Source organism: Aeromonas popoffii (assembly GCF_000820025.1).
Classification (GTDB): domain Bacteria; phylum Pseudomonadota; class Gammaproteobacteria; order Enterobacterales; family Aeromonadaceae; genus Aeromonas; species Aeromonas popoffii.
On sequence record NZ_CDBI01000014.1, the window covers coordinates 1 to 115,343 of the forward strand.

Consider the following 115,343-nt stretch of genomic DNA (forward strand, 5'->3'; position numbering starts at 1 on the left):
TCACTCATACCGACCCCGCCCATGCCGATGGCGGGGGCCAGCGGGGTGGCGGCGAGGCAATTGGCCAGGCGCGAGCTCAGGGTCTGCTCGGTGGTCAGCCTGCCTTGCGGCGAGCCCACCGCCCGATTGGCTTTCTGTTTGACGAAAGGTTGGTCAACCTGGTTCAGGGCAGTCATAGCACCTCCTCGGGCAGCCGCACCAGCCAGTGCTGATAGAGCCGACTGGGGGACGGGTGGGCCTTGAGATCTCGCAGGGTGAGTGGTGCACGCTCGCCGGCGAAGGCGGTATTGAGGGCCGCCAGCAGGGCGAGCTGTTGCACCGAATCCACCCCAAGTTCACACAGGGTCTGCTGCCAGACACCGGGCACACCGCATTGCCGCTCCCACAGGGCCACCAGCGGACGGGCCGCAGGCGGACAGGGCTTGGCGACTGGCGCGGCGGAGCGCCCTGTCACAGGGGCAGGCAGGCTCATCTCATCGAGTCTGGCCGGCAGCGCAAGGTTCGCCCCCGCCAGCCAGCCGAGTTCAGCCAGCCAGGCGGCCAGCACAGCGTCTGCCTGCGCCATGGGGATCAGATCCCCGTCGAACTCGAGGCGCAGGCTGAGCTGGCCCCCTCGGGCATTCACCACCAGGGAGAGCGGCAGTTCTACCTTCTCCACCACGGCGCCGAAGTGCGGCACCAGTTGATGGGGCTCGGGCTGCTCCGGCTGCGCCAGCACAGGGTAGTTTTCGAACACGAACAGGCTCTGGAACAGACGGGCCCTGCCCTGCGTCAGCGCTGCGAGCGACTGGGTACCGTGCTCATTGAGTGCCATCAGGTCCGACTGCAGCCGGGCGATATGCTCGGCCAGGGTCGCCTCGCTGCGCCAATCCAGGGCGAGCGGCAGGCTGTTGATATAGAGGCCAACACTCTCGGTGATCCCCTCGATGGGGAAATCCCGGCCCGGGGTCACGTTGCCCACCAGGGTGATGTCGTCGCCACAGCAGCGCGCCAGCAGGCGATGCCAGGCATACTGGGCCAGCAAGCCCGTGGTCACCCCCAGCTCGCGAGCACGGGCTTCCAGTTGAGCCGACACGTGTGGCGCCAGGGGTTGGCCGCACACCGCAGGCCTGTGCTGTGTCAGCTGCGGCTCCAGCGCCACACCGAACAGGCGGGAGAGATCGTTGGGCCGGGCCAGCAGCTCGGCGCGCCCCTGCCAGTAGGCCTCGCTGGCGCGGGTTTGGCTGGCAATATGACGGCCAAATTCGAGCCAGGCCCCATCCGGTTCGGCGTGCGGCAGCAGGCCGTTCATCAGAGCTTGGTAGCAGCGATGCAGGGCGCCCAGCAGCACGGGGCCACTCCAGCCATCCAGCACGCCATGGTGGGCACTGAAGATAACCTTGTGGTGATCGGGCGCCAATTTGAAGCAGGCGACCCGCAACAAGGGAGCCTGTTCCAGCGGGATCGGGCGGGCCAGATCCTGCTGGCGATAGGCTGCGATGCGCGCCTCGGCCTGCTCATCCCCCACCAGATCCTGATAGTGGAATGGCAGCTCGGCATGGCACAGGATACGTTGTAGTGCCACCCCATCCGCCAGCACCAGTTCGCTGCGCAGGGCCGGCCAGCGGGCGATCTGCGCCTGCCAGGCCTGGCGGTAGACGGCCAGGTCCAGCGGCTGGCGATACGCCATTTCGGTCTGCAGATGGTAAGCCGTGTCACGAGGCGCCAGCGTCCTGTGATAGAGCATGCTCTGCTGCAAGGACGTCATGGGCAACAGTGTCTCCACCTCGCGCCCGCTCAGCACCTGGTCGAGCGCCGCTTGCGAGAGACCAAGCCCCGGGAAGTCGCTCGGGGTGTGGCGCGGGGCGCTCACCCCACAGCAGTGATCCACCAGGGCACGCAGGTTGGCCGCCAATCTCACCATCAGGGCGTCGCTCCCTTGCTGGTTGAGGGCGCCGACTTGGCGCAGAGTGAGGCAGCCGTCATAGATGCCCCCGTGCAGACTGATGAGCTCGCGCGGCAAGTTGTCCGGCGACGTGGGCGCCCCTGGCGCCATGGGCAGAGGCTGCCAGGGCTGACCTGCGGCACCCTTCGCTCGTGATGCCTGATGGCTGACCCCCAGGTAGTTGAAGACGATGAGGGCCTCGGGCAGCTCCCAGCCACGGGGATGGTGCAGACGCAGGGCATTGAAGCCCACCCCCTTGTCCGGCACGACCCGCAGCCGCTCCTTGGTGGCGCACACCAGCGCATCCCACTCTGGCTCATCGGCCAGCGCCAGCGGATAGGTACTGGTGAACCAGCCCAAGGTGCGGCTCACATCGAGCTCGGCGTCTATCGCTTCACGGCCATGCCCTTCCAGCATCACGCAGTGCCGGCTACCGTAACCGAGATCGCTCAGGGTGCGCGTCAGGGCGGCCAGCAACAAGTCGGGCACCCGGGTGAAGAAGGCCTGATTGGCCGGGTCAATCAAGCGGGCCGTGGTCTCCTTGTCCAGTTGCAGCAGGCTGGCGGCGGCGCGGCCATCGGCGGCGCGCTGCGCTTCCAGCAGGCCTCGCTGGCTGCCCTCCCCCTGGGCCAGCCAGAACGCCAGCTGATCCTCTTCGCGCAGGGCGTAGGCGGCCAGCCCTTCACCCCACTGGCGATAGCTGCTGCCCTTGGCGGGCAGGGGCTCGCCCCTGCTCACCCGGGCGAGATCCTCGGCCAGAATGCGCCAGGAGACGGCATCGATAACCAGATGGTGGAAGGCGAGGAAGAGCCCCTCCACCGGCTCTGCCTCACCCTCGATGGTCAGGTTGCGCAGGCGGGCCCAAGCCAGGGTGTGGCCGCTGGCGGGATCGAGATCCCCCTGCGGTTCGGTCAGGCGGGCCTGCAGTTCAGCCGCGCCGAGTGCCCCTGCATCCAGGGTCGGCAAGGATGGCAGCGCCAGCTCGGCCAGATAGCGCTGGCCGCCCGGTGTCACGGCCAGGCGCAGGGCGTCGTGATGCTGGCGCAGGGTCGTCAGCCAGCCATGCAAGGCGGCATCATCCACCCCGGCGGGCAGGCGCAGTATCACCCCCTGATTCCAGTGGCCCGGCCTCGCGAAGCCCTGCTCGAAGAACCAGTGCTGGATGGGATGAAGTGGGAAGTCGCCTGTCAGGCAGCCCTGCTCCGTCTGGTGATTGACCGCCTGCTGCTGGCCGAGCTGACGGCAGAGACGGCGCACGGTTTTGGCCTCGAACACGTCCTTGACGCTGCAGTGCAGCCCCGCATCCCGCAGCCTTGTGGTGAGCTGGATGCTGAGGATGGAGTCACCCCCCAAGCGGAAGAAGTCATCCTCCACTCCAAGCGGCTGCTTGAGCACCCCCTGCCAGATGGCGAGCACCGTCTGCTCCAGCTCGCTTTGTGGCTCGCGCTTGCTCTGTTGCCAGTCAATGGCTGGCAGGCGGCGCAGGTCCAGCTTGCCATTGGGGGTAAGCGGCATCTCGGTGAGCCAGCAGAGCCGCACCGGCACCATGTATTCGGGCAGGCATTCGCCCGCCTGTTGCAGCAGGGCCTCGCCGTCCGGCTCGCGCGCCCCCGCATGCAGGCAGGCATACGCCAGCAGGCGGCCGTCTTGCACCACCACCTTGATCTGGCGAATGGCCGGGCACAGCGCGGCGACTTGCGTCTCTATCTCGCCGGGCTCGATGCGATAGCCGCGCAGCTTGATCTGTTCGTCAAGCCGACCGAGATAACTGATATTGCCGTCGCGGCGCAACAGCGCCCGATCGCCGGTGCGGTAGAGGCGATAAGTGCGGGTATCCGTGTCTGCATCAAGTGTCAGCTCGATAAAAGCCTCTTGGGTTCGCTCAGGCAGATTGAGGTAGCCGCGGGCAAGGCCGAGACCACTCAGGCAGAGCTCGCCGGGCACCCCCACCGGGCAGAGGTTGCCCCCTTCGTCCAGGATCAGCGCCTTCAGGTTGTTGACGGGCCGGCCTATGGTGATGGGCGCCCCCGGCACGAGCCGCGCGCAGAGCGCCGTGACGGTGCACTCGGTCGGGCCATACATGTTGTAGAGCGCAACCCGCTCTCCCCAGCGTTCCACCAGGCTGCTCGGGCAGGCTTCGCCACCAAAGCCGATGGCCTTGAGGGAACCGAGATCGGTCGGTGGCAACAGGTTCGCCAGCAGGGCGGTGGGCAGGATCATATGGCTGGCGCCACAGTTGATCGCGGCCGTGATGGCCCCCTCGCCCGGCTCGCCAAAATGCAGGGCTGCGCCGCAGTAGAGTGGCAGCAGGGTGGTCATGTTGCCCGCATCGAACGACAGAGACATGCTGTTGAACATGGTCCCGTTCTGATCAAGGGCGATGCGTTCTGCATGATCTGCCATCAGGTTGACCAGGCTGCCCTGCTCCACCATGACCCCCTTGGGCAGGCCTGTGCTGCCGGAGGTGTAGATGATCTGGGCCAGCATTGCGGCGTCCCGGGGGATGGCGGGAGCCTTGCTTGATAGTCCATCCAGCGCCAGCCGATGCAGGTTGTGGTAACCGACATCTGTGTCCATAAGGGTCTCGGCGAGCCGGGCGTCCGGCTCCCCTCCCAACACCAGCACAATGGCGGCGTCGCTCAGGATATGGACCAGCCGCTCGGCGGGATAGGCGGGATCCAGCGGCACATAAGCCGCCCCCGCCTTCCAGCTGGCGAGCAGGGCGACCACGAAGGCGATATCCCGTCTGGCCTGGATGCCGATGGCGGCCCCATGCGTCACGCCTCGGGCCAACAGCCAGTGGGCCAGCCGGTTGGCGCGCTCTTCCAGCTCGCCGTAACTCAGGGCACCCTCGCCGTCACTCACCGCCAGCGCGCCCGGGAACTGCGCGGCCCGCCGTTCGATATGGCAGAGCAGGGTGTCGCGGCTGGGGTAATCCAGCGGCAGGCTGGCGAGCTCAGCGGCGAGCGCCGCCTGGTCTTTACCTGCCTCCAGCGGCAGTTGCCAGATATCGGTCTCGGGGGCCGCCACCACGGCGCGCATCAGGTGCAGCAGCCGGTCCGCATAACGTTCAATAGTGCCACGCTCGAACAATGCAGTGGCGAACAACCAGTCCACCCGTACCGAGTCCATCAGCTCGGTCACCTTGACCGAGATGTCAGTCTTGGCAGGCAGCACGGGGGAGGTCTCCTCCACCAGCTGGCAGCCGGGGATGAGATCGTTGAAATCTACCTTGGCCTGATAGACCAGCATGATCTGGAAGATGGGGTTGATGGCGGTGGTACGATCGGCGCCGATGGCCTCGGCCAGCGCCTCGAAGCGGTAGAGCTGGTGATCGAAGGCCGCCAGATCCTCTTCCCGGCACTGCTGCAGGTAGTCGACAAAGCTGGGCTTGCCGGTGAGTTGAGTGCGCAGCACCAGGGTATTGACGAAGAAGCCCACCAGTGACTCGATTTCGTGGCGCTCACGATAGGCGAGCGGCGTGCCGATGACCACTTCCTTCTCGCCGCTCTGGCGCACCATCAACAGGGCAAACAGGGCGTGCAGGCCGATGAAGTTGGAGGTGTTGTGGCGCTGGCACAGCCGCTTGAAGCTCTCCCACAGGGCGTTGTCTATGGTGGAGAAGACCAGCTCGCCGCCGCTGGCCTGATGGGCTGGCCGCGGCTTGTCGAGCGGCAGGCCGTGCACCTCGGGGCTGCCACCGAGGCGGTCAACCCAGAACGGCTTGAACTCGGCGTGATAGTCGAGAAAGCGCGGCGAGTTGAACCAGTGGGCATAGTCAAGATAGGTGAGCGGCAACTCGGGCACGCTCAAGGGCTCCCGGTTCTGATGGGCCAGGAAGGCGCGCTTCAAGTCGGCAAACATGTTCTTGACCGACCAGCCGTCCGAGATGATGTGGTGCTGGGTGATCAGCAGCACGTGCTCGCGCTCGCCGAGGCGAATCAGCTGCACCCGACTGAGGTCTCCTTTGGTCAGGGAGAAGGGGCGCCCTATCTCTTCGCGCACCCGCCTGGCCACATAGGCCTCGCGCTCGGCTTGCGGCTGCTGGCTGACGTCTTCAACGGGCAAGGTGAAGGGAACATGCGGCAGTATCTCCTGAGCCCCCCTGCCCGCCTCGTCCTTGACGAAACGGGTGCGCATGCTGGGGTGGCGGGCAAAGAGGTGATCGAAGGCGAACGCCAGCGCCGCCGTATCCAGCTCGCCGTGTACGCGAAAATAGACCGGCATATTGTAGAGGTGGGAGGCCTCCTCATACTGCTCGATAAACCAGAGTCCGCTCTGAGAGGAGGAGAGCGGCCCGCGCAGGGCCCCTTGCGCTTCACTTTGCGCAATAATGGGCGCCTCGAAGGCGGCGCGGGCGGCCAGACAGCGCACCAGCTCATCCTTGTGCGCCTTGATGGTGGCGCCAATGGCGGGGGTCAGCGCCTCCTTGCTCGACTGGGAGACCAGCTGCCCCTTGTCGTTGAGGGCTAACCTGACCCCCTGGCGTTCCAGCTGTTTTAGCAGCGTTATCATATTGTTCATCACTTACCTCAGGCGCTCAGGGTGGCGCCGCCGTCGACGACCAGATCCTGCAGCGTGATATGGCTGGCCAGGCTGGATGCCAGGAAGAGCACGGTATTGGCGATCTCCGCCGGGGTGGCGATTTTGCGCAGTGGAATACCGAGCTTGAACTGATCCGGCAGCCCGGCAAGGGTGCGGGCCATGGCCCCCTCGTCCGGCAGCATGCCCCGCAGCATGGGGGTATCCGTCGAGCCCGGCGACACCAGGTTGACCCGCACGCCAAAGGGGGCCAGCTCCAGCCCCACCGTCTGGGTCAGGCTGGTGACCGCCGCCTTGGAGGCGCAGTAAGCCGCCATCTGCATGCGCGGCACATGGGCCGCGTTGGAGCCGATGGTGACGATGGCGCCGCGCCGCTGCGTCTTGAAGTGGGGCACCAGGGCCCGCAGCAGATAGAAGACGCCGCTGGCGTTGACCGTCATGCAGTCGTGCCAGTCGTCATCGCTCAAGGCTTCGGTGGGACCGAGGCGCAAGACCCCGGCTCCGTTGACCAGCACATCCAGTCCGCCGTCTGCCAGCAGTGCTGCGCAACAGGTGTTGACCGCTGCGGCATCACCGATGTCGAGCAGCCGGGTGGCATAGGGGTAGTCTGCCTCGGGGAACGCCAGATCCAGCCCCACCACGGCGGCGCCAGCGGCCACGAACTGCTCCGCCACCTCGCGCCCTATGCCACGGCCGGCCCCGGTCACCCAGACCCGCTTGCCACTGAAATCAAAGGCCATTGCTTGTTGCTCCTTGCTCATCACCACACCATCTCCACGCTCTCTTCATCCTCGGTCAGCTTGCCGTCGAGGAAGCGGCAGAAGTCATCGAGACGGGGATGATCGAACACATCCGAGACCTTGACCTGCACCCCGAACTCGGCACCGAGCCGATTCACTATCTGTATGGTCTGCAAGGACTGGCCACCCAGCTCGAAGAAGTTGTCCGCAGGCGCCATGGTGGCGAGCCCCAGGATCTGCTGCCAGATGGCGCCAACCCGGTTCTCCGTCTCGCTGCCGAGGGATTCTTTGCCAAGGAGTAGCGCCTCGCCCCCCCCCTGGTACTGAGCCAGCAGGGCCTTGCGATCCAGCTTGTTGGAGCAGGTGCGGGGCAGCTGGTCATAGTGGCGATAGTCGGTGGGGATCATGGCGGCGGGCAGCACCTTAGCGAGCTGCGCCTTGATGGCCCGGCTGTCACGCTCCGGCCCTGCCACGAAAGCCACCAGCCGGCGCACGCTGCCAAGGCTAATACCCTGCACGCAGGCCTCGTCCACCCCGGGCAGGGCCAGCAACTGGGCCTCCACCTCACCGGGCTGGATGCGATAGCCGCTGATCTTGAACTCGTTGTCGCGCCGACCGAGATAGACCAGGCGGCCAGCCACCCGCCGCACCCTGTCGCCAGTGCGATAGACGGGCAGCGCCTGCTCACCGACCCGAAGGGTCTCAAAGCTCCCCTGCTCGCCACCCACATAGCCGTTGGCAAGCTGCGGGCCGAGCAGCACCAACTCACCCTCGCTGGCTGGCTGATCCCCTGCCCCCAGAATGAGCGCCTGCATGCCGGGCAGCGGCAGGCCGATGGGCAGCTGGGTCTGGTTCGGGTCTTCCTGCTGCAGCTCCTGGGTGGTGACTACCACAGTGGTCTCGGTGGGGCCGTAGGTGTTGAACAGGCGCACGTCGGCGCGACCCTGCCGCTGCCACTGGGCCAACTGCTCGGGGTAGACCGCCTCGCCGCCAATGATGACGGTGGCCAATCCCGAGGGAATGTGGGCCTGGCCCGCCGTCAGCGCCACCACCCACTCGTTCCAGAACGCAGTGGGCAGATCGAGGTGGGTGATCCCCATCTCCTCCACCCCGGCGACAAAGGCGGGCATGGATTCGAGCAGGGTGTCGGTGCGCAGCACCAGGGTAGCGCCAGCGCTTAAGGTGGCGAATACCTCCTCTATGCTGGCGTCGAAGTTGAAGGGGGCAAATTGCAGCATCCGCGCTCCTTCATCCAGGTGATAGCGGCAGCGGGCGGCTGCGGCGAAGTGATCGAGCGCCCCGTGACTGACCGCCACCCCCTTGGGCAGACCGGTCGAGCCCGAGGTGAACATCAGGTAAGCGACGGCGCGGCCGGCGGCTGGCTGATTCAAGCGGTTGTCGCTCAGCAGATCCCCCGCCAAGAGGGTACGGCCTTCAAACAGGCTGGCCAGCTTGTGGCGATACTCCGCCTGGGTGATCAGGGTCTTGACCTCGCCAAGGCGCAGGATATGGCCCTGGCGCTCCAGCGGCTGCTCGGGGTCGAGCGGCACATAGACGGCGCCCGCCAGCAGCACCGCCAGCTGGGCGAAGATGGCCTGGGGGCTGCGGGCCAGCATGACGCCCACCTTGTCGCCGGGGGCAACGCCGGCGGCCTGCAGGGCCGCTGCCATCTGCTCGCAACGAGCCAACAGCGCCTCGTAGCTGACGCTCGCCTCCCCCTGTATCAGGGCAATCTTATCCGGCGTCTGGGCAGCGAAGTGGCTGAGCGCGTCCAGCACAGGGCGCACCTTGATCACTTCGTGGGCGGGAGCCGTGATCATGGATCCCAGCCGCTGCTCGGCCAGCCAGTCGGCCTTGAGGGTGCCCAGGGTCTGGGCGGGCTGGGCCAGCCAGCGGCCCAGCAGAGCGAACAGGGTATCGGCGATAGTCGCCAGATCGGCCTGCTGGTAGCAACCGGGATTGGCGTCCAGATCCAGCCTGGGTTGACCATCGGCGCCCACCTGCACCTCTATGGTGAGATCCTCCACCGGCCCGGCGCTGATGTTAAGGATATGGGCACTGAGCGGCCCGAAGCGACGGGCGTGATCGAACGGCATGATGTTGACCAGGGGGCCAAACAATCGCTTGTCTCCCCCCACCAGGCCCAGGTCTCGGCGCAGCAGCTCATAGCGATAGTGCTGGTGCTTGCGCACACCGCGCTTGGCCTTGGCCACGGCCCCAGCGGCCCCCGCCAGATCCAGCCCCTCGTCGAGGGCCAGCGCCAACGGGGTGATGTTCATCTGCATGCAGGGCACGGTCAGCGACGCCGACCCGATGCGGTTCATCATCATCAGGCCGAGCAGGGTCTGTTGCTGGCCGCTGGCAAGCGACAGCTGGGCCGAGAGGCCGGCCAGCAACAGATCAGGCCAGCCCAGCTTGTGTTCGTCGGCAAAGCCGGCCAACGCCTGCCACAGCGCCGTCGGCAGCGGGCGACTCTCGCGGATAAATTCGGCGGCGATGGGGGCGCGAGTGTCGCTAAAGGATGTCACCTCGGGCCAAGCCTGCAATTGCGCCTGCCAGAAGGTGCGAGCGGCGGCGTTCTTGCCGCTCTCCTCGCGGGCCCGCTCTTCGGCCAGTACCTCATCCAGCAGGCCAAACGGCGATGGCGACGGCGCAGCCCCGGCCAGCCCTTCGCCATAGAGTTCGGCGAGGCGCTGGAACAGCAAGGTGGTGCCAAAGCCGTCCAGCGCGATGTGGTGCACGCAGCTGTAGAGATAATCCCGGCCGGGGCCGCGCAGCAGGGCGAAGCGGCAGGGAGCCGCCTCGGTCAATGCGAACGGGCGGCGCAGATCGGCCCGGGCCCAGCCGCGGGCGGCAGCCTCGTCATCGCTTTCAAGGTTCACCTCGTCGTAGGCGAGTGGCGCATTGGAGGAGACGAAACAGACCGCCTCTCCATCATCTTCGAAGTGCCCCTTGAGCGCCTCGCACTCACCCACAGCCCGGGTGAGTGCTGCCACCAGCACGGCCGCGTCGACCTTGCCATCAAAGGCGATGCACTCGGCGGTGTTGAACATCGCCTTGTCGTCGTTGAGTAGATGACCGGACCAGAGCCCCTGCTGGGGTATGGTCAGCGGGAAGCGACTCATGGGGTCACCTCCAGGGTCTTTTGTTCGGCAAGTTTTGTTTCGATCACACGCCACCAGCCGTTAAGGGTCGGCAGCTTGGCGAGATCCACGAAACCCAGCTCCACCCCGGCGGCGCGCCACTCGGTGAGCAGGGACATGATGCGCACCGAATCCAGACCGTAGTCGATGAGGTTCTCGTCCGGGTCAAACTCCCCTTCGTCCTCATCGATATGGCTCAGCAGCCGCGTCTTGAGTCCCTCGTAGGTCAGTAATGGATTGGTCTGGGCGGCGAAAGCGGAAACCGGAGCGAGCGCCAGCACCTCCTCGCAGGGGATCACCTTGCCGCAGCGGGTCGCCACATAGTCGAGCGCCATCTGGTGATCGGCCTGGGAGAAGTCCGCCACCCCGTCCGCCAGGAAGAAGGGCTGGATGTCGCGCATGAAGGCGTCGCAGGCGGTCATCATGCAGCCGATGTGACCATAGATGCCGCCGATGATGAGCTGATCCCGCCCCTGGGCTTTGAGCACCGGCTCGAGTTCGGAGCGCTGGAAGGCGCTGTAGCGCCACTTGACCAGCACGCTATCGTCGCTCTCAGGGCGCAGCCCTGCCACCACCTGTTGCAGCTCGGGGCGCGTGTTCAGACCCGGGCCCCACATGTCGTTGAGCAGGGCGCGATCGTCGGGGGATTGATCCTTGGGCTGGGCCGTGTAGTAGACCGGGATGCCGAGGGCCTTGCACTGTTTGCGCACCGCGGCCAGCCGCTCGGTGAGCATGGCGATCAGCGGGCTGTTCTCGCCATAAAACGCGGTGAAGTACTCCTGCATATCGTGAATGAGCAAAGCAGCGCGTTTGGGCTCCAGCGTCCAGTTGACCTTGTTGGCCTTCCACTGCTTGGGCATGGCGTAGTTATTCAGGGTTGGGATAGCCATAACGTCATGATTCCTTTTTAGTTTTAAGCTGTTGTCAGGGGCTGGCTTGCGGCGATGATCTCGGCGATACGTGCACGCAGCCCCTGTTTGTCAATCTTGCCCACCGCCGTCATGGGCAGGGCATCCAGGGTTTCGAAACGGTCGGGCAGCTTGAAGTCCGCCACGCCGCGCGCGCGCAGAAACTTGCGCAAGGCCAGCGGCTTTAACCCGGGATCCGCACTGACGATAAAGGCGCAGCTCTTCTCCCCCATGGCGCTATCGGGCATGGAGACCAGGGCCGCCTGGGTGATGGCCGGGTGGTGCAGCAGCTGGTTTTCCACCTCTTCCGCCGCTATCTTCTCGCCGCCCCGGTTGATCTGATCCTTTTGCCGCCCCACCACCGTCAGGTAGCCGTCCTGGTCTTGCACCACCAGATCGCCGGAGCAGTAGAAGCCCTCGCTATCAAACACCCGGGCGTTGTGGGCCGGGCTCTGGTAGTAACCACGGAAGGTATAGGGGCCACGAGTGTGCAGGGCGCCGGGCTGGCCGGGTGCGACCGGGTTGCCCGCCTCGTCCAGAATGCGCACCTCGTCGTCCGGGCTCATGGGGCAGCCCTGGGTGTGAATGATCTTCTCGTCGGGGTCAGAGAGCCGGGTGTAGTTGACCAGCCCCTCCGCCATGCCGAACACCTGTTGCAACCGGCAGCCGAGCAGCGGGGTGATCTTTCTGGCCACCGCCTCGGCCAGCTTGGCGCCCCCTACCTGCAGCACGTCGAGGCTCGCAAGCTGGCTGCGCACGGCCGGGTCAGATTCGGCCGCTTGCAGCCAGAGGGCGACGGCTGGCGGCACCAGGGAGGTAAGGTTGATGCGGTGGCGGGCTACCAGCGGAAAACAGCTCATGGGACCGGGATCTGGCGCCAGCACCACTGTGCCGCCCGCCTCGAACACACCGAGGGCACCTGGGGAGCTCAAGGGGAAGTTGTGGGGGGCCGGCAGGGCGCACAGATAGCGGGTATGGGGGCCCAGCCCGCAGAGATCAACGCTGCGGCGCACGCTGTAGTAATAGTCGTCATGGGTGCGGGGGATGAGCTTGGGGGTACCGGTGCTGCCGCCGGAGAGCTGGAAGAAGGCCACCTCGTCCGCCGGACTCGGGCCATAGGCGGGGACGGCCCATCCCTCGCTCTTGGCCTGATCACTCAGCCAATGAGTCAGCCCCAGTTCCCCGTTCTCGCCATCAAGCAGCGCCAGCTCGGCGCCTATGCCTCGCAGTAAGTCACTGTTGCGATCCCCATTGGCAAACAACGAATGGGCGAGCGAGCCAATAAAGAGCCGGGGTCGGATCTGCTCGGCGTAAGAGGCCAGCTCCAGCCGGTTGTGGCTAAAGAGGGCGTTGACCGGCGCAATCCCCGCTTTGAGCAGGGCGAAAAACACCAGATAGAACTCGGCCACATTGGGCAGCTGCACCAGAGCGGTGTCGCCCACCTTGAAGCCATGACGAACGAGCCGTCCGGCCAGCCGACTGGCGCCTTCATCCAGCTCGCGATAGCTGACACTGCGCTCACCGCAGAGGATGGCAGTGGCATCCGGCACCACTTCACACTGGCGATCCAGCATGATGGTCAGGGGCTCACCGCGCCAATAGCCCTTGGCACGATACTGCTCGGCCAGTTCCCGGGGCCAGCGGGTGTAAGGCAGGAAGCGGTTGGCCTGAGTCATAGCGCCACCTCAGTGCCAAGGCCCAGGGCGTTTAACATGGTGCCCAGCTTGGTGCCGGTCTCGGCCCACTCCATGGCGGGATCCGATCCTGCCACTATGCCAGCGCCGGCAAACAGCTCCACCTGATGGCCATCGAGCACACCGCAGCGGATCACCACGGCCCACTCCCCATTACCCTGACTGTCACACCAGCCGACGATACCGCTGAACAGGGCCCGTCTGAAGGGTTCCTGCTCGCGGATAAACTGACGCGCCAGCTCGGTGGGATAACCGCACAAGGCCGGGGTCGGATGCAGCTGGCAGGCCAGGGAGAGCACAGAAGCCTGACCCGGATGCAGCTGGCCGGCGATGGGCGTGCCCAGATGCCAGAGGGTATCCGTGCTCATCAGGGTGGGATTGGCGGGAATGGCCAGCTCGCGGCAGTGCGGGGTCAACACCCGGCGGATCTCGTCGATCACCAACTTGTGTTCATGCTGATCCTTGCGGGAGGCCAGCAGATCGCGGGCCACCTGCCGGTCCTGCTCCGGCTCGCCGTAGCGCTTGGCAGAGCCCGCCAGCGGATGGGTGAAGACCTCGCCCCCGCTGACCCGCAGCAGCAGCTCCGGGCTGGCACCGAGCAAGCGGCGATCTTGCCCGAGCGGCAGAGAGAAGTGAAAGGCATGGGGATTCTGGCTCATCAGGCGGGCCAGCACCCGCTCGGGATCGGCAGGCTTGTGCAGCGTGAGGATCAGCTTGCGCGACAACACAACCTTGGCAAGGTGACCCTGTGCAAACGCATTCAGCGCCGAGCTGACAGAGGCCTTGAATTCGGCCGCCGCCGGCGTGCTCTGCACCGAGATGACCTGGTTGGTCTCGGCGGCACGCTCCGCTGCGGGCGTTCGCACTCCCCGCTCATAACGGCCGGGCACATAGAGGCAGGAGGCGTCGGCCGGGTCGAACGCGAAGGCGCCGATCAGCAGCGGATTCGCTTGCCCTGCGGCCTCGGCCGCCGCCAGCGCCCTCGCTATCTGTCGCTCCAGCAAGGACCATTCGCAGGCGGGCGTGGTGATAGGCTGACCCAGGTCGTAGGCGCTGATCGTGCCCTGACCTGAGGTAAACAAGAAATCAGGCGGGGACGCAGCCTGGGCAGGCGCGCTATTTTCCATCACAAGAGTATCCACGTTACACCCTCAAATATGATTCAAAATGATAATGATTATCAGTTTGCATTTGTGGGGCGGTAAAATACTCGCTTTGAAATCACCCGGTCAATGGGATTTTTATATCGATAAAACTGGAACTTATCTGTGGATATTGGACAAACCGCACCACTGGCGGCCTGCCATGCCAGGCATCTAAGGGGTTACTCGTATGAATACAAATTCCATACCCCATATGAGGCGGCGACAAAAACGGGAACCGCGTGCTCAGACTGGCAGCCAGGGGTATTTCCCCCTAAGATGGCGCCCTCTGTTTGGTCACGTCCCTCAACTCACGGAACTGTCGATGTTAAAGTACCTGCTTCTGCTCCCTCTCAGCCTGCTGCTGGCAGCCTGTTCGCTCACCCAGTACAACGTCAGCGAAGGCGAAATCAACCAATACCTCAAAGAGAGGGTCGCCTTCGAGAAACAGCTGGGGATCCCCGGCATCATGTCGAGCAAGATCCGCCTGGATGAGATGCACAGCCGCATCGGCCGCGCCAGCGCCGATCGGGTGGAACTTGATGCTGCCGGTGATCTGCAGGTCAGCAGCCCCCTTGGCAGCCAGCAGGTGAAGATCCGCATCTCCCTCAGCGCTCGCCCCGACTATGTGGCCGAGCAGGGTGCCATCTACCTGCGTGACCTCGAACTCATCTCAATCCAGACAGAGCCAGCCGACGTGGGTGCCGCCCTCACACCGCTGCTGCCCACCTTCAACCAGTCGCTCTCGCTGTTCCTCTCCCAGACGCCCGTCTACCGGCTGGATGACAGTCGCAAGAACGAAGCCAGGATCAAGGAGAAAGTCGGGGCACTCAAGGTGGAGCCCGGCCGACTGGTCATCCCCTTCAAACTGCTGTGACCCCCAAGCCGCGCCCCTCTTCTCTTCACCCCCCGGGCGCGGCTTTTTCTTCTCAAGCCCCCCACCTTGGTACATAATGCGCACCATTCTCATTTAGATTCATGAGAAGCGTCATAATAAAATCAAACATATGGTGAGAAGGGACATGAGAAAAACCGTACTGGTCCAGGCGATCGCCTGCGCCCTCCTGAGCGGTGCCGCACACGCCGCCGTCAAAGTAGAAGACAACACATTCAATACTGCCGCCAACATGCTGGCCTATACCGAATTCGAACTCTCCGGCGAGCCGCTGGCCGAGGCCCTCGGTCTGGATCTGGATGTGCTGGACGCCAACCGCGCCAATGAGCCAACTCCGTTCGACTTCGCCGCTGGCATCGAATCCTACGAGTACTCCGAAGAGGCCATGTACGCCCTCAACTACCAATCCGGCATGGGTCCTCATCTGGTGAACGGGCCGCAAAACCTGGCCCGTGGCGGCACCATGGCCTCTCTGGGGCAACGGGTACTGGCCATGGCCGATGCCGTTGGCTTCCCGGCCGATGAAGTGCCACAGGGCATGTATCCCCTCTCCCTGCCCTATGCCTCCGCCAATCCGGAGTTTGCACAAGCGGTGAACACCACCCCGGTCAACGGCGATCAGATCACCATCAAGACCGCCAAGGGCAACGAGAAGAGCGTCAGGACACTGATACCGGCCTACTTCCGCGACTACACCACCCTGCGCTGGAGCGGCAGTGACAACCTGCTGGTGCCCGCAGCCGTGGGCGGCATATTGCTCAAAGAGGTGATGTGGTCTCAGGATTTCCTCGGCGGTATGCACGTGGCGGAAACCGATGAAGAGGTGGAAGCGGCTTCCGCCACCATGGATCAGGATGGCAAGCACAAGCTGGGCGTCTCCGCCGCTGACGGTTTCAACGGCATGATGCTGACCGAGCAATCCATCGACAAGCTGACCATCATGCAGAACCAGCTCGGCTTCGACGGCAAGCAACTGGGCGCCAGGATCACCCCGCAATACGATCCGGCCAAGGGCGTCGTCTACTTCCCCCATCAGGTGAAAGTGACCGAAACCAGCAAGCATGACGTGGGCGCCATCGGCAAGCTGGAAGTGGTGGATGGCTCCGCCCAGCTACGCGATGCCTGGATGATGCTGTGGCCGCTCTCCGAGTTCTATGCCTTCAGCGATCAACGCAGCGCCAACACCAACCAGAACCCGGCCTTCCACGCCGTGTTTGACGGCGCGCCGTTTGCCGCCGCCCCGGCTGCCAACCAGGCCAATGATCTGGGCAAGGCAGTCGCTGGCAGCGATGCCTTCTCGCTGGCGATCAATCTATCCAACCTCACCTTCAAGAACCTGGCGGCCCTGCACTTTGATGCCAAGGCCGGCACTCTGGTCGACAACTGGCAGGCGGGCAAACAGGGCAAGCACGTCACCACCTTTGACGCCGCTTACGCCCTGGTCGCCCTGCAGATCTTCCAGCGCGCTCAGGATGCGCTGCCGGTCGGTTACGCCGCCGGTGACAATGGCGAGCTCAACCTCAAGACCAAACAGGGTCAACAGGCACTCGACTTGATCCGCAAGCAGGCCGATTTCATCCTTGCCAATCTCAAGGGCAAAAACGGTCTGGTGCATGACGGCATCACGCTGGGCGGCAAGCTCGACGCTGGCCACTCCATCGATGCGCAGTTCGCGGCCATCCGTGGTCTGACCGCAGCCTTCCTCGCCACCTCCGATGCCAAGTACCGCACGGCCGCCCGCGAGCTGTTCATCGCGACCGACAAGGCCTACTTCAATCAGAAGGCCGGCACCTGGCTGGCGGGCAAACAGGGTGAATACACCCCCTGGACCCAGGCTGCCATCTCCGGCGCCCTGCGCTCTGCCATGCTGAACCTGCGTAACGAAGGGGCAGAGAAGGCGCCCGAGCTGGAACTAGCCCAGCTGACCAGTCAGTACGTCAGCTGGTTCCGTGGCACCGTCAACGGCGGCATGCAGATGGCCGAGTGGATTGGTGACTCCGGCGAGAACATCATCGAAGGTGCCGGCAGCGACACCGACGAAGATGGCGTACCGCAAGTGACCGCTGCCGGTGGCCAGCACGGCACCGCCATGGTGATGGCCGCCAAAGCGGTGGTAAGCGAATAATCATCGCCATTCACCAGCATGAAAAAGGGAGCCAATTTGGCTCCCTTTGCATGACAGCGTCTGACACAGTTTCAAGGTACTTTTTTCACAACCCGGCTAAACCAGCTTGTCCAGCATCTCCTTGGTCACCAGCACGATCCCCTGCTCGGAGCGGTAGAAGCGGCGGCTATCTTCATCGGCATTCTCGCCCACCACCAGCCCATCGGGCAGCACACAACCTTTATCCACCACCACCCGGCGCAGACGGCAACCGGCGCCGATCTCGACCCCGGGGAAGATGATGGCCTGATCCAGGGTGCAGAAGGAGTGCACCCGCACATTGGTAAAGAGCACCGAGTTGAGCACGAACGACCCGCTAACGATGGTGCCGCCAGAGAACATGGAGTTGATGGTCATGCCGTGCTGACCATTACGATCCTGCACGAACTTGGCCGGTGGCGTCAGGGTCTGGCTGGTCCAGATGGGCCAGTTCTGATCGTAGATATCGAGCTCGGGCAGAACGGAGGCGAGATCCATGTTCGCTTCCCAGAACGAGTCCAGAGTACCCACGTCACGCCAGTAGGGTTTTTGACCCTCGCGCGCCCCGACACAGGACATGTTGAAGGGGTGAGCAAACGCCATCCCCTCCTCCACGATACGGGGGATCACATCCATCCCGAAGTCGTGTTTGGAGTCCTGATTGAGAATGTCCTCCTCCAGCAGTTGATAGAGGTATTCCGCCTCGAAGATATAGATCCCCATAGAGGCCAGCGAGCGATCCTCGCAACCCGGCATGGCCGGTGGATTGGCCGGTTTTTCGACGAAGGCACGGATTTTGCGCTGCTCGTCGATATCCATGACCCCGAAGGCAGACGCCTCCGCCCGTGGCACCTCGATACAAGCCACTGTCACCTTGGCACCGAGACGCACGTGATCAAGCAGCATGGCGGCGTAATCCATCTTGTAGATGTGATCCCCCGCCAGCACCACCAGGTATTTGGGGCCGTAGTCACGGATGATGTCGACGTTCTGATAGATGGCATCGGCGGTGCCGCGATACCAGTGCACCTCATCTACCCGTTGCTGGGCAGGCAGCAGGTCGATGAATTCGTTCATCTGGTAACGCAGGAAGGACCAGCCCGATTGCAGGTGGCGCAGCAGGCTGTGAGACTTGTATTGGGTGACCACACCAACGCGGCGGATCCCCGAGTTGATACAGTTGGAGAGCACAAAATCAATGATCCGGAATTTGCCACCGAAATGGACGGCAGGCTTGGCGCGGTTGTCAGTCAACTGCTTCAGGCGACTGCCACGGCCACCCGCCAGCACCAGTGCCATACTCTGGTTCAATAATTGTCGTGCTTTGGCACTATTTTCGGGCTCTAACAACATGATTTACCTCTGCCTTGTTTGATCTATTTTCAACCCATCTTCGCCTGTTTCGGCACCTGTGAAAGTGGTTTCACTCACAATTAACCGATTTCAATTGGCCCTTTTCCAGGAGGTGAGCGGGATCCCATGCTTTACACCCTGAGCTTGGTTAGAATTTCAACATCACACGAATCATCAAGGATGACAAGATGTTGAACAAGCTCGGGAGTAACCTGTTACTGATCACGGCCATCACCTGTGTTGCTCTGCTGTTGTTACAAGGTATCTGGCTCGCCGTACAGGCTACCCCCTTCACCCTGATCCTCATCGTCGGCACGACCCTGCTCGGCTTTGGCCTGCTATTCATACTGGCCTATCGCGCCCGCAACGCCGAGCGTGATCAGCAGGAACAAGTCTGGCTCACGGCACTGCGACTGCGCGATCCCGCCTGTCTGGAGAGCCCGGCGGCCCAGGAGGCCTTGCAACAACTACTGACCCGGTTCAGTGAAGCCGAGCTCGACGCCCACCGTCAGATCAGCGAGCTACACCATCAGGCGACCCAGGATGAGCTGACCCAATTGCAAAACCGCCACGCGTTCCGGCGCGACATGACGGCGTTGCTGCAGCGGGATCAGGATACCCAGACCGCCACCCTGGTGCTGATCCGCGCCACCGAACTTGGCAAGCTCAATGCCCAGCGCGGCTTTCAGTCGGGGGATGCCTATATCAAGGATATTGCCAATCTCATCACCCGGGTGGTCGGCCGATTCCCAGGTCATCAGGTCTATCGCATCTCGGGAGCCGACTTCGCCGTGCTGGTGCAGCCGGTGGCCAACATACCGCCGCCCCTGCTCGGCCGGGATCTGAAAGTCGCCTTCGACCACTATCAGCAGCAACATGAACTGGAGAGCGCCGCCTACTCGGGGCTAACACGCCTGAGCAGCGGGCAGAAGATAGAGGCGATTCTGGCACGGGCGGATCTGGCTCTGGCCCACGCCCAGACAGAAACGGTCAACGGCTGGGCCATTCAACAGGACGATGACGTGGTGGAACTGCAGGGCCAGCACCACTGGAAGCTGGTGCTCAATGATCTGCTGGAGCAGGAGCACATCAGTTTTACCTATCAGCCCATCCAGCCCATGCACCCCAGCATGCTGGCCTACAACGAGATCTATGCCCGCTTCAGCGGCGCCGACGGCACTGTGTTGCCGACCGACACCCTGTTTGCCATGGCTCAACGGCTGGACATGGTGATGCGACTGGAGCAGATGCTGATCATCCACGTCATGCGCCAGTACCGGGCATTCGGCGCCAACCAGAGCCGCTGGGGCATCAGCCTCTCCAGCAACCTGTTGCAAAACAGCGCCTTCCTGATCTGGCTCGACCGGCAATTGCTCAAGGATCCCAACACCAGCGCCAATCTGGTATTCGAGCTGGATGAGGAGCATCTGGAGCGCAACATGACGGGGGCCAAGCGGGTGTTCGAGCTGCTCAGACGCAACGGCAGTCGTTCCGCCATCTGCAACTTCGGCAAGGGGATAGGGTCGTTTACTCTGTTTCGCGAGCTAAAACCCGACTACATCAAGCTGGATCCTGCCCTGCTCACAGGGCTGGAGCAGGACCTGACCAATCAGCAGTTCGTGCGGATGATCGTTGATGTATCACACCGCATGGGCTGCCAGGTGATAGCGGAAGGGGTGGAGCAGCTTGGCCAGAAACAACTGCTACAGAGCATGTACGTGGACGGGTTGCAAGGTTATCTCATCGCCAAGCCCCAGCCGTTGCGGCCGGATATCAGCCACCTTGGCCTGTTTACTGAGGACGCTTCAACTTCAGCAGAGTCAGAATGATGTCATTGAGCTGGCGATAACGTTCCAGCTCCTTCTGATCGTAACGGGTCGCCAGGGTGGTGGGATTGTGGCGATTCTTGAGGTAACGGTTGATCTGCAGGCGGTTGAACCCCGCCACCTGATAGATCTGGCCCAGCAGGCCATTGAGCTCTTCGTGCTCGAAGCCGGCCCTGGCGAGGTAATCGCTCTGGGCAGGGCTCTCCAGCTGGCTGCCCTGTTTGGCGATGCGGCCAGTCTCTTGCAAATAGGAGAGCCACTGTTCGAGATAAAGCGGCTTGCAGCCCGCCAGCAGATTGAAGAAACCCACTGCATCGCAGCGGCACCCGGTTAACAGCAGCACGGCCAGTTGATCGTCATCACAGCTGAAGGTGACGGGGCCGCTCTGCCCCCAGTCCAGCGCCTGAACCCGGATCTCGGCGCGCTCCCCTGCGATGCCGGTTACGTCGAATACAAACATGGCTCCTCCCGCTCGGCAAAAGGTTGATGATGGACCATACCCCCTACAGGTGCAAAGCCAAATCGCCTTTTCATTCAGCATTCTGTACGCGGGCCATAAAAAAACCGACATCCTCGCGGATATCGGTTCTTCAGGCATCCGATGGCCGTGGCCATCAATGCAGAACGGTTCAGGCGTCCAGTTCGACCAGTGCCTTGGCCAATTCTATGGGTTCGAGCTCCTGGCCTTCCAGATCGGCATTCCAGTTCGGGCCGATCAGCACATCGTCCTCGTCCAGATCGTTGATCCAGATGTCGAGGAACTCTTCCAGTTCGATCACTTCCGGCTCGTAGTCGGCCCACTCGTCCACACAATGCAGGCGGGCATCGACCTCGGCCGACCAGAGCGGCATCACATCGGCATCTTCAAATTCGGCAGAGCGGCAGACGACCCAGTCTTCACCGTAACGCAAGCCCCACACCTGACCCGACTCGCGGACTTCTTCGATGAACAGTTGGAAATTGGCGTCAAGATTGTCAGTTAACTTACTCATGGGGCTCTCTCTTTATCGGGTGCTGCGGCCACGGCAGTGCCGAGTGGCAATGCGGTGGCCAAATGGTGTCGCAAAAGTGACATGGACTCAAGCATCTTGGGATTATTCGCACAAAAAACTGCCCGATGCCGTGTTTTACCTGATAAAACGCCTCCCGAAGGAGGCGTTTGCCATGGCCGGGATCAACGCTCCCAGTAAACCTCTTCCAGGCTGTCTTCCTTCTCGGGCAGACCACGAGAGAGGCGCGGGCTGCTCTGGGCCAGCACCTCATAGCTGACCCGGTTGGCGTACTTGCACACCTGGGCCAGGGAGGAGTAGGTCAGAAACTCGGACATGTGCTTGGCGGAGTTCGGCACATTCATGCGGTGATAGGCGTTGGCCACCATGTCGTGCAGCACGGCAGAAAGCGCGCCATCCCCTGCCCCGTTGGTGTTCTTGATCTTCTCCGGGCCCCCCATGTAAGGGGAGATGTGGGAGTAGATGCGGGCAGGCTTGCGGCACTTGGCACGGGCCATGGGACGACTGAACTCATACATGTTGAACTCGGGGATGACACCGGGCAGCAGGGTATGAGTGGTCTCGCGCTTGTAGTCTTCCTCCGTGTAGCTCGCCATGTAAAGGCCGATGGGACCGGCAGTGCAGAGCACCATGTCGGCCCAGTCCAGCGCCTTGTCAGCGGCGCCGAGGGGATCGGCAATGCCGGTCAGGGCCTCGGCCTCATCTTCATTCATCGCCAGCACAGTCACGTTCTCGGCGATGAAATCGCGCCACCACTGGGGATTCTCGGCAATGACGAAGCGGGTGCCCAGCGTCAGCACCACGGGCACGCCAGCCTCGCGGGCGTAGCGCACGGCAGCCATGGCGGCCTCCTTCATGGGAGTGCCATCTTCACCGCGCACCAGATAGGCGGTGATCACCAGGGCGGAGGACTCCTTGATGACGGCTTCGGGAATGTGCGCCACATCGAGGTGATCCATCTTGCCGGCGTTGATGCCAAAGCTGCGCTCACCGCACTCGGTGATGAAGGTGAAGCAGCGACCGACCGGGCCATCCACCGGCTGCAGGTAATCGAGGTTGACGCGGGAAGAGGTGTTGCACAGATAGCGGTAGGCGTAGCTGCCGATGCGGATATCCTGGCTCATGACGCCAAGCAGGATGGAGTGGGAATCCGCCAGCACAGAGTAGTTGTGCATGGTGTTGCCTATGGTGCCACCGGCAAACTCGCTCACCACCATGTTGTTGGCCTTGAGCTCTTCGTAGACCCGTTCGGCCACATCGTCACTGATCACCACCGAGTGGCCTTTGCTCAGACCATAACGGTTCAGGAAGTCCTCATCCACATGGGCTTCGATGTCCACCAGGGTCTGATCGATTCCCACCACATAGGCTTTGCCAAGTTCGGTAAGCAGGGGATTTTGCGGGATCAGGGGATCACGCCTGTCGACCGGGAAGTAGTGTTTGGACTTGCGCTGACCGGGAAATTTCATGGCAATGTTCTGTGCTCTGGGGGAAAGAGGGGCGGGATTTTAACACAATCCGCCGCGCCGAAAAGTCGCCTGATTAAAATAGGGCGTCAGTATAGACAAGGGCTGCAGAGGAAAACGTTTATCCCATTCCCATCAAAAAACCACTTCACCGTGAAGTGGTTTTTCAGTCAGCAAAGACCAGGAGATCAGCCGAACGAGAGCCCCTGCACCAGGGCCAGCACGGAGAAGAGTCCCAGCGCCAGCCAGAACAGCAGGGTACCAAACAGCCGTGGCATATTGGGGGCCCTGGGGATCTGGATACCGATGGCATGCAGTATGCGCCCTACCAGCAGGCAGAGACCGCCAAGATGCAACCAGAGCGCACCGACCCCCGCCAGTTCACACAGGGCCATCAGCAGCAGGGTCAGCGGCACGTACTCGGCGAAATTGCCGTGGGCGCGGATCGCAGAGCGCATCTCGGGCGCCTCCCCTTCCCCTATCATCACCTTGAACTGGGCACGGCGCTTGACCACCCAGAAGGAGAGCAGCAGGAACAACAGCCCCAGCAGGCCCGCGTAAATCAGCGTGATATGCATCATCATGGCACTCCTTATCCTTGGATCTTGAACGCGGAAAAAACCTGGTCGGCTCGCGCTGCGGGCAAGGTGCTCATCATGCCAGCTCGCGGCAGATGAGGGACACCATCATGCGAATGTGGGCCTGATCGCTGTTGAGAGCCGGTATGTATTCAAACTGCTCGCCACCGGCGGCCATGAAGATCTCCCGGTTCTGCACCTCGATCTCTTCCAGGGTTTCAAGGCAGTCGGCAGAAAAGGCCGGGCAAACCACATCGAGCCGCTTGATACCGGTCGCCGGCAAGCCGGCGATGGTCAGGTCCGTGTAGGGCTTGAGCCACTCCTCCTTGCCAAAACGGGACTGGAAAGTGGCGGTCCACTGGCCGGCCTCGAGCCCGAGCGCCTCGGCCAGCAGAGAAGCAGTGTGGCGACACTGGTGACCATAGGGGTCGCCTTCGTTCTCGTAACGCTCCGGAATACCGTGGAACGACATCAGCAGGTGATCTCCCTGCCCGTGCAGCTCCCAATGGCGGCGCACGCTCATGGCCAGCGCCTGAATGTATTCGGGGTGGGCATGGTAATCACGAATGAGCCGTACCACCGGCAGGTTGCGCTCTTTCTTCATCGCTTTGGCCCAGGCATCGAACACCGGGGCCGTGGTGCTGACCGAATATTGCGGATAGAGCGGCAGCAGGATAACCCGGTTGACCCCCTTGGCCTTGAGCGCCTGCCAGCCATCGTTGATGGAGGGCGAGCCATAGGTCATGGCCAGCTCCACCGGCACCTCGACCCCTTCCCGCTTGAGCTCCTGCTCCAGCGCCGCGCGCTGCTGCTTGCTTATCACCATCAACGGCGAGCCCTGCTCTGTCCACACCTGCTGATAAAGCTTGGCCACCCTGGGGGAGCGCGTCGGCAAAATGATAAAGTGGAGCAGCGGGCACCAGAGGTAGCGAGGCAGGTCGACCACCCGCGGGTCGTGCAGAAACTGGCTGAGAAAGGCCTTGACGGCGGCCGTGGTTGGCGCGGCTGGGGTCCCCAGATTGACCAGCAAGATCCCGGTTTTCGTGGTCACGTTAGCGTCCTGTCTTCCTGTCTGAATGCAAGAAAGGGCCCATGCCGGGCCCTTGTCTCAAGCACATTGCCCATTGCCATCGGCACGAGCCATGGCGGGCTTAGCCCAGTATGGTCGCCAGCTGCTTGCTGACCAGATCCACCGGCTGAGTGCCGTCGATCTTGACGTAACGGGTGTTGCCCGCGTCCGCCTCTTTACCGTAGAAACCGATGAGCGGCGCGGTCTGCTGATGGTAGACATCCAGACGCTTGCGCACTGTGGTCTCTTCGTCGTCGGCACGGATCACCAGATCCTCACCGGTCACGTCATCCTTGCCTTCCACTTTCGGCGGGTTGAACACCACGTGGTAGGTACGGCCCGAGCCGGAGTGGACGCGACGACCGCTCATGCGCTTGACGATCTCTTCGTCCGGCACGTCGAACTCCAGCACGAAGTCGACCACGACACCGGCATCCTTCATGGCTTGCGCCTGGGGAATAGTGCGCGGGAAACCATCCAGCAGGAAGCCGTTGGCGCAATCCGGTTGGGCGATACGCTCTTTGACCAGGCCGATGATGATGTCGTCAGAGACGAGCTGACCTGCGTCCATCACGGCTTTGGCCTTGAGGCCCAGCTCGGTGCCCGCCTTGATCGCCGCACGCAGCATGTCGCCGGTGGAGATCTGCGGAATACCGTGTTTTTCCATGATGAACTGAGCCTGAGTACCTTTACCGGCACCCGGAGCCCCCAACAGAACAATGCGCATACACGCTCCTATTGCTTGGTTATTCAATTCTTGAGAAGGCAAAAAACTACACGGTTTCGCTCATTTTCACAAGCTTGCCCCGTGTGAGTGGCTTATTTTTCACCATGTTACCAAAGCGGCGAGGCGACTCGAGCCGCAGCGCTACCCTGAAAAAATGAGTGAAAATGCAGCGCCCTCCATAACAAGGAGAGGCGCTTGCCCCTTGTCAGGCAAGCGCCATATAAAAAAGGCCCACTGCATGCAGTGGGCCGAAACATCATGCCAGGAGTAACAGACGGTTGATACGGGAGACGAAGCTCGCCGGATCATTCAGACCGCCCTGCTCTGCCAGCTGGGCCTGTTCGTGCAGCAGGGTAACCCACTCGCCGAACAGCGCCTCGTCTTCGATGGTGTCGAGCTTCTTCACCAGCGCATGGTCGGGGTTGAGCTCCAGAATGTACTTCTGCTCAGGTACCGGCTGGCCGGCTGCGCGCATCAGCTTGATCATCTGGGTGCTCATGCCGTGATCGTCGGTGACGATGCAGGAGGGTGAATCGGTCAGACGGTGGGTGACACGCACCTCTTTCACCGCATCGGCCAGGCTCTGCTTGACGCGCGCTACCAGACCGGCGTTGGCCTTCTCGGCCTCTTCTTGCGCCTGCTTGGATGCCTCGTCCTCCAGCTCGCCGAGATCCAGCTCGCCACGGGTGACGGAGACCAGCTGCTTGCCATCGAACTCGGTCAGGTGGCTCATCAGCCACTCGTCGACGCGCTCCCACATCAGCAGCACTTCGACGCCCTTCTTGCGGAAGATCTCGAGGTGCGGGCTGTTCTTGGCGGCAGCGTAGGAGTCAGCAGTGATGTAGTAAATCTTCTGCTGGCCTTCCTTCATGCGGCCCACGTAATCCTCGAGAGAGACGGTCTGGGCTTCGCCCTCGCCCGCCGTGCTGGCAAAGCGCAGCAGTTTGGCGATCTCTTCGCGGTTGGCGTGATCCTCGGCCGGGCCCTCTTTGAGCACGTTGCCGAACTCGCTCCAGAACTTGGCGTACTTCTCGCTGTCATCCTTGGCCAGCTTGGCCAGCATGGTCAGCACCCGCTTGGAGCAGGCCTTGCGCAGGGAGACAGTCACCTTGTTGTCTTGCAGAATTTCACGGCTGACGTTGAGCGGCAGATCGTTGGAGTCCAGCACCCCTTTGACGAAGCGCAGGTAAGCCGGCATAAACTGCTCGGCGTCGTCCATGATGAAGACGCGCTGCACGTACAGCTTCAGGCCGTGCTTCTGATCCCGGTTGTAGAGATCGAAGGGGGCACGGGCCGGCACGTAGAGCAGGCTGGTGTACTCCTGCGCCCCTTCCACCCGGTTGTGACCCCAGAGCAGCGGATCTTCAAAATCGTGGGCGACGTGCTTGTAGAACTCCTGATACTCCTCGTCCTTGATCTCTTTCGGGCTGCGCGTCCACAGGGCAGTGGCACGGTTGACCTGCTCCCACTCGCCCGGCGTGCCGACGATGGTTTCGCCATCCTCTTCACGGTCCGGGGTGCCCTCTTTGTACATCTCCACCGGCACGCTGATGTGGTCGGAATACTTGGCGACCACGGCGCGCAGACGCCAGTCGTCGAGGAACTCACTCTCTTCTGCTCGCAGGTGCAAGATGACGTCGGTACCACGACCGGCTTTGGTCACATCGGCCACGGTGAAGGAGCCTTCCCCTTCCGATTCCCACTGCACGCCTTGCTCAGGCTCGGTACCGGCGGCGCGGGACACCACGGTTACCTTGTCGGCCACGATGAAGGCGGAGTAGAAACCGACCCCGAACTGACCAATCAACTGGGAATCCTTGCCCTGATCACCGGACAAGTTTTTGAAAAAGTCAGCGGTGCCAGACTTGGCGATGGTACCCAGATGCTCAATCACCTGATCCCGGCTCATACCTATGCCGTTATCGGAGATGGTCAGGGTCCGATTCTCTTTATCAACCACCAGGCGAACGCGCAACTGGCCGTCGTTTTCAAACAAAGAGGCATCGGAAAGCGCCTTGAAGCGCAGCTTGTCCGCCGCATCGGAGGCGTTGGAAATCAGCTCGCGCAGGAACACTTCTTTGTTGGAGTAGAGGCTGTGGGCCATCAGGCTCAGCAGTTGTTTGACTTCAGTCTGAAACCCGTGGGTTTCGGCATGAACGCTTTGGGTCATCGACACTATCCTCAGGCGATTCGGGTTGAACACATTCCTGATACAAGATGGGGCCTGGGATCACCATTTCAAGGGGGACAAGTCTGCTGACGGTGCGAATGGCGATTTTTGCGCCAGCGCACTGACAGACGCAGCCCATCGGCCAAACAAAAAACCCGCCGGGGCGGGTTTGAAAAACAAGTGACTGACGCGAACTTAGTTAAGGGGTTGACGCCCCATCAGCGAATGAGAAAGCGTGGTGCCATCCACCAGCTCCAACTCGCCCCCCACCGGCACGCCGTGGGCAATCCGGCTCACCTTGACGCCAGCAGCGCGGGCCATGTCGGCTATGTACCAGGCGGTGGCATCCCCTTCTATGGTGGGGTTGGTGGCCAGGATCAGCTCGCTGATGGACTCCGCCTTCAGACGCCGCTCCAGGATCTCCAGCCCCAGCTCTTCCGGGCCTATGCCATCGAGGGGTGACAGGTGTCCCATCAGCACAAAGTAACGACCGGAGAACTGGCCTGTGTGCTCGATGGCGGCCACGTCCGCCGGGCTCTCCACCACGCACAGCAGGCCGCTCTCTTCCCGCTTGGGATTGGTGCAGATCTCGCAAAGCGTGTTTTCGGTGAAGGTGCGGCAATGGCTGCAGTGACCAATCTCGGTCAGCGCCCGGTTGAGCAGCTGGGCCAGGCGAAAACCGCCACTGCGTTCGCGCTCGAGCAGGGTAAACGCCATGCGCTGGGCCGACTTGGGACCGACCCCCGGCAACACTTGCAGGGCCTTCATCATCTCATCCAGCAAGGGGCTGAATTTCATGGGCTAAGTATCCTTTGACGCTGTGTCGGCGGGCGGTAACCGCAGGCGGCCCTTGCGGGTGCGGGTTGCTCTTCGCCCAGCCGAACCAATCTTGTTGGCGCAGGACTATACCCGAGCCGCCCCCCGTCCGCCAATGGCCTTGTGCCTGCCGGCCCGATGACGTCGCCCACCGCATGAGACGGCACCATGACCACACTACCCCAGCCCGATACGCTGACGGCCGCAGTAGATCTCGGCGCGGCCCGGACGGCAAAACCCCACCAGGGTGAGCCCGGTCTGCTCGGCCCGCTCGACCGCCAGCTCAGTGGCGGCCGAGATGGCGAGCAAAATCTCCACCCCGGCACTGGCGCACTTTTGCACCATCTCGAAGCTGGCGCGGCTGGTCACCAGAATGGCGCCATCCCGCCGACCGCTGCGGCACAAATGCCCCACCAGCTTGTCCAGCGCAATATGGCGCCCCACATCCTCACGGATGGCGAGAATATTGCCCTCCCCGTCCAGATGCACCGCCGCATGGGTGGCGCCGGTGCGCTGGCCCAATAACTGGAGCGGGCGCAGCGCGGTCAGCACCTTGTCGATATGACCCACCGCCAGACGCTGGCTGTCGGGCAATCTTGGCTGGCTGCGGATCACCTGATCCAGACTCTCGCTGCCGCAGATGCCGCAACCGGTGCGGCCCGCCATGGTGCGCCGCTTCTCTTTGAGGCGGTGGACGCAACGATTGGCCAGGGTGATGTGCAGCTCAATCCCCTGACAGCCGTCAATCTGTTCGATGTCGTGGATATCGAGCAGGCTGTCGATGATCCCCTCTGAGAGGGAAAAACCGATGGCGAAATCCTCCAGATCGGAGGCCGAGCACATCATGACGCTGTGGGCGATGCCGTTGTAGACCAGCGCCACTGGCGTCTCGGAGGGCAGTTCCATCTCGCTGTCGCAGGTCAGTGTATCGGCACGGTAGTGCACCACCTCACGATGGATGGCGCAGCGGGCCAATTCGCTTTGCTCTGCGTGTTCCTCCGGCAGGCTTGTCTCTGTCTCCCCCCTCATGAGGCGACCCCATCGATGATCTCGGGATCTCTGGCCGAGATACCGAGCCGCTTCATCTTCGACAGCAGGGTGGTGCGTTTCATGCCAAGGCGTGCAGCGGCCCCCCTGTCACCTGCGACGATGCCGTTGCAATCGCGCAGGGCGGCGATGATCGCCTCGCGCTCATCGGTCGGCGCCTCGTTGGCAAACAGCGGCGAGGCGGGTTCGTCATAGACCAGGGTCTCTATCTTGTGATAGCCCTTGAGCGGCATCAGCTCGTCGGGGGAGAGATTGAGCACATGGCCCCGGGTCATCACCACAGCGCGCTCTATGATGTTTTCCAGCTCGCGAATGTTGCCGTACCAGGGGAGCGACACCAGCATCTTCATGGCATCTGCGGGGATCGAGGTGATGTTGCGGCGCATCCGCTTGGCGATCTTCTTGATAAAGAAATTGACCAGCAGCGGTATGTCTTCACGCCGCTCGCGCAGGGGCGGCAGCTCGATGGGAAAGACGTTGAGCCGGTAGTAGAGATCGCTTCTAAAGCGCTTGTTCTTGACCATGGAGAGCAGATCGCAGTTGGTGGCGGCCACCAGCCGCACATCGATGGCGATGGGGTTGCTGTTGCCGACCCGCTCCAGCTCGTGCTCCTGCAACACCCGCAAGAGCTTGGGCTGCAAGTCCAGCGGCATGTCCCCCACCTCGTCGAGAAACAGGGTGCCCTTGTGGGCCCGCTCGAAGCGACCGATGCGCTGGGCCAAGGCGCCGGTGAAGGCCCCCTTCTCGTGGCCGAACAGATCGCTCTCGATAAGCCCGGTGGGAATGGCGGCGCAGTTCACCTTCACCATCTCCTGCTCGTGGCGAGCACTCAGCCGATGAATGGCCTGGGCAATCAGCTCCTTGCCGGTGCCGGTTTCCCCCAGGATCAGCACGGAGCAGTCGCTCTGAGCCACCAGTTTCACCTTCTCCAACACGCTCGCCATGGCGGCGCTTTGATAGATGATGCTGGAGAAATCGGCGTTGGGCTCGATCTCCGCCACCCGGATCGTCTTCTCCCTGGCACCGTTGGTGTTGGAGATCTCCTGCTGCGCCTGCACGTTGTTCATGGCAATCGCCGTGCGGGCCGCCACCTGCTCCAGCAGGGAGATATCGATGTCGGCAAAAAAGTCCGCATTCGGGTGGGAGAGGATCAAGACCCCCAGCAGATTACCCCGATAGCGCAGCGGCAGAATGCAGGAGCTGTCCGCATCGGTCGGCAATATCTGGGAGGTGAAGCGGCAACTCGCATCACAGCCGTGGCCCTGATCCCGATAGATGAAAAAGGGTTCGCTGTGGCCAAGCGCCCCCTGCAAACAGCGCTTCTCGAAACAGGAGTGGTTGATGATACCGGGCTGATCGCACGCCTGCTGATTGACCAGATAGCTCTTGAAACTGTCGGAGGTAGCGTTGTACTCCGCCAGACACAGGCTGCTGATGGCGAAGTGATGCTGCAAGATGGCAAACAGGCTCTTGGGCAACTCGGCGATGCGCACTAATTTAATCACCGCATTGGTGACATCCACCAGGATCTTGCAGCTGTCGCGCTCAAGGCGCAGGGAGTTGGCCTGCTCCAGGGTGCGCTCCTTGTCGAGCACGTTTTCGAGCGCAATGGCGACGATGGCCGCCAGCTGGGTCAGCTTGGCCAACGTCTCCATGGTGAAATTGTCGAGCCGGGTGTTGATAAACTCGACCCCACCAAGATGGCTGCGGGCGGTGGTGATGGGGAGCTGGCAGTAGGAGCGCAGCCCGGCATAAATGCCTTCTGCCTCAAGGGAGGGGCTGCGATTCTCAAAGTGGGCGGCCGCAAGCATGATGGCCTGCTCCTGAGCTTCTCGGGTGGGACAAGGGGGAAAGTGCAGTTCTGCCTTGGGGCAGACAAGGTGCTTTGGGCCGGAATGTCCCATGAAGTAGAAGATGGCCTCCTCACCCGCACCCATGTTGAGGATCAGGTTGACCCGGGTCACGCCGCCAAAGCTTGCATCTATCTTGTTGAGTTTGTGGATAAAATCATCGAGCGTCACGGCCGACAGGAGGGATTTGGAGAGCAGGAGGAAACCGTCGTCCCAGATGGGAGAGATCTCGTCCAGGGGGATGGCACTCACATTTAGCATTGCGGCCTCGCGTTATATCGATTTAGTCACCCGTCAGGCTGTCCATGCCATCGCATCACGACCAGATCACGTCACCAACATAAATAGCCGCAGCCCATCAAGAGGGCTGCCAATAAGAAAAGCGGTGACGAAACGTGTCGCATGTTGCCATTCCAGAGCGGTTATTAACGAACGACAACAAAAAATAACATTGCTATCGGGGGATATATTGGAACGGCGACTTATCATAGATGAGCACTAATTTCATTACAATCCGATTTAATATATCTGATGGCCATATTTAGCCAGTGATGACACCAAACCTTGATCCGCATTATGGCGGCCGATAAAACGGCTGTCGTCAACTGTCAGATCTACCCATCGCGGCCCCTGCAGCCGGATCCCGGCCCTCGTTGGTGGCGAGTCACGAGCTGATAAGCCGACTGTGGCAGCACTTCAACCCGCCGAAGATAAAGAGGGCCGACAGGCTCTGGAAGGCCATCAGCAGCCAGCTGGCGTTGTCGGCAAGCTCGGCGGTGACGCTCTGGTGAGTGAGGTAAACCAGCAGGGTGACCGCCCCCAATAGCAGGCAGTTGATCAGGGTGGTGGAGACAAAGGCGATGAGCCAGGCCACCGGCACACTCAGGGCGGCCAATACGCTGCCCATGGCGAGCCGTGCCGCCATAAAACAGCCGAAGAAACCGAAGCCGAGCAGAAATATCATCTCGTCGTGCCACATATAGCAGCCCATGCCAATCAATATCGCCGCCAGATAGGTGCCAATATAGAAAAGTCCGAATAATCGGCTAATTTCGCTGTGCATCATTCAATTCCCATCAAATGGTGGCAATAAAAGGGGACCCGACTCAACCATATAAGTCGGGAACACCTTATTTATGCAGGATGACCCTGTTGTCGCCGGACTAACCTTTGGCTGCGCTGCGCAATTTCGCCTTGAGCGCGCTGTACTCGGTCTGGACGTACACCTCCGCCTCAGCCTGACCTTCAATGCGCTCGATTTTCACCGCGCAGTACTTGTACTCGGGCGTGTAGGAGACAGGATCAAGGTGCTCTATGGTCAGCTCGTTGCACGCCCCGATCCACCACTGGTAGGTCATATAGACCACACCGGCGTTGACCCGCTCGTTGTAGTTGGCCCGGGTGATCACCTTGCCGCGCCGCGACGAGATCCAGACCAGCGCCTGATCCTTCACCCCGAGCTTTTGCGCATCGCTCGGGTGGATCTGCACATAGCCCGGCTCATCGGCCAGGGTCTGCAGCGCCGAGCAGTTACCGGTCATGGAGCGGCAGGAGTAGTGCCCGACCTCCCGCACGGTAGAGAGCACCAGCGGATACTCGGCACAAGGCTGCTCCAGCGGCGCACGCCACTCGGCGGCGATCAGCTGGCCCTTGCCACTCGGGGTAGTGAACACATTCCCCTCGAACAGGGTGCTGGTGCCCGGGTGATCCTCGGTCGGGCAAGGCCACTGCACGCTCTTGAGATCCGCTATCTTGTCGTAGCTGACCCCGGTATAGAGCGGGCAAAGGGCGCGCATCTCGTCCCAGATCTCTTGCGTGTTCTGGTACTCCATGGGATACCCCATGGCGGTGGCCATCAGCGAGAAGATGGCCCAGTCGGGCTTGACGTTCTGTGGCGGTGTCACCGCCTTGTAGAAGCGCTGGAAGCCGCGATCTGCCGAGCTGTAAACCCCCTCGTGCTCGCCCCAACTGGTGGCAGGCAAAATGACATCCGCCATCTCGGCGGTCTGGGTCATGAAGATATCCTGCACGATCACCAGATCCATGCCGCCCAAGGTGCGGCGGAACTGGGCCAGATCGGCTTCAGTCTGCGCCGGATCTTCGCCAAAGATGTAGAAGGCCTTGCACTTGCCCTCCTCCACCTTGTGACTCAGCTCCGTCAGCCGATAGCCGGGCTTCTGGGAGAGGGACGGCACGCCCCACGCTTTGGCGAACTTGGCGCTGATGGCCGGATCGCTCACCGACTGATAACCCGGGAACTGGTGCGGCAGCATCCCCATGTCGCAGGTGCCCTGCACGTTGTTCTGCCCGCGCACCGGGCCGCAACCGGTGCCGCGGCGACCGAAGTTGCCAGTCAGCAGCGCAAGCCCTGCCAGCCCTTTGACCACATCCACGGCCTGACCGTATTGGGTCACCCCCATGCCCCACAGGATCATGGATGCAGGCGAGGCGGCATAAGTGCGAATGGCGGCGCGGATATCGGCGGCTTTCAGGCCAGTGATCCCCTCCACATATTCCGGGGTGTACTTGGCGACTGTCGCCTTGAAGGTGTCGAACCCTTCGGTGTAGTTGGCGACGAACGCCTTGTTATAGAGCCCTTCACTGATCAACACGTTGGCAAAGGCGTTAACCAGCGCCATGTTGGAACCGTTTTTGAGCGGCAGCCACTGATCGGCGATGCGGGCGGTCTCCACCATGCGGGGATCACACACAATCACCTTGGCCCCGTTCGCCTTCGCCTTGAGGATATGGCGGGCGACGATGGGGTGAGAGTCAGCAGCGTTGTAACCAAACACCAGCAGGCACTTGGTCTCTTGAATTTCGGGAATGGCGTTGCTCATGGCGCCGTTGCCTACCGTTGTCTCCAGACCGGAGACTGAGGGTGCGTGTCACACCCTCGCGCAGTGGTCGACGTTGTTCGTCCCCAGCACAGCGCGGGCAAATTTTTGCATCACATAGTTGGCTTCGTTACCCGGGCCACGGGCCGAGCCGGTGGTCATGATGGCGTCGGCACCGTAGGTCGCCTTGATGGCAGCCAGACGGCTGCTGGCAAAGTCGATCGCCTCATCCCAGGAGACGGATTCGAGCTTGCCACCGCGCTCGCGGCGGATCATCGGGCTCTTGAGACGGGGGGTCAGCAGGTTGGTGTCGTTCAAAAAATCCCAACCGTAATAGCCCTTGAGGCAGAGCTGCCCCTCGTTGGTCCGGCCGTTGGCGCCTTCGGCCCCCACCACCTTGTCGTTTTCAACCAGCAGGTTGATCTTGCAACCGGTGCCGCAATAGGGGCAGACAGTAATGACTTTTTTCATGACTCACACTCTTGTTTGTTAACGGTAAAAGGCCTTTAACGAAAATGGCTGGTCAGGGGTAGACAGCACAGGGGCGCAAGCGTCCGTCAGCCAGGGGCTGCGCACGCCATCCCGATGCTTTATCCCCGTGCCAACACCGGCTGGCGCTGGCAGGCCCCCATCGCCTCGGCACTGGCCAGCTGCTTCTGGCGATTCAACTCGCCGAGCGATGCCGGCGTCACCAGCCGCAGCGCCTGGGTCGGGCACACCTCGACACAGGCCGGGCCCGCCTCGCGGTGACGGCAGAGGTCGCACTTCAAGGCTTGCGCCTTGGTCTGCGGGCGCTTGAACAGCGCATCGGCAGCGGGCGCCACCTCTTTCACCACCACCGCCATGGCACCGTAAGGACAGGCCACCACACAGGATTTGCAGCCGATACAGCGCGCCTGCAACACCTTGACGCAACCATCTTCGGTCACGATGGCATTGTTGGGGCAGGCCAGGGCGCACGGCTTGTCTTCACACTGGCGGCAGAGCACAGGCGTGGTCACCTTGCTGCCCACGATCACCTTCAGGCGCGGCTGGAAATAGCTGTCTTTGGAGACCAGATGTCCATCCTCGATGGCAAGCTGCAGGCCCCCCTCCCGCTCAAGGGTCCCGCTGCCGGAGCTTGACTGGTGTGACACGGCGCAGGCCACCTCACAGGTACGACACCCAATACAGAGACTGGGATCTGCAATCACGAAGCTGTTCATAGAGAGGGATCCTAAATGGTTCGTTACTGCCGCACTGGCATCGCCCGGCGTGCCCAGGTGCCAGCCCCGGGGGGCCCACACTCACACACCGGCGACGCAGCCGACCTACTCACCGAGCATTTATCAGACCAAAAACGGACATGAGCGAAATAAAATTCACAAGCCACTGAATGTAAAGGGGTAATCAGAGTGCCGGTCGTAGAATGTCAGGCCGGTGACGATGACGACAGCCCCGCAGCACTGTGGTCGACACGACAAAAGTGACGAGCTCGACACCCTAATGACAACCCTCTTCACCATCGGAGAAGCCGACCTGCCGACGACACATATGGCATGGCGGCAACAGGACGCAAGGCAGTGTTAGCAGGCCTGGAGAGAGCAGAGCGACGGCTAAAATGTTTAGTTTTGCTATTTGAAAGGTGTTGGTCGTAAGGAAGAAAGAACAAAAAAAACCCTCTATTGACCCATTTTTTTGAACAAGATCCGGTTTCCAACACCTTTCGCTACTGTTTTTTATCTAATGAAATAAAATGTCTCACATGACAACCCATCTCTAAGGTGTTATTTTAATGAAATAAATAAAATAGTCCGCTTGGGCCAATAGCAGCAGACGATAATGTAACTAACTTATCTGTAGACATTCATTGATTTACAATGTGACAATTAATTTAAATTTAGCTTAATCAAAAACATGCATCTAAACATCATATATTAGACATTTTCAGTTTTTCTCTTAGATGATGTACAACATAAATTATGGAGCTAATAAATTGACTATATGTGAAAACACTATTAGAGATAGATTTGCTGAGAATTTAAAAATTCTGGAACCCGGGCTTACATTCATTGCTAAAGAATTCAATCTAAATAATAACTTCGGCACTAATGGACGTGTTGACATACTAGCTAAAGACGAATTCAATAATTATGTTGTAATTGAATTAAAGCGCAGTGACCAAGCGGCTAGACAGGGAATACATGAATTATTTAAATATTTATCAATTTTAAGTTCCCAACTTGGGGTTAGCCAAAATTCAATTCGAGCAATTCTTGTTTCGACTACATGGCATGAATTAAGAGTCCCATTCACAGAATATTTAAAAATCACACCATATCCTACTAAAGGAATTCAGATATCTATTGATGAGCAAGGAATGCCTATTTCATCAAAAGAAATTTCATTGGCACCGGTGCATCTTCCATTACATTTCTCCCCTATACAGATGGTATATTTGTATAAAAATCCATCTAAAAGAAACTCTAGTTTTTCTAAAATCTCTAGTGCATTAAAATCTATTGGAGTGAATGATCATTTTTTAATTTCCTGTGACTATCATGGAAATAACCGCTCTGTTATATATCCACATGCTGTTTATTTTTTTTTCCTCACCATTGTTAACTGCCGATAAAAATGAAACAATCAAAATAAAAGAAAAAATTGACTGGGATAATGACCTTGATAATCCAGATGATAATTTCATATCTGCAATCCCTTACTCTATGTTTTCATACGATGATATGGAAATAGGATACCCTGAGAAACTTAGAGTAATCAGTTATGATTGGCAATTAGTGGTAGCGAATCGAAGTGGTCGATTTTATGACAACTATAAAATCATATCAGACGAAGATTTAATTAGAGATGCTATGTATATAGAAGGCGGCTCATCTAATTACTTAATTAAAATAACATCACCACAATTTCCAGCTCAATGGTCAGAGTTTACTGATGACTTAAGTTCTATTACGGAGGGAAATAGTTACTGGTCCGGTATCATACCTAAATTAATGGATGGCATTAAAAGCCGAGATCTAAAAGCCAAAGTTTCTTGTTATATTTACAGTTTATCAAACACTCCAGTTACATTATATGGCATTGCTTTAGAACAAACTGATTATGTACCAACGTTCCAACTAGTAAGTAAAGAGAACAATGGGGTTAGATATGTTGTCAGTATATTCAATTGGAATGGGGAAAATATTAGATTAAGTCCTAGCGAGTTTATTACTATCACATATGGCTCTGAGCTGCGTTGGATGACACATCAGCACTTCAATGAAACGTTCAAATTTGATGACGTTGCAATGAGAAATGTAAATATTGAATACCCACTTTTTGAGGTTTGGGCACAAGAAGATGGAACTATTGAAATATCGTTACTCACGTTAAGCAAGAAAGGTGAACTTCGAAGAGTTAAAGTTCCACTTGTGCCAGAAAGCAATATATATAACTACAGGGAACATAATCTAAAGTTCATGTGTGATTATGCAATTTTCATGTCAGAAATCGGTCTAAAATTACAATAACGCTTTGATCAAAGATACGCTGCCATATATAAAAGCAATGGATAAATAACTTGATGAATTATGTTATCTCAAAGGGTTTTATTAGTCCCGTAGGGTGCAATAAGCGCAGCGCATTGCGCCTCTGCTTTTACGCATTAAATTAGTGGTGCAATTCACTTCGTTCATTGCACCCTACCTATATATCCACTCTCGCTTTACTTGATAGCGGCTGCTGTTATGGCGGCCACGTTACGTTCCCGTCATCCCTTCCCTCTCACATATCAAATAAAGACGCTGTCGCCACCCCATTCCAGCCTCTTTACCCACAGAGCCCTCCATATATTGGTCAGCATCTCTGTATTGCAATCGCCGGAAGATTAATCATCTGACTCACCTTGCACATGTGATTATTTATCACGGTTTTCCTGATAGTGCGCGCAGGATCAGTTCGGGATCCTGCCAAAACGGGTGATGAACCGGGCTCGCAGGTGGATATTGGCGGGGGTGAACGGCATCGGCGCTGACGCCCGCAGTGACAACCGTCACCGCAATGGCACGGCAGTCACTGACGGCTTGGCAGACGTGGGACGGATGGTCTGGCTGGTGTCATTTATTACGCGGCCAGCTATCAGCAATGGCGGTGCAATGGCAGATGCCAATGCACCGCACTGCGCTGTTATGGTGACAGCGCCCTGCCCTGACTAGCTCAGATCGTGCAGTGCTTTGCCAAGCGGAGGGGAAAGACGCATATCAGAGAAGGTCACCGCCAACCCTTCACGCTCCGGCGTACAGCACATGATGCCGATAAAGTTGCATGATGCCGCCGAGAAGGGACAGAGGCGCAACAAGGGCCAATGCTCACCATCGCAGGAATACTGCAACCGCAAAGCACCATTGGCTAACGTCAAGCGCAGCCAGAAGCGGCCTGCATGGCCTGTAAACACGCCCGTTGCCCAGTCAGAGCAAGGGTTGGTTAATACACTCCCTATCATGGGTTGCGCATCATTGAACTCAATGCCTGCTTTTAACCAGTGCTGCTCGTTCTGAATCAACATCAGGCCAGCCTGGTCATATAGCGTGGTGTAGTCGCCTTCGACGCACACTTGAAACGTAAAATCGCCCTCCACTTCACAGCCATAAACATGGCCAGAATGGCGCTGAAAGTCGTACCAGGTCGTTTGCCAAAAATCACTCTTGTGGTCGGTCACCACCTGCAATTTACCTTCGTTCAAGTGCCAGGTGGCTGGCTCGTTGAGCCAATACCATTTCTTTGTGTCACATTTCATCGAATTCGCTTCCTTAGCAATATAGGCGGGGCCTCAATCAAGCTGTACCTTGCGGTAACTGAGAAACAGTGCGCAAGAGAGCAAGGTTACGCAGGTAAACGCACCAATTAAAGAGAAGATGTGAGCAAGCCCCCCTATGATGGCCGGCCCAATCAGAATACCTGAGTACCCCATCGTTGACACCGCAGCCACCGCCAGCGCATCGGGCATGGCTTTCTGACGACCAGAGGCGGTAAATAACATGGGGGCGACGTTGGCCAGACCGAGACCAATCAACAAAAAGGCACACGCCAGCATCCAGAGAGAGGTACTGAGCACCAATATGGTAAATCCACCGGTCGCCAATATTGCACTGGATACAAACACTCGTTTATGGCCAAACATGGCGATCACACGATCACCGGTAAATCGGCCAATCGTCATGGTCACGGCAAACAGGGTATAACCGACCCCGGCTTGATTGGCATTCACATTTGGCTGACCCAGCAACAGTATGCCACTCCAGTCGAGCATCGCCCCTTCCATGATGTAGGCAATAAAGCACAGGGCGCCCAAAATGATGACACTGCCATGTGGCAACACAAAAAATGGCGTATCACGTTGTTCCGATTCATTGAGCAATCCCTGCCAGGCTGACAGGATTAACAGCACCAGAAAAAATTGCACCATAAAAACGACGTTCAGCGACGAGACGCCGAGCGCCAATAGCGCACTGACCACCCCTGCCCCGGTAATGCCGCCCAGACTGAACAGAGCATGAAAGCCTGACATAATGGGCTTGTTCGCACGTTTTTCAGTGATGACAGCATGAATATTGACCACCACATCCATGGCGCCTATTCCTGCCCCGAATATGAATAACGCTATCGCAATTGGCAAAACCTGATCCAACACAACCAGTGCCGGCAAGGTGAGCAGTACAACCAATAACGCCGAGGTAAAAACACGTCTGCAGCCATAGCGTGACGCCAGCATCCCTGATAGTGGCATCATCAGCAGTGAACCGAGACCAAAGGCCAGCAATATCGCCCCCATGGTGCCATTCTCGACTTGCAAACGTTCTTTGACGAGTGGGATAAGCGGGGCCCATGTGGCCAGACTGAAACCTGCAATAAAGAATGCTTTTCGCGTTGCCTGTACGGGTTGCTGGATAAAAAGCGGTATGGCTAACTCTGACATAATGAACTTCCTAAAACAGCTCCCTGCATTCAGGGAGCAAGAGATCAGACTGCGGGGTAAAACGATTTAAAAGCATCAATGTCGCTTAATTGTTCAATGATGGCGACAGTATTTTCATAGTGTTGTTGATCAGATAACGCATGTGGCCAGGCATATACATGTTCAATCCCGGCACGTATTGCAGCCAGCACACCGAGATCGGTATCTTCGATCACCACCACCTTTTCCGCAGACGTATTCAATAACGCAAGCATGGCCAGATAGGGGTCTGGATGCGGCTTGGTTCGTGCCACATCATCACCAGAAATCAGCACAGGCGCCTCTGTTAGGCCGAGTAATGCGATATTGGCCAAGCAGATATCTCTGGGGGCGGTAGAGACAAATCCAAACTTGATATTTAACTTCTGCAAGGCCGCCGTCAAAGTCACGACACCCGGGCGAAGATATGCCTCGTTTAACTTTTCCTTATAGGTGGAAATGGTTTTTGAAACAATGTCTGATTGAAGCGCTTGCGGGACTTTTATATGTTCAAGCGTCTCTTCCAAACTTAAGCCAATCAACTGCTGAGGCTGATAGTCACAGGCATGGTCTGGAGCCAAATGGCGTAATACATCAAAGTGAAGTTGTTCACTATCAACGATGACGCCATCAATATCAAATATAACCGTAATGGGCTGCATGATGTTTCTCTAACCGTTAGTTTATATCTGCCAGACGCACCAGCACCTTACAGTTCGGCGTAAAAAATGGCGTCATTGTCTTATTGGCAATATCACAGCCAACTGTTTTGAAGGCTTCCTGATAATCTGAAAAATCGAACACATGACTGATCAGCTTTGCCACTGGAATGTCACCATCCCGGATCATCACATAGGCCCGCTCAAAACTGTTATTCAAGGAGTCGATGGATCCAATGACAGACAGACTTTTATCTGCAATTTTCAACACATCCAATTTGGCATGTTTGTCTTTCAACGCCACATTCAGTAGTTTCCCACCCGGAGCCAAATGGGAGAAAACAAGCTCGGTAAGTTGGCCGGTCGTATCGACACACAAGTCGATCTGACTCTGTTTACTGCCGTATTCCTGTTCCAGTGCCTGCTCGAAATCACTATATAACATGGTCGATGGCGGCAGGCATTCCCTGGCGAACTCGCTACGGCCCGGATTGTTTTCCACCAGGAAGGGTTTGAGGCCTTGATGATACAAAACCCACAGATAGAGCATCCCCATTGGGCCTGCCCCGACCACGGCGGCCCGAATATTGGTGTGGGTAATCGCCAGCTTATCGACACCGGTAATGGTACAGCTCAGGGGTTCGGTCAGAGAAGCGGCTTCCATACTGACGTGGTCATCCAATTTGCGTAGAAAAGCCTCTTTGGCGCGATACTGATGAGCAAAAGCGCCATCATAGGACACACCGGCTTCGGTCCCCATTTTTTGTTCGCAGTGGTTGGGATTGCCCGTCTGGCACATCCTGCACTCGCCACAGGCATAAGTCGGGTTAACCACAACACGATCCCCAACCTTGAGCCTTGTCACTCCCTGACCAATCCGGGTCACAACGCCACTGGTCTCATGACCCAGCGTGGTGCCCGGCACGGCGACCGGATATGCGCCACTGATGATGCCAACATCAGTCCCACAAATACCGCATACCGCAATATCGACCACAACGTCATCCGCCTCAAGACAAGCAAGATCGTTTACCTTCACTACATCGACTTGCCACGACTTTGAATATTTGAGTGCCAGCATTATGCGACTTCCTTCACTAATGAATGAACTTTGCTCATTACAGAAAATGTTTCATCCAGCTTTAAAATAATTTCAGCCAAATGTTGACGGGTACAAATCAAGGGTGGACGAACTTTTAACGCCCGGCTTTTTCCATAACGCGCACCACGGATAATCAAGCCACGACTGGCAGCAATTTCTATTGCCTTGGCTGCATATTCTGCTGATGGTGTGTCAAAGCCAAACATGTAGCCTAATCCGCGAACACCTGAAATATCACGGTATTTGCTCTGCAGAGACAATAAACTATCACGCAAAAATTCTTCATTCTCTGTCACGTTTGCCAGAATCGCCTCATCCTCAATGATGTCAATGACCTCATTAAGCGCCACCAGGGATAGTGGGTTGGCCCCAGACGTGCTGGAGTGTTCAAAAGATTCCAATACATCAAGCTCTGGTTTCATCAATACCCCGGCAGTCGGAATACCGATACCACCAGCGCCTTTGGCAAATACTATGATGTCCGGGTCCAGCTCTTTTGCGTAACCATTAGAGGCAAAAAATGTTCCGGTACGGCCAAACCCCGTCTGAACTTCATCAGCAATTATAACAATGCCATTTTTATGGCAGAACTCCCTGAGAGACCGGTAAAACTCTTGCGGGATAACGATATTGCCACCATTACCCATAATCGGCTCGATAATAAGGCATGCTATATTATCGTTGGAACCTAACTGCAGCATTTCATCCAGATCAGGGTAACTCGCCAAAGAGGTATCATCAGCATTCATCGCCATGATACTTGGCGGGGTAGGTATTTTTAATGAACCCGCTATGTTGATGTTGAAATTCTTGATACGGAATGCATTGCCTGAAATCTGGGCGGTAGCGAGAGATTGTCCATGATGTGACAAATAAAGTGATATGACACCCGAACGCTTGGTATATTTTTGTGCCATTCTGATTGCACATTCAACTGCACCAGAGCCAGACACATCACGCAACCAGATTCTATCTATTGCGGGTGGTGTATGCTTGCGCAATTTTTTAAGTATGTGTTGCGACATTTCCCATGTGTAAGCAGAACTAAGGTGAGCGCATCTGTCTATTTGCTGCTTCAATTTATTGGCCAGTCGCGGATGAGTATAGCCAAGCGGAAGATTGAATGTTCCAGATGCCGCGTCTATATTCTTGACATCATCGACATACAGATATGGACCATCACCACGATAACGCGACATGTTTTTTGTGAAAAAGTCTTCCATTTATACACTCCTTAATTTGCTTACATACAAGCATCACATTTACCACAGCTCTTTATCTCTATGCAGATAAACCAGACTAGGCTCGGCCATTACTTGCATAAAAAATTGGACGTGGTTTTCCCCTGCCGAATAATTACATCAGCAGTTATTACACGAGCAAGCGTGCTGAACTTTACAGAATAAAGCACAGTGTATGAAGAGTCGGCGTTTATTAAAAATCACACAGCCAAGACATGCAATAATTAACAATTTCATCAGCTAAAGTATTGGCCAGCGTAATTAATACTGATGATTTTGTTAAATAACATACATCACTCTACAGACACACTCAGTGATTAAGCGTCTATGTTACATATCACACTCCATCCAAATACCAAGCATCTTGAACAATAAACATCCGAGAGGAAAGTGACCGGTTCAATCAAGCATCAGCAGGAACTGAAACCCATCAAAGATTGATCTTCAGCTGCCACTTTAAAAAATGACCAACATTGCAGATACAAATAATCGATGCCCAAAAACACTAATAATACTAATATCCCATACAGATTCACATGTCACCAAATAGTTTCCAATGAGCCCCCGGAAAGCGGTTTCATTTGGTCATGAATGACAATTAAAAACTTTAAAATCAGATTTAAATTTCATCATAGCTGGAAAAAACAAACTCTATAACTTTGATATAACAATTTAATAGTTATTTATTTCATTTTTAGCTACTTCTTAAGCGTGACCTCCTCATTGAGAGTCTAACAGCGGAGAGTGTTCTGTTTTAATCCCTTAAATGACAATTAAGATATTAATGTTTCAGGTGTGCACCTTATTGTGACGAGCCCTCCCCTCCCTTCGTCACAAATGACGAACGTCAGATGTCGACACAGTGCCACGCCCTTATTACGGCGCAACGCCAAATTTAAACCCTATTTAAAACAGCATCTTGGAATCAATTTCACGCCCCGGACCAATCTGGCCCGCATTTTGCCATCTTGCCCCTATTCTCTCCGTTCGCGACACGACAAGGTAGGCTATGAACCGCTTCGTTATCGCTGACCCCAAGCTGTGTATTGGCTGTGGCACCTGTATGGCGGCCTGCAGCACGGTGCACAAGGCGCAAGGTTTGCAGCAAGCCCCCCGTTTAACCGTCATGCGACACGAGCAGGCGACCATGCCGGTTCAGTGCCGTCACTGTGAAGAGGCCCCCTGCATCAAGGTGTGTCCGGTCGAGGCGATCCGCCAGACCGACGATTGCGTGCAGCTCAACGAGTCACTCTGCATCGGCTGCAACCTCTGCGCCGTAGCCTGCCCGTTCGGCGCCATCCAGAGCGGTGGCAGCCGTCCGGTGGCCATGGCCAATAGCTACGACACCTATATCCCCTGCTCCATCCGCTCCAGCAACCCCTCCACTTCTGCCGGTCTGCGCTGCTTTGGTTCAGATCTGCTGAGCTGGGAGCCCGGCGTGCGCAGCATCGCAGTCAAATGCGATCTGTGTGAGTTCCGCGCCGATGGCCCCGCCTGCATCGAGGCCTGCCCCTCCCAGGCGCTCTCTATCGTCAACGACACTGCCTGTGCCAACGCCGCCCGCGATCGCCGCCTGCAAGCGGCCAATGCCCACCCACAAGGTGCCCCCGCATTCTCGGCGTCTGCTTGCGCGACCTCAGCTTGCTCAACCGCCACGGCGACGCCTGTTTCATCCGACGCTTCACTCACTGAGGGCTCCTGCTGATGTTGTCCCCGCTTGTTATGGGCACCCTTGTGCTCTTCCTATTGGGCGCCGTGGCCGGTCTGCTGCTGCAAACGTACGCCTCTTTGGCCAACCGCCTCAATAGCGGCTTTGCCCTGTTGGGTTCGCTGGCCGGTGTGGTTGCCGCCATCAAGGCCCTGGCCCAAGATGCGCCGATCGACGGCCAGATCTGGCTACTGGGTTCGGTGCATCTGGATATGCTGGCGGCACTGATGCTGCTGGTAATAACGCTCGTGGGCGTCGCCGTCTCCCTCTACTCCTTTGCCTATATTCGCGAATATCAGGGCAAGGGGGATGTGGCCATTGGCGTGCTGATGAACCTCTTCCTGTTCGCCATGGTGGGCATGGTGCTGGCCGACAACGCATTGGGCTTTTTGCTCTGCTACGAGCTGGTGACACTCACCACCTACTGGCTGGTCAAAACCAACCCGGAGGCCGCCAAACAGAGCCGCCTTTACCTGGTGATGAACCATATCGGCATGGCGCTGGTACTAGTCGCCTTCTGGCTGCTCTGCCGCGAGTCAGGCTCGCTGGAGTTCGCAGCCCTTCGTGAGCACCATCTGGCGGGCACATTGGCCTCGCTGGTGTTCCTGCTCAGCTTCTGCGGCTTTGGCCTGCGCGCCGGTTTCGTGCCGCTGCACGGCTGGCTGCCCGTCGCCGAGCCCGTTGCCCCCTCCCATATCTCGGCGCTGATGTCGGGGGTGATGGTGAAGCTCGGGCTGTTCGGCATTTTGCGGGTCAGCATCGATTTTCTCGGCGCCAGCCAGCTCTGGTGGGGTTACATGGTGCTGATCTTCGGTGCCTGCTCGGCAGTGCTCGGGGTGCTGTTTGCGCTGGCCGAGCACGATCTCAAGCGGCTGCTCGCCTACCACACGGTCGAGAACATCGGCATCATACTGATGGGGATGGGGATCGGCATGATCGGCATCGCCAACCAGCAACCGGTGCTGGTGGTACTGGGGCTGCTCGGTGCCCTCTATCACCTGCTCAACCACGCCATCTTCAAGAGCCTGCTCTTTATGGGCACAGGCTCTGTGATGTTCCGCCTGCACACCCGCGACATGGACAAGATGGGGGGCCTTGCCAAGCTGATGCCCTGGACCGCGCTGGCGTTCCTTATCGGCGCCATGGCCATCTCGGCGCTGCCGCCGCTCAACGGCTTTGTCAGCGAGTGGTTTATCTATCAGGCGCTCCTTTCCATGACCAGGCTCGGCACCTCTGTGGTGGCCCCACTGGCAGTGGTAATGCTGGCAGTGACTGGCGCCATGGCGGTGATGTGTTTCGTCAAGGTGTACGGCATCTGCTTTTGCGGTGCACCGCGCAGCGAAAAAGCGAGTCAGGCCCGCGAAGTGCCCCATGCCATGGTGGCAGGCACCCTGCTGCTGGCCGCAGCCTGTCTGGTGCTGGGTCTGGGCGCCCCCTGGATTGCCCCCTTTGTCAGCGGCTACGGTCAGGCCCTCGTCTCCGCTCACGTCACGGGCCAGATGAGCGTTGCCACCGGTGCGACCCTGCTACCGCTCGACAGCTCTCAGGCGATCCTCTCACCGCCCGTGATTGCCATCACCCTCTTTGGCCTCTTCCTGATCCCGCTGCTGGTCGTGGCGCTGTTCAAGGGACCCAAGCTCGGTCGTCGTCACGCTGGCACGCCGTGGGCCTGTGGTTATGCCTACGAGGAGCGCATGAGCCTCACCTCCGGTGGTGTCACCCATACCCTGCGCCAGCTCTGCGCTCCCCTCTATCGCAAACAGCCCCTGCTCGATCTGGCCACTGCGCTGCACGGGGTGAGTGCGTCGTCCTCTGCCGCTGGCTGGCTCTTGCACGGCCTTGTGCTGGCGTTCTTTATCCTGATGGCTGTAGGAGTCTGATATGCCTGTTCTTGAAATGCCGAGCTGGGGCATGGTGGCCCTCGCCCTGACCCAGGCCATCGCCATGCTGGCGCTGGCGCCGCTGGCCACCGGGTTCAACCGGGTGCTGCGGGCAAAAATGCACTCCCGTCAGGGGCCAGGTCCGCTGCAGGATTACCGGGATATCGGGAAGCTCCTGCGCCGTCAGGAGGTCACCCCGGAGCCTGCCGGCATCCTCTTCAACCTGATGCCTGCGCTGCTCATCGCCGCCTTGATGCTGGTGGCGATGGCGCTACCTACCCTGACCCACAAGTCCCCCTTTCCCATCGCCGGGGATCTCATCACCGATATCTACCTGTTCGCCATCTTCCGCTTCTTCTTCTCTCTGGCGGGGCTCGACAGCGGCAGCATGTTTGCAGGTATTGGTGCCCGCCGCGAGCTGACGCTGGGCATTCTGGTGGAGCCTATTCTGATGCTCGCCTGCTTCATCATGGCGATGATGGTGGGCAGCTCGGATCTGGGCAACATCAGCAGCTATGTGGCCACCCAGCCGCTGGCTGCGCCCATCGCAACCCTGTTGGCCGGGGCCGCCTGCGCCTTCGCGGTGTTCGTGGAGATGGGCAAGCTGCCCTTTGACTGCGCCGAAGCAGAGCAGGAGTTGCAGGAAGGGCCGCTCACCGAATACTCAGGCGCGGGACTGGCGCTGCTCAAGCTCGGCATCGGCCTCAAGCAACTGGTAGTGGTGCAGCTCTTTTTGGTGATCTTCCTCCCCTTCGGCAAAGCGGCGAACTGGAGCCTGCCCGCACTGGCAGTGGCTGCCCTGATCCTGCTCTGCAAGCTGCTGGTGGCCTTTGGGCTGGCGGGCATTATCGAAAATGCCATGGCCCGCACCCAGTTCGTGCGCACCCACAAGCTCACCCGCTATGGCTTGGGGCTGGCCCTGTTGGCCCTGCTCGCCTATCTGGTCGGGGTATAAGCCATGAGTGCCTTCACAGCTGCTTTTTCCGATTTCACCTTTTCCGATTGCTCATTCCCGAACATAAAGTGAGAACTGCATGACCATCGCCATTTCGGATCGCATCGGTTGCGACTATATCCAGCAACTGCGAGCGCAACTGCCCCACGCCATCATCGACGAGCAGTGGCAGACCGCCGATCAGGCCACCCTGACCGTCAAGCCCACCAGCCTGGTGGCCCTCACCAGCCTGATCTTTCACAAGCAGGGGGGCTGGCTCTCGGTTTCATTTGCCAATGACGAGCGCAGTCTCAACGGCCACTTCGCCGTCTACCACGTCTTCTCCATGGAGGGCGACACCAAGAGCTGGATCACAGTCCGGGTGCTGGTCAACGCCATTGAACAGGAGTACCCCTCCATCACCCCGACCATACCGGCGGCGGTATGGGGCGAGCGGGAGATCCGCGACATGTACGGCCTGCGCGCCGTCGGTCTGCCGGACGAACGCCGTCTGGTGCTGCCGGATGACTGGCCCGAAGATATCCACCCGCTGCGCAAAGACGCCATGGATTACCGCCAGCGCCCCATGCCCACCACCGACACCGAGACCTACCCCTTCGTCAATGAGCTGGGCAATGAGGCCAACCGCATCGTGCCGGTCGGCCCGCTGCACATCACCTCGGACGAGCCGGGACATTTTCGTCTGTTTGTCGATGGGGAAGACATCATCGACGCCGACTACCGCCTCTTCTATGTCCATCGCGGCATGGAGAAGCTGGCAGAAACCCGCATGGGCTACAACGAGGTGGCGTTTCTGACCGACCGGGTCTGCGGCATCTGCGGCTTTACCCACAGCGTCGCTTACACCACCTCGGTAGAGAACGCCATGGGCATTAAGGTGCCCGAGCGGGCCAAGATGATCCGCGCCGTGCTGCTGGAGGTGGAGCGCCTGCACAGCCACATCCTCAACATCGGCCTGTCGAGCCACTTCACCGGCTTCGACACCGGCTTTATGCAGTTCTTCCGGGTGCGGGAGAAATCCATGACCCTGGCCGAGCTGCTGACCGGTGCCCGCAAGACCTACGGCCTCAACCTGATTGGCGGGGTGCGCCGCGACATTTTCAAGGAAGATCGCATCAAGGGCGCCCAGCTGGTGCGGGAACTCCGTGATGAGCTCAAACCCCTGGTGGCCATGCTGCTCGACACCGCCAACATCACCTCCCGTCTGGTGGGGATAGGCCGCCTCGACCCGCAAATCGCCCGCGATTTCAGCTGCGTCGGCCCCATGGTGCGGGCCAGCGGCTTCAAGCGTGACGTGCGCCGGGTCCACGACTTTGCTGCCTATCGCGAACTGCCGATGGAGATCCAGACCCTGGCGGGTTGCGACGTGCAGTCCCGGGTGCTGGTGCGCATCCACGAGCTCTACGACTCCCTCGACATGATTGAGTTCGGTCTTGAGCACCTGCCCGAGGGGCCACTGCTCACCGAAGGGTTCACCTATCAGCCGGGCAAATTTGCGCTGGGCTTTACCGAAGCGCCCCGCGGCGAGAACGTCCACTGGAGCATGACGGGGGATAACCAGAAGCTGTTCCGCTGGCGCTGCCGCGCCGCCACCTACGCCAACTGGCCCGCCCTGCGCTACATGCTGCGTGGCAATACCGTGGCCGATGCGCCGCTCATTATCGGCAGTCTAGATCCCTGCTACTCCTGTACCGATCGGGTCACCCTGGTCGACCCCAAGAAGGGCAAGTCCACCGTGGTCTCCTACAAGGAGATCGAGCGCTACGGTATCGACCGCAAAAACTCTCCGCTGAAATAAGGGGTCATCATGATCAAGCTGTTCAAGACCATCCTCAAGGCTGGCACACCGACCGCCAAGTACCCCTTCGCCCCCTATGAGGTGAACCGGGATTTTCGCGGCAAACCGAACTATCAGGCGGATCAGTGCATCGCCTGCGCCGCCTGCACCAAGGCCTGCCCGGCCAATGCGCTGGTGATGGAAGTGGACATGGAGACCGGCGAGCGGCGCTGGGAGCTCTCCATGGCGCGCTGCATCTTCTGCGGCCGCTGCGAAGAGGTCTGCCCGACCCGCGCCATCGCCCTCTCCCCCGAGTTCGAGCTGGCAGTGACCAACAAGGCCGACCTGTATGAGGAGGCCCGCTTCGCGCTGGCCCCCTGCACCCTGTGCGGCACCTACTTTGCCCCGAGCAAACTGGTGGCGCTGGTGGAGGACACCCTCAAGCAGGCAGGTACGCCGCTCGCTCGCGATGCCAAGCCGCTAGCGCCGCCAGAGCGACTGCACCACTGCCCCGACTGCAAACGAAAACAGAGCATGCTGAGCCAGCCTGACTCGGCCCTGACCACACCGATGGCCACACCGATAGCCGCACAACAGGAGTGGATGTGATGAGCAAGATCAAAGGCATAGAACCGGTTGTCGGCCATGCCCATACCCGCGCCGTGCCACTGGCACAGGATCCCGAGATCACCAAACTCAAGAAGACCCTGCTCAAAGACATTCGCCGCTCGGCCTATGTCTATCGGGTCGATTGCGGTGGCTGCAACGCCTGCGAAATAGAGATCTTCGCCACCATCACCCCGCTGTTCGATGCCGAGCGCTTCGGCATCAAGGTGGTCGCCTCCCCCCGTCACGCCGACATCCTGCTCTTTACCGGCGCGGTGACCCGGGCAATGCGGGTACCGGCCCTGCGCGCCTATGAGGCCGCCCCCGATCCCAAGATCTGCATCGCCTACGGTGCCTGCGGCTGCGATGGCGGCATCTTCCACGATCTCTACTGCGTCTGGGGCGGCACCGACAAGATCGTGCCGGTGGATGTCTATATTCCGGGCTGCCCGCCCACGCCGGCGGCCACCATCTACGGCTTTGCGGTGGCGCTCGGCCTGCTTGAGCAAAAACTCAAAGCCACCAGCCACGAGGTGCAACCGGGGGCGCGGGTGGAGCTGCGCCACACTGGCATCCCCAATGAAATTCGGGTGATGATCGAGCGTGAAGCGCGCCGCATGGCCGGTTATCGTCAGGGACAGATCATCGCCGACGAGTTTATGGCGCTGCTCGAAGGGGCGACCCAGCAGGATGTGGATCTGCGCATCCGGAGCTATCTCGATCAACATGACGACCCGCGCCTGTCGGAGATCGTCAACAACCTGGCGGGCGCCTGCCTTAACCGGGGGTTGAGCAAAGGGGAGCCCGTACATGGCTGACCAGGTTTACTTTTACCGCCTCTCCCGCAAGTTTGTGGATGAGCAGTTCGATGTGCCGGAAGAGGCGAAAGAGGTGATCTACTACAGCCTCGCCATCGGCCACCACCTCGGCATTGTCGATTGCCTGAGCGCCGATCTGGTCTGCCCGCTGGCGGGTTATCGCGACTGGGTGGCCAAGCTACCCGTAGGCAGCGAGGCGCGCCGCAAGATGGAGGGGTTTCTCACCTTTGGCGAGATCACCATCTATCGCGAGCACTGCCACATGCTGGCCTGCGCCTTCGACCGACTGCGCAAGACCGACAATGTGCTGGATGAGCAGGAGCTGGGCTGGACCGACACCTTTATGGATCAGCTCACCGCCCTCTATAACGACCCCCATATGTACCTGATGGTAAGGAGCCGCTGATGGGCTGCAATCTCGTGTTGACCGTGGGCAATGCCATGATGGGGGACGACGGTGCCGGCCCTTGGCTGGCGGACAAACTGCAAGCCGCCCCCCTGCCCGGCTGGATCCATATTGACGGCGGCATCGCGCCGGAAAATGCGGTCTACAAGGTGCGGGAGCTGCAACCGGCGCGGGTGGTGCTGGTGGATGCCGCCGAGATCGGCGAGAAGGCGGGCACCCTGCAGGTGATCCCCCCCGACACCATCGCCGAGATGTTTATCTTCTCGACCCACAATATGCCGCTCAATTTCCTGATCGACGAGCTCAAGACCTTTGTTCCCGAGGTGATCTTTGTCGGGGTGCAACCGGCCATCGTCGCCTTCTCCTTCCCGATGACCGAGATGGTGAGCGAAGCGATGGATTATCTTTATCAACATCTTGATGCCGCCAAGGACACCCGCTTGTTAATAGAGCGGCTGGACCAGTGGAATATTACCAACGCCGAGCGATGACTATGCACAGGCCTGTTAACGCCCGTTATTGACTGACTGCTTTGGCAATGTGATAAACACCCGGTGTTAAATTAAAAACATCGGGTTAATCGTGCTGAACTTGATATAAAACAAGGTTCTTTTGATTTTTCAAAAAACCGCTAACTCTCGCTTTTTTATGATAAAAAAGCGTTGCCAGTCACAAAAAATTGCCACAAAATAGCGTCCATAGTGGAAGTTGATGGGGTCTGGTGGCCTCCTCGGTCTTCAAAACCGATGTGAGCCGAGAAGGCTTTGGCAGGTTCGATTCCTGCCTCTTCCGCCAATTTAATATATTGAGCAAATGTCATCTCGCTGATGTTTATTGGCCTGAATGCTATTTTTAATCGCTTGTTCAATATGTTTGAAGCAATACCTTTAAAGAAGGTGCTTGCCGCTTGCCAATATAATCCGAACACAGGTTATTGCTCTGGCCAACTATTAATTTATCAGCATAAATAGACCATTTATTTATGCACTATGTTTGCAACAATCCGCAAACCGCCAGCACTGAAATAACCCGTCAGCTCGGCCTCTTTATCGGCGACCGGTGTGCATGCCAAACCCACGCACTGCCCTGGTAATCCCATGCCGAACCCGTCTCATGCGCCAGCCATCGCCCACAGCCAGCCCGTATCAGGTCCGACTGCCGACGATTCACTGCCACAGCGTCGCTTACCGCAAGTGGAACAGCTGCTGCAGCAACCCTTTCTCGCTGGGTTTATCCATGCGCTGAGCCGCCCGCTGGTGACCCAGGCGGTGCGCGAGACCCTGAGCGAACTGCGCCAGAGCGAGGCGTTTCGCCAGCACGGGGTTGCCCCCGAGCACATTGAGGCGCTGATTGCCAAGCGCTGCCAGCAGCAGCTGCGCCAGCGTCAGACTAGGGTGATCAACGCCACCGGCACCCTGGTACACACCAATCTGGGGCGCTCGCCGTTAAGTGCCGATCTGTGGGACGAGGTGCGCGACCTCAACACCGGGTACAACAATCTGGAACTGGATCTCGCCACCGGCAAGCGCGGCGGGCGCAAGGGGCTGATCGCCCCCCTGCTCCGTTGCCTCACCCAGGCGGAGGATTCACTGGTGGTCAACAACAACGCCGCCTCCCTCTTCTTGCTGCTGCAAGAGGTGGCCAAGGGGCGCGAGGTGATCGTCTCGCGCGGCGAGCAGATCCAGATTGGCGGCGGCTTTCGCATCCCCGACATTCTGGCGCTCTCCGGCGCCAAACTGGTGGAGGTGGGCACCACCAATATCACTACCGCCAAGGATTACCTCGATGCCATCACAGATCAGACCGCGCTGGTGCTGATGGTGCACAAATCCAATTTCGCCATTCGCGGTTTTACCGAATCCCCCGATATTGGCGAGGTGGCCCGCGCCTTGCCCGAGCACGTGGTGCTGGCGGTGGATCAGGGCTCGGGCTTGACCACCGAAGAGTTTGCGCCGGATGAAACCTCGGTGCGCCAATACATCAAGGCGGGGGCGGATCTGGTCTGTTACTCCGGCGACAAGCTGCTGGGCGGCCCGCAATCGGGCATCATCAGCGGACGCAGCGATCTCATCAAGCGGCTGGAAAAACACCCCATGATGCGCACCTTCCGCCCAAGCCGCATCGTCTACTCCCTGCTCGAACGCCTGCTCATTCACAAGCTCAACAAATCCCCCATCGGCGAGGGCATCGCCCAGCGCACCTTGAGCAACCCGGCCGCCATGCAGGCGAGAGCCTCCCAGCTGATGGCCGCCCTGCCCGGCTGCTTTGTGCCCGTCCCCGCCCAGCTGGTGGTGGGCGGCGGCACCTTGCCGGACGAGTTCTATCCGGCGCCTGCGCTGGAGTGCACCGACCCGCGTCCGGCCCAGCAACTGCTCGATGCCCTGCGCGAACTGCCGGTGCCGGTGATTGCCACCGTGCGCCAGCAGAAGGTGCTGCTCAATATGGCGACCCTGCTGCAGACCGAGATGGATCTGTTGATCGCCCAGCTTAACGAGCTGCTGCTACCTGCCTCGATCAATGCAACAGAGGAGTCCTGATCCCATGACCCCCTATCGCGCCGTTATCGGTCTTGCCGGCCACGTGGATCACGGCAAGACCCTGCTGATCAAGGCCCTCACCGGCATCACCACAGCCCGCGCCCATGAGCAGGCCATCGGCATGACCCAGGATCTCGGCTTTGCCCACTTTGACGACGGTCAGGGCAACACCATAGGCGTCATCGATGTGCCCGGCCACGAGCGCTATATCCGCAACATGGTGGCGGGGCTCTGGAGTCTGGATCTGGTGCTGCTGGTGATTGCCGCCGACGAGGGGTGGATGCCGATGACCGGCGATCACCTGCGCCTGCTCAAGGCGATGGGGGTGCCGCGCCTCTTGGTCTGCATCAACAAGTGCGATCTGGTCAGCCCAGACGAGCTTTTGCTGTTGGAAGAGAGCCTGCTGGAGCGGGTGATGGACGAGAGCGGCATGGTGCCCGACATCGTCAGCGTCAGCGCCAAAACCGGCGCCAATATGGCTGCCCTGCACGCCGCCATCGTGGGCCAACTTGCCGATCTGCCAGCCTCACAAGCGGCTCGCGAACAGGGCGAGCCGCGTCGCTCTTGTGAAGAGGCGCCACCGCGCCTCTATGTAGACAGAGTCTTTACCGCCAACGGCACCGGCACTGTGCTCACCGGCACCCTGCAGCAGGGCAGCCTCAAGGTAGGGGACAAGCTGCGCCTCTACCCTGCCGATCGGGAAGTGCAGGTGCGCTCCCTGCAGGCCTATCACCAGAGCGTCGATGAGATTGGCGCCGTCTGTCGGGTGGCGGTGGGCCTGAAAAAAGTGCCCCACAAGGAGGTGGCCCGCGGTCACTGCCTGACCAGCGCTGCCGGCCAGTGCGAGGCGGCGACTCACCTGATCGTGCGGCTCAACGCCGAGCGCCTGAGCACCAAGACGCTTCGCACGCAGGAGGTAGAGGTAGCCCTCGGCAGCTGGCATGGCCGGGCTCGCTTTGTACCAATAAAAGACACCCGGCTGGCACGGCTGATCTTTACCAGCCCCATCCCCTGCTTCTTCGGTCAGCCCTTTGCCATCATTCGCCATGGCAGCAGTGAACTGCTGCACGGCGCCCGCATCGTCTGGTGCGGCGATATCCACCCAGCCAAACGCAAGGCGCTACACACCCTGCTGGGCGAGCTGCCAGATGAGCTTGAGCACTACAACCCGGCCACCCTGCAACTGGGGCTCAACGGCTATGTGCTGGCCAGCCGCTTTGACGAGCGGCCTGAACACGTTACCCCCCTCGGTGACTGGCTGCTGGACAACCACTGGCTGGCTCAAAGCCGCGACCAACTGCTCGCCACGCTGGCTAGCGAACCGCTGAGCGCCGCCGAGCTTGCGACCCGCTTTGGTATCGCCTTGTCGGTCACTCAGGCCCTGCTCCAGCAGCTAAAGAGCGAGCAGCTTGTTCGCCTGCACCATGACAAGTGGCAGCCGGGCAGTGGCGAGTCGGAAGATGATTTGGGGCAAGAGGCACAGCTGGTACTCAAGGTGGTGCGAGATCAAGGCAAGGAGGGTTACGAGCCCGGTAAACTGGGCCCCGGCGGCGTGGAGCTGGACCCCTTTATCACCCGCAAGCTGCCCGTCGCCCTGCAGCAGGGCTTGCTGCGCAATGGTTTACAAAAAAACTGCGCGCTGCAAAAGCAGCTGCGCAATCTGGCACGACTCAAGTATCTGGTGCAGCTCGATGGCCCCATCTATTACGACGCCGCCCTTTACAACCAGATGGTCGCCGCCGTGCTGGCGGGCCAGCAGGTGGGAGATCTGATCGACATGGCATCCTTAAAGGAGATCACCGGCTTGTCGCGCAAATACGCCATTCCGTTCTGCCTGCGCATGGAGATGGATGGCTGGGTGCGGCGCGAGGAGAACGAGCGTCGGGTGCTGCGTTTGCCACAGACTCAAGATGCCTTGCAGCAGGAGCCGGCATGACGGCCACCCGACTGCGCCGCGAATTTCATATCGACGGCATAGTGCAGGGGGTCGGCTTTCGCCCCTTCGTCTACGGGCTGGCACTGCGCCACGGCCTTACCGGCTATGTGCTGAACGATGCTAATGGCGTCACTATCGGCGCTGAAGGCTCCCCCGAGCAGCTGGCCAGCTTTGCCCGCGAACTGCGCGAACTGGCGCCGCCGCTGAGCCGAATCGATCATTTCAGCGAGCGGGAACTGCCCCGCGATGCTGACCCCGACCATAATCCCGACTACGACGGCGCCTTTCATGGCCAGTTTCGAATTAAAGCCAGCCAGCAGCAGAGCGCGGCCACGGTCGCCATCTCGCCGGATCAGGGGATGTGCGAGGCGTGCGCCACGGACGTGGCAAACCCCAAAGATCGCCACCACCACTACCCCTTTACTAACTGCACCCACTGCGGCCCGCGCTACACCATCATCCGCCGCCTCCCCTACGACAGACCCCATACCGCCATGGCGAGCTTTGCCATGTGCCCGCGCTGCGCGGCGGCCTATGAAAACCCGCTGGACAGACGCTATCACGCCCAGCCGGTGAGCTGCCCCGAGTGCGGGCCTCACCTCAGCTGGCGCAGCGGCCACGGCGATGCCCTGGCCGAGCGCGAGGATGCCCTGCACGCCGCCGCCCGCGCCCTGCAAGCGGGCGCCCTGATTGCGGTCAAGGGGATGGGGGGCTATCACCTGATATGTGATGCCCGTAATGAACAGAGTGTTGCCAGATTGCGAACACTCAAGCGGCGCGCGCGCAAGCCGCTGGCGGTGATGATGGGCTCCCTTGCCGATGCCAAGCTTCATGTCACCGGCAGCGAAGACGAGTGGACGCTGCTCGCCTCTCAAGCCAGACCCATTACCCTGCTGCGTAAGCGCACCAAGGATGATCGGTCGTCCGAATCCCGACAACCAGCCGCGCCGCTGGCCGAGGGGATAGCCCCCGGCATCCCCTATCTCGGGGTCATGCTCCCCTACACCCCGCTGCACCAGCTGCTGCTGGACGCATGCGCCATGCCGCTGGTGGCCACCAGCGCCAATGGTCGCGGCAGCCCGATCCTCATCGAGTGCGAGGCGGTGGTCAGGGAGCTAGGCAGCGAGATTGACGGCATTCTGGATCACAACCGTCCCATCCTGCACCCCTGCGACGACAGTCTGGTGCAGTGGGCAGGCGGGCGACGCCAGACCCTGCGGCTGGCCCGGGGTTACGCCCCCTGCACCCCCAGCCTGAAAGAGGCGGTCAAGGTGCCGCTGCTGGCGGTCGGGGCGCAGCAGAAGAACCAGCTGGCGCTCGCCTTCGGCCGCCAGCGCATCTACAGCCCCTATATCGGCGATCTGCACAGCCTGCCGATGCAGGGGCACTTCGAGCAGACCCTCGCGACCTTCCGCGATCTCTACGATCTCAAGCCCGAACTGCTGGTATCGGACTGCCACCCGGGCTACCTCAGCCATCAGTGGGCCAAGCACTATTGCCGCGAACACAACGCCACCCACCTCGAGGTGCAACACCATCACGCCCACCTGCTGGCAGTGATGGCCGAGCATGAGATCATGGGCCCTGTGCTGGGGGTTGCCTTTGACGGCACCGGCCTTGGGGATGACGGCACCCTCTGGGGCGGCGAGCTGCTGATCGCAGACGTTCAGGGATTTGAGCGGATCGCCCACCTCACCCCCTTCAAGCTGATCGGCAGCGAGGCAGCCATCCGCGAGCCGGTACGCCAACTGTTGGGACTGCTGTTTGAATCGCACAGCCCTGAGGAGATCAGCGCCCTCGATATTCCGGCGATCAAGCAACTGCCAGCAGAGCGGATCAACAACCTGCACCAGCTCTGGCATCTCGGTCGCAACGCCCCTTACACCAGCTCCATCGGTCGGCTGTTCGATGCCGTGGCGGCGCTGCTGGGGGTGATCGATACCCCCGACTACGAGGGAGAAGCGGGGCTATTGCTGGAGGCAGCTGCCTTGCAGCTTACCCCCGATGAATTGCCCTTCCCCCTCGCCTTTGGCCTGCACCAGAGCGCAGAGGGGCCGCTGCAGATCGAGTGGGCCGAGTTGCTCAATCTGCTTATCAGCGAGCGGCGCAAAGGCACCTCCACCGCCAGCCTGGCCGCCGGTTTTATCCGCGCTGTCAGCGCTCTGGTCGTTGCACTGGCCGAGCGCTTCCCCGGTTATCCGGTGGCGCTCGGGGGCGGCGTCTTTCAAAACCGGGTACTGATGGATGAGCTGGTGCCCGCTCTCGAAGCAGCCGGCCGGCAGGTATTGACCAGCGAAACCCTGCCGCTCAATGACGGGGGCATCGCCGCCGGTCAGCTCTGGTTTGCCATCCACCATCTTGCGGCGCACCAGCCTGTTAGTGCCGGTTGTGCCACCTTGTCGGAGTCCTGAAATCCATGTGTCTATCCATCCCCTCTCAGGTGGTGCAGTTGCACCCCGAAGATAACTGCGTCACCGTCGATACCCTGGGGGTGCAGCGGCGCATCAGCTGCATGCTGCTCGAAGAGCCCCTCAACCTTGGCGATTATGTGCTGCTTCATATCGGCTTTGTGATGAGCAAGATTGATGAAGAGGAGGCGCAAGCCAGCCTCGAGAGCTTCCGCCAAATGGTGGCTCTGATGCCCGATCAGGATATCTTGCCATGCTGACACTCAATGATCTCTTTCAGGGCTTTCGTCAGCCCGACGTCATTCGCGCCCTCGCCGTCCAGATCACCGAACTGGCCAAGGATCTGCCCGAACCACTGCGGGTGATGGAGGTGTGCGGCGGCCATACCCACACCATCATGAAGTACGGCCTGCACCAGCTGCTGCCAGCCAGCATCGAGTTTGTCCACGGTCCCGGCTGCCCGGTCTGCATCATGCCGAAAGAACGCATCGATCAGGCTATCGAGCTGGCCCGCCAACCGAACGTCATTCTGGTCACCCTGGGGGATATGATCCGGGTGCCGGGCTCCAAAGGCACGCTGGCCCAGCAACGGGCCAAGGGGAGCGATATCCGCCCGGTTTATGACCCCCTCGATGCCCTGCGTATCGCCCGTGAGAACCCGGACAAAACCGTGGTCTTCTTTGCCATCGGTTTCGAAACCTCCACCCCGATGACGGCCGCGCTCTTGGCTGCCGCTGAAGAGCAAGGGGTCGAGAATCTTCTATTTCATATCAACCATGTGCTGGTGCCCCCCGCCATTCACGCCGTGATGGCCGACGGGGTTGCCAAGGTGAACGCCTTTATCGGCCCCTCTCACGTCAGCGTCATCACAGGCGCCGATATCTACCTGCCCATCGTCGATCGCTATCAGGTACCGGTGGTGGTGAGCGGCTTCGAGCCGGTGGATGTGATGGAAGCGCTCTTGATGATGGTGCGCCAGAAGGTGGAGGGTCGCTACGCGCTGGAGGTGCAGTACACCCGCGCCGTCACTGCCAGTGGCAATAAAGCCGCCCAGCGGCTGGTCGAGCGCTTTTTCGAGACCCGCGAGCACTTTCGCTGGCGGGGTCTGGGGGATATCAACGCCTCTGCCCTGCGCCTGCGGGATGCCTTTGCCAAGCGCGATGCGGAGCGTCACTTCCAGCTGGACCAGACCCCCATCGATGACCACAAGGCGTGCCAGTGCGCCGATATCCTGCGCGGGCTGGCCAAGCCCAACCAGTGCAACGTCTTTGGCCGGGGCTGCACCCCGACCCAGCCCATGGGCAGCTGCATGGTCAGCTCCGAAGGGGCCTGCAATGCCTACTACCGATATATGGGGATCCAATGAAAGAAATCCAGTTAAGCCACGGCGGTCGGGTGATGAGTGGGGATGAACCAGCCTGTTTCGGCAATCTAGTGGAGAACCAGACCCGATGAGAGAAATCCAACTTAGCCACGGCGGCGGCGGTGTCGAGATGAACCAGCTGATCAATCAGCTCTTCTTTCGCCACTTTGGCAACGAGATCCTGCTGCGCGGTGAAGATGCCGCCCTGCTGCAGGTAGAGGGCCCCATCGCCTTCACCACCGACAGCTTTACCGTCTCGCCGCTGTTCTTCGAGGGGGGCGATATCGGCAAGCTGGCCATCGCCGGCACGGTCAACGATCTCGCCATGATGGGGGCCAAGCCCGAGTATCTGAGCGCCAGCTTTATCATTGAGGAGGGCTTCCCCTACGCCGATCTCGCCCGCATCGTCGAGTCGATGGCTGCGGAGCTTGCCAAGAGCGGCGCTCGCATCGTCTGCGGCGACACCAAGGTGGTGCCCAAGGGGGCGGCCGACAAGATCTTCATCAACACCAGCGGGGTCGGCACCTTTCCGCTGCCGGAACAGAGCCGGGGCATCTCGGTGCGCAACCTCAAGGCTGGTGACGCCATTCTGGTGTCGCGGGACATCGGCAGCCACGGCGCATGCATCCTGATGGCCCGCGACGCCCTGCAGCTGGGGTCTGATCTGAAAAGCGACTGCACCACCCTCTGGCCACAGGTAGAAGCGCTGCTGAAAGCGGGGATCACCCCCCACGCCCTGCGCGATGCCACCCGCGGTGGCCTCGCCGCCGTGCTCAACGAGTGGAGCACCGCCTCCGGCGTTGCCATCGAGCTGGAGGAGTCCGCCATTCCGGTGTGTGATCCGGTGCGCGGCCTGTGCGAGCTCTACGGCTTCGAGCCCCATGATCTCGCCAACGAGGGGACCATGGTGCTGGCCCTGCCTGCCGAACAGGCGCAGGACGCGCTGGGCATCTTGCGACCATTCAACCCCACAGCCAGCCAGATCGGTGTGGTGCAGGCGAGCGAGCGCCACAAGGTGATCCTCAATAACCCCTGGGGCAGCCGCCGTTATCTGGAGCTGCCGCAAGGGGAACTGCTGCCGCGGATCTGTTGAGCGGCCATGCCGTCTACCCAATGACCGAGAGGAGTCACTCCTCCTCCCCATATCGGTTAAGGAGCCACCATGCACGAAATGTCTCTGGCCATGGCCGCCATCGATCTGGCGGCCGAACAGGCCACCCAGCGGGGCTTTAACAAGGTGACCGCCCTCTGGCTCGAGGTTGGCAGCTTCTCCTGCGTTGACCCGGACACCATCGCATTCTGTTTCGAGGCGGCCGCCAAGGGCACCGCCGTCGAGGGGGCCCAGCTCCACTTTCAGCACCAGATGGCAGAGGCCTGGTGTTACGACTGCAACCAGACGGTCACCCTCACCGAGCGCGGGCAGGCCTGCCCCGAGTGTGGCGGATACAAATTACGCGTCGCGCAGGGGAACAGCCTGCGCATCACCGACATCGAGGTAAGTTGATATGTGTAGCGTATGCGGATGCGGCCAGGCGCGGATCGCCGGCCATAAAGATGATCATGACCATGCACACCCCCACGATCATGACCATGAGCACGCTCATAAGCACCACCATGAACATGGTCATAAGCACGATCATCATCATGACCATGAGCAGAGCGCACCGCGCACCCTGATCATTCACCACCACTATCACCATCAGGGAGATGTCCATCACCACTACCACGGGGTACGGGCACCTGCGGGTGTAGAAGATCATGAGCACCATCATGATCATCCCCACTCTCATGACCACGGCCATTCCCACGCGCATCCTCATGACCATGACCATGACCATGACCATGACCATGACCATGACCACCAGCAGGGTGATCTGCACTACGGCAAAGGGGAAGCGGGATTGTCGGTCCCCGGCATGGGGCAGCGCCAGCTGATCGCCATCGAGATGGACGTGCTGGCCAAGAACAATGCCCTGGCGGCCCACAACCGTGAGCACTTCAACGAAGCGGCCCAGCTGGTGCTCAATCTCGTCTCTAGCCCGGGTTCAGGCAAGACCAGCTTGCTGTGCGAAACCCTGCGCCAGCTGGCCGACAAGCGCCCCTGCTCGGTGATCGAAGGGGATCAACAGACCAGTGCCGATGCGGATCGCATTCGCGCCACCGGCGTACCTGCCGTGCAGATCAACACCGGCAAGGGCTGCCATCTGGACGCCAGGATGGTCCACGACGCCTGCCACCAGCTGCCCGCCAATGAGGGGGGCATCCTCTTTATCGAGAACGTGGGCAATCTGGTCTGCCCCGCCAGCTTCGACCTCGGCGAGAAGTACAAGGTGGCGATCCTCTCGGTCACCGAAGGGGAAGAGAAGCCCCTCAAATACCCGGACATGTTTGCCGCCGCCCAGCTGATGGTGATCAACAAGATTGATCTGCTGCCCTACGTCAGCTTTGACGTGGCCCGCTGCATCGAGAACGCCAAACGGGTCAACCCCTATATTCAGGTGATCCAGGTGAGCGCCACCACGGGTGAAGGGATGGATGCCTGGCTTAACTGGCTGGCCACGGCCTGAACCTGAACCGGTTAAACGCCGTTGCTAACGGAGGATAAAAAGAGAGGGAGGCTGATGCCTCCCTCTCTTTTATTGTGCTGACTGCGCCCCCCTCACCCCCAGCCCTCAGGCCACATTGCAAACCATCGGCTCCTGCTCAGCAGGTACCTCACCAAAGCGCAGCACCCGATGACAGATCTGGCGCAGCAGCGCCTGTTGGTGGCTAAAAATCAGGATGCCGAGCCCACGCTGCTCGCACTCGCGCATCAACTCCAGCCAGAGCTGGCGCTGGATTTGCGGATCCAGCTGGGCGGTCACCTCATCGGCAATCAACAGACGGGTGCGGGGATCGAGGGCGCGCAGCAATGCGATGCGGGCAAGCTCGCCACCGGAGAGCTGACCCGGCTTGCGACTTAGCCATTCGGGCTTGACCATAAAGCGAGCCAGCATGGCGTCATCGGGGCGCCACACATCCCACAGCGCCTGCCCGGTGGTGCGATAGGGATTGAAAGTGAGTTCGGGGTGCTGGGGTACCAGCTGGATGGGGTTATAGCCTGTAACCTGTTCAGGCACCGGCTGCCCATCCAGCAGGATCTGCCCGCCCGCCCTAACCGGTTGCCAACCCGCCAATACCCGCCCCAGCGTGGTTTTGCCATAACCGCTGGGGGCAGAGATGCCGAGCCGTTCGCCCGCTTTCACCGTCAGCGACAACCCCTGCCAGAGAGGGCGTGCCCCCTGGGCAAGGGTAAGATCTCGTACTTCAAACATCAGGAAACCTCCGGCACAGAGAAGAGCGTGTTGAACTCCGGCAATACCTGCCACTGAACACCCGCAGCCAGACAGATGATCCATTCCTGCGACTCAATCATCAGGAGATCTCCGACGTAGCAGGAAAGAGCGCGTTGAACTAGGGCAGCGCCTGCCAGTGGGCACGGAGCATCTCGCTCCCCAGCCCCTGGCGCAGATGGTGACTGCTCAAGGTATCGCTCACCTGCCCCTGATGCAGTGCGACTATGCGATCGGCAAAGCGGGCCGCCAGCGCCAGATCGTGGGTCACCCAGAGGATGCCGCTGCCCTGATTGGCCAATTCACGCAACTGGCCGATCAACAGGCAGGCCAGCCCGTCATCGAGCCAGGCGGTGATCTCGTCCGCCAAAATGTAGCGAGCACCACCGAGCGCCGCGGCGCAGGCCAGAATGCGCTTGGCCATGCCGCCGGAGAGCTGGCGCGGGAATCTGTCCAGGGTGGCCGCAGGCAGCTGGTAGCGCAGCAGTTGCTCGCCGAGCCGCTCGCGGGTACCGTTCTGGCCGCACAGATGCGCCGCGCGGCCCAGCTGGCGCTCCACCGTCAGCAGCGGATTGAGGGCGCTGACCCCCTGCGGCACATAGCAAAGAGTGTGGCCGCGCAGACGGGCCCGGCTCGCGTCGCACAGGGGCGTGCCATCGAGGGAGAGGGTGCCGCGCATCCGCAGGTTGTCCGGCAGCAGGCTCAGGGCGCTTTGCAGCAGCAGGCTCTTGCCCTCGCCGCTCCCCCCCACCAGCGCCACTATCTCCCCCGGCGCCAGTTGCAGGCTGATATCGGTCAGCAAAGGCTGCCAACTGCGCCGCCCCAACCAGGAGTAGTGGGCCGCCTCTATGGTCACATGGTCAAAACTCAGCATGGTTCACCCCCAAACCAGAGCTGCTGCAGGGCGCGGGTAGCCTGATCAAACAGCAGTACCAGCAGCAGCAACATCAGACCAGGGAAGAGGGCCAGCCACCAGCCGCCGCCAGCCAGATAACGCAACGCATCGGCCAGCAGCAGGCCCAGGGAGGCCTCGTGGGCCGCCAGCCCAAAGCCGAGAAAGCTCAAGGCCGCGCTGTGCAGCACCGCATGGGGAAACATCAACAAGGTGCCGATAAACCACTGGGGCAGCAACCCCGGCAGCAGGTGGGTACGCCAGCGACGCAGCGCCCCCATCCCCTGACAGCGAGCCAGCACCACGTAGTCGCTGCAGGCGATCCGCCGCGCTTCTGCGCAGAGAATGAGCGCCAGCTTGGGCCAGTGGGTCAGCGCCACCGCCAGGATCACCCCGCGCATGCCGCCCCCCACGGTAAAACAGATCAGGATCAGCAGCAGCATATGGGGCAGCGCCAGCATGGCGTCGATCACGAGGCGCACCGCCACATCGCATCTGGGATGAATGAGCGACACACTTGCCGCCACCATGGCCAGCAGACCACTACACAGGGCCGTGCTGATGCCCAGCTCCAGACTGGTGAGGGTACCCTGAAAGGCCCGCAACCAGAGATCCCGCCCCATCTGATCGGTCCCGAACCAGTGGGCCAGCGAGGGGGGTTGCTGGCGCGCCAGCAGATCCATCGGTACATCCTGATGAGAGAGGCTCCAGCCATAAGCAGCCAGCAGCGCCAATCCAATCAGGGCCACGCCCAGGCGCAATATTGAGGGGAGCGGATTAAACAGCATGCTCACCCTCCCAGCCCCGATTGATGCGCGCCAGCAGCAAACTGGCCACCGTATTGCCAATAAAGACCAGCAAGGTGCAAAAGAGCACTATGCCCATCAGCAAGGGGATATCTCCCCGCAGCCCCGCATCCACGGTGGCTTGCCCGAGCCCCGGATAAGAGAAAACTTTCTCCGCCAACAGCGATCCGCCAATCAGCTCACCGAGGGAGGCAAACTGCAGGCAGATCGCCGGGGTCAGGGCGTGGCGCAGCACATGAAAACGCAGCATGGGCCAGCCGCCATCCCCCTGGGCGCGGGCGTAGCGGATAAAGTCGCTCTCCAACACCTCGGCCACCCGCCCCCGGGTATGCAGGGCAATGTTGCCCACTCCGAGCAGCGCAAGCGTGGTGACCGGCAGCAACAGATGGCGCAATCGCATCAGCCAGTCCGCCTCATCGGCAGAGAGCCCCGGCGTCCAGGCGCAGCAGACCGGCAACAGCGGCCAGTGCACAGCAAACAGCGCGAGCAGCAGCAGGCCAACCCAGAAGGTGGGCAGGGAGGCGAGCAAGTAAGCAAAGCGGCAAATAAGGCGATCGGGCCAGCGGTTGAGATAGCGACCGGCGCAGAGCCCCAGCAGAATGCCAAAAAAACCGGAGAGCAGCCAGGCCCCCGCCAGCAGCAGGAAGGAGGCGGCAAAGCGGCTGCCAATCACCTGAGCCACAGGCGCGTTGTAGAGCATGGAGTAACCGAGATCCCCCTGCAGCACCTGGCTAAACCAGCGCCAGTAGCGCAGCCACAGCGGCTGATCCAGTCCCCAGCGGGCGGCAATGCGGGCGTACTGCTCGGGCGGCACATGGAGCAGATCGTTGCCGATATAGGCCTTGATGGGATCAATGGGGGAGTAGCTGAGCAGCACAAAGGTGGCGACAGAGACCAGACACAAGAGCCCTGCCAGACGCAGCAGGGCTTTTAGCAACAGATAACCGGAATGACTCAAGGGCGAACTTAACGGCACGTCCACCGCCAGTCAGAGAGGTTGTTGAGCAGGGACCAGCTACCGTGAATTTCCGGCGCCCCCTTGCCAAGGTCGATACAGCGGTTGGCGAGATAGGTGTGCTGCACATTGAGCAGCCAGGCCCAGGCAGCATCCCCCTGCACCCCGGCGCCACTCTTACCATCCCACTCCACCTGCTGCCAGAACGGCACCGCCGCCTGCCAGTTCGGGGCATCCAGCGCCTGCTTGAGGTGGCCATCCACTACAGGGTTGCGGTAGTAGCCCGGGTTGTAGAACTCAACGCCGCCGGATCCGCTCTGGTAGTGGTGATAGAGCTCCATGGGATCCAGACTCCCCCACCCCATCAGCACCGGGTTGGCGTGCATCTCCCGCTCCACCTGCTCCCAGCTGCCGGATTTGAGGCTCACGTCGAGGCCAATAGGTTTGAGCATGGCCCGCACCGCTTCCGCCAGATCCCGGCGAGTGCTGTCACCACTGGTGTACCAGAGGGTAAAGGCGGCGCGCAGCGAGCCCTTGTGACGAATGCCATCGCTGCCCATCTTCCAGCCAGCCTCGTCGAGCAGGGCGTTGGCATGGGCGGTATCGCCATCCTTGAAGGCGGTGGCTTTATTCAACCAGGGCAAGCCTTCCACCGCGCTGTAAGCGGGGATGGCGTGCCCTTCCAGCAGCTGATCGGCCAGCAGCTTGCGGTCGATGGCGTAGTTGATGGCGCGGCGCACCGCCACATCGGCCGTCACGTCGTTGCCGATGGGATAGCCCTTGGCATCCTTGCCGCCCGCAGGGGGGATCGGAAAGACGATGCCACGGTTCTCCACGCTCGGCCGTACCCAGAGCTTGAGGGAGGCAGGCACAGTGGGCGCCAGCGACGGGGGTATGCGCACCAGATCGAGCTGGCTGCTCTGGGCGGCGGCATAGGCGCTCTCTTCATCGATAAAGACAAACACCAGCCGTTTGAAATCATTGTTGCCACCGGCGTAATAGGGGTTTGCCTCCACCACCAGTTGCTGACCGGGCAGGAAGCTCACCAGTCGGTAGGGGCCGGCGCCGACAGGCTGTTGGGCGTATGCCTTGGGATCGTAATCGCGCTTTGACACTATGCCGAGCGATCCCAGCACATTGACAAAGGTGCTCTGGGGGGCACTTAAGACGATGGCCACCTCGGTGGGCGAGACCACCCTGGCAGAGACAAAGTTACCCATGTCGATCTTGCCACCGCCTTTGGCTGCGCTGTTGTAGGTAAAGGCCACATCCTCGGCGGTGAGCGGTGCGCCGTTGGAGAATGTCAGATCAGGCTTGAGAGTGATGAGCCACCCCTTGCCATCCTTGTTCGGGGTCACCGATTGGGTGAGCAGATCCTGCCAGCTGAGATCGGCGTTTTGTTTAAGCAGCGGGCTGTGCAGCAGCAGGTAGCTGCCGTGACTCCAGCCAAGCAGGGGGTCAAACCCTTCGGTGGGCTCTGCGCCGATGGCGAGTGTGAGTTCGGCAGGCACAGGTTGGGCGGCCAGTGCCGAATGAGCGAGTCCGCCCGAGAGCAGGGCCAGCAAAGTGGCAGCGACGACAGATACGCCCTTGCGGCGGCCATGGTATTGAATGGTCATAAGATTCCTTGTTCGTTTGTACCACTCACCTCGAAGAAAAACGTCAGACGAAGAAGCGAGTGAGGGGCCAAAACGGGCCCCTATTCTAAACTTGATTTCGCGTGAAACCTAGCGGCTATGCCGGTTGGCCACGCCGGGCACCGAATAGCCGTCTGCGACCCAGATCCACACCGCTGGCCCCTTGCTGAACCGGCAAGGAGAGCAGCATCTTGAGGGTGCTGCTCACCAGCGCTCGCCCCTCCCCGGCCCCGAGATGGGGATCAAGCGGCGACATCAGGGAGCAGGCCAGCTGCTGACCCGTCTCGGGCAATTCGCCCACCATAAAGGTCATGTTGCCGCAAGGGAGCTGCAGAGCGAGGCGATCGCTGCTGCTGCGCACCGGCCAGCACTGATCCGGCCCCGGCAACACCACCACGCTCAGCATCCAGGGGGTGAGCACGCAACCGAGCCACTGATCTTCAAACAGCACGCACTCGGCCACAATGGGCATGGTGGCGTGATAGAAGGGGAGCCCTTGCATCTCTTCGCGGGCGATCCGCTCATACTGGGCAACCAGCAGGGTTGCGGGATTGGTGGCAAAACCGATGAACTCCTGCTCGCGTTCCTGCACGGCATCAACCTCGCCTACATGGGACTGCGCCATAGCCCCTCCTGCTCTTGTTTTGCCCGCTCGGCGTCGGAGAGCGGGATGGCGGGCGCGCCAACACTGGCCAGCAGAGTCAAGATCCGATCCGTCGCCTCCCCCATGGCGGCCGCCACGACGGGGGTGAGGCCGATGCGCGGTTCGAGGGATTCAGGCTCAATGCCGATCAGGGTGAGCCGCGTTGGCGACTCCCCCGTCATGTGCAGCGCCGAGAGCACGTCCGCCAGCCCCAGCTGGTGCGGGGAGATCTTGCGGCCAAACAGGGTCGGGATTTCGTCACCTTGCAGGGTCACAACCGTGCCCGGCGGGTTACCGCTGCGCACCGCATCCGCCAGAATGATGTGATCGCGACTGGCCATCGCGTCGAGCAGCTCCATGCCAGCCGTGCCACCATCGAGCAGTTCGATGCCGGGGGCGAAACGGTATTCGCGCCCCAGCGCCTCGACGATACGCACGCCCACCGCCTCGTCGCTCAACAGCAGGTTGCCCACGCCCAGGATCAGAGTGTTCATCACAGCACCTTCACCTGAGTCACGTCGCCACTTTGGGTATCCACCACATGGACCGCGCAGGACATGCAGGGATCGAACGAGTGGATGGTGCGCACCACCTCCAGCGGCTTGGCGGGATCCGCCACCGGGGTGCCCACAAGCGCCTGCTCGTAGGGGCCGGGCTCGTCATTGAAGTTGCGCGGGCCCGAGTTCCAGGTCGAGGGCACCACCGCCTGATAGTTGGCGATCTTGCCCTCCTTGATGACGATCCAGTGAGAGAGCATGCCGCGCGGCGCCTCTTCAAAGCCCACCCCGCGAAACTCTTTGTCCGCCGGGATCTCGGCTTTGATGTAGGCGGTGAAGTCCCCCTTGCCGATGTTGTCGACCAGCGCCTTCCACTGGTGCGCCAGGGTGTCTTTGAGCACGCAGCAGCGCACCGCGCGGCCTATGATGCGACCCATGGTGGAGTGCAGCTGTTCGGTCTTGATGGCCGAGCCGGTGAGCGCTTTATAAATGCCGTTCAACTGGTCGAAGTGCGCCACCGTCTCCGGGTGTTTGGCGGCCAGTTTCACCAGGAGGTCTGCGAGCGGCCCCACCTCCACCACCTTGCCGTAGAAGGTGGGGGATTTGACCCAGGAGTATTTGCCATCGTCCTGCCAGCCGGTGTAGTTGGGCTCGGTTTTGCCCTCCCACGGCTTGAGGGGAGCGTCATCCTTATACCAGGCGTGCTTGTTGCTCTCGGCGATGCCATCCATCAGCCAGCCATCCTGATGACTCTCGATGGGGCGATATCCCGCCAGATTGCCATTCTCGATATAGCCGCCCGGCATCAGGAAGCTGCCGCCGTCGGCGTCGGTGGGGAGCTCAGGCACGCTCAGGTAGTGCTTGGCCCCCTGCCCCAGGTGCAGCCACTCGGGGTAGTGCGCGGCTATGATGGCGGCATCCACCTTGTAGACCTGCTCGATAAACTCGCTGAGCCGGTCGATGAAGCTCTTCACATAGAGCAGCCGCTCCAGGTTGAGCACGCTCGGTGCATCCAGGTTGATGGGATTGGCCACCCCACCCACCGCCAGATTTTGAATGTGCGGGGTCTTGCCCCCCAAAATGGCGACGATGCGGTTGGCATCGCGCTGGCACTCCAGTGCCTGCAGGTAGTGAGCCACGGCGATGAGGTTCACCTCCGGGCTCAGCTTCATCTCCTTGTGACCCCAGTAACCGTTGGCAAAGATGCCGAGCTGGCCGCTGGCTACCAGCGCACGGATCTTCTCCTGCACCTTGGTCAGCTCATCGGCACTGTTGAGGGACCAGGTAGAGACCCCCTTGAGGATATCCGCTGCTTTTTGCGCATTAGCCTCAAGGGCTGCCGTGATGTCCACCCAGTCCAGCGCGGAGAGCTGGTAGAAGTGAACGATGTGATCGTGGATGTTGTGGGCCGCGATGATGAGGTTACGGATGAACTGGGCATTGACCGGCACCTTGGCGCCGATGGCGTTCTCCACCGCCCGCACCGAGGCGATGGCGTGGATCGAGGTGCATACCCCGCAGATCCGCTGCACTATCATCCAGGCATCGCGCGGATCGTTGCCCTTGACGATCTCCTCCATCCCGCGCCACATGGTGCCGGACGACCAGGCCTTGGTGACGATGCCGCCTTCGATTTCGCAGTCGATACGCAGGTGCCCCTCAATGCGGGTGATGGGGTCTATGGTGATACGTTGGCTCATACGTTGGCTTTCCCTCGGGCCTGATAATCTTGGTGAACACGTTCAAGTGATGGCAGTACCGGCAAGAGCCGGATCAACAGCAAATAGGCACAGACTTCGATGGCGACGAAGCCAAGGGAGATCAGCACTTCCGCCGCGGAGGGGAAGTAGTGGTAGCCATTGCCGGGGTTGAAGGCGAGCAGGGAGTAATTCAGTCGCCAGAGCGCCGCGCCCAGCAGCATGCTGAGGGCCCCCAGGAACAACATGCGCGAATCGCGGCGGCTCTTGTCCCAGTGGAACACCAGCAGCGGGAATATCATCAGCGCGATCTCGCTCCAGAACATGATGGAGAAGCGGTTGAACTCGGAGAGATAGGCCGACTTGTCGTGGATAACGATCTCGGCAAAACGTAGCGCCACAAACAGGATCAGGAAGATGTCGATCACCTGGGTCAGCTTGTAGAAGAGCGACTTCTCATTGGGGCCACGCCCCGCCAGCCCGGCCTGCACCAGGGATCCTTCAAATACCACGATGGAAAAACCCATGATGAAGGCGGTCAGCAAGGAGAAGACCGGCAACAGCTCGTAGCTCTGCCAGAGCGGATGGATCTTCTCCCCCGCCACTATCATCAGGGAGCCCATGGAGGATTGGTGCATGGTGGGCAGCAGTGCCCCCAACGCCAGCACGAAGAACATGATCTTGTTGAGGCGAATGAGTGACGCCTCCCAGCCGAATTTCTCCAACAGCACGGGAGCAAACTCCAGCGCCATCACCCCGATGTAGATGGTCATGCAGACCGCCGTCTCGAACAGCACAGAGGCGGTGTTGAAGTGACCGGGCAGGTAGAAGTACGGCAGGTTCCAGTAACGCCCCACATCGATGGTGATGGAGAGGCCGCCCAGCGAGTAGCCGAACAGACTCGCCAACAGGGCTGGGCGCACCAGCGGGTGATACTCACCCCGGTTGAACACATAAACAGCCCAGGCTAATGCCCAACCGCCGCAGGCGAAACCGGTCCCGATCAGCAGGTCAAAGGAGATCCACAGACCCCAGGGGAACCCCCCGTTCAAGTCAGTGACCGAGCCCAGCCCGAAGATGAGGCGCTTCACGATCAGCATGCCGCACAGCACGGCAAAGGGGGCCAACACCAGCACCGGCCAGCTGACCAGCTTGCCGCCGAGGGGATACGCCTTGTGATTACTCATTATCCTTGCCTCCCTGCTCTTTGCCCTGCTCCTCGTCATGAGGATGCGCCTGATCGTGCTTACTGGCGTTGCGGCGAATGAGCACCGACAGCCCGGTCAGCACCACCATGGGCAGCACCATCCCCTTGTAGAGGGTGTGCTGGATATGCTCCGAGCGGGCACCGGAGGAGAGCTCCGGCAGGTCGGGCATGTCGAGCCTGGTATAGGGCACACCGGCCAGCACCAGCACCTGAGTGCCGCCCCCCTCCTTCTCGCCATAGACGTAAGGCTGGTAGTTGGGCACGTCATGCAGATAAGGGTCATTGGCGCAGAGGGTCTGGCGCGGATAGGCGTATTCACTACCGGGGCTCGCCAGCAAACGGCGTTTTGCCTCGGCCATCAGCCCCTCGCGGGTGCCGAAAATCACGGCGCCGGTGGGGCACACCTCGACACAGCCAGGCAATTTGCCCTGGCTGATCCGCTCCAGCCCCTGCTGATTGCAGAGCTCGCACTTGTGGATCGCCCCAAGCGGGTTGTCGTAGTCATATTTGGGCACATCGAACGGACAGCCCACCATGCAGTAACGGCAGCCGGTGCAAACGTTCGGGTCGTAGTGAACGATACCGGTCCTGGGATCCTTGTTGAGAGCCTGCACCGGACAGACGGAGACACAGTTGGGATCGACACAGTGCATGCACTGCTTCTTGATGTAGGCATAGCCATCCACCAGCTGATCCTTGTGCTCCCCGCTGCCGCTATTCCACACCTGAATGATGCTGTTGGTGTAGGGGGTCAGCTTGTCGTTGTTGGACCAGGTCTGCGCCCCCGCCGGATTGGCCGGGTTACCGTTGAGACGCTGACACTCGGCCACACAGGCCTGACAGCCGACGCAGAGGGTGGAGTCATACAACATGCCGATCGCACCGGGAATGGGCGGTTTGTTCTTGGCCGCAGCCCTGGCACTGCTGGGCGCGGCGGCCCCTGCCGCCAGCGCGCTGGCGGAGGCGAATTTAAGGAAATTGCGTCTGTTCACGGTCACTCCTCCCGTGATGGGGGCTGCCCGGCTTCATGGCGCTTCTGCTGGCGACCGAGTTCACGCACCGTCATCAGACTCACCCCCACCAGCACCCCGAGGGCACCACCGATGAGGCCGGTGGCCATCGGCGACATGTATCCTCCCTCCTGAATTGCCACATCGGGTTTCTCCACCCGCGGAGTCGGGTTCTCTACCTTGGCGAGCTGGAAGATCCCCTTGCTGAAACCGACCCCCTGTTCGTTGCAGCCATAACAGGGGTGGCCTATGCCCACCGGCCAGATACCGCCGCCCACATCGCAGAACTCCAGGGTCGAACAGTTGCCGTAGGTCTCGGGTCCCTTGCAGCCCAGATGGTAGAGACACCAGCCCTGACGGTGGCCCTCGTCACCGAACGCCTTGGCGAAACGACCCGCATCGAAGTGCGGACGGCGCTCGCAGTTCTCGTGAATGAGTCGCTCGTAGGCAAACAGCGGACGCTTCTTGCTATCCAGCGCAGGCAGCTTGCCGTAGGTGATGTAGTAAGCAACCGTGGTGAGGAAGTTGTGGGGATTGGGCGGGCAACCCGGGATATTGATGATCGGGGTGCCGATATTGCCGAGCGCTTCTTCCAGGCTGACGGCCCCGGTCGGGTTACCACCGCTGGCGGGCACACCACCCCAGGCGGAGCAGGAGCCGATGGCGATGACGGCAGCCGCATCGGCAGCAGCACGGCGAATATGGTTGACGATGGGCTCTCCGGCCACCATGCAGTAGACACCACCATCCTTGAGTGGAATGGAGCCATCCACCACCAGCAGATACTTGCCCTTGTAGCGCTCGATGGCGTTGCGCTTGTTCTCTTCCGCCTGATGACCAAAGGCCGCCGAGAGCACTTCGTGGTACTCCAGCGAAAGGGTATTGAGGATCAGGTTTTCTATGGTGGGGTGGGTAGCCCGCAGCAGCGACTCGGTGCAACCGGTACACTCCTGCGCCCCAATCCAGATCACCGGTGGCCGCTCGGGGCCAGTGAGCGCAGTGGCCATCTTGGCCACGGCATGCTGGCTTAATCCCAGGGTTGCGGCCATCCCGGCGCACAATTTCATAAAGTCACGGCGATTAATTCCATGAGCCGATAAAACATTATCCTCGACCATTTTTCTTATTCCCGTTAGCGAGCACTTTTTTGATAAATGCTTAATAGCGGAAATGCTAAGGACTCCCCTCTCCTCCCGTGTTGATCTCCATCAAGCTGCGAGACATTACCCAGATATATAACTCATCATCATTAATTTAAAAAACCATATACAGCATGCAGTTAGATAACCCATCAACGAGCCAAAAAATACCCACAAAAGGGTATTTTTGAATCCATACGAATTAAAACCATAAAAATCACTCGTTAGCTTTTGATGTTAAATAATAAAAATGAATGCGGTGTCACACTATTTTTAAATAGCTAATGTTAGCAGCCATGAGTGATCGCCATAAAATAAAGAGGCCAATAAAATATACCTTATCACTTGTGGCCATATATGTAAAAACAGGGGCAGACTTGCCAATGATATTTATCATCAATGGTTGCTCCGTCAATATCGTGCTCATGGCAGCGCCCATTCAGCTGCTTTTTATTCAGGCAGAACCGCATCATCGCCAGGGCCCTTTCCCGCACGTCACACCTCGACCCCACAGGAGACTGCACAAACAGTGCCAAGTGTCTCCCAAAGCCGGATTCAATATAAAAAATATCTCCCACATCAGACTCTTGAACAACAATTATCACTGAGGACCTGAGCAGGCCTCGCCCCTGCGCTTGGGGCCCCCTCCTGATGTAGCGCCGAGAGGATGACTTATGGGCAAGACCATACTCGTGGTGGATGACTCCGTCGGGATCAGGGCAGCCATCACCATGACGCTCAGCAGCGCCGGTTTTGACGTGATAGAAGCAGACGATGGTGAGGCCGCCCTCATCCAGCTGGAAAAGCGACGCGTACACCTCATTATTTCAGACCTCAACATGCCTGGCATGGATGGCATGACGCTGCTCAGACGGGTCAAGGCGCAGCAGACGACCCGCTACCTCCCTTTCATCATGCTGACCACGGAGGACTCCGACCAGATCAAGCGAGAGGGGTTCGAGGCCGGCGCCCGGGTCTGGCTGACCAAGCCGTTCGAGCCACTCAAGCTGCTCGATAATGTTTACAAGGTGGTGCAACCATGATGCGGGAGCGACAGTCATGAGCCTGCAACTCGATACCCGGCAAACGCCCCCCACCGCCACCCTGAGCGGTGAACTGAGCATAATGACGCTGGGGGATCTGCAGGACGATCTGTTCGGCCTGCTCAACTTTGCCGACCTGAACCTGGACTTGAACCCGCTGGAGGCACTCGACGGCTGTGGCGCCCAGCTCATCGCCATCTTGCAGCAGGAGGCGAGCCAGCAGGGTAAACGGCTGCGACTGCTGGCAAGCGATGAGTGTGTCGCCCACTGCGTCTTGACCGAGCTGGGGTTGTGGGCTGACGTTGGCTCAAAGGGGGCGGTTCATGGACATCAATAAGGCCCGCGCCCTCTTTTTTGAAGAGGCCTATGAGCAGTGCGACAACCTGGAACATGCTCTGCTGGATCGTGAGACCTATCCAGCCCACACCGATACCTACAACCTGATGTTTCGCACCGCCCACACCATCAAGGGGTCGGCGGGCATGCTGGGGCTGACCATGCTGGTGCGCTTCGCCCATGCCATGGAGAACATGCTGGAGCGACTGCGCAGCGGCGATATAGCGCTGGATGAACACCTGGTCAACCTGTTGCTGGCCTGCAACGATCAACTGCGCGATCTGTTGCAGGGCGCCGAGCACAATCCCGAACTGCAGCAGACCGAGACCCAGCAGATCCTGGCCCTGCTCTCCCAGTTGCAGGGTCACCAGACCCTGCCCAGCCAGCCGCTGGCCATGCCCGCCCCCGTCACCTCGCAGGATCTGCGCCCCTGGCATCTCTCCCTGCGCTTCTATCCGGCCCTGTATCAGGATGGCTTCGACCTGCTTGCCTTCATCCGCTACCTGGCCAATCTGGGGCAGATCCACTTCATCCAGCCGGTCTGGCACGAATGGCCACCGCTGCAACTGCTCGATCCCACCGAGTGTTTTCTCGGCTACGAGATAGGCCTGCTCAGTGCCGAGCCCAGAGAGCGGATCCTGGGCACCTTCGACTTTGTCGCCCACGCCAGCCTCATCTGCTTGCTCACACCGCATCAGGATCTGACGCTGTTTGCCGAACAGGGCCAACGGCTGGCGGCATGGCGGGATGAGCCGCTCTCGGCCCAGCTACAACGCTGGGTAGCCGCCCAGGCACTGACCCAGGCGGAAGCCACACGCATCGCGAACGGTGACTTGCCCGGAACTGCCACGACGCTGGCGCCAACGGAGCCACAGCCAGCCCCCATCCCCCTTGTGCAGGCCAAGCCGCCGCTGCGGGCCGAAGGGCACTACATCCGGATCGAGGCAGCCAAGCTGGATCGCCTGATCAACCGGGTCGGCGAGCTGGTGATCGCCACCTCGGCCACCACACTGCAGGCCAGACTCAGAGGAGATGCGGAACTCATCGAATCAGTCGCCACCGTCAACACCCTGGTGGAGGGGATCCGTGACGATGCCCTGACTCTGCGCATGGTGCCCATCAACGAGATCTTCAACCGTTTCCCGCGACTGGTGTACGAGCTCTCCCAGCAGACGGGCAAGGATATCCAGTTGCAGATCCGAAACGCCGACACCGACATCGACAAATCCATGGTCGAGAAACTGACCGATCCCCTGATGCACCTGGTACGCAATGCCGCCGATCACGGCCTCGAAGATCAGGCCCTGCGGCTGGCGGCCGGCAAGCCGGCGCAAGGGGTGATCACCCTGAACGCTTACCACGATGCCGGGGCCGTGGTGGTGGAGGTGAGCGATGATGGCCGGGGCATAGATCGCGACAAGATCCTTGCCAAGGCCCACGCCCGGGGCATGGTGCCGGAGGGCAAGGTACTCGGCGAGCAGGAGCTCTTCCAGCTGCTGTTCATGCCGGGGTTCTCCACCGCCGCCGATGTCAGCGATCTCTCGGGGCGCGGGGTCGGGCTGGATGTGGTCAAGCGCAACCTGGAATTCCTTCGCGGTGAAACCACCATTGAGAGCCGGCTGGGCGCAGGCACCACCTTCCGGCTCAGGCTGCCCCTGACCCTGGCCATCATAGACGGCTTCCGGATTGAGGTGGATCACACCTCTCTGGTGATCCCCCTCGACATGATGGTGGAGTGCATCGACCTGCCGCCAGATGCCCTGCACAGCCAGAGTCGCCAGATCAACGTGCGCGGGGAGTGGGTTCCCTTCATCGCCCTGCGCGAACTGTTTGCCCTGCCGGCTGCAACCGAGCCCGAGTTTGTGGTGATGGTCGATTACGCCGACAACCGCGCCGGTATCGTAGTGGATCGCCTGATAGGAGAAGTGCAGGCGGTGATCAAGCCACTTGGGGACCTTTTCAAATCCCTGCGTTACGTCAGCGGCTCCACCATTCTGGGCAATGGCCAGCCAGCGCTGATCCTCGACGTGCCCCAGCTCATTCAGCTGGCGTGGCGGCGAGAGCAACACTTGCTCCATCAACAGGCGGACGCCCTGTTCACCCTCAGACATTGACCACAGACCATACTGTCACTAACAAGGTTTACGGAGTAGAGCCATGGACTGGTTTCACAACTTGCAAGTCAGAACAAAGCTGGTGTTCTCGTTTTCCATTCTCATGGTGCTGCTGGTGGTGCTGACGCTCACCAGCTACTACTCCACCAAGGCGATGGCCACGCTGGTTGACAACATGCATGCCAATCAGCTCACCCCCATCAAGGATCTGGCCAACGCCAATATGCAGGCCATATACACGAGTCGGGCCCTCTATCGCTATGTGTTGGAAGACAATGAAAAGACAAGAAAAGAAAATGCAAACAACATGTTACGATACGAAGGAAAAATGAATGAATTGATTGACAAGTACCGTAAAACCTACCTCACCCAGCCAGAAACAGATCTGTTGGCGCGCTTTGATCAGGCATGGGCCATTTACAAACCCCTCGCCGATAGCATCATAAGGACAGTGCAATCCGATACGGGGGATAATCTCAATAATCAGAAAGCCGCCATCATGCTGGCCGAACAGGGGCGACCGGCATTCAATGTTGCTGATGATCGTCTCACCGACCTGGTCAACCTGAATGACACACTCGCCACTCAGTCATTAGCCGACAGCAAAATCATTTATGGGGACAATCTGCAGATCCTGATCGCCATCGCCTGCAGCGCCTTTCTTATCTGCTTCATGCTGTCCCTGCTGGTGACCCGCAGCATATTGCGCCAGCTGGGGGGGGACCCTTCCTATACGGTGCAGGTGGTGGCCCGGGTTGCCGATGGCGATCTCTCCACCCCCGTGCTGCTCAGAGCCGACGACACCAGCAGCCTGCTCTATGCAATCAAAAGCATGGCCCACCGCCTCTCCGATACCCTCAACGAGGTCGGCGCCATGTCAGAGGCGATAGGCTCGGCTTCCGAGCAGGTCGCTGCCACCGCCAACGCCCTCTCCCAAACCTCGTCCGAGCTCGCCGCCAGCGTCGAGCAGACCAGCGCCTCGGTCGAGGAGATGACGGCGACAGTAAGCCAGAATGCCGACAACGCCAGGGTGACCGAGAGCATCTCCACCAGGGCCGCCAGCAGTGCCACCGACAGTGGCAAGGCGGTTGGCGAGATGGTCCACGCGATGAAAGAGATAGCCTCGCGCATCACCGTCATCAATGACATCGCCAACAAGACCGATCTGCTGGCCATCAATGCCGCCATCGAGGCGGCCAGGGCCGGTGAGCATGGCAAGGGCTTTGCCACCGTCGCCGCCGAGGTAAGAAAGCTGGCCGAGCGGTCACAAATCGCCGCCAAGGAGATAGGCGAGCTGGCGGGTCGCTCCGTCAGCGTGGCCGAACAGGCGGGGGCATTGCTGCGCGAGATGCTGCCCGGCATCGATCAGACCGCCACCCTGGTGCAGGAGATAGCCTCTGCTTCCCGCGAGCAGCGGGCCAGCGTCTCCCAGATCAACATAGCCGTGACCCAGATAAGCGATGGCATGCAGGCCTCGGCCGCCTCGGCAGAAGAGCTGAGCTCCACCTCGGAAGAGCTGAGCTCCACCGCCCTGCAACTGCAAGAGCTGATGCAACAATTCACGCTCAGGGGCGGCAATAACCGCCAACCCCATCCCTTGCACACGGCCACCTACTCGGCTGCCAGACGCATCAAGCCGAAAAAGACACTTGCCCGTGCCCAGCCCTTCCACGAAGAGGATCTGGAGCGGGAAATCGACGATGGCAAGTTCACCAACTATTAGGAGCAGGCCGATGAGAAATACCATTGCTCCTGCTGCCACAGCGTCCCCTTTTCACTGCGTCACCTTCATGCTGGGGGGGGAGCTGTATGGGGTCGACATTGGCTGCATCCGTGAAATCATCGAGTTCGAAGGCATGACCCCGGTCCCCATGATGCCGCGCTTCGTGCGGGGCATCATCAACCTGCGCGGCGCCGTGGTGCCCGTGATCGACCTCTCTATCCGCTTTGGCCGGGACCAGACCCCACTGCTGCCCACCACCTGTGTCGCCGTCCTCTCCCTGCCCAACAGCACTGGAGAGGAGCAGGAGATCGGCATGCTGCTGGATGCGGTGTGCGAAGTGCTGGAGATCCGAACCGACACCATAGAGCCGGCCCCAACCTTCGGCACCCACATCCGGGGCGACTTCATTCAGGGGGTGGTCACCATAGATCAGCAGTTCGCCATTCTGCTCGACATGCACAAGGCCCTCTCCATCACCGAACTGAGCACCATGGCCGAGGCCGCCACCGGCCAGCTGTTCTCGCAAGAGCAGGGCGGATGAACATGGTGGCGCCGCTGTTCACGCCAGAGCAGGTCCCGAGCCTCAGTCAGAGCGAATTTGATCTGTTTCGGCGCTTCATCCTCAACACGGCGGGCATAGATCTCGCCCCCTGCAAGCGGGCACTGGTGCAATCCCGGCTCGCCAAGCGACTGCGGGCTCTGCACCTCACCAGCTATCAATCCTATTGGGAGCGGATAAACCAGCCCCTCGGCACCCAGGAACGCCAGCTCGCCATCAATTTGCTGTCGACCAACGAGACCTATTTTTTTCGCGAGGCCCAGCACTTCACCTGGCTCAAACACCATGCCGAGCAGCTGCTCGCCCATCGCAGCCAGCCACTTCGCATCTGGTCGGCAGCCTGCTCCACCGGCGAGGAGGCTTACTCTGCCGCCATGGTGCTGGCCGAACAGCACGGCATCAACGAACGCTGGAGCATTCACGGCACCGACATCAATACCCGCGTCATTCCCTTTGCCCGGCGCGCCATCTATGCGGTCGAGCGGGCCCAGCATGTGCCGCCCCATCTGTGGCTGCGCTATTTTCAACGCGGTCATGATGAGTACGCGGGCCAGATCCGGGTCAAGCCGGCGCTTGCCAGAAAGGTCTCCTTCACCAACCTGAACCTGCTGTCGTGCGGTGACTATCAGGAACGCGATTTCGATGTGATTTTGCTCAGAAATGTCCTCATCTACTTCAACGACACCACCAAGGCCCGCGTCCTGACCCAGCTCTGCCAGCTGCTAAGACCCGGTGGCTATCTGCTGGTCGGGCACTCCGAGGTCATTCGCCAACAGGATCTTTCCCTGGTGCAGGAAGCCCCCTCCCGCTATCGCCGTCTGCCAGCAAAGGATGCGCCATGACAATACGGGTATTGATCGTCGACGACTCGGCCCTGGTGCGGGAAGTGCTGACCCAGATGCTGAGCAAGGCTGCGGACATCGAGGTCATTGGCGCAGCCTTTGATCCCATCTTCGCCATGCAGCAGATGAAGAAGTGCTGGCCGGACGTCATCATCCTCGACATAGAGATGCCACGCATGGACGGACTGACCTTCCTCAAGAAGATCATGGCCGAGCACCCGACCCCCATCATCATCTGCTCCTCCCTGACCGAGGAGGGCGCCATGATTACCCTGGAAGCCCTCTCGGCGGGGGCCATCTCCATCGTCACCAAGCCCAATGTGGGCATCAAGAGCTTTCTGCAGCAGTCGGCAAACGACTTCATTCAAGAGATAAGAGGCGCCGTCGGCGCCAAGCTGCGCAATCTGCTGCCCGCGACCAACCAGATAGCCCTCGTCCCGCGCCACAATGCCGATGAGATGCTCTCCCCCCCTGCCGAACGGCTCTCGTTTCGCACCACGGAGAGGATCATCGCGCTGGGGACTTCCACCGGTGGTACCCAGGCGCTGGAATACCTGCTCTCCCGCCTGCCCGCCAGCTGCCCGGGGCTGGCTATCGTGCAACACATGCCCGCCCGGTTTACCGCCTCCTTCGCCGAGCGGCTCAACAGCCTCTCCCAGCTGGAGGTAAAGGAAGCCGTCACCGGCGATCGCCTGCTGCCAGGCGTCGCCATCATAGCCCCGGGAGGCAAACACCTGCTGATCCAGCGCAGCGGTACCCAGTATCTGGCCGAGGTAAAAGAGGGGCCGCCGGTCTCCCGCCACTGTCCATCAGTGGACGTGCTGTTTCGCTCGGTGGCCGTGAGCGCGGGCCATAACGCACTTGGCGTCATCATGACCGGCATGGGAGACGACGGGGCCCGGGGCATGAAAGAGCTGCACGACACCGGGGCGCGCACCATAGCGCAGGATGAAGGCAGTTGCGTGGTGTTTGGCATGCCAAAAGAGGCCATCGCCCATGGCGGCGTGGATGACGTCATGTCACTCACACACATCACCCAGACGCTCAGCCGTCCCGATCTGCGAGGCGTGTAATTATGTTGTTGGAACAATGGCAAGGCCGCTGTGCCATAGTGGTGGATGACTCCCGCCCCCAGCAGTATGAGGTGACCTGCCTGTTGCAGGAGCTGGGGTTTGGCCAAATTCATGTGGCTCAAGACGGTCAGGATGCGCTGGACAAGTTGCAGCAACTGGAGGGTATGGAGGTGCGCATCGATCTGCTGCTGACAGACCTCAACATGCCCGGCATGGACGGGGTAGAACTCATCAGCAACCTGGAAAAAAACACCCACTACCGGATGTTTGTCGCCGTCATGAGCGGGGTGGAGCAGGATGTGCTGGATGTGATCCACGCCATTGCCGATGCAGGCACCCTGGAGGTGATCGGCGTGCTGTCAAAGCCGCTCAAATCGAGCGATCTGTACAACATGCTGCAGCACTGCGACCCCCAGGTTCACAGGGAAAACAAGAAGTGGATGCAGCTCGCCTTCACCGCCAACGATGTGCAGCAGGCGCTGGACAACCGGCAACTGGTGCCCTTTTTGCAGCCCAAGATAACGATGGTGGATTCGCGCCTCTATGGCTTTGAAGCCCTGGTGCGCTGGCTCCATCCCGAACACGGCGTGATCCCGCCCGTCTGTTTCGTCCATCACCTGGAAGAGGGGCAATTGGCGCTGGATTTCTTTTATCACTTCCTGCACGCCACCTGTGATGCGCTCACGGCACTGGCCACCCTGCCCTGCCCCGTCAGCTGTTCGATTAATTTGCCGGTGAGCCTGTTACTCACGGATAAGTTGGTCGAGAACATGATTGACATCGTGCAGGCACATCAACTGCCCTGTCACGCCATCATTATTGAAGTCACCGAAACCACCTTCATGTCCAATCTCTCCATCTCATTGGGCACGCTGGCGCGTTTGCGGCTCAGGGGGTTTGGCATCGCAATGGATGATTACGGCACCGGCTACTCCTCCATGAAGCAGTTATCCCGCTGCCCCTTCACCGAGATCAAGATAGATAAAGAATTTGTCCACGACGCCCATAGCAGCCCGAAGAAGCTGGCGATATTGACCTCAGCCATTGTCATGAGCCAGAAGCTCGGGCTCAAAACGGTAGCCGAAGGGGTTGAAAGCGAAGAGGACTGGCGGCAACTGGCCCAGCTGGGCTGTGAACTGGCCCAGGGCTATTACGTCAGTCGCCCGTTACCTGTGGCACAAATAGCGCCCTGGTTTGCCGAATGGCAAGCCAGAGTAAAATAAAGGGTGATATAACGAGAAGACAGAAACGATACGGTGGTGCTCACCCGGCCAGGGGTGGGATGACAAGAGAGCAGTCGTAATCTCGCTGCAGGGAACGGACATAAAACAAGCATGAGGCTACTATGAACAACCTACTTCGCCAGATCTCCATCAAGACGCGGCTTATTGTTTCCTTTCTGTTGCTCAATCTCATCCTGCTCGGGGTGGGGCTCTACGGCAAACAGAACACCGCCAAAGTCGACGGCATGCTCAATAGCATGTATCTCAACAACCTGACCCCCATCGCCGACATAGCCAACGCCAATATGCAGGCCATCTACCATAACCGGTCGCTGTTTGACTATGTCATCGAACCGACACAGCCCGGCATGGACAGGATCGCCAGCCAGATGGATGGCTACGAACAGAAGATGAATACCTTGCTGAATAAATACCGGGCGACCTATCTGACCGCGCCGGAAAAAGCCGCGCTGGCGGAAGTAGACAGAACCTGGTCGATTTACAAAGAGAGTGCAAAAAAGGTGATGGCCGCCAGCTATGCCAGTGACAACGACACCGCCCTCAAGCTGATGAAGGGGGACACCGCCACCAGCTTTCAGGTAGTCGACGACCAGCTCAGCAAGCTGGTGGACATCAATCAGGCGCTCGGCAAGCAGGCCTATGATGACAGCGATGTCGTCGTTGCCGATATCACCACGACCACCTACACCATACTCGCGGGCTCCGTCATACTCTCCCTGTTGCTGGGCTGGCTACTCAGCAACAGCATCAATATGCCGTTGACCGCCATCATGGGCGAGCTGAAGCAACTGGCGCAAGGGCATCTCACGGCGCAAGACAGTGCGGAAGGCAACGATGAGCTGACCCAGATGCAACAGGCGATGAGCAGTACCCGCCAAAGCTTGCGTGACATTGTCACGACCATGCAGCACGCCGCCGAAGGGTTGACCGCCAGCTCTTCCCAACTGGTCGCCGCCGCCCAGCAGGTCAACACCAGCTCCCAGCAACAATCTCTGGCGACCGCCAACACAGCCGCGTCGGTCGAAGAGCTGACCACTTCCGTCTCCCAGCTCTCCTCCTTCGCCAACCAGGCCAACAGCGTGGTGGTCCAGTCAGGGGAGATCGCCCATGCCGGTGAAGAGCAGGTCAAGCACGCCTCGCAAGAGGTGCTCAGGGTCACCACTGCCGTCAACGACTCGGCCAAACAGGTGCAGGGGCTGTTCGATGACATCACCCGCATCAGCCAGATTTCAGTGATGATCCAGGGGGTGGCGGACCAGACCAACCTGCTGGCACTCAACGCCGCCATCGAGGCAGCCCGGGCCGGTGACATGGGCCGTGGCTTTGCCGTGGTCGCCGACGAGGTGCGAACCCTGGCGGCGCGGACGACCCAGGCGACGCAAGAGATCAACGAGATGCTCAAGTCGATCCAGCAGGGGGCCACAGGGGCGGTCAAGGGAATGAATACCTGTGCCGACAGCATGAGCCGGGTGCGAGAAACCACAGACAGCTCCAGCGATACCATGGCCCAGGTGGATCAGAGCTCTCGCAAGGTGGTGGGCCTCATCCAGGAGATCAGCTCCATGCTCCATGAGCAGGCCGCCGCCAGCCAGCTGATTGCCCAGTCGGTCGAGGAGATTGCCCAGATGTCGCTGGAGAACGTATCCGCCGCCGAGAGCGTCAACCACGATGCCTCCCAGCTGACCGACATCATCCATCAACTCAACAAGGGCATCGGTTTCTTCAAGGTGTAGCTGATCAACAGGGCTGCCATCCCGGCAGCCCTGCTTTTTCCCCTCCTCCGCGCCTTCATCCGGCCAGTTTCGCCCCCCATCCCTGTCAAAACGTCTCAACACGCATAATACCCGACCCCAACTCACTGAAACGCCACATTAACCCCTGCCTGTTGGAGGGTCATAAGCAGTGATAAATATCGTGTGATAGGGAGCAAAAGAAAGCATCGGGAAGCATATTTATACAGAGGAATATCCCGTATTTATGCCATTACTTCACTCCTATTCGCCACATAATTTACCAAACAAAAAACAACTGATAACATAACTGTACATTTCAAAGCATATAAAACAACATCCGCTGCGCGGTCTGCGGCGACCTGACCCAAGGCGTTCAGGCCAGCGGGTCAAGATTGAGATAAACAGCCAACCCCGATCCTCATCAAGCAGACACCCGAACCCATGATGAACACAGTTACGGCCAGCATCGATGTCGATGCGCTCCATCACAATTTTGCCGTCGTGCGGCGCCACGCCCCCCACAGCAAGATCATCGCAGTCATCAAGGCCAACGCCTATGGCCATGGCCTGCTGCAGGTCGCCAATACCCTGGTCCAGGCAGATGCCTATGCGGTAGCGCGACTCGAAGAGGCGCTGGTACTGCGTGCAAATGCCATCACCAAACCCATTCTGGTGCTGGGTGGCTTCTTCTCGGCCGAGGCGCTCTCCCTGCTGGCAGCCCAGGAGTTGCAGACCACACTGCACACCTGGGAGCAGTTGGCGCTGCTCGAACGGGCCCAATTGCCGGCCCCCGTCAGGGTATGGCTCAAGCTCGATACCGGGATGAACCGGCTGGGCGTGAGGGAGCAGGAGCTGCCCGCCTTTATCGAGCGCCTTGGCCGATGCAAGAACGTGGTGCAGCCTTTTCATCTGATGACCCATTTCAGCCAGTCCGACGAGCAGGATAGCCAAGCCACCCAGCAGCAAATCGAGGCGTTCAAGATGCTCACCGCCCACCTGCCGGGCGAGAAGGCCATGGCCAACTCGGCAGGGATCCTCGCCTGGCCGGATTCACGTAGCGACTGGATAAGACCTGGCATCATGCTTTATGGCGCCTCCCCCTTCGGAGGCCAGCTGGCCTCCGATCATGGGCTGCGCCCCGTCATGACCCTCAAGAGCCAGCTGATCGCCATCAGAAAGTGCAAGCGGGGAGAATCGGTAGGATATGGCGCCCATTGGGTGGCCCATCGCGACACCACCCTCGGGGTGGTCGCGGTCGGCTATGGAGACGGTTATCCGCGCATGGCTCCCGAGGGGACGCCCATGCTCGTCAACGGTCGCCGGGTGCCCATCGTCGGCCGGGTTGCCATGGACATGATCACGGTCGACCTCGGGCCACAGGCCAGCGATCAGTGCGGGGATGAGGTGATCCTGTGGGGCGAGGGCCTGCCGGTGGAACAGGTGGCTGAGAAGATAGGGACTATCCCCTATGAACTGCTGACCCGCCTCACCTCCCGGGTGTCCGTCGCGCTTGCCCAGCCCTGCGCCAAGGCACTGTCGCAGGCAGACGCTGACATGCCCTCATATGCTGGCTACGCCCTGCGAGCCACGGCTTAACACAGGATCTCTCATCTCAATTCGGGAGACATGAGGCATAGCGGCAACAAGCAAAAGAGCAGCAGGGCAGTGACGCCCGCGCTCGGCGAAAGAGCATCCCCCGGCAGGCAGTGAAAGATGACGAGCCTGCCCCCTGGATACGGGTCGCACCAGCGATCACGGGAAAAAACAAAAGGGCCTGTCTGTCGACAGGCCCTTTTGTTTTATTTGGCGGTGAGGGAGGGATTCGAACCCTCGATACGTTGCCGTATACACACTTTCCAGGCGTGCTCCTTCAGCCACTCGGACACCTCACCAATTTGTTTTAGTCATGAGCTCGTGCTTGCCAAGAGCATTGCCTGGCAGCCACTCGGGCACATCACCAAATTCTGATCTGTTGTTTAACGTGTTCAGCCAACACTGTGTTCATGGCGCTGTTGCGCTGGAACGGGGCGTAATTTAGGGGAAAGCCCCGCCGGCGTCAACGGCTTTTTTTACCTGACGAATCGTTCGCACATTTAACGCACAAATCAGTGCACGCATTCCGGCGCGACCTGGATCTCGGGCAGGTTCAGGAAGCCAAGGCGCTCGCATTCGGACACCACCTCATGGGTCGCGGCCGTGGTGCTTTCGACAAACAGCAGGAACTGTTCCACGGAGAGACCCGCCTTGGTAAACACTGTGTGGCCCACGATGAGGCGCGGCAGGTTGTCATCAATGATGTCGAGGAACACCTTGAGCGACGGATATTGCATGTTGAGGCGACCCAGTTCGGCCATCAGCGGCAGCAGCGAGGAAGGACGCACTTCCAGCTCGGATGAAAACAGCAGCCCTTCCTCTTCGACAAAGATCCGGCTCTCCTGAATGCCGTCGACGGACTGCAGGGAGACAATGTGGATGCCATGACACTGATCGCAGACATAGTGCTCGATACGAGCCTGCTGCAACCAACGCATTATCATTTCAGAGCTGGGGATATTCATCATTTCCACGACACGATAAGGATCAAGGGGCGCAGTCTAAACCAATTTTCCGGCAACCAAAAGTGCAGTGGCCGGATAAGCTGGGCGCCAGCTTCTTTTTGGCAAGCACTATGCATATACTCAGTTATTCTCGCCCCACCTTCACCCCGCAGAAGGCCTGATGACCATCCAAGAAAAGTACCGCCTGCATCTGAAATCCTTGTCGGATGAACTGCTGGCCCTGCAAAAGCCCATTCGCATTCTGGATGCCATCAAGTGGCCCCGTCATCTCCAGGCCGATTTTCTGGCCAACGGAGGACGCGCACTGCCCGCCATCGATCAGCACTTCTACGATGCCCTGCCCCTCGGCTTCGATCCCCGCAACAAGTATCTTGAACTCAAGGAGTTGCGGGACAGGATCCGGCGCCGGCTGGGCCCTCGGGATGATCTGGGCCGCATACTGCAAGAGACGGTCGATCAGTACATGGTGGTGATCGAGATGCTGCGCCAACGCGGACAGCCTGATTTCTTGCGCTACAGCCAGCTGCTGTACGGCTCGGCCAGTGATCACCTGCGCGGCGATCGCAAGACCCTCAGGGAGCTGGGAGCCCGCTTGTGCGACATCTTCTCCCTACCCGGTGCCCGCCATCTGGTGCGCCCCTATCCCAAGGAATTTGAAGGGGAAGCGGCGGTCGCCAAGCTGCAGGGCAAACTGTCTAGCTATTTCAGCGATGGCACGGTACAAGTCAAGCTGAGCGATGGCATCGTCTCGGATGCCGCCGCCGGCAGCGATTACATCAAGCTCAATTCCCACGCCCGTTTCTCCGAGCTGGACCTGCAGGTGCTGGAGGTGCACGAAGGCTGGGTGCACGTGGGCACCACTCTCAACGGCCGCCAGCAACCCTACGCCACCTGGCTCAGCGCTGGCTCGCCGCGTATCACCGCCTGTCAGGAGGGGCTGGCGGTCCTGATCGAAACGCTCACCTTCAGCTCCTTTCCGGATCGGGCCAAGCGCATCTCGGATCGCGTGATAGCCATCGACATGGCGGAGCGCGGCGCCGACTTTATCGAGGTCTTCCAGCATTTTGTGGCACAGGGCAACAGCGAACACGACGCCTACATGATCACCCAGCGGGTGTTTCGCGGCGGCATGGTTGGCGGCGGTGCCTGCTTCACCAAGGATCTCTCCTACGTGCGCGGCTACGTGGAGACGGTCAACTTCATCCGCAGCGCTGTGCTGGAAGGGGTCCCCGAGATCCTGCCCATGCTGTTCGTCGGCAAGGTGACTCTGGACGACATTCCTGTGCTCTATCAGCACTATCTGGAGGGGCTGATCGATGCCCCCCGCTACCTGCCTCCCATGTTTCGCGATCTCACCGGGCTCTACGTCTGGTTCGGCTTCGCCTCGGGCATGTCACTGGTGGACATAGGCCGGGTCCAGCAACATTTTCGCCAGCTGTTCCATCGTCTGCCGGTGGCCGATCCCATCATTGCGCCGGTGGATATCGAGATCGACTGAGTCGTAAACAAACAAGAAGGGCGCCAGATTGGCGCCCTTCTCTCTTATCGCGGCCCGATCACTTGTAGGCCCGCCCTTCCAGATAGTGCTTGCGGCACAACGACACATAGCGATCGTTGCCGCCGATTTCCACCTGCTCACCATCCCGCATCACCTGGCCAGCAGCGCTCACCCGGGAGTTCATGTGCGCCTTGTTGCCACACCAGCAGATGCTTTTCAGCTCTTCGAACTTGTCGGCAAGACAGAGCAGATGATAGGAGCCCGGGAACAGCTCCCCCCGAAAGTCGGTCTTGAGGCCATAGGCCATCACGGGAATATCCTGCTCGTCGACGATGCGCGCCAGTTGGTAAACCTGCTCGCGGGTCAAGAACTGGGCCTCGTCGACGATGAACACATCGATACGCTTCTGGGCATGGCGCGCCTTCACCATCTCGAACAGATCGCAACTGTCACTGAACACATCCACCTTCAGCTCAAGGCCAACCCGGGCACTGATCACCCCCACGCCGAAGCGATCATCAATGGCCGGTGTCATGGCCAGGGGCTGCATGCCCCGCTCCAGATAATTGAAGTGGGCCTGGATGAGCTGGGTGGATTTGCCTGAATTCATGGTGGCAAATTTGTAGTGCAGTGAAGCCATGGTGTTGTTCCGAAACTGAATTTATGGGGCGCATGCTAACCAAAGCCCCTGCCAAAACCAAGGGGCCCGTGGGCCCCTTGTTCTATTTATGCCATAGCCAGCGCTCGATGGCGCCGAGCCTTGCGCAGATGATAACCGGAGAAGATCACAAACCAGAGCCCGCTGACAGTAAAGCCCGCCAGCACGGAATGCATCAGCCCCATGACCAGGTAACCGAGCGCAGCACCGAAGGCGATGGCCAGCGCATAGGGCAGCTGGGTCATCACGTGATCGATGTGATGGCACCCTGCCCCCGTGGCCGACAGGATACTGGTACTCGAGATGGGCGAGCTGTGATCGCCAAACACAGAGCCTGCCAGCACGGCAGCTAGCATGGGCAGCATCAGGCTGATATCACTGGCGGCCGCCATGTCACCGGCCAGCGGCAGCATGATGCCAAAGGTGCCCCAGCTGGTGCCGGTGGCAAACGCCATGGCACAGGAGAGGATAAACACCACGGCTGGCAACACTTCGGTCGGCAGGTTGCCGTTGGCCATGGAGGCCAGGTACTTGCCGGTTTCCACGTCACGCACCACGGCACCGATAGCCCAGGCGAACAGCAATATGTTGATGGCAGGCAGCATGGCCATGACCCCTTGTGGCGCGGCCTTAATCCAGTTATTCGCACCGAGCTTGAGGCGCATGGCCAGACCGATGGAGACCACTAGGCTGCACAGAGCGCCATAGACCAGAGAAGAACCGACGTTGGTATTCTCGAACGAGCCGAGCACGCTGAACGGCAGCCCTTGTTCGCTCAACGCGGCGGCACCGGAGTGGATCATGAAATAGATGGTGGCGACGGTCAGGGTCAGGATCGGCAATACCATGTCGATCATGCCGCCGTTGCTCTCTTCCGGGCTCTCCATATCCAGACCGATGGGGCGGCCCTTGGACTCGTCCCACAGCTTGCCCGCCAGCGCCCACTCTTCGTGTTGACGCATGGGGCCGATATCGAGCTGGAACGCAATCACCACCAGCACCATGACCAGGGTGAACACCGCGTAGAGGTTCATCGGGATCATCTCGACAAAGGCGGAGATGGGGCTCTGATCTGTCAGACCGTGCGCCGCCATGATGCCGCCCACCAGGGCAATGATGTAGGCTCCCCAGGAGGAGATGGGCATCAGTACGCAGACGGGCGCCGCGGTGGAGTCCAGCAGATAGGCCAGCTTGGCGCGGGAGATCTGGAAGCGGTCGGTGACCGGACGGCAGATGGCCCCCACCGACAGACTGTGGAAGAAGTCATCGATGAAGAAGGCAAACACCATCATGCCGGTGAGCGCCTTGGCCCCCTTGCGGGTCTTGGCACGACGCTCAGCCCACTCGGCGAAGGCGCGGGTCGCACCGGAGACACTCATCAGACTGATGAGGCCGCCCAGCAGCAGCATGAACAGGATCATGTTGACGTTATCACTATTGAGTGCACCGTCGACCCAGAAGATCTTGAGCACAGTGTTCAACATGTAATGCAGGGAATCGAGCGGAGAAAACTGATTGAGCAACAGACTACCGGCAACAATACCAACGCCCAGCGACACCAGGACGCGGCGTGTGATGATCGCCAGAGCGACGGCCAGTAAAGGGGGAATGACAGACCAACCGGAGTCGGCGTAATGAATGATGTCCATGATCTCTTTACACCTAAAGACAGCAGGTGGAGATCTACCGAGAGGATAAAGAAACAAAACCCATGGGGAGGTTATACTCCTCAGCCCCTTCAGGTAGCGCTCCATAGTGGATGACTATGGCAGTCCTGCACCTGTTCGATGCAGAACCAGCAGCCCGGTATGATGGCCTGGCCACTTCGGCGCTGACTCCTTTCGTTGTGCATCACAGGCATCACCCTCCGCACAAGTACTTATAGGCAGCGCGCCTCTACTTAAAGGTATTCGAAGCACATTTTATCGCGCTGGCACGTTATAGCAAGTTTTTTGATTAAATCCCCATGCAGGGCGTTTAAAAATGGCGAAATGGTAGTCAAACGGTGCAATTATTTCGATTTTGTCGCTATTTTCATCTATTCAGAACTCAGTCGAGTATTATGTAGGTCAATATCGCTGGATCCTGCCTGAATCCGAAATAGCTCACTTAATTTTCATGCTGAATTTATTATTTCGCTTATCTTGACTTAATAGTAATCTGCCGTATAAATTACACAAAATTACTCTTTTTATTTAATTCACTCCTTTGCTCGCGTGGTGGACACTATGAACGAATTTTTGAAAGTACTGCTGAATATCCGTAGCTTGCGCGCAGCGTGCCGTGAGCTCACTCTGGAGCAATTGGAAGAGGGGATGGAAAAACTCTCTGCTATTGTTACCGAACGTCAGCAAGATGAATCCGCCGATCGTCAGGCCCGTGAAGAGCATCAGCGCAAGATTAACGAATATGCCGAAATGCTGAAAGCCGCCGGCATTGACCCTGCCGAACTGGTGGGAACCGTTGCCACTGAACCGGCCAAAGCCGCGAAAAGCAAGCGCGCCCCTCGCCCGGCCAAATATCGCTATCTGGATAACGGCGTTGAAAAAACCTGGACCGGTCAGGGCCGCATGCCGTCCGCGATTGCCAAGGCCGTTGCCGACGGTAAATCCGTCGAAGAATTTGCCATCTGATCAGGTAAACGACCTCCAATAAAAAAACCTCGCACTGCGAGGTTTTTTTATGCCGGATGTCAGCTCATCGACTCCGTTCTGTCGCCTTGACCCAGAGCACTTCTGGCGTCGCGGTACAGGCCAGCAGATAGCGGGCTATGGTGAAGAACCAGTCACTCAGCCGGTTGATATAAGGCAGGATGGCGGGATTGATCTGCTCTGCACGGCTCAGACTCAGCAGCAGGCGCTCACAGCGACGGGTCAGGGTGCGCACTACATGGGCTTGCGCCGCTGCCCGGGAACCACTGGGCAAAATGAAATTGCGCAGCACGGGTAAATTGGCGCTGTAGTCATCAATTTGCCGCTCCAGTCGCAACGTCCACGCATTATTCACCTGCCAGATGGCCTCCTGCTGACCAGCGCTGGAAAATGCCAGTTCACCACCCAGATCGAACAACTCTTGTTGTAACAATAACAGGTCGGCTAATAAGCCGGTTTCAGTGGCAGGAACCTCGGCAATGAGTAGACCTATATGAGAATTTAATTCATCAATATAACCATAGGTTTCCACCCGCATATCATCCTTGGCCAATTGCACACCATCGGCCAACCGGGTCATACCTTTATCACCCTGCCTTGTATATATTCTCATACCGACATCCTGTTAATAATGGGAACAATCATGGATTCGAGCCCGTTGAGCTTGATCTCATAGGCAAGGGCCAACGTCTGGCCCAACGCGCCAGCGGGAAAGCCGGTACGGGCCATCCACACCAGATAGGGTTCAGGAATATCTATGATGCGCCGCCCCTGATATTTGCCGTAAGGCATCTTGTGGGTCAGGGTCAACAACACCCGCTCGTCAGACAGCCACTCCATATTAATCGATGTCCAAATATTTATGGGTCTGGATGGAGAGCCGCCAGTTACGGGCGATGCAGGTGGCCATCGCCAGCTGGGTGGCTCTGGGCTTCTGGCTGATGGGTTGCAGCGCAATCACCACGTCTGGGCGCAAGGTGGCGGTCGCCAGCAGGGCATCCAGCTCCTCGATATGGCGCTCAGTGGCCACTGGATGCTTGATCTCGTTGGCACGCTCAAGGGCAGATATCAGCACGGGCAGTCCCCCCTTCATACCAATCTTGGGCGAAACCGTGACCCAGGTATTGGCGTGGGTCTGGATCTCGCTGGTACCGCTGGTTTCGATCTGCACCTGATAGCCGGCTGCCAGCAAGGTACAGGAGAGCGCCTGCAAGTCATACAGACAAGGCTCACCCCCGGTGATCACCACATGCCGGGCCTGATAACCGAGCTGCTGGAAACTGGCCAGGATCTGCTCAGTGTTCATCTTGCTCCAACCATCGGATTCATTGGAACAGTCGAGCACCGCCTGAACCCCCACTTCACGAGCGGGATCGACAATCCAGGTATGACGGGTATCGCACCAGGGACAACCCACAGGGCAGCCTTGCAGGCGAACGAAAATGGCGGGCAGGCCGGTGAAGATGCCCTCCCCCTGAATGGTCTGGAATATCTCGTTGATTGGGTAGTGCATCTCGGTCACGGCTTGTTGCAAAAGTCGCGGATTATACCCCAAGCGAGGGCAAGACGCAGGCTCACAGTCCGCTTTTCTCGTACAGCCGAGCCATGATACCCGCCTTGTCGGCCAGATACAGGTTCAACCCCCGGCTACGCAGTTCACAGGCTGGACAGGTGCCACAACCATCGCCAGCGATGCCGTTGTAGCAAGTCAGCGTCTGCTGGCGCACCGTTTCCAGGTGACCATAGTGATCCGCCAGCGCCCAGGTTTCGGCCTTGTCGAGCCACATCAGCGGGGTATCGAAGCGAATGCCGCGACCCAGCCCCAGGGAGACCGCCTGATTGAGCGCCTTGACGAACTCGTCGCGACAGTCCGGGTAGCCGGAGAAATCGGTCTCGCACACCCCGGTGATCACCGATTCGGCGCCCACCTGGTAGGCATAGATGGAGGCCAGGGTCAGAAACAGTATGTTGCGACCCGGCACGAAGGTATTGGGCAGACCATTGTCCTGCAGCTCGCAGCTGACCGGAATGTCATCCCGGGTCAGGGCCGAGACCGCCAGTTCATTGAGCAGGGTCACGTCCATCACCTTGTGGGCGGCAATACCAAGCGCACTGGCCAGTCGGCGAGCCGTCTCAATCTCCTCCCGATGACGCTGGCCATAGTCGAAGGTAATGGCGTGCACCTCGTCATAATGGGCCAGAGCCTGCACCAGACAGGTGGTACTGTCCTGCCCACCACTGAATACCACGACGGCTTTTTTCACTTTTTCACTCCTTCAGGCAGTTCAAGTACGGCGACCTTGTGCAAAGTCATGCCACTGCCGGTTTAAATGGGTAAAGAGGTTCATCAGCGGGGCGAAGCGCGCGGGCTCACCCTCCCACTGGGATAACAGATGGTAGCCCGCCTCCAGGGTCGACAACGCCTCGGGAAACGGCTTCTTGCGAATGGAGTACTGGCCCGGTATGGCACCGAGCTTGATCCTGGGCAGCCGCAGCAGGGCCGGACTGCTGTGCAAGATGCGATACGCCTTGCGCCAGGTGCCATCGAGCAGCAAAAAGCAGACCTGACGGTACTCCCCCGCCTGGCGCAGTTGATCGCGCACCTGATCCAGCCCCAGCGCATGTTCGTCAGGCCAGAGCAGATAGCAGTGCACCTTGGGATCCGCCAGCAAGGCATTGAGCCAATGTGCCTCGGCAAAATCCTCCCCGACATGAATGCTGGCGCGGGTGAGGGAGGCGGCCAGCAGGGCGGCGGTCCCCTTGGGATGCCCCGCTTCGCTCGGATGCTGCAAAATATGGAGGGGAGCAAGATGAGACACCTGCTGAATATAATCACACAGACAGGCTTTGAGTGCTCTGGCGCAACGTGTACAGTATCGACTGTTCTTGTCGTTGGGCTGTTTCATGTCGTCAGAAAAATCAGGATTGCTCTGGGTCATCACGCTTTCACTCGCCAGCTTGTTGCTTTTCTTCACAGTACCGAATCATTTGCTCTCCTTCGAACGCGCCCTGATCGCCCAAGGCGAAGGGTGGCGCATCATAACAGGCAATCTGGCCCACACCAATTTATGGCACCTGCTGCTCAACCTGAGTGGCCTGTGCGTGATCTACAGCCTGTTTCGCGAATACCTGACGGGCTGCCGCCTGCCGGTATTGCTGCTGTTACTGGGGTGCGCGGTCGGTGTCGGCATCTGGTGGTTATGCCCGCAGACCCTGTGGTACATGGGGCTGTCGGGAGCCTTGCACGGCCTGTTCGTGTGGGGAGCCTTGCAGGACATCCGCTATCGCCGCTATTCGGGCTGGCTGATGCTGTTGGGGGTGGTCATCAAGCTCGGAGTGGACTTCTACAGCGCGGGCGAGAGCCCGGCTTCTGCACTGATTGGTGCCCGGGTTCACATCGAATCACATCTGATTGGCTCGGTGGCGGGCCTGCTGCTCGGCCTGTTGCCGGTCAGTCTCGGCAGTCAGGCCATCAAGGAGTGATGGTGCCCAACACCAGGTTGCCTTGACAAAAAAGCAGGCCGGGGGTGTACCCGGCCTTCAAATCTTAACGCCCAGTCAGCTCCGCATTGATGCTTGACAACATGGCGGCGGGATCGTCTGCCTGGGTGATGGGGCGACCTATGACCAGATAGTCGGCGCCGGCTTGCGTCGCAGCCAGCGGCGTCATCACCCGGCGTTGATCCCCGGCCGCAGACCCGGTGGGGCGAATACCCGGGGTCACCAGCTTGAAGTCGGCGCCGAGCAAGGCCTTGAGATCACGAGCCTCATTGGCGGAGCAGACCACCCCATCCAGCCCGGCTGCCTTGGTCAATGTGGCGAGCCGGATCACCTGCTCGGCCGGGCTCACGTCCAGACCAAGCGGCGCCATGTCGGATTGCTCCATGCTGGTCAGCACTGTCACCCCGATCAGCAGCGGCGCCTTGTCGCCATAGGGCAGCAACGCCTCTCTGGCAGCACGCATCATTCGCTCGCCACCACTGGCATGGACGTTGACCATCCAGACACCCAGCTCGGCACTGGCGGCCACGGCCTTGGCCACGGTATTGGGAATGTCGTGAAACTTCAGATCCAGAAACACATCAAATCCCTTGGCCACCAGCTGACGCACAAACTGGGGACCAAACAGGGTAAACATCTCCTTGCCCACCTTGAGGCGGCACTGGGCCGGAGAGATACGTTCAATGAACGCGAAGGCATCGGCCTCGTGCTGATAATCCAGCGCGACCAGTACTTTAGGATCTAGCATCTCACTTCCTATTGATTGTTGTTCACCATCTGGGCGTGGCGTCACCATCCAAGCCCAGGCTCAACCTGATAACACCGCAGCGGCACTTGCCGCACACGGCATCTCACTTTCAATTGATTTGGCTCTTATTCGCCGTCCAGGCCGCGGATCGGCTTGATGGATCCCCACTGACGGCAGGATGGGCACTGCCAGAACAGCGAGTGGGTGGCAAAGCCGCACTGCCGACACTTGTGGGTAGATTTGATCTTGATCTGTTCGCCAACCAGTTGCTGCAGCAACTCCAGGCTCTCCTTGGCAGGCCCCTCCTCCGCACTGGCCAGCTGGAAGCCCACCAGCTGGTAGAAACCCTTCATGGAAGGATGACGGCGCAGCTGGCGCAGCACCAACGCGCGGGCCTGACTCAGGCCATCACGCTCCTCCACCAGTTTGGCAAGGGCCAGGGTCACGCTGACGCCGGCGTGATCCTCCACCGCCTGTTCCAGCAAGGGAATGAGCTCGAGAGAGCGGCCCTGGCGCTGATAGCATTCGGTGAGCCAGGGGATGGCCTCGGAAGCAAAGTCGATGTCCTGCTCGAACACCCGCAGCAGATCCTTGCTTGCCTGCTCATACTGCCCCGCCGCCATCGCCAGTTCGGCCAGTCGCAGGCTGGCACGGGCACACGCTGGATTGACACCCAGCGCCCGCTTGAGCTTGGCAAGCCCCGCAGGCTTGTCGCCGTCGCGCAATGCACTGTCTGCCTGCTCGCAATAGAAATGCGAGATGGGATCGGCCAGCTTCTTGCCCTGATACTTTTGCAACCGCACTGCGACCTCAATGGCCTTGTCCCAGTCACGTAACTGCTGATGGATGATCAGCAACTGGGCCAGCGCAGTCTCTTCATAGTCGCCGTCTTCGCACAGCTCGTTCCAGAGCGCCTCGGCTCTATCCAGCAAGCCTGCAGCCAGGAAGTCGCGCGCGAGTTCCTGCAGCGCGAGCTGGCGCTGTTCACGGGTCAGCTCACGGGTCACCAGGTTTTGGTGGATCTTGATGGCTCGGTCAACCTCGCCACGCTGACGAAACAGATTGCCAAGCGAGAGATGGGTTTCGATGGTTTCGCTGTCCACTTCCAGCAGCTGGATGAAGAGATCCACCGCCTTGTCCGACTCGTCAGACAGCAAATAGTTGAGGCCCGCCACATACTGGCGGGAAAATTGGTTACTCTGTTTCTGGGTGTCCTGGCGAACACTCCTGCGCCCCATGTACCAGCCATAGCCAGCGGCAATCGGCAACAGCAGGAAAAGCAGTTCAAGCATCGAGGGACATTATTCCTTGACTGCCGACCGAGCCAGCTCCAACTCGCGGGATTGACGACGCATGGTGCGGTTGAGGGTACGGTTTTGCATTTTTAGGCGCAAAAACAACAGACCGAACACCAGCCAACCCAGCAGAAAACCACCACCAAAGAAGAAACCCAGCAACATGGAGAGCGAGAACTCCCCCTGGGCAATCAGATAATTGAACTGCACCAGTTGACCATTTTGCGACCCGATGGCCAAGGTCAGAATAAACACCAGCACCAGCGGAATGAGGGCCAAGATACGCTTCATAGGAGCTCCCTGTCAGTATCTAATGAAAGGCTGATTATCCTTAAAATCACGGGCAGACTCTAGCGCGAATGGGAAAAGACTTGGAGAAACCGGACGATTGGCACAATAGCGGCTATAAAAACAAAAAAGGCATACCCAAGTATGCCGTTTTCTGCATTATTCAATAATGTTCACGCGCTCGCGTAACTCTTTGCCAGGCTTGAAGTGAGGGACATATTTCCCGGTCAGCTCAACCTTGTCCCCAGTCTTGGGATTACGACCCACTCGGGGGGCACGATAGTGCAGTGAAAAACTGCCAAATCCACGGATTTCAATCCGATCGCCGTTTTGCAAAGTCGATGCCATCTGCTCAAGGATCTCCTTGATGGCAGCTTCGACATCTTTGGCCGGCATATGCATGCGGCTCGCAGCCAATTGTTCGATGAGATCTGATTTGGTCATAACGTTAAATCTCCTTCCCCGATCACATGCAATATTCATTACGCCAATATAAAAAAGGGCGGCGTGAAGCCGCCCTTTTCTTGCATCAAGGATTATTCACCCTTGGCAGCTTTGAACGCTTCAGCCATAGCATTGCTAAACACAACTTCTTCTTGTTGGTTCAGACTATCGATAGCAACACGCTCGTCAGCCTCGTCCTTAGCACGGACAGACAGGCTTACGGTGCGGTTCTTACGATCAACGCCCATGAACTTGGCTTCAACTTCATCACCAACAGACAGTACCAGAGTCGCGTCTTCAACACGGTCACGAGCAGCATCGGAGGCACGCAGGTAGCCTTCTACGCCGTCAGCCAGTTCGATCACGGCACCCTTGGCATCAACCTCGGTAACCTTACCCTTAACAATAGCACCTTTCTTGTTATCAGACAGGTACTTATTGAACGGGTCTTCTTCGATCTGCTTGACACCCAGGGAGATGCGCTCACGCTCCGGGTCCACTTGCAGAACAACGGCTTCGATTTCGTCGCCTTTCTTGAATTCACGAACTGCTTCTTCGCCCTGGTTGTTCCAGGAGATGTCAGACAGGTGAACCAGGCCGTCGATACCGCCGTCCAGACCGATGAAGATACCAAAGTCAGTGATAGACTTGATCTTGCCGGAAACACGGTCGCCCTTGGCGTGAGTTTCGGCAAACAGCTGCCACGGGTTGGATTTGCACTGCTTCAGACCCAAGGAGATACGACGACGCTCTTCGTCGATATCCAGAACCATCACGTCAACCACGTCGCCAACGTTAACAACTTTGGACGGGTGGATGTTCTTGTTGGTCCAATCCATCTCGGATACGTGTACCAGGCCTTCAACGCCTTCTTCGATTTCAACGAAGCAGCCGTAGTCGGTCAGATTGGTCACGCGGCCAGACAGACGGGTGGTCTCCGGGTAACGCTTGGCGATAGCAACCCAGGGATCTTCACCCAGCTGCTTCAGACCCAGGGATACACGGGTACGCTCGCGGTCGAACTTCAGAACCTTGACTGCGATCTCGTCGCCAACGTTGACGATTTCGGAAGGATGCTTAACACGCTTCCACGCCATGTCGGTGATGTGCAGCAGGCCGTCAACACCGCCCAGATCTACGAATGCACCGTAGTCAGTCAGGTTCTTGACGATACCCTTAACTTCTTGACCTTCTTGCAGGTTAGCCAGCAGGCTCTCGCGCTCGGAGGTGTTCTCGGTCTCGATCACGGCACGACGGGAAACAACAACGTTGTTGCGCTTCTGGTCCAGCTTGATGACTTTGAACTCGAGTTCTTTGTTTTCCAGGTGAGCGGTGTCACGGATCGGACGCACGTCAACCAGAGAACCCGGCAGGAAGGCACGGATGCCATTCAGTTCAACGGTGAAACCACCCTTGACCTTGCCGTTGATGATACCGATAACGGTAGCTTGCTCTTCGTAAGCTTTTTCAAGCTGCAGCCAGGCTTCGTGGCGCTTGGCTTTTTCACGGGACAGCTTGGTTTCGCCGAAACCATCTTCGATAGAGTCCAGAGCTACGTCAACAGTGTCACCCACACTGATTTCCAGCTCGCCCAGGGCGTTCTTGAATTCTTCAGCCGGGATGGCGGACTCAGATTTCAGACCGGCGTCAACCAGTACGAAACCGTTCTCGATAGCAACGACAGTACCCTTGACGATGGAACCTTGACGGGTTTCAACGGAGTTCAGGGACTCTTCAAAGAGTTGAGCAAAAGATTCGATCATTGTTTATGTCACAAATGAAACATCCACTTGCAATCCGGCACAAGCGGGGCTGTTTTAAATAATCTGCGCCATCCTTGGTGCAGACGACCGGATGTCAGCTTGCGCTGGCATCACCAAGTTGTTGCTCTGCATAGGCGAGTACTGTTGCCAGCACGTCATCTATGGTCATGGCGGTAGAATCCACCACGAGAGCATCTTCTGCCGCTTTAAGGGGCGCTACGGCGCGATTTCTGTCGCGATCGTCACGTTCCCGAATCTCGGTTAAAAGACGCTCGAAGTTAACATCAAAGCCCTTATCTTGCAACTGCTTATAGCGGCGCTGGGCGCGTTCTTCCGCGCTGGCGTCGAGGAAAATCTTCACTTCGGCTTCGGGGAAAACCACGGTTCCCATGTCACGCCCGTCGGCGATCAGACCCGGTGCCTGACGAAATGCACGCTGACGGCGCAGCAGGGCTTCGCGTACCCGCGGGAAGGCGGCGATTTTGCTCGCGGCATTGCCCACCTCTTCGGTACGGATGGTGCGGGACACATCCTCCCCTTCCAGCACCACCTTGACCTGCTCGCTGTCCACCTGGAATTGCACATCCAGATTGGCAGCCAGTGGGACCAGTGCGGCTTCAGAATCGAGTTCTACATCGTGGTGCAAGGCAGCCAGGGCCAACACCCGGTAGATGGCGCCGGAATCAAGCAAGTGCCAACCCAGTTTCTCAGCCAGCAGCTGGCACAACGTGCCTTTACCGGCACCGCTCGGGCCATCGATTGTCATCACGGGGGCCATCTGAGGCATAATTTCTCTCCTGCACTCTTGTTGCACACATCCCGGAAGGGATGGGGTAATGGGCGCCGATTATACCCAAATGTGCCGAGCCTGGCAGTCGTCAGGACGCACATTTGCACAGAAGCCGTCGCGATCGCGTGGTTTGCGTACAGCGACTCAAGTCATTAAACAGTTCAAGGTTTTGTTCTTATGGTTGTTATGGACAAGGCGCGCTAAACTGGCCGCCCTTTTTAAGCAGCTGTAGTAAGGAGCAACCTATGAGCAGCGTTACCCTCGTGGCCAAATCCAAGTTGCCGACCCCTTGGGGCACCTTCACGCTGGTAGGCTTTCAGGAAACCGGTACCGGCAAGGATCATGCTGCGCTGGTGATGGGCGATGTCACGGGTGATGCGCCTGTGCTGGGCCGCATTCACTCTGAGTGCCTCACCGGAGACGCCCTGTTCAGCCTGCGCTGCGACTGTGGTTTCCAATTGCAGGCCGCCATGGAAAACATCGCCAAGGCCGGTCGGGGCGTCTTACTGTATGTACGCCAGGAAGGACGTGGCATAGGCCTGCTCAACAAGATCCGGGCCTACCACCTGCAAGATCAGGGCGCCGATACCGTTGAGGCCAATGTGGCACTGGGCTTTGCCGCCGACATGCGCGACTACACCATCTGCGCGGACATGCTCAAGGCGTTGCACGTCACCAGTTTACGCCTGATGACCAACAACCCACGCAAGATGAAAGCGATGGAGAGCTTTGGCATTCCGGTCGCGGAGCGGGTTCCCCTGCAGGAAGGGCGCAATCCCCACAACGAGTTTTATCTCTCAACCAAAGCGAGCAAACTGGATCACCTGTTCAAGAAGTGATCCCGGAGCACCACACGCCCGCATAAAAAACGCCTCCCGTCGGGAGGCGTTTTTGTTGGCAGACACTGTGGCCGTGCTAGCGGATAGGCAACTCGATATCGGCGAACATGGCATCCACATCGTCACTGGAGCGCAGTGCGATAGCGCGCTCCACCACATCCCGGGTCAGGTGCGGGGCGAAACGGGTCATGAAGTCATACATGTAGGTACGCAGGAAGGAGCCCTTGCGAAACCCTATCTTGGTGGTGCTGTGGGCGAACAGGTGGCTGGCATCGAGCGCCACCAGATCGGTATCGACCGCGGGATCCAGCGCCATGGTCGCCATCACACCTATGCCAATCCCCAGCCGGACATAGGTCTTGATCACGTCTGCATCGGTGGCGGTGAAGACGATATTGGGTTCGAACCCGGCCCGGTTGAAGGCGTTATCCAGCTCGGAGCGCCCGGTGAAGCCAAACACATAGGTCACTAGCGGGAAACGGGCAATATCTGAAATAGAGAGCTTGCCAACCTGGGTCAAAGGATGCCCCTTGGGCACGATCACGCTGCGATTCCAGTGGTAGCAAGGCAGCATGATGAGATCTTCATACAAGTGCAGCGCTTCGGTGGCGATAGCAAAATCGGCCAGCCCCTTGACCACGGCTTCGCTGATCTGGGTCGGAGTACCCTGATGCATGTGCAGGGAGACCTTGGGAAAGCGCTTGATGAACCCCTTGATCACATCAGGCAGCGCATAACGGGCCTGAGTATGGGTGGTCGCGATATGAAGCGTGCCCTGCTCGGGATGAGTATGCTGGCTCGCCACCGCCTTGATGCTTTCCACCTTGCCCAGGATCTCGTTGGCTATCTTGATCACATCTCGTCCTGCCGGTGTGATTTGGGTCAGATGCTTGCCACTGCGCTCGAAAATCTGGATCCCCAGCTCATCTTCCAGCATGCGTACCTGCTTGCTGATCCCTGGCTGAGAGGTATAGAGGCTCTCTGCCGTTGCCGACACGTTCAATCTGTGGTTGGCAACCTCAACGATATAACGCAACTGTTGGAGTTTCATGATGTTAAGCTCTAAAGGCGACTTGAACTAATACTAACAAACTTTTGCCTGATAGCCTTTTCTTCTTGGCTATTTATGGCTGGGCCTGCGCCAGCAAAAAATCCCGCAAGGCGCGGTTCGCCATGGAGAGTGGATCCCCCCGGCGCCACGCCACGCAGAGATCGAGGAAAATAGGCGGAGCAAACGGCACTCCGGTCAGGGCAGTCTCCTCGTCCAGCACCATCCGCAGGAAGGTGGTCACCGCAAAGCCCTGCTTCACCACCGCCTTGAGCAACGGAATGAGGTTGCTCTCGAAGGCAATATTGGGCTCACAGCCCAGCCCCTGCGCCAATGCCTCCATGTGCTCGCGGTGGTAGAAACCGCGCCGGAACATGGCCAGCTCCTGGCCGAAAAACTGGGTCAGGGAGACGGCCGGGACTTGCCGCAACGGGTGCTCCTCCCCCACCACCATCAACATCTCTTCACGCAGCAGTTGCGCCCCTTCCAGCGCAGGTGGCAGATCGCCGGTGATCAGGATGGCGAGATCCAGGGTGCCATCCACCATGCGGCTCAGCAGCTCACGCGAGCCAGCTTCCTCCACCCGGATCTTGAGGCCGGGATAGCGATGCTTGAAGGCCATCAGGATCGGAGGAAAGTAGTAAGAGCCCATCATGTAGGGAATGCCGATGCGCACCTCGCCACGCTCAAGCCCTTTCAATTCGGCCATCTCGGCTTCTGCCTGGTGCATCTGCAACAACAGTCGTTCGGCATGACGGCAGAGCACCTCCCCCTCCGGGGTGAGCCGCACTGTGCGATCCTGCCGGTCAAACAGCCGCAACTCGAGTTGCTGCTCCAGCTTGGCGATGGCCATGCTGATGGCGGGCTGGGCCACATGCAGACCATTGGCAGCCCTGGTGAAGGAGCCAGCATCCCGTACCGCCAGCAAATAGGTGAGCTGTTTCAAGTCCATATCAATTAATCTTATTAGTTGGATAACTTAAATATATTATATTTATGCTCTGCGGCGCACTACTCTGCACAAAAGCCGTCAGGACAACCGCATATGATCGAAGTAGGCAGCCGTGAATGGAGACGCGCCACCCTGGCCCTGAGCCTGGGTTCCTTCCTGGTGTTTCTCAACCTCTACCAAACCCATCCACTGCTGCCACTGCTGGCAGATGTCTTCTCCGTCAGCTCGCTGGCCGCGGGCTGGACACTGGCTGGCTGCACTGCAGGTCTGGCCGCCTCGCTGCTGCTCTGCGCACGCCTCGCGGACAGGTTCGGCCGGCGCAGGATCATGCTGTGGAGCCTGGCTGGTGCCATCCTGCTCTCCCTGCTCATCAGCTTGGTACACCAGTTTGAACAGCTGCTGCTGCTGAGGATACTGCAAGGGATATTGCTGGCCGGACTGCCCGCCACCGCCATCGCCTATATGGGAGAGGAGTTCAGCAAACGCGCCCTCCTCTCCGCCGTCGGGGTCTATATCGCCGCCAACTCGCTCGGCGGGATCGCAGGCCGGGTCGTCGGTGGTCTGCTGGCTGGCTGGTTTGGCGACTGGCAACACACTTTTCTCGGCATCGGCCTGATAAGCCTGACCCTGCTGCCCCTCGTCATCTGGTTATTGCCCGCCCAGACCCGTTTCGTGCCCGTCATCGCCGATCCGGGCCAATTCCGGCAGGCCATCAGCAGCCACCTGGGCAACCCGCTGCTGGTCGGAGCCTATCTCATCGGCGGGCTCAACTTCATGGTGTTTTTGAACCAGTACAGCTACCTCACCTTCCTGCTGGCCAAGGATCCTTTCTCCCTACCCACCCAGTGGCTCGGCATGCTGTTCCTGACCTATCTGTCGGGCACGGTCGCCTCCTCCCTGAGTGGTCGCTGCGCCCACCGCTGGGGGGCACAGCGCCTGCTGCTGGCGGGGATCTCGCTGATGGCGCTTGGCAGTGCACTGCTGTTGCACGGCTCGCTGGCGGCCATATTGACGGGGCTGCTCATCTCGAGCTTCGGGTTCTTTCTCGCCCACGCCTGTGCCAGTGCCTGGGTTGGCCAGCACGTGGAACATAACCGGGCGCTCGCCTCGTCACTCTATCTGGTGGGGTATTATCTGGGAGCCAGCCTGGGAGGCCTCTACCTGCACCCCTTCTGGGAGCGGGGTGGCTTGGTGGGATTGGTGCTCGGCATCGAGCTGGTGCTGGTGGTCACCGCGGGCCTGAGCCTCTGGCTCGGTCACGTGAAGGGGCGTACCACCCGCCCCCTCTCCTGCCATATGCAGTCGTAGTCATCGGTCGGGGCTCCCACGCTTACACTGCGTATAATCAACGAGCACCCGTGCCCGCTCTCACATCAATCCGATGTTATCGTAATAATCGGCGGGCACAGGCACCACGGCGCCAGTGCGCAGCTCTTCCTCGATCACCTCGGCCAAGGCGCGCAGGTGAAACTTGATCTGGCCCGACGCCAACATCAAGCCCACGTCCGGGTTGCGAAGATCATCCATGTTGCCAGTCTTGAACGGCACATCGGGATGTTCGGCCACCAGCGCTTGCAGTGACGGCACCACCAGCTCTATGTGCTCCAGCCCAGCCTGATGGCTGCGGCCCGGTTTGGGCGCCGCCAGTTCGATGCAGGGCACGCTGACGTCGCCGCAGTGCACGGGATGATACAGCTGGTAGGTGGCAATAGGACGCCCTCCTATCATGCCTTCCACCAGAAGGATTCCGTACGAAGCCAAGATCTGCTTCTGAGTCTGATATTCGACCAGCGTGGCCGCGCGGTAACAGAGGTGGTCAACGTCGATGGCATCGACATGGACAGCTCGTTGATCCAGCTCAGCCAGCAGCTGGCAAACAAATGGGGCCATGGGCCCCAGTGTGGTATCGAGTGGGTGGGACATGATCACCATTTCTTCTTGGGTTGGAACAGGACATCCAGCTCATCCGCCTCTTTATTCTTAATGCTCTGCAGCTCTTTCTCGCTGTGCTGCTGCAGATGGGCATCCAGCCCGGCCAGCCCCTGACGCATGTCTTCTTCACGGGCCATCAGATAAGGGTCCTTGTCAGATACCCCGGCCAAAGCAGAGAGCCCCTTGGTATAGAGCTGACGACAAGTGCCATATTGCCCCTGGATCTGGGCATCCATGGCCCGTTTGACCAGATTGGAGATGTTGATCTTGAGCTGCATCAGCTCGAGGCGACGATCCTCTTGGGCAAAACCGTGGGGATCTATCTTGCCCTTGTTGTGCTCGACCCGCAGCACAGCACGCATTTTCTTGACCAGTTGCAGCATCTGAATGGCCTGGCGGTCGGATTCGGGTGTCTTGAAGTGCCCCTCATCCTGATTGCTGTAGTTCTCCTGCACATTTTTGATCTGGGTCTGTACGTCGGCGATGCGCTGTTTGATCTGGCCGTTGGGCATCACCAAGGCGATCGCCCGGTACGCATCCAGAATACGGTGTTGCAGCAACAACACTATGTTCTTGGAGAAGGGCACCAAGTTGACATTCAACAGCACCTCTTCGGTTTCATCCGCCACGGCCTTATGACGAGCGATGGCATGGCGCCTGTCTGCCTCTGCCTTCTGCTTATATTGCTGCATCACGTTATAGGCGATAACCAGAAACAGGAGTGCGCCAATAGACAGCAATACCAAGGTTAAAATCATAGGATGTTCAAACTCCTGTCCCAATCCAATTGCGCGATCCTACAACAGCTGACCCACTTAAGGTAGTCCGCACCGTCGAGCTTACCCACGATTTATTGTGCTCTGGGCCCACAAATCAGCAGCGGAGATCAGGATCACGCAGTGATGGCAACACTGCCATTACTTCATAGTATCGCCCATCGGGCCCATTACTTGAGGTTGAACCCTTTCGATTGCAAGAATGCCTGCATGAAGGGGCGTGCCTCCTTGCCAAGGATGCCCCGGATCTGGCTGCTCCAGGTCTGCTGCTTGTTATTGCTGCTGCGGGCCTGATAGTAGGCCTCTATCTGCTGATCGTATCGCGCCAGCAAGGGGCGATCCAGCTCGGCCTGATAGTGATTTTCGTGCACAACCAACGCCCGGGGCAAACGGGGTTTCTGCTCGGGAACCTGCGCCGGATGACCCAGACAGAGCCCAAACAAGGGGATAACCAGGTCTGGTAGCCCCAGCGCCTCGCTCACAGCGACCGGATTATTGCGAATGCCGCCGATGTAGACGCCACCCAATCCCAGCGACTGGGCTGCCAGCAGGGCATTTAGGGCCATCAGGGCACCATCGATGGCGCCGATCATCAGCTGCTCGATATAACCTGTCTGGGCGTCCGGCACGATTTGACCGTGACGATGATAATCGGCGCAAAACATCAGAAACTCGGCCGCCTCGGCCACATGAGCCTGATGCCCCGCCAGCTCCGCGAGCCGGGTGCGCAGGGCCATGTCGGTCACCCGTATGATGCTATTAGCCTGCTGGAAACTGGAGCTGGAAGCAGACTGGGCTGCACTCAGGATCTGGTCGAGCTGGCTCGCCGTGATGGGTTCTTGGGTAAATTGACGGATGGAGCGATGGGCAAGAATAAGGTCTATGGTCGGGTTCATGATGTCTCCAGGAAGAAGTCCACACTCTACCCAAAAAAACGGAGGGGCCCAAGGCCCCTCGCAGCTAACGATGACAGATGCACGTTCCTTGACCCTATCCCGCCAGCGGATAGACACCCGCCTTGCAGCTAACCAGAAAGGCGCTGGCCTCCACCTGCGCCACCGTCATCGGCTTGCTGAACAAAAAGCCCTGAAACACGTGACAGCCCTGGGAACGCAGCGCGGCGAGCTCGTGCTCATCCTCCACCCCTTCGGCCATGATGCCAAGCCCCAGGCTGGTCGCCATGGCGACAGTGGCACGGATCACTGGCAGGTTCAGCCCCACCACGAACGAACGATCCAGCTTGATGGTGTCGATCGGCAGTCGGTTCAGGTAGGCCAGCGACGAATAGCCGGTACCAAAATCGTCAATGGCGATCTTGATGCCTTGCTCGCTCAGGGCATCGAGGATCTCGATGCAACCTTTCATATCCAGCATAAGGACAGTCTCGGTCAACTCCAACGTCAGCAGGCCTGCATCCACGCCATACGCCTTGAGCTGCTGAGCCACCAGCTCCGGCAAGGCGGAGGAGAGTTGGAACCCGGACAGATTGACCGAGACCGGCACCCGCACCTGCCACTGCTGCTGCCAATGCGCCATCTGGGCCAGTGCCGTCGAGAGCACCCAGCCGCCGATCTCCCGGATCAGCCCCATCTCCTCGGCCAGCGGGATGAACTCCACCGGCGAGACATGGCCGAGCACAGGGTTGTGCCAGCGCAGCAGGGCCTCGTAACCAAGCAGTTTGCCTTTTGCCACATCCACTTGGGGTTGGTAGCAGAGGCTCAGCTCCTGCCGACCTATTGCCTTGGCCAGAAATTGCTTCAGGGTCAGCTTGCGGTGCAGATTCTGCTGCATGCTGGGGGTGAAACGCTGCCAGCGCAGGCGCCCCATCTGCTTGGCCTGATACATGGCCATGTCGGCGCGGGTGATCAGATTGTCGCCGTCATCCGCATCGTCCGGGTAGATAGCGATGCCTATGCTGCCGCCAATGGTCACCTCGGGCACCCCGCTCAGCTGCAGCGGCTTGGTCATCTGGGAGAGCATGAGATCGGCCACTTCCTGCGCCCGATTACTGGCGTGAGTCAGCGGCACCAAGGCCGTGAACTCGTCCCCACCGAGGCGTGCCAGTTCCACATCTCGCGGGCAAACCTGCTTGAGCCGACCGGCCACCCGCTCCAACAGACGATCCCCGGCCTTGTGGCCATAGTTGTCGTTGACCAGCTTGAAGTTGTCGAGATCCATGAACACCAGCGCGAAGCGCCCACCCAGACCGCAATATGCCTCGAGGGATTTCATCAGGCCGTAACGGTTGAGCAGCCCGGTCAGCGAGTCATGCCAGGCCAGATGGCGATGTTCCAGCTCCTCGAGCTTGCGGTCCGTTATGTCGCGCATGGTGAGCAGGATCTGCGCCCCCTGCTGGATATGACGGAACTGGTACTGGAACCAGCGCATCCCCTTGAGCGTCCGGCACTCCCCCTCCGCCACGACTTCATCGAGTCGGGAGAGCTTCTGATAGAAGGCTTGGTCGTTGCCGGAAAACACCTGGGAGAGCAGGTTGACTTGGTCACCGAAACACATGTCGAAATGGTGGTTGCCACTCTCCAACCGACCCTGATTGTCAAACAGACAGGCCAGGGTATCGCCGGTGGCGAGGGAGGACTCCTGATAGAGGGTATCGGCGTCGATCACCGCCTCCGTCATCATCATCAAGCGACCGGCCAGCTGAACGCCGGACAACCGCAGGTAGATCTGCTTCTTGACCCCCTTGGGCGAGAGCGTCCACCACTCGCTGTAGCTGCGTCCCTGCTGAAAATCACCGAGATAGCGCTGTAGCAACAAGTCGATGGCATCGGCCATGTCGGCCGAGAAGTCACGTGATTGCAGTTCGGCAAGCGAGCTGGCTTCCCACACCCCCAATGCGGTGCGATTAGCCCAGTAGATATGATGATGTTGGATGTCATAAACCCAGATCGGGGTATGCAGCACATCCATCCCGTTCAATAACCGTTCGTCTAGCGTATTCATCTAATATGGTGATTCATGATGTGTGATCACAGGGAAACCCTGCAACAAGACGCCCTCTCGGGACGCCCGGCGCTGGTACAAAATCGGATCCAGCCCATAATCTGGAAATAAGCATGCGCACAAGGGCTGACTTCATATGAAAACGCTACATGTGAAACCCATGGTCAGGAAAAACGGACTCACCTTGATATTGTTGGGCATCATAGTAACCATTACTATGATTTTTATACTTTTTTTATTCCGTGAACAACCACTAATCCCCTTCATCTCCGGCCTGTTGGCGGGTCTGCTGATGATATTTATCGGCTCATTGAAACTGGTTGAACCCCATTTCAGCCTCTCGCTCTGTCACGATTGTTTGCAATATCACCATAAATACGGTGGTTGGATCCTGAAATGGAGAAATATTCAACGTATTGACCAACCACTCATTCATCTGGGCTGGGACCTGGTTGCCCTGCCCTACATAGGTTTGAAGATAAAAGATTACGACGATTTTTTGACATTGATCACACCCAGATTGGCAGTGCGCCTGCTGACAGAACAGAGGGCCGTGCTACTGCAAGCCCTGCGCAGTGAACGGCAAGATTGTGCCAGCGGCAGCTGCGGTGATGCCTTTCAGGGAGAAGGTCTGCTGGAGGAGAGCCACTTTCGCTCCCCATCTGGTCAGCGCTACGAGGGGGTCATCGCAATGCTGGCCAATCGCATGACCCGCTTGCGTGACCTGCTCGGTTACGATCTGCTGGTGCCGGACAACAGCCTGGATCGGGACCCTGCCGAATTTGTCCGTCTGTTGCACCAATACCAGCGGGAGTCGAATCTAATCCAGATCAATTAAACGCCGGATTGCACTTGCCAAGGCGGGCGGCTCTTTTTAAGGTCACTCCCTTGTTACACCCAGAACACCGCTTATGAAGTACATCGAAGAGTTTTATCTGTTCGTCAAGGTGGTGCAAGAGGGAGGTTTTTCCCATGCGGCTGCCGCACTGGGCATGCCTACTGGCACCATCAGTCGACGTATTTCTCAGCTGGAAGAGCAGCTCGGCTGCTCCTTGCTACACAGATCCACCCGCAAACTCCGCCTCACCGACGATGGGCTCAGATATTACGAGCGTTTGTGTACCCCGCTGGCCGAGATTGAGCAGGCTACCGGTGAAATTCAGGGCCGGGAAGCCGACATTAACGGGGTGATCCGCCTCGCCGCGCCCATCGCACTCTCCAACACCATACTGGTCGACATGCTGGCGGATTTTGGCCTGCACTACCCAGCGGTGCGGTTCGACATCACCCAGACCAATGATCATCAGCACCTGCTCCACAACGATCGGGATCTGGTGTTTTTCAACGGTGAACTGCCGCAATCCATGACCAATGCCCAGTGTCTCGGTCACATCGAATACGGCCTGTTCGCCTCCAGGCTCTATCTGGAGAAGATGGGCACACCGACTCACCCGGCCCAGCTGGAGGAGCACTCCCTGATCTACTGCTGGCCCCATCAGCACTGGCAACTGACCGGCCGGGACGAGCAGACAGTGCAGATCAAGCGCACCGCCAAGCTCACCGTCAACCAGACCCAGGCGGCAGTCAGGGCCGCCAGACGGCACCTGGGAATAGTCAACGCACCTCACCACTACGTCCACCCCTTCCTGCAGGATGAGCAACTGGTTGCCGTGCTGCCTGACTGGCAAACCGGCAATCGCCCCTTCTATATGTTGCGCTGTCAGCCTCAGTTCGCCCCACTACGTGTTAAGATGTTCGCTGAATTCGTTGAAAAATACTCAGCGCGCTACCGGAACCACCAATGGGACAACCAATTTTCACCGGCAACCAGTCTGTCCCGTTGCATCTGACCGTCAGCGGGCCACACTAATAACAATTCTCGTTGACCAGGCCAGCCTAACACTATGAATGTATTGATATGTGATGACTCAGGATTCGCTCGTAAACAGCTGGCCCGCGCCCTTCCTGCCGACTGGGATGTGACGCTGCATTACGCTGCAAACGGGCTCGAAGGGGTGGAACAGGTGCTGATGGGGCATGGCGATCTGATCTTTCTGGATCTGACCATGCCGGAGATGGACGGCTACGGGGTGCTGGAGACCCTGCAACAGGAAGGGCTGCGCAACAAGGTGTTCGTCGTCTCTGGCGACATCCAGCCCGAGGCACATCAAAGGGTCATGAGTCTTGGCGCCCTCGATTTCATCAAGAAACCGGCCGCCCCCGAAACCCTGAGTGCCCTGCTCAGGCAACACGGTTTGTGGCAACCCAATGGTGTTGCCGCTGCGCCTGCCTTGCTTGAAGGCCTGACGGCAGGTGGGCCTGATGCTGATATTGGCGTCAAGCTCACCCCCGAGATCCGCGACGTTTACCAGGAGCTCGCCAACATCTCGATGGGCCAGGCCGCCGACTTGCTTGCCCGCCTGCTCAACGCCTTTGTGGTGCTGCCCATTCCCAACGTCAACGTACTGGAGGTCTCTGAGCTGCACATGGCCCTCTCGGCCGCCGCCGACTCGGATACCCTCTCCGCCGTCTGTCAGGGCTTCATCGGGGCGGGGATCGCCGGCGAAGCACTGATCCTGTTCCACGACTCCAGCTTCACGGATCTGGCCCGGCTGATGAACCACCAGGGGGCGCTGGATCGCAATGCCGAGCTGGAACTCTTGATGGACACAGCCAACGTGCTGATCGGCGCCTTCCTGCGCGGTTACGCCAGCCAGCTCGATACCCCTTTCAGCCAAGGTCACCCGGTGGTGCTCGGCCAGCACAGGTCCATCAAGGATCTCATTAACACCAACAAGAGCCGCTGGCGCCGCACCCTGGCCATCGAGATCAACTATCGGGTCCAGGATTACGCGGTGCAATGTGACTTGCTGCTGCTGTTTACCGAAGATTCCATCGCCACCATGAACAATAAAATCATGCACATGCTCTAGGGAGTGACCATGGAAATTCGTGAATTTCATTGGCTGATGAACATAGTCCAGAATCTGGACGTGGGGCTGGTGGTGCTTGACAAGGCGTACCGGGTACAGGTGTGGAACGGCTTCATGGAAAGCCACAGCGGCAGGTTAGCCGGTGAGGTACGCGATGGCGTGCTGTTCGATCTCTTCCCCGATGTGGACAGGGCCTGGTTCGAGCGCAAGGCCAACATGGTGTTCAAGCTCAACAATCGCGCCTTCAGCACCTGGGAGCAGAAACCCTATCTGCTGCGTTTCTCCAACTACCGCCCCATCACGGGCTCGGCCCCCCATATGTTCCAGAATCTGACCCTGGTGCCCTTGGCCGACTTTGGTGGCCAGGTGACCCATATCGCCGTGATGATCTACGATGCCACCGACGAGGCCATGCTGATAAGTGGCCAGCGGCAAGCCTGAGCCAGCCGCAAACAACACAGGGCGCCGCGGCGCCCTGGTTCATTCCATGAGATTGTCACGCCCCGAGATACTCGGTAAAGGCGTCAATCACCTCTTCAATGTCATCATCGTGGATCTGCAGATGGGTCACCAGCCGCAGCTCGCCATAACCGGAGAAGAGGATCCCCCGCGCCTTCATGAAGGCCAGCAAGGGTGCACTCTCGCCACTCGTCAGTTGCAGGAACACCATGTTGGTCTGAACCTGCGCCAGATCCAGCCTGATGCCAGGCAGCGCAGCCAGCCCCTCGGCCAACCGTCTGGCACGGCGATGATCGTCCGCGAGGCGTACCACATGCTGCTGCAACGCAAACAGGCCAGCCTGAGCCAGGATCCCCGCCTGACGCATACCGCCACCCACCATCTTGCGCAGCCTTCTGGCACGGGCAATAAAGGCATGAGAACCCACCAGCAGCGATCCCACCGGCGCTCCCAGCCCCTTGGAGAGGCAGATGGAGACACTGTCAAACGGCGCGACCAGCTCGCGCACCGTATGGCCACTCGCCACCACGGCATTGAACAGACGAGCACCGTCCAGATGCAACTGCAAACCATGCTCATCGACCAGTTCGCGCATCTCGCGCAGATAAGGCAAGGGCAGCACCTTGCCGTTATGGGTGTTTTCGAGGCAGACGAGGCGAGTCTGGGTAAAATGAACATCGTCAGGGGCGATGGCCGCTCGCACATCCGCCAGCGCCAGCGAGCCATCAGCCTGCATGGGCACAGGTTGCAGGGCCACAGACCCCAGCACAGCAGAACCCTGCGCCTCATAGCGATAGATGTGGGCTGCCGAGCCCAGTACAGCCCCTTCCCCACGCTGGCAATGGCTCATCACCGCCAGCAAGTTGGACATGGTGCCGGATGGCACAAACAGCGCAGCCTCTTTTCCAAGCAGGTCGGCGCCATAGGCTTCCAACGCGTTGACGCCCGGATCCTCCCCATAGACATCATCCCCGACCTCGGCATGGAGCATGCACTGACGCATGGCATCCGTGGGCTGGGTGACCGTATCACTTCGTAAATCGATATAGCGCATGACATCCCTCCTGGTGCAGGAGGACGACGTTAGCCAGCCCGGGCGGGCTTGGCAAGCAGGGCGTCGCTGGAATGTGAGCCCGGTGACGGCTTACCAGGGCAGCGGCTGCCCCTGCAGATCCACAAAGGCGCCGGATTGCGCCAACGATAAACCGGCGATCAGAGCCAGTAAACGGGGGGCGATCAATGCAGGATCCTGCAGGCTGGCGGGGGCCAGCTCATGGAGAAAGGGCTGGTTCATGGGGGTGTCCATGGAGCCCGGGTGCACAGTGATCACCCCTGCTCCGGGGAAACGCTCCCGCCATTCGAGCGCCAGCGTCCTGGCCCCCATGTTGAGGGCCGCCTTGCTCATCCGGTAGCTGTAGCGGCAGCCCGTCTCATTGTCGGTCAGGCTACCGGCCAGATCGGAGAGAGAACAGAGCCACAAGCTGGCATCCGGGGTCATGCGGCGGCTCAGGCAGGCGCCGAGGGCCAGATGTGGCCAGGCATTGGCCAGCAGGCTGTCGCACAGCCACTTGGGATTGACCTCCTCCACCCACAGCTCCGGCATGAAGTTGATGTCGTGCAACAGGCCTATGGTGTTGATCACCACGCTCGGCAGGGGGCTTGTGTCATAGAGGGTGAACAGCGCATCGAAAGAGAGTGGCTCCACATCCTGCAACGGGAAGTAGCAGGCCGGATCCAGCCCCTTGGGCAATTGCCTGCCGGCCAGCACCCACTCCTCGCCACGAGCCGACAGCTCCCTTGCCAGCGCCGTGCCCAATCCACCACTGCCCAAGATCAGATAGCCCATCGCCCTCTCCCCGGATCTGCCGTCTGTTTAGAGGTTATCAGAATAATAACCGGCTGCCGCCAAGAGTTGATTGGCTATGCCCATCCGGGTTTATGCCTCATTGAGGTGCTTGCCAAATTCGCGCGCCAACGCCAGATCCAGGAAGCCGTCGGCCCTCTTGTGGCTGCGCAAGAACTGGTAGTAGGCGAGCAGGGTCACCAGTTGCCTTTCATCAGGCAGGGATTGCTCCGGCTGCAACTCCTGCAGCAGGGTACCTGCGGCGGCCAGCGCCTCCCGATCCACCACTTCTGCCTGTCGGTAAAGATAACCACAACCGGTGGCAAGCCACTCCAGCGAGCAGTTGGCCCCCATGGCGATCTGGTTTGCTTTGCCAAGGCCAGGCTCTGCCCCCTTCAGATATTTGCGGATCAGGGCTTCACTCAAACCGACTTTACGCGCAAACGCGCTGATGCTGCCCACCCCGATCAGACTCCGCAACCGCTCGGCAAATCCTTCCATATGTCTCCTGTCAGAACCAAAGTTCGAGTGAACAAAAAACGCATTATTGCCTTGCCAGGCAGAAGAGACCAAGATGCTGGCAGCATTAATTTCCCAAGGAGTCACTCATGTCTGTATCTCGCGTTGCCCTGCACGAGCAGGGCCCGATCTTCTCCCGCCTCATCATGGGCTACTGGCGTCTGATGGAGTGGCAACTCTCCCCGGCAGCGCTGCTCGATCTGATGAAGTACCACCTGGACCTGGGAGTGACCACCCTGGATCACGCCGACATCTACGGCGGTTACCAGTGCGAGGAGGCGTTCGGCAAGGCCCTGCGCCTTGAGCCCTCCCTGCGCGCCCGAATGGAAATCGTCAGCAAATGCGGCATCGCCCTCACCGCCAAGCCGGAACATGCGCTCAACCACTACAACACCGGCAAGGCGCACATCATCGCCAGTGCCGAAAACTCCCTGCGCAAGCTCGGCACCGACTATCTGGACCTACTGCTGATCCACCGCCCCGATCCCCTGATGGATGCCGACGAGGTGGCCGATGCCTTCATCAGCCTGAAACAGGCGGGCAAAGTGAAACATCTGGGGGTATCCAACTTCACCCCTCGCCAGTTCGAGCTGCTGCAGTCACGCCTGCCCTTCCCGCTGGTCACCAACCAGCTGGAGATCTCGCCGCTGAACCAGAGCACCACCCTGGATGGCACCCTGGATCAATGCCAGCAACTGCGCATCAAGCCCATGGCCTGGTCCTGCCTCGGTGGCGGACGCCTGTTCAACGGCCAGGAGTATGCGCCGCTACGCGCCGAGCTCGAGCAGATCCGCCATGAAGTGGGCGCTCAGCACATAGAGCAGCTGGTCTACGCCTGGGTGATGATGTTGCCAAGCCAGCCGTTGCCGCTGATAGGCTCAGGCAAGCGGGAGCGGATCGCCGCCGCCGTGGCCGCCGAGTCCATCGTGCTCAACCGCCAGCAGTGGTTCCGCATTCGCAAGGCGGCGCTCGGGTATGACGTGCCCTGACCCTGTATGGCAGTGGCATAACGCACCAACAAAAACGGCATGGGGGATACCCATGCCGTTCTGCATTATCAAGGCAACTCAACGATGACGCTGGGGGCGACCACGTGGTGCATCTGTCTTCGGTTTGGCTTGGTTGACTGTGATGGTGCGGCCACCGATTTCGGTG

Annotated in this window: 101 protein-coding genes, 2 tRNA genes, 1 pseudogene and 1 riboswitch (1 of these 105 running past the window's edge); of the genes and pseudogenes, 42 read left to right on the top strand and 62 right to left on the bottom strand. The window is 59.5% G+C overall.

The features are described from left to right. Positions 1–172 precede the first annotated feature (172 nt). From amoG to BN1129_RS02345, 6 genes are read right to left on the bottom strand one after another with little or no spacing between them, the layout of a single operon-like run. Positions 173–6,448, bottom strand: coding sequence for an amonabactin biosynthesis non-ribosomal peptide synthetase AmoG (amoG, locus tag BN1129_RS02320; RefSeq protein WP_042034235.1), 6,276 nt, complete (start codon positions 6,446–6,448; stop codon positions 173–175). Between the two features lie 8 nt (positions 6,449–6,456). Then, entirely contained in the window at positions 6,457–7,206 is a 750-nt protein-coding gene (gene dhbA / locus BN1129_RS02325) for a 2,3-dihydro-2,3-dihydroxybenzoate dehydrogenase (protein WP_042034237.1), read from the bottom strand. 20 nt (positions 7,207–7,226) lie between these two features. Continuing rightward, positions 7,227–10,331, bottom strand: a complete 3,105-nt coding sequence (amoF, locus tag BN1129_RS02330; protein ID WP_042034239.1) for an amonabactin biosynthesis non-ribosomal peptide synthetase AmoF — start codon at positions 10,329–10,331, stop codon at positions 7,227–7,229. Then, positions 10,328–11,239, bottom strand: coding sequence for an isochorismatase family protein (locus BN1129_RS02335; RefSeq protein ID WP_042034241.1), 912 nt, complete (start codon positions 11,237–11,239; stop codon positions 10,328–10,330). The genes amoF and BN1129_RS02335 overlap by 4 nt, the downstream gene beginning before the upstream one ends. A 23-nt stretch (positions 11,240–11,262) precedes the next feature. Next, the gene (locus BN1129_RS02340; RefSeq protein ID WP_042034242.1) at positions 11,263–12,933 is read right to left on the bottom strand and encodes a (2,3-dihydroxybenzoyl)adenylate synthase; all 1,671 of its coding nucleotides are present in this window, start codon (positions 12,931–12,933) and stop codon (positions 11,263–11,265) included. Continuing rightward, on the bottom strand, positions 12,930–14,093 hold the full coding sequence (locus BN1129_RS02345) for an isochorismate synthase (RefSeq protein ID WP_042034244.1): 1,164 nt from the start codon (positions 14,091–14,093) through the stop codon (positions 12,930–12,932). Before BN1129_RS02345 ends, BN1129_RS02340 begins: the two co-directional genes overlap by 4 nt. A gap of 325 nt (positions 14,094–14,418) precedes the next feature. Between BN1129_RS02345 and BN1129_RS02350 the strand changes: the two genes are divergently transcribed. Together BN1129_RS02350 and BN1129_RS02355 are read left to right on the top strand one after the other, a co-directional pair. Continuing rightward, entirely contained in the window at positions 14,419–14,970 is a 552-nt protein-coding gene (locus BN1129_RS02350; RefSeq protein WP_042034245.1) for a lipoprotein, read from the top strand. Positions 14,971–15,115: 145 nt separating this feature from the next. Continuing rightward, positions 15,116–17,113, top strand: coding sequence for a hypothetical protein (locus tag BN1129_RS02355; RefSeq protein ID WP_042034246.1), 1,998 nt, complete (start codon positions 15,116–15,118; stop codon positions 17,111–17,113). 96 nt (positions 17,114–17,209) lie between these two features. Here BN1129_RS02355 and glgC read toward each other — a convergent pair whose 3' ends face one another. Further along, entirely contained in the window at positions 17,210–18,484 is a 1,275-nt protein-coding gene (gene glgC / locus BN1129_RS02360) for a glucose-1-phosphate adenylyltransferase (protein WP_042034247.1), read from the bottom strand. 188 nt (positions 18,485–18,672) lie between these two features. On the opposite strand from glgC, the gene BN1129_RS02365 reads away from it, so the two are divergent. Further along, on the top strand, positions 18,673–20,313 hold the full coding sequence (locus tag BN1129_RS02365; RefSeq protein ID WP_042034248.1) for an EAL domain-containing protein: 1,641 nt from the start codon (positions 18,673–18,675) through the stop codon (positions 20,311–20,313). On the opposite strand, the gene BN1129_RS02370 is transcribed toward BN1129_RS02365, so the two are convergent. The 13 genes from BN1129_RS02370 to BN1129_RS02435 all read right to left on the bottom strand — a co-directional run bounded on the left by BN1129_RS02370 (position 20,276) and on the right by BN1129_RS02435 (position 35,085). Beyond that, a complete protein-coding gene (locus tag BN1129_RS02370; protein ID WP_042034250.1) occupies positions 20,276–20,770 on the bottom strand; it encodes a hypothetical protein in 495 nt (164 codons plus the stop codon). The genes BN1129_RS02365 and BN1129_RS02370 overlap by 38 nt on opposite strands. A 169-nt stretch (positions 20,771–20,939) precedes the next feature. Next, a complete protein-coding gene (locus tag BN1129_RS02375) occupies positions 20,940–21,302 on the bottom strand; it encodes a DUF2750 domain-containing protein (protein WP_042034251.1) in 363 nt (120 codons plus the stop codon). Between the two features lie 182 nt (positions 21,303–21,484). Next, positions 21,485–22,789, bottom strand: a complete 1,305-nt coding sequence (locus BN1129_RS02380) for an inosine/guanosine kinase (protein WP_042034252.1) — start codon at positions 22,787–22,789, stop codon at positions 21,485–21,487. A gap of 185 nt (positions 22,790–22,974) precedes the next feature. Continuing rightward, positions 22,975–23,367: an MAPEG family protein gene (locus tag BN1129_RS02385; protein ID WP_042034254.1), complete on the bottom strand. Its 393-nt coding sequence runs from the start codon at positions 23,365–23,367 to the stop codon at positions 22,975–22,977. A gap of 73 nt (positions 23,368–23,440) precedes the next feature. Next, entirely contained in the window at positions 23,441–24,415 is a 975-nt protein-coding gene (gene hemH / locus BN1129_RS02390; RefSeq protein WP_042034256.1) for a ferrochelatase, read from the bottom strand. A 100-nt stretch (positions 24,416–24,515) separates the two neighbouring features. After that, entirely contained in the window at positions 24,516–25,160 is a 645-nt protein-coding gene (adk, locus tag BN1129_RS02395) for an adenylate kinase (protein WP_042034257.1), read from the bottom strand. Between the two features lie 256 nt (positions 25,161–25,416). After that, positions 25,417–27,330 (bottom strand): molecular chaperone HtpG, encoded by a 1,914-nt coding sequence (gene htpG / locus BN1129_RS02400; protein ID WP_042034259.1) that lies wholly within the window; start codon positions 27,328–27,330, stop codon positions 25,417–25,419. Positions 27,331–27,525: 195 nt separating this feature from the next. Next, positions 27,526–28,128 carry a recombination mediator RecR gene (gene recR / locus BN1129_RS02405; RefSeq protein WP_042034260.1) on the bottom strand — a complete coding sequence of 201 codons (603 nt, stop codon included), beginning with the start codon at positions 28,126–28,128 and terminating at the stop codon, positions 27,526–27,528. 195 nt (positions 28,129–28,323) lie between these two features. Next, positions 28,324–29,175: a formate dehydrogenase accessory sulfurtransferase FdhD gene (gene fdhD, locus BN1129_RS02410; protein WP_042034262.1), complete on the bottom strand. Its 852-nt coding sequence runs from the start codon at positions 29,173–29,175 to the stop codon at positions 28,324–28,326. Then, complete coding sequence (locus BN1129_RS02415) at positions 29,172–31,304, bottom strand: sigma 54-interacting transcriptional regulator (protein WP_042034264.1); 2,133 nt, start codon at positions 31,302–31,304, stop codon at positions 29,172–29,174. The genes fdhD and BN1129_RS02415 overlap by 4 nt, the downstream gene beginning before the upstream one ends. A gap of 403 nt (positions 31,305–31,707) precedes the next feature. Further along, the gene (locus tag BN1129_RS02420) at positions 31,708–32,106 is read right to left on the bottom strand and encodes a hypothetical protein (RefSeq protein ID WP_042034265.1); all 399 of its coding nucleotides are present in this window, start codon (positions 32,104–32,106) and stop codon (positions 31,708–31,710) included. A 100-nt stretch (positions 32,107–32,206) separates the two neighbouring features. After that, complete coding sequence (gene fdhF, locus BN1129_RS02425; protein WP_084204550.1) at positions 32,207–34,351, bottom strand: formate dehydrogenase subunit alpha; 2,145 nt, start codon at positions 34,349–34,351, stop codon at positions 32,207–32,209. Positions 34,352–34,470: 119 nt separating this feature from the next. After that, positions 34,471–35,085, bottom strand: a complete 615-nt coding sequence (locus tag BN1129_RS02435) for a 4Fe-4S dicluster domain-containing protein (RefSeq protein WP_042034270.1) — start codon at positions 35,083–35,085, stop codon at positions 34,471–34,473. Positions 35,086–35,855: 770 nt separating this feature from the next. Between BN1129_RS02435 and BN1129_RS22095 the strand changes: the two genes are divergently transcribed. Beyond that, positions 35,856–36,494, top strand: a complete 639-nt coding sequence (locus tag BN1129_RS22095) for an endonuclease NucS domain-containing protein (RefSeq protein ID WP_167335262.1) — start codon at positions 35,856–35,858, stop codon at positions 36,492–36,494. Then, entirely contained in the window at positions 36,421–37,392 is a 972-nt protein-coding gene (locus BN1129_RS23035; RefSeq protein ID WP_157013233.1) for a hypothetical protein, read from the top strand. Before BN1129_RS22095 ends, BN1129_RS23035 begins: the two co-directional genes overlap by 74 nt. A gap of 680 nt (positions 37,393–38,072) precedes the next feature. Here BN1129_RS23035 and BN1129_RS02445 read toward each other — a convergent pair. The 5 genes from BN1129_RS02445 to BN1129_RS02465 are packed head-to-tail and all read right to left on the bottom strand — an operon-like array spanning position 38,073 to position 42,838. Beyond that, a complete protein-coding gene (locus BN1129_RS02445) occupies positions 38,073–38,657 on the bottom strand; it encodes a DUF1349 domain-containing protein (protein WP_042034272.1) in 585 nt (194 codons plus the stop codon). Positions 38,658–38,690: 33 nt separating this feature from the next. Then, a complete protein-coding gene (locus BN1129_RS02450; RefSeq protein WP_042034274.1) occupies positions 38,691–39,836 on the bottom strand; it encodes an MFS transporter in 1,146 nt (381 codons plus the stop codon). Positions 39,837–39,880: 44 nt separating this feature from the next. Next, entirely contained in the window at positions 39,881–40,516 is a 636-nt protein-coding gene (locus BN1129_RS02455; protein ID WP_042034276.1) for an HAD family hydrolase, read from the bottom strand. 16 nt (positions 40,517–40,532) lie between these two features. After that, complete coding sequence (locus tag BN1129_RS02460; RefSeq protein WP_042034278.1) at positions 40,533–41,594, bottom strand: zinc-dependent alcohol dehydrogenase; 1,062 nt, start codon at positions 41,592–41,594, stop codon at positions 40,533–40,535. Beyond that, positions 41,594–42,838, bottom strand: coding sequence for a class-III pyridoxal-phosphate-dependent aminotransferase (locus BN1129_RS02465; protein ID WP_042034279.1), 1,245 nt, complete (start codon positions 42,836–42,838; stop codon positions 41,594–41,596). Before BN1129_RS02465 ends, BN1129_RS02460 begins: the two co-directional genes overlap by 1 nt. 1,027 nt (positions 42,839–43,865) lie before the next feature. Between BN1129_RS02465 and BN1129_RS02470 the strand changes: the two genes are divergently transcribed. The 16 genes from BN1129_RS02470 (at position 43,866) to hypA (ending at position 60,754) form a co-directional block, all read left to right on the top strand. Then, positions 43,866–44,561: a 4Fe-4S dicluster domain-containing protein gene (locus BN1129_RS02470; protein WP_042034280.1), complete on the top strand. Its 696-nt coding sequence runs from the start codon at positions 43,866–43,868 to the stop codon at positions 44,559–44,561. Continuing rightward, complete coding sequence (gene hyfB / locus BN1129_RS02475; RefSeq protein ID WP_042034281.1) at positions 44,561–46,444, top strand: hydrogenase 4 subunit B; 1,884 nt, start codon at positions 44,561–44,563, stop codon at positions 46,442–46,444. Before BN1129_RS02470 ends, hyfB begins: the two co-directional genes overlap by 1 nt. A 1-nt stretch (position 46,445) precedes the next feature. Next, entirely contained in the window at positions 46,446–47,399 is a 954-nt protein-coding gene (locus BN1129_RS02480; protein WP_042034282.1) for a respiratory chain complex I subunit 1 family protein, read from the top strand. 79 nt (positions 47,400–47,478) lie between these two features. After that, positions 47,479–49,197, top strand: coding sequence for a hydrogenase large subunit (locus BN1129_RS02485; RefSeq protein ID WP_042034284.1), 1,719 nt, complete (start codon positions 47,479–47,481; stop codon positions 49,195–49,197). Positions 49,198–49,206: 9 nt separating this feature from the next. Next, positions 49,207–49,785: a formate hydrogenlyase complex iron-sulfur subunit gene (locus BN1129_RS02490; RefSeq protein ID WP_042034285.1), complete on the top strand. Its 579-nt coding sequence runs from the start codon at positions 49,207–49,209 to the stop codon at positions 49,783–49,785. Beyond that, positions 49,785–50,600 (top strand): NADH-quinone oxidoreductase subunit B family protein, encoded by an 816-nt coding sequence (locus BN1129_RS02495; protein ID WP_042034286.1) that lies wholly within the window; start codon positions 49,785–49,787, stop codon positions 50,598–50,600. The genes BN1129_RS02490 and BN1129_RS02495 overlap by 1 nt, the downstream gene beginning before the upstream one ends. After that, positions 50,593–51,006, top strand: a complete 414-nt coding sequence (locus tag BN1129_RS02500; protein WP_042034287.1) for a formate hydrogenlyase maturation HycH family protein — start codon at positions 50,593–50,595, stop codon at positions 51,004–51,006. The genes BN1129_RS02495 and BN1129_RS02500 overlap by 8 nt, the downstream gene beginning before the upstream one ends. Then, on the top strand, positions 51,006–51,497 hold the full coding sequence (gene hycI / locus BN1129_RS02505; protein ID WP_042034289.1) for a hydrogenase maturation peptidase HycI: 492 nt from the start codon (positions 51,006–51,008) through the stop codon (positions 51,495–51,497). Before BN1129_RS02500 ends, hycI begins: the two co-directional genes overlap by 1 nt. Positions 51,498–51,709: 212 nt before the next feature. After that, positions 51,710–51,801, top strand: a tRNA-Sec gene (locus BN1129_RS23040). Between the two features lie 302 nt (positions 51,802–52,103). Then, complete coding sequence (gene selA / locus BN1129_RS02510) at positions 52,104–53,543, top strand: L-seryl-tRNA(Sec) selenium transferase (RefSeq protein WP_042034291.1); 1,440 nt, start codon at positions 52,104–52,106, stop codon at positions 53,541–53,543. A gap of 4 nt (positions 53,544–53,547) precedes the next feature. Further along, a complete protein-coding gene (gene selB / locus BN1129_RS02515; protein ID WP_042034292.1) occupies positions 53,548–55,479 on the top strand; it encodes a selenocysteine-specific translation elongation factor in 1,932 nt (643 codons plus the stop codon). Further along, positions 55,476–57,890, top strand: coding sequence for a carbamoyltransferase HypF (gene hypF, locus BN1129_RS02520; protein WP_042034293.1), 2,415 nt, complete (start codon positions 55,476–55,478; stop codon positions 57,888–57,890). The genes selB and hypF overlap by 4 nt, the downstream gene beginning before the upstream one ends. 5 nt (positions 57,891–57,895) lie before the next feature. Then, positions 57,896–58,147, top strand: a complete 252-nt coding sequence (locus tag BN1129_RS02525) for a HypC/HybG/HupF family hydrogenase formation chaperone (RefSeq protein ID WP_042034294.1) — start codon at positions 57,896–57,898, stop codon at positions 58,145–58,147. Next, positions 58,141–59,253, top strand: coding sequence for a hydrogenase formation protein HypD (hypD, locus tag BN1129_RS02530; RefSeq protein ID WP_042034295.1), 1,113 nt, complete (start codon positions 58,141–58,143; stop codon positions 59,251–59,253). The genes BN1129_RS02525 and hypD overlap by 7 nt, the downstream gene beginning before the upstream one ends. A gap of 85 nt (positions 59,254–59,338) precedes the next feature. Further along, positions 59,339–60,343, top strand: coding sequence for a hydrogenase expression/formation protein HypE (gene hypE, locus BN1129_RS02535; RefSeq protein ID WP_042034296.1), 1,005 nt, complete (start codon positions 59,339–59,341; stop codon positions 60,341–60,343). A 69-nt stretch (positions 60,344–60,412) separates the two neighbouring features. Beyond that, the gene (gene hypA, locus BN1129_RS02540) at positions 60,413–60,754 is read left to right on the top strand and encodes a hydrogenase maturation nickel metallochaperone HypA (RefSeq protein ID WP_042034298.1); all 342 of its coding nucleotides are present in this window, start codon (positions 60,413–60,415) and stop codon (positions 60,752–60,754) included. On the opposite strand, the gene BN1129_RS24640 is transcribed toward hypA, so the two are convergent. Continuing rightward, positions 60,732–61,130 (bottom strand): hypothetical protein, encoded by a 399-nt coding sequence (locus BN1129_RS24640; protein WP_244463013.1) that lies wholly within the window; start codon positions 61,128–61,130, stop codon positions 60,732–60,734. The genes hypA and BN1129_RS24640 overlap by 23 nt on opposite strands. Between BN1129_RS24640 and hypB the strand changes: the two are divergent. Next, positions 61,068–61,817, top strand: a pseudogene (hypB, locus tag BN1129_RS02545) (hydrogenase nickel incorporation protein HypB); the annotation flags it as partial. The gene BN1129_RS24640 and the pseudogene hypB overlap by 63 nt on opposite strands. A 105-nt stretch (positions 61,818–61,922) precedes the next feature. On the opposite strand, the gene BN1129_RS02550 reads toward hypB, so the two are convergent. From BN1129_RS02550 to hybO, 11 genes are all read right to left on the bottom strand, one after another. Beyond that, positions 61,923–62,564, bottom strand: coding sequence for an ATP-binding cassette domain-containing protein (locus tag BN1129_RS02550; RefSeq protein WP_042034300.1), 642 nt, complete (start codon positions 62,562–62,564; stop codon positions 61,923–61,925). Positions 62,565–62,703: 139 nt separating this feature from the next. Continuing rightward, positions 62,704–63,456, bottom strand: a complete 753-nt coding sequence (locus tag BN1129_RS02555) for an ATP-binding cassette domain-containing protein (RefSeq protein ID WP_042034302.1) — start codon at positions 63,454–63,456, stop codon at positions 62,704–62,706. Then, on the bottom strand, positions 63,450–64,262 hold the full coding sequence (locus BN1129_RS02560; RefSeq protein WP_042034303.1) for an ABC transporter permease: 813 nt from the start codon (positions 64,260–64,262) through the stop codon (positions 63,450–63,452). Before BN1129_RS02560 ends, BN1129_RS02555 begins: the two co-directional genes overlap by 7 nt. After that, entirely contained in the window at positions 64,252–65,262 is a 1,011-nt protein-coding gene (locus tag BN1129_RS02565) for an ABC transporter permease (protein ID WP_042034304.1), read from the bottom strand. The genes BN1129_RS02560 and BN1129_RS02565 overlap by 11 nt, the downstream gene beginning before the upstream one ends. Continuing rightward, positions 65,247–66,854 (bottom strand): ABC transporter substrate-binding protein, encoded by a 1,608-nt coding sequence (locus BN1129_RS02570; RefSeq protein WP_042034305.1) that lies wholly within the window; start codon positions 66,852–66,854, stop codon positions 65,247–65,249. Before BN1129_RS02570 ends, BN1129_RS02565 begins: the two co-directional genes overlap by 16 nt. Positions 66,855–66,969: 115 nt before the next feature. After that, positions 66,970–67,497 carry a hydrogenase-2 assembly chaperone gene (hybE, locus tag BN1129_RS02575; protein WP_042034306.1) on the bottom strand — a complete coding sequence of 176 codons (528 nt, stop codon included), beginning with the start codon at positions 67,495–67,497 and terminating at the stop codon, positions 66,970–66,972. Beyond that, positions 67,479–68,009 (bottom strand): HyaD/HybD family hydrogenase maturation endopeptidase, encoded by a 531-nt coding sequence (locus tag BN1129_RS02580; RefSeq protein ID WP_042034307.1) that lies wholly within the window; start codon positions 68,007–68,009, stop codon positions 67,479–67,481. The genes hybE and BN1129_RS02580 overlap by 19 nt, the downstream gene beginning before the upstream one ends. Further along, a complete protein-coding gene (gene hybC, locus BN1129_RS02585; RefSeq protein ID WP_042034309.1) occupies positions 68,009–69,712 on the bottom strand; it encodes a hydrogenase 2 large subunit in 1,704 nt (567 codons plus the stop codon). Before hybC ends, BN1129_RS02580 begins: the two co-directional genes overlap by 1 nt. Next, on the bottom strand, positions 69,709–70,896 hold the full coding sequence (gene hybB / locus BN1129_RS02590; protein WP_042034310.1) for a Ni/Fe-hydrogenase cytochrome b subunit: 1,188 nt from the start codon (positions 70,894–70,896) through the stop codon (positions 69,709–69,711). Before hybB ends, hybC begins: the two co-directional genes overlap by 4 nt. After that, positions 70,889–71,908: a hydrogenase 2 operon protein HybA gene (gene hybA / locus BN1129_RS02595; protein ID WP_042034311.1), complete on the bottom strand. Its 1,020-nt coding sequence runs from the start codon at positions 71,906–71,908 to the stop codon at positions 70,889–70,891. Before hybA ends, hybB begins: the two co-directional genes overlap by 8 nt. 2 nt (positions 71,909–71,910) lie before the next feature. Next, positions 71,911–73,044 (bottom strand): hydrogenase 2 small subunit, encoded by a 1,134-nt coding sequence (gene hybO / locus BN1129_RS02600; protein ID WP_042034313.1) that lies wholly within the window; start codon positions 73,042–73,044, stop codon positions 71,911–71,913. A gap of 695 nt (positions 73,045–73,739) precedes the next feature. On the opposite strand from hybO, the gene BN1129_RS02605 reads away from it, so the two are divergent. From BN1129_RS02605 to alr, 10 genes are all read left to right on the top strand, one after another. Next, positions 73,740–74,108 carry a response regulator gene (locus BN1129_RS02605; protein WP_042034315.1) on the top strand — a complete coding sequence of 123 codons (369 nt, stop codon included), beginning with the start codon at positions 73,740–73,742 and terminating at the stop codon, positions 74,106–74,108. A gap of 16 nt (positions 74,109–74,124) precedes the next feature. Then, positions 74,125–74,445 (top strand): STAS domain-containing protein, encoded by a 321-nt coding sequence (locus tag BN1129_RS02610; RefSeq protein ID WP_042034316.1) that lies wholly within the window; start codon positions 74,125–74,127, stop codon positions 74,443–74,445. Next, positions 74,432–76,558 carry a chemotaxis protein CheA gene (locus BN1129_RS02615; RefSeq protein ID WP_042034318.1) on the top strand — a complete coding sequence of 709 codons (2,127 nt, stop codon included), beginning with the start codon at positions 74,432–74,434 and terminating at the stop codon, positions 76,556–76,558. The genes BN1129_RS02610 and BN1129_RS02615 overlap by 14 nt, the downstream gene beginning before the upstream one ends. A gap of 43 nt (positions 76,559–76,601) precedes the next feature. Continuing rightward, entirely contained in the window at positions 76,602–78,281 is a 1,680-nt protein-coding gene (locus BN1129_RS02620) for a methyl-accepting chemotaxis protein (protein ID WP_042034319.1), read from the top strand. Between the two features lie 10 nt (positions 78,282–78,291). Beyond that, the gene (locus BN1129_RS02625) at positions 78,292–78,822 is read left to right on the top strand and encodes a chemotaxis protein CheW (protein ID WP_042034320.1); all 531 of its coding nucleotides are present in this window, start codon (positions 78,292–78,294) and stop codon (positions 78,820–78,822) included. Beyond that, positions 78,819–79,682, top strand: coding sequence for a CheR family methyltransferase (locus BN1129_RS02630; RefSeq protein ID WP_244463005.1), 864 nt, complete (start codon positions 78,819–78,821; stop codon positions 79,680–79,682). The genes BN1129_RS02625 and BN1129_RS02630 overlap by 4 nt, the downstream gene beginning before the upstream one ends. Next, a complete protein-coding gene (locus BN1129_RS02635) occupies positions 79,679–80,755 on the top strand; it encodes a protein-glutamate methylesterase/protein-glutamine glutaminase (protein WP_042034321.1) in 1,077 nt (358 codons plus the stop codon). The genes BN1129_RS02630 and BN1129_RS02635 overlap by 4 nt, the downstream gene beginning before the upstream one ends. Positions 80,756–80,757: 2 nt before the next feature. Beyond that, a complete protein-coding gene (locus tag BN1129_RS02640) occupies positions 80,758–81,978 on the top strand; it encodes an EAL domain-containing response regulator (RefSeq protein ID WP_042034322.1) in 1,221 nt (406 codons plus the stop codon). 122 nt (positions 81,979–82,100) lie between these two features. After that, on the top strand, positions 82,101–83,732 hold the full coding sequence (locus BN1129_RS02645) for a methyl-accepting chemotaxis protein (protein ID WP_042034323.1): 1,632 nt from the start codon (positions 82,101–82,103) through the stop codon (positions 83,730–83,732). 441 nt (positions 83,733–84,173) lie between these two features. Next, positions 84,174–85,328: an alanine racemase gene (gene alr / locus BN1129_RS02650; RefSeq protein ID WP_209418471.1), complete on the top strand. Its 1,155-nt coding sequence runs from the start codon at positions 84,174–84,176 to the stop codon at positions 85,326–85,328. Positions 85,329–85,536: 208 nt separating this feature from the next. Here alr and BN1129_RS02655 read toward each other — a convergent pair. Both BN1129_RS02655 and BN1129_RS02660 read right to left on the bottom strand, forming a co-directional pair. Continuing rightward, positions 85,537–85,624 (bottom strand) — tRNA-Ser (locus BN1129_RS02655). Positions 85,625–85,837: 213 nt separating this feature from the next. After that, positions 85,838–86,293: a type III secretion system chaperone family protein gene (locus BN1129_RS02660; protein WP_080741086.1), complete on the bottom strand. Its 456-nt coding sequence runs from the start codon at positions 86,291–86,293 to the stop codon at positions 85,838–85,840. Positions 86,294–86,450: 157 nt separating this feature from the next. On the opposite strand from BN1129_RS02660, the gene BN1129_RS02665 reads away from it, so the two are divergent. Further along, positions 86,451–87,788, top strand: a complete 1,338-nt coding sequence (locus BN1129_RS02665; protein WP_042034325.1) for a flavohemoglobin expression-modulating QEGLA motif protein — start codon at positions 86,451–86,453, stop codon at positions 87,786–87,788. 58 nt (positions 87,789–87,846) lie between these two features. On the opposite strand, the gene BN1129_RS02670 is transcribed toward BN1129_RS02665, so the two are convergent. Then, the gene (locus BN1129_RS02670) at positions 87,847–88,428 is read right to left on the bottom strand and encodes a thymidine kinase (RefSeq protein WP_042034326.1); all 582 of its coding nucleotides are present in this window, start codon (positions 88,426–88,428) and stop codon (positions 87,847–87,849) included. A gap of 86 nt (positions 88,429–88,514) precedes the next feature. Beyond that, positions 88,515–90,095, bottom strand: a complete 1,581-nt coding sequence (locus BN1129_RS02675; RefSeq protein WP_042034327.1) for a Na+/H+ antiporter NhaC family protein — start codon at positions 90,093–90,095, stop codon at positions 88,515–88,517. Between the two features lie 86 nt (positions 90,096–90,181). Beyond that, a riboswitch (Lysine riboswitch) is annotated at positions 90,182–90,353 on the bottom strand. Between the two features lie 321 nt (positions 90,354–90,674). Here BN1129_RS02675 and BN1129_RS02680 point away from each other — a divergent pair. Then, positions 90,675–91,079, top strand: a complete 405-nt coding sequence (locus tag BN1129_RS02680; RefSeq protein ID WP_042034328.1) for an H-NS family histone-like protein — start codon at positions 90,675–90,677, stop codon at positions 91,077–91,079. Between the two features lie 64 nt (positions 91,080–91,143). Here the strand turns inward: BN1129_RS02680 and BN1129_RS02685 are convergent, their stop codons facing one another. From BN1129_RS02685 to BN1129_RS02705, 5 genes are all read right to left on the bottom strand, one after another. Continuing rightward, positions 91,144–91,710: a cob(I)yrinic acid a,c-diamide adenosyltransferase gene (locus BN1129_RS02685; RefSeq protein WP_042034329.1), complete on the bottom strand. Its 567-nt coding sequence runs from the start codon at positions 91,708–91,710 to the stop codon at positions 91,144–91,146. Continuing rightward, positions 91,707–91,937: a DUF3820 family protein gene (locus BN1129_RS02690; RefSeq protein WP_042034330.1), complete on the bottom strand. Its 231-nt coding sequence runs from the start codon at positions 91,935–91,937 to the stop codon at positions 91,707–91,709. Before BN1129_RS02690 ends, BN1129_RS02685 begins: the two co-directional genes overlap by 4 nt. Before the next feature lies 1 nt (position 91,938). Beyond that, positions 91,939–92,610 (bottom strand): 7-carboxy-7-deazaguanine synthase QueE, encoded by a 672-nt coding sequence (gene queE, locus BN1129_RS02695; RefSeq protein ID WP_042034332.1) that lies wholly within the window; start codon positions 92,608–92,610, stop codon positions 91,939–91,941. A gap of 61 nt (positions 92,611–92,671) precedes the next feature. After that, entirely contained in the window at positions 92,672–93,361 is a 690-nt protein-coding gene (queC, locus tag BN1129_RS02700) for a 7-cyano-7-deazaguanine synthase QueC (RefSeq protein WP_042034333.1), read from the bottom strand. A 21-nt stretch (positions 93,362–93,382) separates the two neighbouring features. After that, positions 93,383–94,072: a tRNA-uridine aminocarboxypropyltransferase gene (locus tag BN1129_RS02705; protein WP_157013235.1), complete on the bottom strand. Its 690-nt coding sequence runs from the start codon at positions 94,070–94,072 to the stop codon at positions 93,383–93,385. On the opposite strand from BN1129_RS02705, the gene rrtA reads away from it, so the two are divergent. Continuing rightward, a complete protein-coding gene (gene rrtA / locus BN1129_RS02710) occupies positions 94,002–94,580 on the top strand; it encodes a rhombosortase (RefSeq protein WP_244463006.1) in 579 nt (192 codons plus the stop codon). The genes BN1129_RS02705 and rrtA overlap by 71 nt on opposite strands. A gap of 64 nt (positions 94,581–94,644) precedes the next feature. On the opposite strand, the gene pyrF is transcribed toward rrtA, so the two are convergent. The 6 genes from pyrF to cmk form a co-directional block, all read right to left on the bottom strand. Then, complete coding sequence (pyrF, locus tag BN1129_RS02715; protein ID WP_042034336.1) at positions 94,645–95,346, bottom strand: orotidine-5'-phosphate decarboxylase; 702 nt, start codon at positions 95,344–95,346, stop codon at positions 94,645–94,647. A 125-nt stretch (positions 95,347–95,471) separates the two neighbouring features. After that, the gene (lapB, locus tag BN1129_RS02720) at positions 95,472–96,638 is read right to left on the bottom strand and encodes a lipopolysaccharide assembly protein LapB (RefSeq protein WP_042034337.1); all 1,167 of its coding nucleotides are present in this window, start codon (positions 96,636–96,638) and stop codon (positions 95,472–95,474) included. Between the two features lie 9 nt (positions 96,639–96,647). Next, positions 96,648–96,932 (bottom strand): LapA family protein, encoded by a 285-nt coding sequence (locus BN1129_RS02725; RefSeq protein ID WP_042034338.1) that lies wholly within the window; start codon positions 96,930–96,932, stop codon positions 96,648–96,650. A 156-nt stretch (positions 96,933–97,088) separates the two neighbouring features. Continuing rightward, on the bottom strand, positions 97,089–97,373 hold the full coding sequence (ihfB, locus tag BN1129_RS02730; protein ID WP_005299934.1) for an integration host factor subunit beta: 285 nt from the start codon (positions 97,371–97,373) through the stop codon (positions 97,089–97,091). Between the two features lie 92 nt (positions 97,374–97,465). Next, entirely contained in the window at positions 97,466–99,136 is a 1,671-nt protein-coding gene (gene rpsA / locus BN1129_RS02735) for a 30S ribosomal protein S1 (RefSeq protein ID WP_042034339.1), read from the bottom strand. A gap of 94 nt (positions 99,137–99,230) precedes the next feature. Next, positions 99,231–99,923 (bottom strand): (d)CMP kinase, encoded by a 693-nt coding sequence (gene cmk / locus BN1129_RS02740; RefSeq protein ID WP_042034341.1) that lies wholly within the window; start codon positions 99,921–99,923, stop codon positions 99,231–99,233. A 248-nt stretch (positions 99,924–100,171) separates the two neighbouring features. Here cmk and ribA point away from each other — a divergent pair, with 248 nt between their 5' ends. Next, the gene (gene ribA / locus BN1129_RS02745; RefSeq protein ID WP_042034343.1) at positions 100,172–100,765 is read left to right on the top strand and encodes a GTP cyclohydrolase II; all 594 of its coding nucleotides are present in this window, start codon (positions 100,172–100,174) and stop codon (positions 100,763–100,765) included. 76 nt (positions 100,766–100,841) lie between these two features. Here the strand turns inward: ribA and cysB are convergent, their stop codons facing one another. Together cysB and BN1129_RS02755 are read right to left on the bottom strand one after the other, a co-directional pair. Next, positions 100,842–101,816 carry an HTH-type transcriptional regulator CysB gene (gene cysB / locus BN1129_RS02750; RefSeq protein ID WP_042034344.1) on the bottom strand — a complete coding sequence of 325 codons (975 nt, stop codon included), beginning with the start codon at positions 101,814–101,816 and terminating at the stop codon, positions 100,842–100,844. A 73-nt stretch (positions 101,817–101,889) separates the two neighbouring features. Then, entirely contained in the window at positions 101,890–102,765 is an 876-nt protein-coding gene (locus tag BN1129_RS02755; protein WP_042034345.1) for a LysR family transcriptional regulator, read from the bottom strand. 93 nt (positions 102,766–102,858) lie between these two features. Between BN1129_RS02755 and BN1129_RS02760 the strand changes: the two genes are divergently transcribed. Next, entirely contained in the window at positions 102,859–104,073 is a 1,215-nt protein-coding gene (locus tag BN1129_RS02760; RefSeq protein ID WP_042034347.1) for an MFS transporter, read from the top strand. Between the two features lie 60 nt (positions 104,074–104,133). On the opposite strand, the gene BN1129_RS02765 is transcribed toward BN1129_RS02760, so the two are convergent. The 4 genes from BN1129_RS02765 to BN1129_RS02780 form a co-directional block, all read right to left on the bottom strand. Beyond that, positions 104,134–104,697, bottom strand: a complete 564-nt coding sequence (locus BN1129_RS02765) for a VOC family protein (RefSeq protein WP_042034348.1) — start codon at positions 104,695–104,697, stop codon at positions 104,134–104,136. Next, positions 104,691–105,455 carry a hypothetical protein gene (locus tag BN1129_RS02770; RefSeq protein ID WP_042034349.1) on the bottom strand — a complete coding sequence of 255 codons (765 nt, stop codon included), beginning with the start codon at positions 105,453–105,455 and terminating at the stop codon, positions 104,691–104,693. Before BN1129_RS02770 ends, BN1129_RS02765 begins: the two co-directional genes overlap by 7 nt. 188 nt (positions 105,456–105,643) lie before the next feature. Further along, the gene (nfsA, locus tag BN1129_RS02775) at positions 105,644–106,369 is read right to left on the bottom strand and encodes an oxygen-insensitive NADPH nitroreductase (protein WP_042034350.1); all 726 of its coding nucleotides are present in this window, start codon (positions 106,367–106,369) and stop codon (positions 105,644–105,646) included. 94 nt (positions 106,370–106,463) lie between these two features. Next, positions 106,464–108,401 carry a putative bifunctional diguanylate cyclase/phosphodiesterase gene (locus BN1129_RS02780; protein WP_042034351.1) on the bottom strand — a complete coding sequence of 646 codons (1,938 nt, stop codon included), beginning with the start codon at positions 108,399–108,401 and terminating at the stop codon, positions 106,464–106,466. 169 nt (positions 108,402–108,570) lie between these two features. Between BN1129_RS02780 and BN1129_RS02785 the strand changes: the two genes are divergently transcribed. From BN1129_RS02785 to BN1129_RS02800, 4 genes are all read left to right on the top strand, one after another. Beyond that, positions 108,571–109,272, top strand: a complete 702-nt coding sequence (locus BN1129_RS02785; RefSeq protein WP_042034352.1) for a DUF2982 domain-containing protein — start codon at positions 108,571–108,573, stop codon at positions 109,270–109,272. 73 nt (positions 109,273–109,345) lie between these two features. Continuing rightward, positions 109,346–110,284 (top strand): LysR family transcriptional regulator, encoded by a 939-nt coding sequence (locus BN1129_RS02790; RefSeq protein ID WP_042034353.1) that lies wholly within the window; start codon positions 109,346–109,348, stop codon positions 110,282–110,284. Between the two features lie 54 nt (positions 110,285–110,338). Continuing rightward, positions 110,339–111,367: a response regulator gene (locus BN1129_RS02795; RefSeq protein WP_042034355.1), complete on the top strand. Its 1,029-nt coding sequence runs from the start codon at positions 110,339–110,341 to the stop codon at positions 111,365–111,367. A 9-nt stretch (positions 111,368–111,376) separates the two neighbouring features. Further along, entirely contained in the window at positions 111,377–111,808 is a 432-nt protein-coding gene (locus BN1129_RS02800) for a PAS domain-containing protein (RefSeq protein ID WP_042034356.1), read from the top strand. Positions 111,809–111,863: 55 nt separating this feature from the next. Here the strand turns inward: BN1129_RS02800 and ltaE are convergent, their stop codons facing one another. From ltaE to BN1129_RS02815, 3 genes are all read right to left on the bottom strand, one after another. Next, positions 111,864–112,880, bottom strand: coding sequence for a low-specificity L-threonine aldolase (ltaE, locus tag BN1129_RS02805; protein WP_042034357.1), 1,017 nt, complete (start codon positions 112,878–112,880; stop codon positions 111,864–111,866). Positions 112,881–112,970: 90 nt separating this feature from the next. After that, complete coding sequence (locus tag BN1129_RS02810) at positions 112,971–113,672, bottom strand: Rossmann-fold NAD(P)-binding domain-containing protein (protein WP_042034358.1); 702 nt, start codon at positions 113,670–113,672, stop codon at positions 112,971–112,973. A 90-nt stretch (positions 113,673–113,762) separates the two neighbouring features. Further along, the gene (locus tag BN1129_RS02815) at positions 113,763–114,170 is read right to left on the bottom strand and encodes a transcriptional regulator (RefSeq protein WP_042034359.1); all 408 of its coding nucleotides are present in this window, start codon (positions 114,168–114,170) and stop codon (positions 113,763–113,765) included. A 107-nt stretch (positions 114,171–114,277) separates the two neighbouring features. On the opposite strand from BN1129_RS02815, the gene BN1129_RS02820 reads away from it, so the two are divergent. Then, a complete protein-coding gene (locus BN1129_RS02820) occupies positions 114,278–115,177 on the top strand; it encodes an aldo/keto reductase (RefSeq protein ID WP_042034360.1) in 900 nt (299 codons plus the stop codon). 78 nt (positions 115,178–115,255) lie between these two features. Here the strand turns inward: BN1129_RS02820 and BN1129_RS02825 are convergent, their stop codons facing one another. Then, positions 115,256–115,343, bottom strand: partial view of an RNA recognition motif domain-containing protein gene (locus tag BN1129_RS02825; RefSeq protein ID WP_080741091.1) — the 3' end only. It continues 191 nt past the right edge of the window; 88 of the gene's 279 nt are visible here — the last part of the coding sequence; its start codon lies beyond the right edge, outside the window — the gene reads right to left on this strand; it ends in the stop codon at positions 115,256–115,258.

What these genes read in the sequence shown, in the direction of transcription:
- amoG (WP_042034235.1), bottom strand. Translation starts at nt 6,448, where the DNA reads ATGAACAATATGATAACGCTGCTAAAACAGCTGGAACGCCAGGGGGTC.
- dhbA (WP_042034237.1), bottom strand. Translation starts at nt 7,206, where the DNA reads ATGGCCTTTGATTTCAGTGGCAAGCGGGTCTGGGTGACCGGGGCCGGC.
- amoF (WP_042034239.1), bottom strand. Translation starts at nt 10,331, where the DNA reads ATGAGTCGCTTCCCGCTGACCATACCCCAGCAGGGGCTCTGGTCCGGT.
- BN1129_RS02335 (WP_042034241.1), bottom strand. Translation starts at nt 11,239, where the DNA reads ATGGCTATCCCAACCCTGAATAACTACGCCATGCCCAAGCAGTGGAAG.
- BN1129_RS02340 (WP_042034242.1), bottom strand. Translation starts at nt 12,933, where the DNA reads ATGACTCAGGCCAACCGCTTCCTGCCTTACACCCGCTGGCCCCGGGAA.
- BN1129_RS02350 (WP_042034245.1), top strand. Translation starts at nt 14,419, where the DNA reads ATGTTAAAGTACCTGCTTCTGCTCCCTCTCAGCCTGCTGCTGGCAGCC.
- BN1129_RS02355 (WP_042034246.1), top strand. Translation starts at nt 15,116, where the DNA reads ATGAGAAAAACCGTACTGGTCCAGGCGATCGCCTGCGCCCTCCTGAGC.
- glgC (WP_042034247.1), bottom strand. Translation starts at nt 18,484, where the DNA reads ATGTTGTTAGAGCCCGAAAATAGTGCCAAAGCACGACAATTATTGAAC.
- BN1129_RS02365 (WP_042034248.1), top strand. Translation starts at nt 18,673, where the DNA reads ATGTTGAACAAGCTCGGGAGTAACCTGTTACTGATCACGGCCATCACC.
- BN1129_RS02370 (WP_042034250.1), bottom strand. Translation starts at nt 20,770, where the DNA reads ATGTTTGTATTCGACGTAACCGGCATCGCAGGGGAGCGCGCCGAGATC.
- BN1129_RS02375 (WP_042034251.1), bottom strand. Translation starts at nt 21,302, where the DNA reads ATGAGTAAGTTAACTGACAATCTTGACGCCAATTTCCAACTGTTCATC.
- BN1129_RS02380 (WP_042034252.1), bottom strand. Translation starts at nt 22,789, where the DNA reads ATGAAATTTCCCGGTCAGCGCAAGTCCAAACACTACTTCCCGGTCGAC.
- BN1129_RS02385 (WP_042034254.1), bottom strand. Translation starts at nt 23,367, where the DNA reads ATGATGCATATCACGCTGATTTACGCGGGCCTGCTGGGGCTGTTGTTC.
- adk (WP_042034257.1), bottom strand. Translation starts at nt 25,160, where the DNA reads ATGCGCATTGTTCTGTTGGGGGCTCCGGGTGCCGGTAAAGGTACTCAG.
- htpG (WP_042034259.1), bottom strand. Translation starts at nt 27,330, where the DNA reads ATGACCCAAAGCGTTCATGCCGAAACCCACGGGTTTCAGACTGAAGTC.
- recR (WP_042034260.1), bottom strand. Translation starts at nt 28,128, where the DNA reads ATGAAATTCAGCCCCTTGCTGGATGAGATGATGAAGGCCCTGCAAGTG.
- fdhD (WP_042034262.1), bottom strand. Translation starts at nt 29,175, where the DNA reads ATGAGGGGGGAGACAGAGACAAGCCTGCCGGAGGAACACGCAGAGCAA.
- BN1129_RS02415 (WP_042034264.1), bottom strand. Translation starts at nt 31,304, where the DNA reads ATGCTAAATGTGAGTGCCATCCCCCTGGACGAGATCTCTCCCATCTGG.
- BN1129_RS02420 (WP_042034265.1), bottom strand. Translation starts at nt 32,106, where the DNA reads ATGCACAGCGAAATTAGCCGATTATTCGGACTTTTCTATATTGGCACC.
- BN1129_RS02435 (WP_042034270.1), bottom strand. Translation starts at nt 35,085, where the DNA reads ATGAACAGCTTCGTGATTGCAGATCCCAGTCTCTGTATTGGGTGTCGT.
- BN1129_RS23035 (WP_157013233.1), top strand. Translation starts at nt 36,421, where the DNA reads ATGGAAATAACCGCTCTGTTATATATCCACATGCTGTTTATTTTTTTT.
- BN1129_RS02445 (WP_042034272.1), bottom strand. Translation starts at nt 38,657, where the DNA reads ATGAAATGTGACACAAAGAAATGGTATTGGCTCAACGAGCCAGCCACC.
- BN1129_RS02450 (WP_042034274.1), bottom strand. Translation starts at nt 39,836, where the DNA reads ATGTCAGAGTTAGCCATACCGCTTTTTATCCAGCAACCCGTACAGGCA.
- BN1129_RS02455 (WP_042034276.1), bottom strand. Translation starts at nt 40,516, where the DNA reads ATGCAGCCCATTACGGTTATATTTGATATTGATGGCGTCATCGTTGAT.
- BN1129_RS02460 (WP_042034278.1), bottom strand. Translation starts at nt 41,594, where the DNA reads ATGCTGGCACTCAAATATTCAAAGTCGTGGCAAGTCGATGTAGTGAAG.
- BN1129_RS02465 (WP_042034279.1), bottom strand. Translation starts at nt 42,838, where the DNA reads ATGGAAGACTTTTTCACAAAAAACATGTCGCGTTATCGTGGTGATGGT.
- BN1129_RS02470 (WP_042034280.1), top strand. Translation starts at nt 43,866, where the DNA reads ATGAACCGCTTCGTTATCGCTGACCCCAAGCTGTGTATTGGCTGTGGC.
- hyfB (WP_042034281.1), top strand. Translation starts at nt 44,561, where the DNA reads ATGTTGTCCCCGCTTGTTATGGGCACCCTTGTGCTCTTCCTATTGGGC.
- BN1129_RS02480 (WP_042034282.1), top strand. Translation starts at nt 46,446, where the DNA reads ATGCCTGTTCTTGAAATGCCGAGCTGGGGCATGGTGGCCCTCGCCCTG.
- BN1129_RS02485 (WP_042034284.1), top strand. Translation starts at nt 47,479, where the DNA reads ATGACCATCGCCATTTCGGATCGCATCGGTTGCGACTATATCCAGCAA.
- BN1129_RS02490 (WP_042034285.1), top strand. Translation starts at nt 49,207, where the DNA reads ATGATCAAGCTGTTCAAGACCATCCTCAAGGCTGGCACACCGACCGCC.
- BN1129_RS02495 (WP_042034286.1), top strand. Translation starts at nt 49,785, where the DNA reads ATGAGCAAGATCAAAGGCATAGAACCGGTTGTCGGCCATGCCCATACC.
- BN1129_RS02500 (WP_042034287.1), top strand. Translation starts at nt 50,593, where the DNA reads ATGGCTGACCAGGTTTACTTTTACCGCCTCTCCCGCAAGTTTGTGGAT.
- hycI (WP_042034289.1), top strand. Translation starts at nt 51,006, where the DNA reads ATGGGCTGCAATCTCGTGTTGACCGTGGGCAATGCCATGATGGGGGAC.
- selA (WP_042034291.1), top strand. Translation starts at nt 52,104, where the DNA reads ATGCCGAACCCGTCTCATGCGCCAGCCATCGCCCACAGCCAGCCCGTA.
- selB (WP_042034292.1), top strand. Translation starts at nt 53,548, where the DNA reads ATGACCCCCTATCGCGCCGTTATCGGTCTTGCCGGCCACGTGGATCAC.
- hypF (WP_042034293.1), top strand. Translation starts at nt 55,476, where the DNA reads ATGACGGCCACCCGACTGCGCCGCGAATTTCATATCGACGGCATAGTG.
- BN1129_RS02525 (WP_042034294.1), top strand. Translation starts at nt 57,896, where the DNA reads ATGTGTCTATCCATCCCCTCTCAGGTGGTGCAGTTGCACCCCGAAGAT.
- hypD (WP_042034295.1), top strand. Translation starts at nt 58,141, where the DNA reads ATGCTGACACTCAATGATCTCTTTCAGGGCTTTCGTCAGCCCGACGTC.
- hypE (WP_042034296.1), top strand. Translation starts at nt 59,339, where the DNA reads ATGAGAGAAATCCAACTTAGCCACGGCGGCGGCGGTGTCGAGATGAAC.
- hypA (WP_042034298.1), top strand. Translation starts at nt 60,413, where the DNA reads ATGCACGAAATGTCTCTGGCCATGGCCGCCATCGATCTGGCGGCCGAA.
- BN1129_RS02550 (WP_042034300.1), bottom strand. Translation starts at nt 62,564, where the DNA reads ATGTTTGAAGTACGAGATCTTACCCTTGCCCAGGGGGCACGCCCTCTC.
- BN1129_RS02555 (WP_042034302.1), bottom strand. Translation starts at nt 63,456, where the DNA reads ATGCTGAGTTTTGACCATGTGACCATAGAGGCGGCCCACTACTCCTGG.
- BN1129_RS02560 (WP_042034303.1), bottom strand. Translation starts at nt 64,262, where the DNA reads ATGCTGTTTAATCCGCTCCCCTCAATATTGCGCCTGGGCGTGGCCCTG.
- BN1129_RS02570 (WP_042034305.1), bottom strand. Translation starts at nt 66,854, where the DNA reads ATGACCATTCAATACCATGGCCGCCGCAAGGGCGTATCTGTCGTCGCT.
- hybE (WP_042034306.1), bottom strand. Translation starts at nt 67,497, where the DNA reads ATGGCGCAGTCCCATGTAGGCGAGGTTGATGCCGTGCAGGAACGCGAG.
- BN1129_RS02580 (WP_042034307.1), bottom strand. Translation starts at nt 68,009, where the DNA reads ATGAACACTCTGATCCTGGGCGTGGGCAACCTGCTGTTGAGCGACGAG.
- hybC (WP_042034309.1), bottom strand. Translation starts at nt 69,712, where the DNA reads ATGAGCCAACGTATCACCATAGACCCCATCACCCGCATTGAGGGGCAC.
- hybB (WP_042034310.1), bottom strand. Translation starts at nt 70,896, where the DNA reads ATGAGTAATCACAAGGCGTATCCCCTCGGCGGCAAGCTGGTCAGCTGG.
- hybO (WP_042034313.1), bottom strand. Translation starts at nt 73,044, where the DNA reads ATGGTCGAGGATAATGTTTTATCGGCTCATGGAATTAATCGCCGTGAC.
- BN1129_RS02605 (WP_042034315.1), top strand. Translation starts at nt 73,740, where the DNA reads ATGGGCAAGACCATACTCGTGGTGGATGACTCCGTCGGGATCAGGGCA.
- BN1129_RS02610 (WP_042034316.1), top strand. Translation starts at nt 74,125, where the DNA reads ATGAGCCTGCAACTCGATACCCGGCAAACGCCCCCCACCGCCACCCTG.
- BN1129_RS02615 (WP_042034318.1), top strand. Translation starts at nt 74,432, where the DNA reads ATGGACATCAATAAGGCCCGCGCCCTCTTTTTTGAAGAGGCCTATGAG.
- BN1129_RS02620 (WP_042034319.1), top strand. Translation starts at nt 76,602, where the DNA reads ATGGACTGGTTTCACAACTTGCAAGTCAGAACAAAGCTGGTGTTCTCG.
- BN1129_RS02625 (WP_042034320.1), top strand. Translation starts at nt 78,292, where the DNA reads ATGAGAAATACCATTGCTCCTGCTGCCACAGCGTCCCCTTTTCACTGC.
- BN1129_RS02630 (WP_244463005.1), top strand. Translation starts at nt 78,819, where the DNA reads ATGAACATGGTGGCGCCGCTGTTCACGCCAGAGCAGGTCCCGAGCCTC.
- BN1129_RS02635 (WP_042034321.1), top strand. Translation starts at nt 79,679, where the DNA reads ATGACAATACGGGTATTGATCGTCGACGACTCGGCCCTGGTGCGGGAA.
- BN1129_RS02640 (WP_042034322.1), top strand. Translation starts at nt 80,758, where the DNA reads ATGTTGTTGGAACAATGGCAAGGCCGCTGTGCCATAGTGGTGGATGAC.
- BN1129_RS02645 (WP_042034323.1), top strand. Translation starts at nt 82,101, where the DNA reads ATGAACAACCTACTTCGCCAGATCTCCATCAAGACGCGGCTTATTGTT.
- alr (WP_209418471.1), top strand. Translation starts at nt 84,174, where the DNA reads ATGATGAACACAGTTACGGCCAGCATCGATGTCGATGCGCTCCATCAC.
- BN1129_RS02660 (WP_080741086.1), bottom strand. Translation starts at nt 86,293, where the DNA reads ATGATGAATATCCCCAGCTCTGAAATGATAATGCGTTGGTTGCAGCAG.
- BN1129_RS02665 (WP_042034325.1), top strand. Translation starts at nt 86,451, where the DNA reads ATGACCATCCAAGAAAAGTACCGCCTGCATCTGAAATCCTTGTCGGAT.
- BN1129_RS02670 (WP_042034326.1), bottom strand. Translation starts at nt 88,428, where the DNA reads ATGGCTTCACTGCACTACAAATTTGCCACCATGAATTCAGGCAAATCC.
- BN1129_RS02675 (WP_042034327.1), bottom strand. Translation starts at nt 90,095, where the DNA reads ATGGACATCATTCATTACGCCGACTCCGGTTGGTCTGTCATTCCCCCT.
- BN1129_RS02680 (WP_042034328.1), top strand. Translation starts at nt 90,675, where the DNA reads ATGAACGAATTTTTGAAAGTACTGCTGAATATCCGTAGCTTGCGCGCA.
- BN1129_RS02685 (WP_042034329.1), bottom strand. Translation starts at nt 91,710, where the DNA reads ATGAGAATATATACAAGGCAGGGTGATAAAGGTATGACCCGGTTGGCC.
- BN1129_RS02690 (WP_042034330.1), bottom strand. Translation starts at nt 91,937, where the DNA reads ATGGAGTGGCTGTCTGACGAGCGGGTGTTGTTGACCCTGACCCACAAG.
- queE (WP_042034332.1), bottom strand. Translation starts at nt 92,610, where the DNA reads ATGCACTACCCAATCAACGAGATATTCCAGACCATTCAGGGGGAGGGC.
- rrtA (WP_244463006.1), top strand. Translation starts at nt 94,002, where the DNA reads ATGTCGTCAGAAAAATCAGGATTGCTCTGGGTCATCACGCTTTCACTC.
- pyrF (WP_042034336.1), bottom strand. Translation starts at nt 95,346, where the DNA reads ATGCTAGATCCTAAAGTACTGGTCGCGCTGGATTATCAGCACGAGGCC.
- lapB (WP_042034337.1), bottom strand. Translation starts at nt 96,638, where the DNA reads ATGCTTGAACTGCTTTTCCTGCTGTTGCCGATTGCCGCTGGCTATGGC.
- BN1129_RS02725 (WP_042034338.1), bottom strand. Translation starts at nt 96,932, where the DNA reads ATGAAGCGTATCTTGGCCCTCATTCCGCTGGTGCTGGTGTTTATTCTG.
- ihfB (WP_005299934.1), bottom strand. Translation starts at nt 97,373, where the DNA reads ATGACCAAATCAGATCTCATCGAACAATTGGCTGCGAGCCGCATGCAT.
- rpsA (WP_042034339.1), bottom strand. Translation starts at nt 99,136, where the DNA reads ATGATCGAATCTTTTGCTCAACTCTTTGAAGAGTCCCTGAACTCCGTT.
- cmk (WP_042034341.1), bottom strand. Translation starts at nt 99,923, where the DNA reads ATGCCTCAGATGGCCCCCGTGATGACAATCGATGGCCCGAGCGGTGCC.
- ribA (WP_042034343.1), top strand. Translation starts at nt 100,172, where the DNA reads ATGAGCAGCGTTACCCTCGTGGCCAAATCCAAGTTGCCGACCCCTTGG.
- cysB (WP_042034344.1), bottom strand. Translation starts at nt 101,816, where the DNA reads ATGAAACTCCAACAGTTGCGTTATATCGTTGAGGTTGCCAACCACAGA.
- BN1129_RS02755 (WP_042034345.1), bottom strand. Translation starts at nt 102,765, where the DNA reads ATGGACTTGAAACAGCTCACCTATTTGCTGGCGGTACGGGATGCTGGC.
- BN1129_RS02760 (WP_042034347.1), top strand. Translation starts at nt 102,859, where the DNA reads ATGATCGAAGTAGGCAGCCGTGAATGGAGACGCGCCACCCTGGCCCTG.
- BN1129_RS02765 (WP_042034348.1), bottom strand. Translation starts at nt 104,697, where the DNA reads ATGGTGATCATGTCCCACCCACTCGATACCACACTGGGGCCCATGGCC.
- BN1129_RS02770 (WP_042034349.1), bottom strand. Translation starts at nt 105,455, where the DNA reads ATGATTTTAACCTTGGTATTGCTGTCTATTGGCGCACTCCTGTTTCTG.
- nfsA (WP_042034350.1), bottom strand. Translation starts at nt 106,369, where the DNA reads ATGAACCCGACCATAGACCTTATTCTTGCCCATCGCTCCATCCGTCAA.
- BN1129_RS02780 (WP_042034351.1), bottom strand. Translation starts at nt 108,401, where the DNA reads ATGGATGTGCTGCATACCCCGATCTGGGTTTATGACATCCAACATCAT.
- BN1129_RS02785 (WP_042034352.1), top strand. Translation starts at nt 108,571, where the DNA reads ATGAAAACGCTACATGTGAAACCCATGGTCAGGAAAAACGGACTCACC.
- BN1129_RS02790 (WP_042034353.1), top strand. Translation starts at nt 109,346, where the DNA reads ATGAAGTACATCGAAGAGTTTTATCTGTTCGTCAAGGTGGTGCAAGAG.
- BN1129_RS02795 (WP_042034355.1), top strand. Translation starts at nt 110,339, where the DNA reads ATGAATGTATTGATATGTGATGACTCAGGATTCGCTCGTAAACAGCTG.
- BN1129_RS02800 (WP_042034356.1), top strand. Translation starts at nt 111,377, where the DNA reads ATGGAAATTCGTGAATTTCATTGGCTGATGAACATAGTCCAGAATCTG.
- ltaE (WP_042034357.1), bottom strand. Translation starts at nt 112,880, where the DNA reads ATGCGCTATATCGATTTACGAAGTGATACGGTCACCCAGCCCACGGAT.
- BN1129_RS02810 (WP_042034358.1), bottom strand. Translation starts at nt 113,672, where the DNA reads ATGGGCTATCTGATCTTGGGCAGTGGTGGATTGGGCACGGCGCTGGCA.
- BN1129_RS02815 (WP_042034359.1), bottom strand. Translation starts at nt 114,170, where the DNA reads ATGGAAGGATTTGCCGAGCGGTTGCGGAGTCTGATCGGGGTGGGCAGC.
- BN1129_RS02820 (WP_042034360.1), top strand. Translation starts at nt 114,278, where the DNA reads ATGTCTGTATCTCGCGTTGCCCTGCACGAGCAGGGCCCGATCTTCTCC.